Source organism: Shimia haliotis, assembly GCF_900114415.1.
GTDB classification, from domain to species: Bacteria; Pseudomonadota; Alphaproteobacteria; order Rhodobacterales; family Rhodobacteraceae; genus Shimia; species Shimia haliotis.
In genome coordinates this window covers 1-110,962 of the sequence record NZ_FOSZ01000009.1, presented here as the reverse complement: position 1 = coordinate 110,962, position 110,962 = coordinate 1, and the positions used below count along the sequence as shown (strand labels likewise).

The following is a 110,962-nucleotide window of genomic DNA, read 5'->3' as shown; positions in this document are numbered from 1 at the left end:
AGTTGCCGCTGGTCAAACGTGAAATCAGAACGTGGTGCGATCTTGTCTCTGGTCATAGAGCCGCAAGATGGTGTGCCGGAGGAGTGTTTTGGCAAGATTGCCGAGGCCGTCGTCGCCGCAAGCGGGGCGGACCCTAGGGGGCTGCATCCAGTGCCGCGCAGCGGTCCGTCAGCGCAGTTTCCGCCGCCGGGAATGACGATTGAAGCGCGGGTGCGCCAAACGGGGCCTTACCTTGTCAGATTGGGCGCGCTTTTGGTGGAGAATGCGTTGATTTGGGCGCTGATGAAGACCCGTGGAATTGGCAATTTCGACACCAAGGTCTATCGGGCGGAGGTGGCGCAGAACGCCGACTTTCGCAAGTTTGACGACGGTTTGAAAATGACGCTGGATTGTGATGCGCAGACACAGTCGCGGATCGAAGGTATTTTACGTAAGGCCAAGGCCGCGGGGATGGTGCGCTTTGGCATGCACGCGCAGTCAGAGGCAATGATGACCTGTCTGGTGCCCTCCGCCACCCAGAGCAATCATATGCATTTTGTTGATGGCGCGGCTGGTGGCTATGCACAGGCAGCCGCCCGGCTTTGAGCCGCGCGCACCCGAGTCGCTTTCGGCAAAACGGAGGGCGCTGAGACAGCGCCGGTTTCTTGTGGGACGGGCGTTCTTGCCTTGCAGACTGGCCCGCCCGACGGAGGTCGGTGATGACCGGCTTTATAGACTTGCTGCAATCTCCTGAATGACTGCGAAAGCCTCGGTCACGTCCTCGCGGGTGACATCGACCTGTCCGACCTGAAAGCGGATGACCAGTTTGCCGTCGGTGCGGGTTTGCGTGATGTAGGTGCGGCCATCATCGTTCACGGCACTCACCAGTCGCTGGTTGAGGTCATCCAGATCTTCCACACCGGACGGGGCATAGCGGAAGGTGAAGAGGGAGAGCACCGGCTCTGTAATGATCTCGTAGTCGGGCGTTGTGCGAATGGTTTCGCAAAGCTCGCCGGACCATACCACGTGGTTGCGGATCATGGTTTGCAGCCCCTCAAGACCGTAGACACGCAGCACGAACCAGATTTTCAGCGCGCGGAAGCGACGGCCCAGCGGGACGGACCATTCGGAGTAGTTGATTACGCCGTCTTTGCCATGGGTTTTCAGGAACTCGGGCTGGATGGCGAGGGTGCGCACAAGGTCTTCTGGCGTTCGCAGGAAATGCGCGGAGCAGTCAAACTGCATGCCCAGCCATTTGTGCGGGTTAAAGACAACGCTGTCGGCACGGTCCACGCCAGCCCACATATCGCGGAATTCGGGGCAGATCATGGCGGCACCGGCCCATGCGGCGTCCACATGAACAAAGAGGCCGTATTTCTCGGCCACATCACAGACTGCGTTGATGTCGTCGCTGCCGCCTGTGCCTGTGCCGCCGGTGCTGGCGATGATGCCGGCAGGCAGAAAGCCTGCGGCGATGTCGGCGGCGATGGCCTCGTCCAGTGCGACGGGGTCCATGCTGCGGGTCGGGCCTTGGGTCGGGATGCGCACGAGGTTGTCTTGGCCGATGCCCGAGACCCAGATGGCGCGATCGATGGATGTGTGAACCTCAATAGAGCTGTAGACGCGCAACCGCGCCTGGCCTGTGAGGCCTTCTGTGTTGCCGGACCAGTTCAGGGTGCGCTCGCGCATGGTGAGGACGGCGGCGAGGGTCGCGCTTGAGGCGCTGTCCTGAATGACGCCGGAAAAGGCGTCGGGCAGGCCAATGGACTGGCGCAGCCAGTCGATCATGCGGGTTTCCATTTCGGTGGCCGCGGGGGAGGTCTGCCACAACATGCATTGCGGCGCGATCACGGTGGCGAGGTAGTCTGCCAGCATCGAGGGCGGGGTGGCGTTGGCTGGGAAATAGGCAAAGAAGCGGGGGTGTTGCCAATGGGTGATGCCGGGCATGACGGTTTTCTCGAAGTCGGCAAAGACATCCTCCATCGCTCCCCCGTGTTGCGGAGGTGTTTCGGGCAAGGCGGCCAAAATCTCTCCCGGAGCAACTTGCGCGCGAACGGGGCGGGTGCGGATGGTTTCGTGGTAGGTTTTGGCCCAATCGGAAATTCGTGCGCCCCAGCGGGCAAAATCTGACCAATCCATATGTTCTGTCCCATCGCGTCATGAAATGATTGCAGGGCGCAGGCTATGGTGCGCCCCACAGTGTGGCAAGACGGACAATTGCGTTTTTGACCCAATTCGGGCATGAGGGGCGCATGATCGAGACACCCAGAATTCCCCCAACCACAAGTTCCCTTCCGATCGCGCTTTTGCGGGCGCGGGACAAGGTGATGGGGCCAGTTCGCAAGATGCTTGCGGATGTCGGTGTGACCGAGCAGCAGTGGCGCGTCTTGCGCGTTCTGGTTGAGGAGGGGCCGCTGGATCCGACCTCAATCGCGGATCGCGCGGTTTTGCTGCTGCCCAGCCTGACGCGGATACTGCAAAAGCTTGAGGAAAAGGGGCTGGTGTCCCGTGTGCGGGACAAGACCGACCGGCGGCGGCATGTGATCACGTTGACTGCGGCTGGCGAGACTTTGATCGCTCAGAACATGCCTGCGGCGCTCGCGCTGGCAGCGGCGCAGCGGGAGCGGTTGGGCGCGGAGAAATTTGACCAATTGATCGCGCTTTTGGGTGAGTTGAACGCGCAGGACGACTAGGCCGGATTGACCCGATCCGGATGGGCATCTGCAAAAGCTGGATGCGCGGCGCAGGCCGCTTCGATGGCGCGGATTTTTGGCCACTCGGACAGGTCTATGTTCCAGCGGTGGGCATTGTAGAGCTGCGGCATCAAACAGATGTCCGCAAGGGTCGGTTTGTCGTCGTGACAAAAGGGCTTCTGGGTGAATGCACCTAGCAATTTTTCAAACGCATCAAGGCCGGGGGCAATGAAATGTGCCATCCAGTTTGGAAGGGCATCGGCGTTCTCCGGCGCCAGGCTTGCGGCGTGTTTGGCAACGCGCAGATTGCAGATCGGGTGCAGATCAATTGCGATGGATTGGGCCAAGGCGCGGACATGGGCGGCTTGAGCCGGATCTTGTGGAACAAGAGCCAAGTCGCGGGTGTCGTTGAGGTATTCCAGAATGGCGAGAGACTGTGTGAAGCGGTGCCCGTCGATGTCGAGCACCGGCACCAGACCCTGCGGGTTGCGGGCCATGTGGTCGTGCGATTGTTGAGCGCCTGCGGCCAGATCGACGGGCACAGCCGTATAGGAAATGCCCGCCAAATTGAGCGCGATGCGAATGCGATAGCTCGCTGAGGAACGCCAATAGTCGTAGAGAACGACGTCGCTCATTTTGCTTTGCGGGCGGCAGCGGCAATTGCCTCCGCCAGCACTGTGCGGTCTCCGATGTGATTGGCCAACACAAGCAGCAGGCGGGCGTTGAGCGCGGCAGACGCCTCCGGGCTGAGGCCTTCGTGTGCGGCAAGAAGGTCGGCGTAGAAATCATCGGCGCCGTCGATGTTCGCGGTCAGGATCAGATTGTCGGACATGTCTTACTCCTTACCTGTGGCGCGGCGCACAGCGGCGCGGAACAGTGGTTCGTCAAAGGTTTCGCGGCGCGCGGCGACGTGTTGGTCGGGGCGGATCAGGTAGACGCCCGAAGCAGCGGACCCGAGGTAGCGCCGTTGCAGCGCCAACGTCGGATCATCCCGCACCGAAAGCGCGAGGCGTTTCACTTCGATACCGTCTTCTTCAAAGCTTTCTGGACCGTCGGCGTCGATGGTCAGCAGGGTGAGTTTATCTCCTAGCAGATCAAGCAGGAAACCATCCGGCAAGGGCGCGTCGGGGCAGGGGCTTCCGGGGCGGGAGATGTCGGGTCCTGCCAGGGCGTCCGCCGAGTTCAACGATGATCCGTCGTAGGTGCAGGGCACGGAAAGGCGGCCGGAGTTCACAAGCGGCCGCGCGAACTCAAAATCTTCGGCAAGGTCCAGAACCGCGTCGCGCAACAGGCGGCTCATGTCCGACTTGGGCGTGATGAAGTCTGTAGATCGCGTGGAATTGGTGATGTTCTCGTCCGCGCCATACACGCGCTCGGAGCTGTAGCTGTCGAGCAGGCTTTCGGGGGCCTTGCCGTCCATCACCAGCTTGAGTTTCCAGACGAGGTTGTCGGTGTCCTGCATGCCGGAGTTGGCCCCGCGGGCGCCAAATGGCGACACCTGATGCGCGGCGTCACCGGCAAAGAGCGTGCGACCGTGGCGGAATTTCTCCATGCGGCGGCATTGGAAGGTGTAGATAGAGACCCATTCAAGATCGAATTTCACATCCTCACCCAGCATTGCCTTAAGGCGCGGGATGACGTTCTCGGGTTTCTTTTCCTCTTCCTTGTCGATGTCCCACCCCAATTGCAAATCAATGCGCCAGACGTTGTCGGGCTGTTTGTGCAGGAGGGCGGACTGGCCCTTGTTGAAAGGCGGATCGAACCAGAACCAGCGTTCGGTCGGGAAGTCGGCCTCCATAATCACGTCGGCAATCAGGAAGTTGTCCTCGAAAACACGGCCGACAAAATCCAGCCCCAGCATACGGCGGGTGGGGGAATTGGCCCCATCACAAGCAATGAGCCAATCGGCCTCAATGGTGTAGCTGCCTTCGGGTGTTTCAACTTCAAGCGTGACGTGGTCATCGTGCTGGCCGATGGCCTCGACCTTGTTTTGGCCACGAATTTCGATAGGCGCGCCTTGGGATTGCAGTTCGCGTACGCGATCCACAAGGAAGTTTTCAAAGTGGTATTGTTGAAGGTTGATGAAGGCTGGGCGGCGATGGCCTTCTTCAGCGAGAAGGTCGAATTTATAGACCTCTCGCTCGTCAAAAAAGACCTTGCCCACGTCCCACTCGACCCCGCGTTCAACGAAGGGATCGGCGCTGCCGATGCGGTCGAGGATTTCCAGCTGACGCTTGGCAAAACAGATGGCGCGGGAGCCGAAGGACACTTTGTCGTTGTCGTCCAGTACCAGCACTTCGACGCCCTGATTGGCGAGGTCGATGGCTGCTGCGAGGCCAATAGGGCCGGCGCCGATCACTATGACCTTATGGCGGGCGGGCGTGGCCGCGTCCTGATCGGGGTGCCGCGTGTAAGGGTAGAGCGGCGTTTCAAAGATCTTGCTCATGGGGTCTCCTCCCATTTGATCATCAATGCGCGTCGTTTGGGAACGCAGAGTTCCAGACCGCGGCGTCGCGCGCAACGATCTGGATCAAAGACAGGCATCAGCCCTGCAATGCCTCCCACATCTCGAGATCGCGCTGGGCTGTCCAGATGCGAGGTGTGTCGATGCCGCGGGCCTCGTCATAGGCACGGGCGACGTTGAAAGGCAGGCAGTGTTCATAGATCGCGTAGTCGCCGAATTTCGGGTCACATTCCGCGCGCACCGCGTCCCATGCCTCTTTGAGGCTGCCATTGCGAGCCGCAACGCGGGCGGCGGGGCGATAGGTGCTTTCGACAAAGTCGCGGGTGTTTTCGATGGCGGCGTTGACCATCTGTTTGCCAATCAGCGCATCACCGCGACCGGGGGCGATGGCGTCCACGTCAAAGGAGGCGATGTTGTCGAGCGTGTCGCCCCAATCGGAGAAATGCCCGTCACCGCAGTAGCACGCAGAATGGTATTCGACGATGTCGCCGGTGAACATGACGTTCTGGTCGGGCACATGGATGACGATGTCGCCAGCCGTATGGGCTCGGCCCAGATGCATCAGGTCGATACGGCGGTTGCCGAGATAGACGGTCATGTCCTCGGAAAACGTGGTGGTGGGATAGGTCAGGCCGGGGATGCTTTCGTGGCCTTCAAACAGGCGGGGGAAGCGTTGGAATTCGCTGTCCCAGTCTTCTTGGCCGCGTTCGACCACCATCGCGCGGGCGGCGTCGCCCATGATGATTTGATCAGCGCCATAGGCCGACGCGCCCAGAACCCGCACCGCGTGGTAGTGGGTCAGGACAACGTGCGAAATCGGCTTGTCGGTGACAGACCGCACACAGTCGATGACTTTGTTTGCAAGGCGCGGCGTGGCTTGCGCTTCGACGATCATGACGCTGTCGTCACCGATGATGACGCCCGAGTTGGGGTCACCCTCGGCGGTGAAGGCATAGAGTCCCTCGCCGACTTCGGTGAAGGAGATGTTCTTTTCCGTCATGTCGCCTTGCGACGCAAATGCCTTGGCCATGTGGGTCAATCCTTGAAGGTGTAGTCGAGTTTCATAATACCGCCAGGCATCGGTGTGCTGGCGGAGAGTGTCAGGTTGTGTTGGACGCCCGGTGCAAAGCAGGGCAGCCCATTGCCCAACAGAGTGGGCATGAGGAAAACTGTGATGCGGTCAAACATGCCGGCGTCCAGCGCGGCGCGTTGGGTTTGCCCGCCGCCCATGATCCAGATGCGGCGATGATCAGAGGCCTCGATGGATTGCTTGAGACTGTCCACCGGGCCAGCAGCGGCGATGTGGTCACCTTTGAAATCGTGCCGGCGGGTCAGCACATAGGCGGGCCGATCCTCATAGGGCCAGCCCCAGCCTAGCACCTGAATATAGGTGGCATGACCGACCATCAGCGCGTCGATGTCGGTGATGAAATCCCCGTAGCCGCCGTCGCCGCCATCCGAGGTCAGCGCCTCATTGAATGGGTTCAGCCAGTCCACACCGCCATCGGGCGTTGCGATGTACCCGTCAAGGCTCATCGCGATATATCCAACGTATTCAGGGCGGTGTGTCATGGCGGGCTCCGATGTTCAGCGTTTGTAGGGATCTTCCAGCGCTGGAAGGACGGTCCCTGTGCAAGTGCCAAAACCGATGGTGTAGCCATCGCCTTTGGCTTCTCCACTCAAGGTAAGGGTGTCGCCGTCTTCAATAAAGGTGCGTGTCTCGCCTGTGTTAAGCGTCAGCGGCTCTTTGCCACCCCAGCTGAGTTCCAGCAGGCTTCCGCGTTCCGGTTTGGTGGGGCCGGAAATTGTGCCGGAACCCAGCAGATCGCCTACGTTCATCGGGCAGCCCGAAGTGGAGTGATGCGCCAGCTGTTGCGGGGCGGAGTAATACATCTGATTGTAGTTGGTGCGGGTGATGGTGGTGGCCTCTTTGCCTTCGGGTGCCATAGTGACGGCGAGGTCGATGTCATAGAGCATCGGGCCGACGTCTTTGATGTGGTCCAAGAGCTCAAATTCGCGCTCCGGCGTGTCGGTGCGGAAGGGTTCCAGCGCGGCCTTGGTGACGATCCACGGGGAGATCGAGGTCGCGGTGGCTTTGGCTTGGAACGGGCCAAGCGGCTGGTATTCCCACGCCTGAATGTCGCGCGCGGACCAGTCGTTCAGCAGCACGTAGCCAAAGATGTTGTCGTCCGCTTCCTGCACCGAAATCGGGCCATCCGTCGCCGTGCCGACAATCGCGCCCATTTCCAGTTCGATGTCAAAGCGGCGGCAGGGCAGGAAGGCGGGCAGATCGTGGTCAGGCGATTTGAGCTGACCCCAAGGGCGGCGGATGTCGGTGCCGGAGACCACCACGGAAGAGGCGCGGCCGTTGTAGCCAATCGGGATGTGCAGCCAATTGGGCGGCAGGGCGTTTTCGGGGCCACGGAACATGGTGCCGACGTTGAAGGCGTGGTTACGGCCTGCGTAGAAGTCGGTGTATTCGCTTACGGCGATGGGCATGTGCATCGCGGCCTCTGACATTGGAACCAGATGCGGCTCGACTGCGGCGCGCTCGGCGCTGCCCACGGCCAAAAGCGTGATCAGGCGGGTGCGCAGGGTATCCCATGCTTCGGCACCCAGGTCCATGAAGTCGTTCCAGTAGGGCAGATCAAAAACCGGCTCATCTGCCACCTGCACCAGACCGGCTTCTTCGGCGGCGGCCATGTCCAGGATCATGTCACCGATGGCAACACCGCAGCGTTCTTCGGTGCCGGCGTGGGAGAAGACCCCATACGGCAGGTTGTTGAGCGGGAAGGGATGGTCGGGCGCGTTGGCGCTGTCGACCCAGCTTTTCATCAAAGGCATGCGCGTTTCCTTGTGCGGTTAGTCCAGCGGGATTTTCATCCCGTCGGTGCCAATAAAGAGAGGACCGGCCCAGGTTTTTGCAGTTTCTTCCTGCCAGTGGGTCTCGGTGAAGTCGGGATCGTCGCAGGGGACGAGGTGGTTAAGGGCAAGGCGTTTGACACCGGCCTCAGATGCGATACGGCCCGCCTCGGCGGCGGGTGTGTGGGAGCGTTCGAGATGAATGCGCAACCGATCGTCGCCATTGCCGACGCGGGCACACAGGGCGTCGATGCCAGCGGGCAGCATGGCCTCATGCACCAGCAAATCCGCGCCTAGGGCAAACGGTGCCATTTCGGGGATCGGCGCGGTGTCACCGGAAAGAACGACAATTTTGTCGGTCCCCTCAAAACGCAGGGCAAAGCTGTCTTCTATCGGCGGGTGTTCATTGCGGATGGCGCTCATCTTGAGATCGCCCAAGCGGGTCTCCCCTTCCTCAAGCAGATGCACGTCCAGCAGTGGCTCAAGTGGCGGGCGGCCTTCGTCGCGCAGGCGCAGGTCTACGTCAAAAGACATGGCATTCAGAAACCCGTGCCAATAACGGGCCAGCCCCGAGGGGCCATAAAGCGGCACCGTGCGTGCAAGGCCCGCGGTCCATGCGGTGTGCATCAGCGGGCCAAGTTCGAGATAATGGTCCGAATGTAGATGCGTGATCACGATGGCATCAAGTTCGGTCAGCGCCACCCCCGCATCACAGAGTGCGCGCGTTGCGCCAAGCCCCGCATCGACCAAAATCGTCATGCCATCCATCTGTAGAAGGATCGATGTCGGCATACGGGTGCCGGGCCGGATTGCCGGCCCGCCTTTGGTGCCCAAAAGCGTGACTGAGTTCATGCGCGTTTCCTCCCATCGCAACGTTCCCCTTTCCTTTTGCCGGAAATACCTTGGGGGAGTCACGAGCTTTGCTCGGGACGGGGGCAAAGCCCCCATGCCATCACTTCTTACCTGGCGTGCCGTCGAATTTTTTCTCGATGTCGGTCCAGCAGTCGATGTAGTCATCCTGTACCGGCGCCTCATTGGCGGCAAAGGCGGTTATGTGCTGCGGGAAGCGGGTCTCGAACATAAACGACATGGTGTTGTCGAGCTTGTCGGGGCCGAGGTTGGCATTGGACGCGCCTTCAAAGGCGTTCTTGTCCGGTCCGTGCGGCATCATCATGTTGTGCAGACTCATGCCTCCGGGGATGAAGCCTTCGGGCTTGGCGTCATACTGGCCGTAAATGTTGCCCATCAACTCGGACATGATGTTCTTGTGATACCACGGCGGGCGGAAGGTGTCCTCGGCCACCATCCAGCGTTCGCGGAAGAGCACAAAGTCGATGTTGGCGGTGCCGGGCTGGCCCGACGGTGCCGTCAGCACAGTGAAGATCGACGGGTCCGGATGGTCAAACAGGATTGCGCCCACGGGACAATAGGTGCGCAGGTCATATTTCACCGGCGCGTAGTTGCCGTGCCATGCCACCACGTCCAACGGGGACTGGTCGATGTTGGTGCGATGGAACTGGCCACACCATTTCACGGTTACGGTTGAGGGGACTTCGCGATCCTCAAAGGCGGCAACCGGTGCTTTGAAGTCGCGCGGGTTCGCCATGCAATTGGCGCCAATCGGGCCGCGACCGGGTAGCTCGAATTTCTGGCCGTAGTTTTCACAGACAAAGCCGCGTGCGGGTCCTTCGAGAACTTCGACGCGATAAAGCAAGCCGCGGGGGATGATGGCGATTTCCTTGGGCTCAAGGTCGATGATGCCCAGTTCGGTGGAGAAGCGCAGCACGCCTTCTTGCGGCACCACCAGCAGTTCACTGTCGGCGGAGAAGAAGTAGTCATCCTCCATTGAGGTGTTCACCAGATAGATATGGGACGCCATACCGACCTGTGTGTTCACGTCGCCCGCCGTGGTCATCGTGCGCATGCCGGTGATCCACGTCAGCGTCTGTTCGGTATGGGACACGGGATCCCAGCGGTATTGACCGAGGCTGCCCAGATCCGGATCGACATTGGGGGCTGACTTCCAGTGGGGAACGTCGATCTTCTCGTAGCGGCCATTGTGTTTCACCGAAGGCCGGATGCGATAGCACCACGTGCGTTCAACCGATTCTGCGGTGAAGGCGGTGCCGGAGAGTTGCTCGCCATAAAGGCCGTAGTTGCATTTTTGCGGGCTGTTCATGCCCTGAGGCAGCGCACCAGGCAGCGCTTCGGTTTCATAATCATTGCCAAAACCAGGCATATAGCCTTCGTGCGGGCCGGGGATGGATGGGGCCATCTGCATGCGTGTCGGGAGGGTGTGTTTGGTCACTTTTTGTCTCCATCTCGAATTTGGTTGCATTGGTAATAGTTGTTTTTGTAACTAACAAGCAGGAGGCGCGTGAAATCATGACTGAAACCGTTAAGACCGAAGGGTTCGACCTGCTCGGGTTTCTGCCCTATCTGCTTAATCAGGCGGCGGAGGAATCCAGCCTGACTTTTCAGAAGCTTTACAAGGATCGATACGGCCTTTTGCGGACGGAATGGCGGGTGCTTTTCCATCTTGGAATGTTCGGAGAGATGACCGCGACCGACATCGGATCACGGGCCAAGATCCACAAGACCAAAATCAGCCGCGCCGTTCATAGCCTTGCCAAACGCAGGTATCTGAAGCGCACTCCGAGCGACACCGACCGCAGGGTGGAATGGCTGGTTCTGACGCCCGCGGGAGAGGCGGTTTACCGTGATTTGCGCGACACCGCGCAGGCCTATGAGGCCAAGCTTTTGCAAGGGTTTTCAGACGCTGATGTGGCGCATCTTAAGCGGGTTTTGGCGCGTTTGGGTGGCGTAGGCGAATCGAATCATGTGACGGAGGCTTGAGCCGCGCAGCGTATATACCGCGACAGTTCCCAACGTCTTTGGGCATTGTTGTCGGGCTGGCGACAATTCCGGCGCATTATGGCGGAAATGTGGCCGAAAACTTGTGTGTTGCCTGCAAAACATGGCATTGTGAGCGCAAGTTTTTCAGTTTAGGCGCAGGAGTTTTCCTATGAAGGCCAAGTTGTTTTTGATTTCTGCGAGTTCGGTGGTTCTGACCGCCACATCCGCGTTGGCGCAAGATGCCGGTGGTTGGCGCTCAAACTGGTGGTGGCGCTGGTTCGGGAACTGGGGTGGAAACACCGGTGGCTCCACCGGCGGGTCCACTGGTGGCTCGTCCAATGCGGTTCCGGAAATTGATGCGGGCGCGGGCCTTTTAGCGATGGCGGCTGTGCTGGCGACGCTGGCTCTTGTCTGGGAATTGCGCCGTCGTCGCGGCAACGCGGACTAAGCGCTCCTTAGATCAGTGCCCAGTTGGCAGTGATCATAGCATAGATTGCAATCAAAGCGTTCGCGGCCCCATGGGCCGCGATCGCGTTTGTAAGGCCCCTTGATCGTAGGGCGAGAACACCAAAAACGAGACCGGCGAGCATACCAGCCACATAGCGTTCGTGCAGCAGGCCAAAGAACAGGTTGGGTAAGAGCAGCGCCAGAACCGTCCAGATCAAACCGCCGCGCAGCAGCCGGTTTTGCAAATATCCGCGAAAGAAAAGCTCTTCGATGACCGGCACCAGAGCGATAGTTCCCAGAAGGCGGAAAGCAATCCACATGGCCGACGGTTGGGTCATATCTGAGGGGCTGACCGGAGCTGTTACCAGCCAGAGTGCGCCGACGACCAGACCGGCGAGGACGGCAATGGCTTCGGGGCGGCGCAGAAGGCGCATGAGAACCGGACGGAAGTACAGCAGCACACAGACCATCGCCACGGCCCGAAACGGATAGGCGTCGGACGGGGTGGGCCAGAATGCGGAGGCGATGACACTGGTCAGCATCATGACAATGAAGGGCACGATCAGTGCGGCGAGGCTTTCTTCGGCAAGGCGCGGGCGGGCGCCTTTGGGGCGGGGGCTGCGGTGCAGCCACGACCAGCGGTGCGCGGCGGCCACGACTGTCAGTGCCACAGCCGTGAACATCAGCCAGCCGGCATAGGAATGAAACCCGTTGAGCGCGTGTTCGGGGGAGACTTCGGCGCCAATGATGATCAGAATGGCAATTCGCAGGATATTGAAGAGCCAGCTGCACAGTACAGCAAGCGGGTATAGCCCGAGCCAATACCGGCGCATGCGCAGATCATCTTTCATCAAAAGCGCATATAGCCCCATGAAAATGGTGATCAGGGCGATGCCTTCGACGCCTGAGCATTGGGAGGCGATCTGAACAAAGAAGTCGTCATACCCGATGATATAGGTTGGTGGGTCAACGGCGACGTCAAACCCAAGCGCGAGCAACACGAGAAACACCAGAAAGAAGGTCAGGCTGGACAGGTTGGACACGTCCCAGAGGGGGCGGATCAGGTCGGCGAGATCAGGCACCAACACGGCGCCGAGGATGGCCGCGGGTAAAAAGTAGCCGTCAGAGCGCAGCCAGTGCCACCAGTGTCTTGCTGGTGTGATCCAAAGCAACCCACCGAGCGCTGCGAGTGCGCCGCCGGATGACATGATCAGGAGGGTGGGTAGAAATCGCTGCGAGATCTCCTCTGTGCCAAACAGCGGGATCGGCAGGAAGATCAGCAAAACGCCGAGCGCGTGAACGGTGAGCCAGACCGAGGCACCGGATGTTGCGCCGGCTGTGTCGCGCAAAGCCTGATAGGTGCGGGGTCGCAGCCAGAAATAGAGCGCGAGAACGGTGATCACGGCCAGCGCCCGTGCGGTCATTGATCGCAGCGCGCGGCAGGCGAATTCCACTTCCGTGTTTCGACATTCGATGGAGGCCATCACCTGATAGGTGACAATCACCGTCAGCAATTCGACGACGGCGAGGCCGGCCATCAGGGTCAGGCGGCTGCGCCTTGGGGGTATGGCCTCGGGCGCTGTCACGTAACCATCAGAAATCGGCGGTGACGCCAGGCAGGTTTAGCGCTTTGATCAATTCGCGCAGTTCCTGACGGGCGGCGACATTTGAGATATTGAGCTGTTTGACCCCGATGTCGCGCAGGTCTAGCAGGGTGATGCCGCGGGGAAAGAGTTCGCGGAAAATGACCCTTTCATTGAAACCGGGGGCGACCCGAAATCCGATCCGCTTGGCAAGCTTGTCCAGTGCGCGGCCCATCTTTTCCTTGTTGACCATCTGCTGTGCGCCCATGCGGTTGCGCATCACAATCCAGTCGATCGGCTGCAGCCCTGCTTGAGCCCGCAATTGGCGGGCGTTCCACACCATTTCGGAGTAAACTGACGGGCCGAGAATTTTGTCGGCGTCGCCATCAATATGAGCCAGCAGATCAAAGTCGACAAAGCTGTCGTTGAGAGGCGTCACCAGCGTGTCAGCCAGCGAATGCGCCACTTGGCTGAGGCGGGTGTGCGAGCCGGGACAGTCTATCAGAATGAAATCGCTGTCGGGCTCCAGAGTTGCGACAGCCGCCGAGAGGCGATGATCATAGATGTTTTCGCCAGGCTTCAGGCTCGCGGGGTCGACTTCGGGCAGGTCGTGATAATCCGGCGTTGGCAGGTCAAGCCCGTGCTCTTTTGCATAGTTGCGGCGGTTTTCAACGTAACGGCCAAAACTCTTCTGGCGCAGGTCGAGGTCGAGCGCGCCGACTTTGTGCCCCATGCGCGTGAGCGCTGTGGCGATGTGCATGGACAACGTGGATTTCCCCGCGCCGCCCTTTTCGTTGCCGACCACAATGATATGCGCCATGCCCGTTGCCCTTGATCCATTATATGTCGCCGCAGATACGGCGATCGTTGTTTGCTGTCCACTATATGTGGGGTTTATCCACAGGAAAAGTGGGCAGTTGTTGTCATTTGTTCGGTGTTGGCGCGTCGCGCCATGTGCCGGTTTCGAGGTCGTTCAGTGACCAATCTCCGATGCGCGCCCTGATCAGGCGCAGGGTCGGGTGCCCAACGGCGGCGGTCATCCGGCGCACCTGACGGTTGCGGCCCTCGCGGATGGTGAGCTCGATCCAGCAATCGGGCACCGACTTGCGCACGCGGATTGGCGGGGTGCGGGGCCAGAGGTTTGCGGGCGCGTCAATGCGTTTGGCCTGCGCGGGTTTGGTCTTGCCGTCCTTGAGATCCACGCCTTTGCGCAACGCGTTTAGCGCTTGATCATTCGGTGTGCCTTCGACCTGTACCCAATAGGTTTTTGCCATCTTGTGTCGCGGATCCGATATCCGCGCCTGAAGCTTGCCATCATCGGTCAAAACCATCAGACCTTCGCTGTCGCGATCTAGGCGTCCTGCGGGATAAACCTTTGGCACGTCGATGAAATCCGACAACGTCCGGCGCGTTGTACCCTCAAGGCCCTTGTCGGTGAATTGCGACAGCACATCGAAGGGTTTGTTGAAGAGTATCACGCGGGTCATGGATGTGGTGTTACACGGGCGTACGGTGGGGTTGCAAGTTCGCGTTGGCTGGGATCATTTATGCGCCAAGAGCTAGAGGGACGTGCGATGGATATCAAAGACATGCGGCCAGAGACCGTTTTGGCGCAGGCCGGCGGGGCAATTGATCAGCAAAGCGGCGGCGTTGTGCCTCCTATCCAGCCCGCGACGACGTTTGTGCGGGATGAGAATTATAACCCTCTGAATCCGAACAACGTTTACGCGAGGCCACACAACGATGTGGTGCGGCAGGCAGAAGGTGTTTTGGCCGAGTTGGAAGGTGGCGAGGCGGCTTTGCTGTTTCCCTCGGGCATGGCGGCGATTGCGGCGTTGTTTCGGACGGTTCCCTGCGGCGGACGTGTTGTCATCCAGTCCGGAATTTATTGGAACACAACCAAATGGGTGCGCGATTTTTGTGATCGCCGTCAAATAGTTGTTGATGAGGTGGATGCAAGCGATGCCGCCGCGTTGGCCGAGATTTGCGCCAAGGGTCCAGCCAATATCGTTTGGGTGGAAACGCCGAGCAACCCGTGGCTGAAGATCACCGATGTGGCTGCGGCCAAATCTGCCGCAGAAAGCTGTGGTGCGATCTTGGCTGTGGACAGCACCGCCGCGTCGCCGATTCTGACCAACCCATTGAAACTTGGTGCGGATATCGTGATGCATTCGACCACCAAAGTGATCAACGGACATTCCGATGTGTTGGGTGGGGTGCTGATCTGCAAGGAGGTTACGCCGGTCTGGGACGCGATTGTTATGGACCGAGGAAGCGCGGGCGCTGTGATGGGGCCGTTTGAGGCGTGGCTGTTGCTGCGCGGCATGCGCACGATGGTGTTGCGCGTTGAGCGGATGGTGGATAACGCAATGAAAATAGCCAGTTATCTGGCGGACCATCCGAAGGTTGAGGTGGTGCTATATCCGGGCTTGGCGGACCACGCGGGGCATGAGTTGGCCAAACGCCAGATGCCAGGCGGCTTTGGATTTCTGATGTCCTTTTTGGTCAAGGGAGACCGTGAGACAGCGTTGCGGGTGGCAGGGCGGTTGACGCTTTTCCATCGGGCGACGTCTTTGGGCGGAGTGGAAAGCCTTGTGGAACATCGGCACACAATCGAGCCGCACACTGGGATTCCGGAGACACTTTTGCGCATATCTGTGGGGGCCGAACACGCACAGGATTTGATTGCGGATCTGGGGCAGGCTTTAGGGCAATAGGCCTGTCTGCATCACGTCGGTAAAACGTCGGTATTGCGTCGGTGCGCCGGTGGCATGAAAACGCTTTGTTAAGGCATTTCGGCAAGTATCGCGGCTGCACAAGTGGGTATTCCCAACACGCAGACGCGGACACCAACATTGAAGAAACGTATCCGAAACTCAAAAATGATCTCGCCGGCCTATGAAGACGGGGGACTGTTCAAGAAACCGCCGACGGAATTGGTCGTCAATCTGGTTCCGAAATTCGGCAAGAACTCGCGGCAGGATGTGATCGTCAAAGCGTTGGTTCAGAATGGCGTTGAAATTGACGTTATTTTTGCCGGACGACGAAAAAAACACGCCGAGGATGTAGTGCTGTTGTTGCAGCGGATGTGGGAAGATGCGGTCTTTAGCTATCGCATGAGGCCCGAGCCTCCGTTGCGCACCCAAGTCCGTTTGCCAGCTCGGCTTTATGGATCTTGGCGGACGCGGGTTTTTGAGGACGATGAGGAATGGATCGCAAGGGAGTATCAATTCCTTGTCGCGCTTTGGGCCTATAAATCGGACACTGGCGAGATGCTTAGTTTCGGCGAGTTGCCGGCTACGGAACAGGGCGCTGTGAAATCAGCGAGCACCGTTTAGGCGTGTCTTGGCGCGGTCACTCGCGCTGGATGGTCCTGAAATTTCCCATTGTTGCCGTCTGGCGCGTGGCGGACTTGCGCCTTACGGTGGCCCCAAGCTGGACGTGAGGAGGGCAGAGGGGCGATGAAGCTGGAATTTCACCACATTAATTTTGTGTCCCGCGATGTGGACGGACTGCACGCGTTTTATACAAATATTCTCGGGCTAGATGACGTCCCGCAGGAGGAGTTTCCGCGGACCGAGGCCAAGGATGGCAAAGGGTTTGACGGCAAAATCCGGTTTGCCACGGACGGGGATATGCAGATGCATCTGGCGGAACGACGGCTGGATGTCGCCTTTGTGAACGGACAGGTGATCAATCCCGTGGATCGCGGCCATATCGCGTTTCGCACGGATGATCTGGCGGCGTTCCTTGGCGTGCTTGAGGAGAATGGGGTGCCATATTCCGACTATGGCACCACTTTTGCCAAAGAATGGCATCAGGTGTTTTTCCAAGATCCGGAAGGCAATGTGATTGAGGTGCATCAGCAAGTTGAAAACGCGGGCTGAACCTTCATGTCGTTCTGGCGCTATACAGGCCGTTCCAAGCCCCTTAGCGTGGCGGGATGACAGATCACCCCGTTCTAGACAGCCGCTATAGCTGGATCAGACTAGCCATCACTTTGATAATCGCGGTTTTTGCCAACGTGGGCATGTGGGCGGTGATTGTGGTGATGCCGTCGATTCAGGCCGAGTTCGGGATCGATCGGGCGGGGGCAAGCGTGCCCTATGTTCTGACGATGGTCGGTTTTGCAGTGGGCAATTTTGCCATTGGTCGCGCAGTGGATCGATTTGGAGTCACAAAGTCGCTGATTGGTGCGGCCGTGTTGAGCGCGGTGAGCTATGGGCTGGCCGCCGTAAGCCCTTCGGTGGCGATCTTGTCTTTGGTGCATTTCTTTCTTGGATTTGGCACGGCGGTCGGGTTCGGGCCGCTGATTGCGGATGTGTCGCTGTGGTTTCAGAGGCGGCGCGGGATTGCCGTGGCGATCGCGGCGAGCGGCAATTACCTGTCGGGTGCGATCTGGCCGATGCTTTTGAGCGGGGTTCAGGCGGATTTCGGGTGGCGTGGGGTGTTTGTCGCTTTGGCGGTGATTACGCTTGCGGCAGTGGTGCCTTTGGCGCTGTTGTTGCGGCCCAAGGTGCCGGAAGAGGCGTTGATGGCGCAGCAGTTGGCGGCGGAAGCCAAACAGGGTTCGGCGCCTTTTAAGCCTGCGGTGCTGATGTGGGTTCTGGGGCTGGCCGGTGTCGGATGTTGCGTGGCGATGTCGATGCCGCAGGTTCACATTGTGAGTTTCTGTGTCGACCTCGGGTACGGTCCCGCGGTTGGTGCCGAAATGCTGGCGCTGATGCTTATGGGGGGTGTGGTGTCGCGATTGATCTCGGGATTGGTGGCGGACAAGTTGGGCGGCGTGATCACCTTGCTGATTGGTTCGGTGTTGCAATGTCTAGCGTTGTTCCTGTTCCTGCCGTTTGACGGGTTGGTGCCGCTTTATCTGGTGAGCGCTGCCTTTGGCCTCGCGCAGGGCGGCATTGTGCCTGCCTATGCGTTGGTGGTGCGGGAATACATGCCCGCGCGCGAAGCGGGCAGCCGCGTCGGGTTTGTCATGATGGCAACAATCATGGGCATGGCTTTGGGCGGATGGATGTCGGGCTGGATCTATGACGTGAGCGGGAGCTACGGGCTTGCGTTCATCAATGGCATTGCGTGGAACGGTCTCAATATCGGGATAATGGTTGCCTTGTTGATGCGGGTGCGCCGCGGCCCCCAAGCGGTTGCGGCATCGTGACCTCAGGAAATGTTAGGCGATAGGGCGCGGCTGTGGCAAAAGAGGCCAGCGGCCCCGTGTTAAAAAGGCGCGAGTCCTTACATTTTGAGCCATTGCAGGCGCGTGTGACCTTGTGGAACGGCTTGCAACTCCTATCTGTTTGGTATACAGCCGCATACAAATAGCCTCCGAGCCTTAAAAATAAGCTTGAGACTCGGCGTTCATGCATCAGCCAACACCAAATCGCTAGGATCATCATGAGCTTGTATACCGATTACCTGACCGAGATCGAAACCCGCAAAGAGCAGGGTTTGAGCCCCAAGCCAATCGACGGCGGCCCGCTGGTGGCCGAGTTGATCGACCTGATCAAAGACGCGGGCAATGAGCAGCGCGACGCCGCGCTGAATTTCTTTATCTACAACACTCTGCCCGGCACCACGAGCGCCGCTGGTGTGAAGGCGAAGTTCCTGAAAGAGATCATTCTGGGCGCTGTTGAGGTTGCCGAGATTTCCCAAGAGTTCGCATTTGAGCTGCTGAGCCACATGAAGGGCGGCCCCTCGGTTGATGTGCTGATTGATCTGGCGCTGGGCGACGACGAAGGCATCGCCAAGCAGGCTGCGGATGTTCTGAAGACACAGGTGTTCCTGTATGACGCCGACATGGCGCGTCTGGGGGATGCGCTGAAGGCGGGCAATGCTGTCGCCAAGGATCTGCTGGAAAGCTATGCCAAAGCGGAATTCTTCACCGATCTGCCGGATGTTGCAGAAGAGATCGAAGTTGTGACCTTTATCGCTGGCGAAGGCGATATCTCCACCGACCTTCTGTCACCAGGTGCCGAAGCGCACTCGCGTGCTGACCGTGAGCTGCACGGCAAATGCATGATGTCCGAAGCCCAGCAGAAACACATTGAAGAGCTGAAGCTTCAGCATCCGGGTAAGCAGATCATGCTGATCGCGGAAAAAGGCACGATGGGTGTGGGATCGTCCCGTATGTCGGGCGTGAACAACGTGGCGCTGTGGACCGGCAAGCAGGCCAGCCCCTATGTGCCGTTCGTGAACTATGCGCCGATCGTGGCGGGCACCAATGGCATCTCGCCGATCTTTTTGACCACAGTGGGCGTGACCGGCGGTATCGGTTTGGACCTGAAGAACTGGGTCAAGAAGGTGGACGAGGACGGCAACGTTGTGATGAACAACGATGGCAATCCGGTTCTGGAAGAAAAGTATTCGGTTGAGACCGGTACGGTTCTGAAGATCAACACCAAGACCCAGACCTTGCTGAGCGAAGATGGTGAGGAGCTGGCGAATGTGTCGGCGGCATTCACCCCGCAGAAGGTTGAATTCATGAAGGCGGGCGGTTCTTACGCCGTGGTCTTTGGCAAAAAGTTGCAGACATTTGCCGCCGAAGCGCTGGGCGTTGAGCCGACGCCGGTCTTTGCGAAGTCCAAAGAGATCAGCCACGAGGGTCAGGGCCTGACCGCAGTTGAGAAGATCTTTAACAAGAACGCGGTTGGCACCACCCCGGGCAAGACGCTGCACGCGGGTTCCGACGTGCGGGTTCAGGTCAACATCGTTGGCTCGCAGGACACCACCGGCCTGATGACCATGCAGGAACTCGAAGCGATGGCGGCGACCGTCGTGTCTCCGATCGTGGATGGCGCGTATCAGTCCGGCTGTCACACCGCGTCTGTTTGGGATGCGAAGGCACAGGCCAACACCCCGCGCCTGATGAAGTTTATGAACGACTTTGGTCTGGTCACAGGTCGTGACCCGAAGGGCGAATATCACGCGATGACCGACGTGATCCACAAGGTGCTGAACGATATCACGGTGGATGACTGGGACGTGATCATCGGCGGCGACAGCCACACCCGTATGTCCAAAGGCGTGGCCTTTGGCGCGGACTCGGGCACCGTGGCGCTGGCTCTGGCAACCGGCGAGGCATCGATGCCGATCCCTGAGTCTGTGAAAGTGACCTTTAAAGGCAAAATGGCCGATCACATGGACTTCCGCGATGTGGTGCACGCAACCCAGCAGCAGATGCTGGCGCAGCACGGCGACAACGTGTTCCAAGGTCGCGTGATCGAAGTGCACATTGGCACGCTGCTGGCGGACCAAGCGTTCACCTTCACCGACTGGACCGCAGAGATGAAGGCGAAGGCCTCTGTCTGTATCTCCAATGACGAGACTCTGATCGGGTCTCTGGAACTGGCCAAGTCGCGCATCCAGATCATGATCGACAAAGGTATGGAGCATGAAAATGGAATGCTGCAGAGCCTGATCGACAAGGCCGACAAGCGCATTGCCGAGATCAAATCCGGTGAGAAGCCAGCGCTGACGCCGGATGCGAATGCGAAGTACTTTGCCGAAGTGGTTGTGGATCTGGACCAGATTGTAGAGCCGATGATTGCGGACCCCGACGTGAACAACGCGGATGTTTCCAAGCGGTATACACACGATACCATCCGTCCAATCAGCTACTATAACGCTGAGAAAAAGGTGGATCTGGGCTTTGTCGGCTCGTGCATGGTGCACAAGGGCGACATGAAGATTGTGGCGCAGATGCTGAAAAACCTTGAGGCCGCGAACGGTAAGGTTGAATTCAAAGCACCGCTGGTTGTGGCTGCGCCGACCTACAACATCATCGACGAGATGAAAGAAGAGGGCGACTGGGAGATTCTTGAGCGCTACTCGGGCTTCACCTTTGACGACATGTTCCCGAAGGAAAAGGCACGCACCGAGTATGAGAACATTCTCTACCTCGAGCGCCCCGGCTGTAACCTCTGCATGGGCAACCAGGAGAAGGCTGCGAAGGGTGACACCGTTCTGGCGACCTCGACCCGCTTGTTCCAAGGCCGTGTTGTGGCCGACAGCGCGACGAAGAAAGGCGAGAGCCTGCTGGCGTCGACCCCGCTTGTGGTTCTGTCTGCCATTCTTGGCCGCACGCCGACCCTTGAGGAATACAAGGCTGCGGTTGAAGGCATCGACCTGACCAAATTCGCACCGCCCGTGCAGGTGCCAGCAGGTGCGAAATCCGCGCACTTCTGATTTTCGGATCAGCGACAAGATTGGCCGGCATCGCGGAAACGCGGTGCCGGCTTTTTGTTGGGTACGAAAATGATGGTTGCGTGATTGCGGAGCCAGTTCGGGGTTGCGGTTGTTGCCGTCCGGCGGCAAATTCGCGTTGTGATTGAATGACGGCCCCGAGGAATTGATTTTGTCTGACTTCATGGCGCGGCCGGAGGCCGGTTTTCTCCTCGCGGCATTGGCCGTTTTTGTGCTGGGCATGTACCTGTTGTCCCGCGTTCTGCAAGCCTTGATTGCGCGGGCTTTCAAGCCGCGGGCCACGCCGACACCCGAAGAACCAAGCGATGCTGTGATCGTGGACGGATCCAATGTGATGTATTGGAAGGACGGCGAGCCGGACCTTGATGTGGTGATCGAAGTTTTGGCGAAGCTGTTCAATGCCGGATTGTCACCAGGGGTGATGTTTGACGCCAACGCAGGATATCTGGTGTCGGAGCGCTACATGCATGACGGGGCCTTTGCCAAGCGGCTTGGGGTGCCTAAAGCGAATGTGCTGGTGGTGCCGAAGGGGACGCCTGCGGATGCCACGATCCTGAAGGCGGCGCGGGATATGGGTGGTCGTGTGGTGACCAACGACCGGTTTCGCGATTGGGCGGAGGAGTATCCGGAAGTTCTAGAAGACGGTTTTTTGATCAAAGGCGGATACCAGGAGGGCAAGCTTTGGTTGTCCGCCTAACCAGTGATGATGAGAGAGGCAGGTGCGTGCGCTAGCGGTCCGCCGACATCTGTGGAACCTTGGCCAAAACCGCACGTCGGGTGCGGAGACTGCGGGACGCCTCGTCGGTCTTGCCAAGCATCAGGAGCACATTGGCATAGGTCAGTTCGAGCAAATCGCGCTGCGCTCTGCTACCTCCGAGGCGTTCGGTCTCTGCCATAACCGGCGTGAGATCACTCAGGGCCTCTTGCCAGTTGCCGTCTACGATATGCCGCCACGCGGTTGCGACGGGTTTTACAAGATCGCCCGCATACCCCTTGGCGGTCTCCGCAATATGAGCAAGACGTGCGCCTTCGCCTGCCATAGCATGGCTGAGCGCCGCATGTATGTCTGCAAAGCTTTGACCTGTTTCCGGAAAATAGGTGGCTGCATAGTCCGACAAGGTTTTCCAGCGCTGTGGATCTACGGTTACGCCGGCCAATTGGGCGCGGTGCAGGATGGCAGCCGTATCGGTCAGGACATTGATCGGAAGCCCCTTGGCGCCACCAGGGCCGACGTGGCAATCGATGGTGTGCCACATCGCGGCTTCGTCGCCTTGCTCAAGCGCCCAAAGTGCTGCGTGCCAATTGAGGTGGCCGAAGAGAACAGAGCGGTCGTCATAGTCCGCCAGCCAGTCGGTGAGGTAGCGACGTCCGGCGTTTGTTTCACCGGCTTCGTATTGAGCGTGGGATTTGAAATGGGAGGCGTTGGCGTTGCGCGGATTGATCTGTAGCGACTTCTCCATGAGCGCCAATGAAGCATCGGTCTGGCCGGTTTCACAGAGCGAGAGAGCCTGCATCGACATCATCCACCAGTCGTCGCCGTAGTGTGGCAGGAGCATGGTCGTATAGGCCAGAAGTTCTGCTTCGCGACCGACTTTGCCCGAAAAACCAATGAGGCCAAAAACGTTGGAGCAGAGTTGAGCGACAAGTGCGTCGCGCGGATGATCGGTGACGTGTGACCAGACGGCGGTGCGGGCTTGCACGGGTTTACCGGAAAGCAGCAGGCCCAAAATTTCGACGTGAGCGATTTCGCGGCTGCTAATACCGGTGGTGAGGGTTGCCGCATGTTGAATGGACGCTTTCGCGCCGGCCATGTTTCCGGACATCATAAGCGCGCGGGCCAAGGCGGCATGCCCCAAAGCAAATTGGGGGTCAGCTGCGATTGCGTTTTCAAAAGCCTCGGCTGCCGCGTAGTGGCCGCCGAGAAACAGGTGAACGCCTTGGTCGTAGTGATCGCGGGCCGCTTGTGAGGTGGTCGACAGGGGATTGTCGTAGTGATCGGTGAGCATTGGAAAACACCTTGAATAAGTCGTGTGAAACTGGACGTGGCCGCAAAAACGAAAGCAGGTCGCACGACGGTAACACAATTTCCATGTGCCCAACAAAAAACGCCGCCCAAAATTGGAGCGGCGTTTTTCGAAAATCTGAAAGCGGTGCTTAGAAGCCCAGGCCTTCGTATTTCTTTTTGAACTTGGACACGCGGCCGCCGGCATCCATCAAGCGGGTGTTGCCGCCGTTCCATGCAGGGTGCACGGTGGGGTCAACGTCCAGCGCCAGTGTGTCGCCTTCGGAACCGTAAGTGGAACGCATCTTGAGGATGGTGCCATCGGTCATTTTCACGTCGATGAAGTGGTAGTCGGGATGAGTGTCTTTTTTCATGATACCGCTCCTTACGCTTTCTTGGGTTTGTAGTTGGTGTCTTCTGCGATACGCGCGGATTTACCACGGCGCGAGCGCAGATAGTACAGTTTGGCGCGACGGACGCGACCACGACGTACAACAGTGATGTTGTCGATGTTGGTCGAGTGCAGCGGGAATACACGCTCCACGCCTTCGCCAAAGGAAATCTTGCGAACAGTGAACGAACCGGCAATGCCAGCGCCGTTTTTGCGGCTGATGCAGACGCCTTCGTAGTTCTGCACACGGGTGCGCGAACCTTCGGTCACTTTGAAGCCTACGCGAATTGTGTCGCCGGCTTTGAAGTCGGGGATCTCTTTCCCCAGGGCGGCAACTTGTTCCGCCTCGAGCTGTGCGATCAGATCCATTGGGATCATCTCCTATGTTGCTTGTGGTTATATCCACAAAGGTTTGATGCACCTCAGAGCTCTTGGTCTTCTTCCGGGTCCACCGCAGTGCCCGCCAGAGATCAGGTCGTCTTTTCTTGTCTTCCTCTGCTGCCTGATGCGATCACCGACGAAGAAACCGGCAACGTGCGCACTGCACAGCAGGCCCGAACGACTCATTTGAGACGCGGACGGGCGGTAGATAAGCGAAAGCGGGCAAGGGTGCAAGCCGGATTGAAGGCCGGGCAGGGATTTGTGCGCGGGCTGGCTGTTCAAAGGGGCCGGACGTGCGGTTCTGTGAAATACGGATACGGTATTTCGATCGGTTTTGCCACCGCGCCAGTCGATTTCTCTGGGACATGGGGGACTGTGTTTCTAGTGTAGACCTTAGGTGCGGGCCAAAAGGTGTTGGAGGTATGAGTATGCGGGCAATTTTGGGTGTGTTGGTTTTGCTGGCGCTTGGGTCTTGCAGCCGTCCGCAATTGGAACCGGTCACAGTAGAGACCCAGCAATCGGCGCTATTGCAGGCCGAAGTGGCGCGGTTGGTGACATATCCGCGGTTTGGTGACTTTGACCCCTACGAGTGGGAAAGCCGCAAGCCGCAGACCTATCCTATCCACGGCATTGATGTCTCGCGGTGGCAAGCGGATATCGACTGGAACGCGGCCAAACGTGCGGGGGTGAGCTTTGCCTTTTTCAAGGCCACCGAGGGAGGCGACCTGAAAGACCCGAAGTTTGACAATCACCGACTTGGGGCGCGGGCGGCCGGAGTGCCGTGGGCGGCGTATCACTACTACTATTTCTGCCGGTCTGCCGAGGAGCAGGCGCGGTGGTTCATTCGCAACGTGCCGCGCGGTGCGGACCTGCCGCATGTGTTGGATATGGAGTGGACGCCGCGGTCCAAGACCTGCACCAAGCGGCCCAGCGGCGCCAAGGTGCGCTCTGAAGCGCGCAAGTTTCTTGCCATTTTGCAGGCGCACTATGATCGCAGGCCGATCATTTACACCACCGTGGATTTTTACAAAGACACCGGCATTGGACAGGTGGGCGGAACAGAGTTCTGGTTGCGGTCCGTTGCGGGCCACCCCAGTGAGGTCTATCCGGGCGGGCGCTGGACGTTCTGGCAATACACCGGTACCGGAGAGGTGCCCGGCGTTGAGGGTGAGGTTGACATCAACGTGTTTCGCGGTGGCCCCGAAGCGTGGGTCCGCTGGCGGGATCGGATTGGCGGGTAGCGCAGTTTCTGCGGTGCGGACCTATACCATTGAACGCCAGACTATACTTTTGAGCACCCAACTATACTTCCCCCTTCCCGCCGCCTGGATGCAGGTCGTCTAGGTTCAGTGAGTGGCGCGCTTCACTCTCACGAAGTGCGTCACCGGAAATGTGGCGACGGGTTTGGATCAGTCTGAAACCGTGGGCTGCAACTGAAGGTGATAATGTCCTGGGCTCGTCCCCGCTTAGGAGACATTTGAGACGGTTTGGTAGAAAGACCGACCTTCAAAAACAGGGCGCCGTACGACCACCCTCGCCCGGAGCGTACGGTGCCCTGTCTATTTCTTGCTTTGATAGGCCGACCACATGTCCGGCCGCCGCTCGCGTGTGAGGGCCTCGGCCATTTCGCGGCGCCATTTTTCGACATTGCCGTGATGGCCCGACATCAGGACATCGGGAATTTTGTGACCCTTCCATTCAGCGGGGCGGGTGTATTGCGGGTGTTCCAGCAATCCGGCGGAGTGGCTTTCGTCCACAGTGCTTTCCTCATTGCCCAGCACGTCAGGCAACAGGCGGACGGTGGCGTCAATCATCGCCTGCGCCGCAATTTCGCCGCCCGTTAGGACAAAGTCGCCAAGGCTGACTTCCATGATGTTGTAGTGATCCAGCACCCGCTGGTCGACGCCTTCAAAGCGTCCGCAGAGCATGGTGATGCCATCGGCCTTGGCCCAAGCGCGGGCCATAGATTGATCAAACCGGCGACCGCGTGGAGACAGGTACACAAGAGGCCAGTTGCCTCGCGCGCCGGACATGGCGGTTTCAATGGCATTGCCAAGCACGTCGGGACGCAGGACCATGCCAGCGCCGCCGCCTGCGGGGGTATCATCCACGTTGCGGTGCTTGGTCAGGCCGAAGTCGCGCAGGTTGGTGGTGTGCAATTGCCATTTGCCATCCTTCAGAGCACGACCGGTCAGACTTTCGCCAAGGACGCCGGGAAAAGCGTCGGGGAAAAGCGTGATAATCTGTGCGGTCCAGACGCCTGCGAGGCGCGGATTGTGGTCCATCAGTTCACGAGGTTTGAACGACGTGGTGATGGATTTGCGCCCGTGGGAGCGAGGTTTGTTGTCCGTCTTGTCACTCACCTTGCAGGCTCCTTTCGTACTCCGCGATCCGCGCGTCTTTGGCGGCGTTGCGGGCCTCCCTGTCGCTGATTTTGCGGTTAAGGTCCAGCAATTCATCCAAAAGGGCCTGAGGCAGGCGTGTGTTTTGTGCGGGAATTGGGATCAGAGCATTGCGCACCTTTGGCGGCACTTCGGCGAGATCCAGCAACGGATTGGCCAGACCCAAGGGCAAAGATTGCCAATGTTCCAGCGCGAGAGGAATGACCGGAACAGGGGCAATAGCCTCGGTCAGATCTTCGAGCACGGGGCGCGGGTCGGCGATCGGGCCGATGCGGGTTTTGAACGTATCAAGGTCCATCGTGATGCCGGAGGATTTGACATGTTCCCAATAGGCGCTGGTCAGCCAGTCCTCGGGTTGTCGGGTGGTCATGACCACACGGATGTCGGCAATTTGATCTGTTTTGGCAAAGCGGCGTTGGGCAGAGGCCACGATCTCGCGCAGGTTGTTGATGGCCGGTTGATAGTCAGGCACGTCGTCGCGACCGGGCAAGTGGCCGGCAAGTTCTTCGGCAGAAAGGATCAAAGAGCGGCTTTTGAAGGTGGGCTGCGCGGCCCAGTAGTCGTCGGCGCGCATGGCGACTTTGGCCAGTGTCAGCGGGTCGCGCCACGTGGAATAGCCGCGTGTGGCATGTACCAGATCGCGAACTTTCCACTTGAGATGCAGGTTGCAGTAAGGCTTTAGCGCCTCTCGGTTTTCACGCAACGTCCGTTGCAGGCTGGTGGTGCCGGTTTTGTGAAAACCTGCGTGGATGATCAGCGGGCGGGTTTTGCCACGCATGTCACAGATCGCCCGTCAGCCAGATTCGGCGGGCCTCGGATTTGGCTTTGGAGACCTCGGCGTTGCTGAGATTGGAGCGATTGGCTTCGAGCATCGCAGACAGCAGCTCTTCGGGCATGGAGACATTCGCGGGGGGCAGGACGTGGAGCCCGCGACGGGTGCGACCGGGCATTTCCAGTGCGTCCATCACCGCTGCCAGCGGGCCGATCGGGCGGGAGCCGGCCTCCTCCAGCGGGGTGGAGACCACGGTGTTGGGTGCGACCGCCTTGCGGACGTCGTCGACAATAGCGTCGAGATCGGCGCTTTGAGCGTATTGGGTCCGGTAATCTTCAAAGTCGAGCGTCATGCGGATGGCCCGCAGATGCTGTGCATAACAACTGCGCAGCCAACTATCGGCGCTGCGGGTGGAAAAGAAAAAAGTCAGGTCGGGCGCGTCCTTGAAGACGGCCAATGCGGTGTCGGCAATCGCCTTCATTAGCGCGGGCGCGGCGTCATAGGTTTTCAAGCCGCGGCGGCCGGGCATGTGGCCAGAGAGGTCTTCGGAACTGAGCACAAGCGGGCGGGGATCTGAGGGATCGACGTCTTCAAAGACCGCGGCGATTTCAGAGGCAAATTCCGTCAAATCGGCGGGATGGCGGCGCACAGAAAACGCACGCGCGGCCTGACAGGCGGCGATCATGTCCGGTTTTGTCAGAATGCGGAGATGATGTTCCAGACTTGCACGGTTGTGGACCAGCATTTTCTGAACGCTGGTTGTGCCCGTCTTGTGAAAGCCGCTGTGCACCAGAATTTTCGTCATGGGTCATTCCTGTTCTGAGCGGCAGGATTCGCCAATTCTTCCAAAATTTCAAGCATTTGATGCTTCAAATCAGAACAAGCCTTCGGGGGGATCCGCAATGATGCGCCCTGCGGCGATGTCCACAGTGGGCACCGCTGCGTGCGTAAATGGCAGAAGAACCGTGGCCTTGAGGTCGGGCCCGTGGATTTCAAGGAGATCGGTAGCGCCGTGGTTTTGCACGGATTTTACGGTGCCAAGTATGGTGCCGCCGGTGTCGCGCACCTCGAGGCCGACCAGATCGGTGTAGTAGTATTCGTCGTCGTCCGTTTCTGGCAAGCGATCGCGCGGGACGAAGAGTTGCACCCCTTTGAGAGCGTCCGCCTGTTCCTTGGTGGAGACATTCGTAAGGCGCACGGACAGGCCGTTTTTGACGGTGCCCAGCACCTCGACTTCAAACTCCATAGCACCGTCGCCGGTGACGAGCGGGCCGTAGTCGGCAATGGCCTCGGCGTTGGCGGTGTAGGACTTCAGTCGCACGTCGCCGCGCACACCAAAGGCGCCACCAATGGCGCCCACGCAGATCATTTCGGAATTGGAATTGGTCATGGGGTGGCCCTTTTTGGTCTTGGCACTGTTTTGACGGATTGGCTGGCGTGGTGCAAGGGACAGGCACATCGAGATGTCGGTATTGCGTCGGTATCACGTCAGCACAACCGGCAGGCGCGTTAGCGGATTTGCACAGCCAGCGTAGTGTCGCGCTCTTCCCAGCCGATCCGGGCGAGTTCCGGTGTGTCGGAGAGTTGTTCAGGCCAGCCGACGCAGAGGTAGGCAATGAGCGACCAGTCTTCGGGCACCGCGAGGTCGGCGTTCAGTTGGACAGGGTCAAGGATCGAGACCCAGCCGACGCCGAGGCCGTGGCTGCGGGCGGTGAGCCAGAATTGGGTAATGGCACCAACCACCGAGTAGCGGCGCATTTCCGGCATGGTGGCGGCACCTAGGCCGGCACCTTTGGGCGTGGCGTCGTCACAATAGATAGCCAGTTGCACCGGTGCTTCGCGCATGCCGGAGAGTTTCAGCCGCGCATAGAGCGCGGCGCGATCCTCCGCATAAGACGCGAGCGCCTCGGCATTGGCGGTTTCAAAATTTGCGAGAGCGGCGGCTCGGGCGGCGTCAGATTGAACGCGGATCACCCGCCAAGGTTCGGACAGACCCACGGAAGGGGCCAGCAGAAAAGAGGAGAGGCACTCCGACAGGAGTGCCTCGTCCACCGGATCGGTGCGGAAGCGGCGCACATCGCGCCGCCACTGCATGAGCCGAAGCAGGTCGGACCGGAAATCCTGCGAGAAGTCGCTCATTCCGGCCTCCGTCCAACTTAGTCTTCAGCAGGTGCTTCGGCAGCTTCTGCTGCTTTGGCTGCTTTTTCTTCTGCGCGGTCTTTGGCTTTCTTGCCGGGCTCTGCTTTCTTGGGGTTGCTGCGCTCTTTCTTGGCGACAACACCGGCAGCTTCCAGGAAGCGGGACACACGGTCAGACGGCTGAGCGCCTTCGTCGAGCCAGTACTGAACGCGTTCCATGTTCAGTTTTACGCGCTCTTCGCTGTCTTTAGGCAGCAGCGGGTTGTAGGTGCCGAGCTTCTCGATGAAGCGGCCGTCACGCGGCATGCGCGAGTCAGCGGCTACAACGCGGTAGAAGGGGCGCTTTTTGGAACCGCCGCGGGCGAGACGAATTTTCATAGCCATGGGTGTATCTCCTATAATGGCGTGTGCACCGGGGTGCGTTGGTGTGCACCAGTGCGGTGCGGGTCAGTGACGAAGAGCAGGGTCATGCTGCCCATCGGTTGGTTATTCCTGATGCTTCTTATGGTGCTGAATGACCTCAGCGATGATGAAGTTCAGGAAATTCTTGGCGAATTCAGGATCCAGATCGGCCCTCTTCGCAAGATCTTCAAGACGTGCGATCTGTTTCGCTTCGCGATCCGGATCGGACGGGGGAAGGTCGTGTTCGGCTTTCAGTTTTCCAACTGCCTGCGTGGCTTTGAAGCGCTCGCCCAAGGTGTAGACAAGGATCGCATCGAGCCGGTCAATGCTCTCGCGATACCCTTTGAGCAGGTCGGCGGCGCGGGTGGTGTCGTCAGTCAAGAGCGTAGCCTTTCGGTTTGAACATCGGGTCGGCGTAGTGGCTGATTTCCATCTCGATGGCATCGCCGATTTGCGTGGTGCGCAGGGCCTCGGCGGACGGATGACGGTAAACAACGTCGTGACCGTCCACAGAGGGGGCGTCTTTGTCCTTCACCGCGCCAAGGCGCTCGGCAAGGCGGATGGAGTCGAGGTTTTTCGGGTCGATATAAGAGACCGCGCCGTCCCAGCCGAGGGTGTTGTAGAAATAGCGCCGCGCCGCATGAGTGGCTTCGAGCGCATAGCCGTGACCGGCTTTTTCAGGCCAGATGATCCACGCGAGTTCGCGCTCGGGCCATTGCGCGGGCATCCAGCCACCAGCCATACCAAGCGTTTCGTCGGTTTCCCGGTCGTGGATCATCCACATGCCATAGCCGCGAATATCCCAATGGCCGATCTCTGCGGCATAGAGCATCCATGTTTCATAGGCGTTCAGAGGTCCGCCCATAAAACGGGAGCGGTAGGAGGCAAAGGTGGCCTTGAAGTTGGGATAGTCCTCAGGCTCGGGTCCACGCAGAACAAGGCGTTTGGTTTCCAGAACAGGGATTACGATGTTGCTCATGCGGCGGCCTCCGTCACAGGGTGGCGGTAGATGTGGCAAGCGTGTCCGATCACTTCGCCGTCCCGCTCGTAGGTTGCGCCAAGGCGTTTGGCGAGCGCAATGGAGCGGGTGTTTTCAGGGTCGATGTGGCTGATCGGGGCGGTGATGCCGAAGTTTTGCGCCGCATAGGTGCGCGCAGCCAAAGCGGCCTCGTAAGCGATGCCTTTGCCCTCGAAGCCGTCGTAGAGATGCCATCCGAGTTCCGGCTCGCCCCAGCCTTCGTGATGAATGATGCCCGCAGCGCCTGCTTGTTTGCCAGTGGCTTTCTCTTCGATCATCCAAAGCCCGTAGCCGCGCAGGGCCCAGTGACCAATGATGCCGATGATAACACGCCAACACTCGTGACGGTTTTTCGGGCCGCCGATCCAATGGCTGCGCTCGGTCTGGTTGAAGGCAGCAACCGCATCCAGATCGCTTTCGCGATAGTTGCGCAGGATCAGGCGCTCGGTTTCCACGGTTGGGATGTTCAGCGTGAGGCTCATGCGTAGGCCTCCGGGCTGCCGTCGCTGTCGGACGGGAAATGGCGATAGACCAGATCGTTCGGGCTTGGGCGGTCTGCGGCGTCATCGCGCACAGCGCCAAGGCGTTCGGCGAGGCGGATGGAGGGCGCGTTGTCTTGGTCGATGTAGCTGACCAATGTGGTCATGCCTTGGGTGTCAAAGGCCCAGTCGCGTACGGCGGTGGCGGCTTCGAATGCCAGTCCTTTGCTTTGCGCTTCTGGGAAGAAGCACATGCCGAGTTCGGGTTCCGCGAAATTCGGGGGCTTGTTGATGCCGACTTGACCGACAAGCGCGCCGGTCTCAGTGAGATCCACGGCCCAGCTGCCATAGCCCAGCCATTGCCAGCTGGTGATTTCGGCACCCAACCAGCGCCACAGTTCGTTGCCCGAAATCGGCCCGCCCATGTATTGCGCCCAGTCCGTCGCGAAATGCGTCGCCATCGGCTCGAAATCCTCGAGACGGTGATGGCGCAGCGTCAGGCGCGCGGTGGATATGGTGGGCGCGAAGGTCACGGGTTACTTTTTCTTTCCAAAGCCGGAGAGGCCGGAGGGCAGACCCATGCCGCCGCCGAGACCGGGCAGACCACCGGGAAGGCCGCCTTTGCCGCCCATCGCTTTGGCCGCAGCTTCGAGCTGTTTGGGGTCCATCTGGGTCGGGTCCATGTTGGCCATGTCCGCGCCACCTTTGCCGCCCATGGCTTTCATCGCCTGCTTCAGCATGCCGCCTTTACCCATTTTGCCCATCTTCTTCATCATGTCGCCCATCTGGCGCTGCATCTTGAGAAGCTTGTTGAGGTCTGACACTTCCATGCCCGAGCCGGCGGCGATGCGTTTTTTGCGCGACGCCTGAAGGATTTGCGGGTTGGCGCGTTCCACTTTGGTCATGGACTGGATCATCGCGATCTGGCGAGTGATCATCTTGTCGTCAAAACCGGCGTCCTGCACGCCTTTGGCCATCTTGGCCATGCCAGGCATCATGCCCATCAGGCCTTCCATGCCACCCATCTTTTGCATCTGCTCAAGCTGGGATTTCATGTCGTTCATGTTGAAGCGGCCTTTGATAAAGCGCTTCATCATCTTTTCGGCCTGTTCGGCCTCGATGGTTTCCTGAGCTTTCTCAACAAGCGCGACGATGTCGCCCATGCCAAGGATGCGGCCTGCGATACGATCCGGCTCGAAGGTTTCGAGCGCGTCCATCTTTTCGCCCAAACCGACGAATTTGATCGGCTTGCCGGTCACGGCGCGCATCGAGAGTGCTGCACCGCCACGGCCGTCACCGTCCATACGGGTCAGGACCACGCCGGAGATGCCGATCTTGCCGTCAAATTCTTCTGCGACCTCAACGGCGACCTGACCTGTCAGGCCGTCGACCACCAGAAGTGTCTCGCGCGGGTTGACCGCGTCGCGGACGTCTTCGACCTCTTGCATGAGGGTTTCGTCGATTTGCAGGCGGCCCGCGGTGTCGAGCATGTAGACGTCATAACCGCCCAGTGTCGCCTGTTGCTTGGCGCGTTTGGCAATCTGGACTGCCGACTCACCGGCAACGATCGGCAGGGTGTCGACACCGATTTGGGTGCCGAGCACCTGAAGCTGTTGCATCGCGGCAGGGCGGTAGATGTCGAGGGACGCCATCAACACGCGCTTGCCTTCTTTGTCGGTCAGACGTTTGGCGAGCTTACCCGTAGTGGTGGTTTTACCGGAGCCTTGCAGACCGACCATCAGGATCGGGGCGGGCGGGTTGTCAATTTTCAGAGTGCCAAGATCAGCTGCATCGTCGCCAGCCAAAACGCCCTTGAGTTCGTCGTGCACGATCTTGACGACCTGCTGACCCGGGGTGATGGATTTGGTGACGGCCTGACCGGTGGCTTTTTCCTGAACGGCTTTGACAAAATCGCGGGCCACGGGAAGCGAAACGTCGGCCTCAAGCAGAGCCACGCGGACCTCGCGCAGGGCGGTTTTGACGTCGTCCTCAGACAGGGCACCCTGTTTGGTCAGACGATCAAAGACACCGGAAAGGCGTTCGCTTAGATTTTCAAACATCGCTCTGCGGCTCCTTGCACCGTTTCAATCATGTGGTCCGAAGATAGGTACGGACCGGCCAAACGCCAATGTCCCCCATGGGCGCAACGCGCTGATGGGGGGCGATCCCGGCTCAAAGGCCATGGGACCGGAAGTTTGACAGACTCCCGGAGTAGTGCCGCGCGTTTACGCCTGTGAGAGGAGAGAGTCAAGCATAGCAGGGCTGGCGCAGATCATGTGGTGGCTCTATGCATAGCAGAGCAAAAGCGGGGAGAAGGCAATGGACGCATCATCAGCATTTCAGGACAGCTTACCTGTGAGTTCAGATGCTTTGTTGGCGCGGCTTGACGACTGGGGGATCTCCTATGTGCTGCACGAGCATGTGCCGCTGCGCACGGTGGAGGATGCCAAGTCCGTTGAAGCGGCGATGGTGGTTCAGGGAGAAGCGGCGTTTCGTATCAAGAATCTGTACCTGCGCGACAAGAAAAAGCGCAACTATCTGGTGACGCTGGAACAAGATCGGGAGGTCGATCTTAAGGCGCTTGGGGCGCAGTTGGGCGTAGGAAACCTGTCGTTTGGGTCTGCGGACCGGCTGATGCAGAACCTTGGTGTGCGACCGGGTGCAGTGACGCCGTTGGCGATGGTCACTGGAGCGGAAGCCGGCGTGCGTTTTGTGATGGATGCGACGGTGAAGGACGCGGCGCGGATTTACATGCATCCGTTGGTGAATGACCGGACGGTGGCGATGGATGTCAGCGATCTGTGGGTGTTTTTCGACAAAATCGGCGTGACGCCTGAGTTTCTGGAAATGTGAGGAGCTGTGGTCGATCGCACCAGAAGCTGGCCGCTGGAGAGGTTTCAAGTCGCGGCGCACACGAGTGTATTTCGGGAACAAAAAGGTTGGGGCGCGGGCTGATGAGGGCCGCGCCCCGAATTTTAGGCGCTTAGCGGATTTTGAGCGCGGTGGCTGTAGGTCACGTAGGCGGCAATCAGGCCAAGCACGATGGCAGGCATGGCCGAGGGGCCGAGAATGAACAGGTGAGCAAGCGTCGCGCCAACCATGGTGCAAAGCAGGAGCGCGGCGGCGAGAAATTGTTTGCCAGGCAGCCAGAGCAAGGCTGCTGCGCCAAGTTCGATGGCACCGGTGACATAGCGGAACCATTGGCCGACGCCGATGGCGTCAAAGGTACCGACCATCATTTCGTTGCCAGTCACTTTAAAGAAGCCCGCCGCGGCGAAGGCCAGTGTCAGAAGGGCTTTGGCGATGAGAAGCGCGTATTTTTGCATGGGATATCCGTGTGTTGTGTTTTGCTGTGTATATCAGGCGGCTTTGGCGTCGATCCGGACGCCGTCTTTGTCGAGAATGGTGACATCGGTGATGCCCACAAAGCCGAGAACGAAGCGCAGATAAGATGAGGCAAAGTCGAAGTCAGAGCCGATTTCGGTGCCGCCGGACGCGATTGTGATGATTGCCTTTTTGCCGTCCAGCAGGCCCTTGGGGCCGGTTTCTGTATAGGCGAAGGTCACACCTGCGCGGGCGATCTGGTCGATCCATGCCTTGAGCACGGCGGGGATGGAAAAGTTGTACAAGGCCGTGCCGATGACGATTGTGTCGGCGGCTTTCAATTCAGCCACCAGTTCGTCGGATTGCGCAAGCGCGGCCTTTTGGGCGTCGGTGCGGTTTTCTTCGGGAGTAAAGGTCGCGACGGTGAAGGTCTCATCAAGGAAGGGCAGGCCTTCGCTCAGGTCGCGGCGGATCACGGTGTCAGGCTCAAGCTTTTCAACCTGAGCTGCGGACTGGGTGCGCGAGAGGCTGTCGGCAAAACGGGCGGAAGCGTCGATATGAAGAACAGTGTTGGACATGGTGCGGTTCCCTTTTGGTGTGTGCTGTGACTTGGGGAGAGATTTAGCCGTTGCAAAAATTCACACAACTGCGCAGGGTGCGCATTGAGTGTTGAAAAATGCACGAATGGATGCAGCGAGGGGCCGCAATGGACAATTGGGACGAGATCCGCACAGCGTATCAGGTGGCGCGACTGGGAACCGTGAGCGGGGCTGCGGATGTTCTTGGCGTGCATCATGCTACTGTGATCCGCCATATCGACTCGCTTGAGAGCAAGCTGGGCTTGAAGCTGTTTCAGCGCCACGCGCGCGGCTATACGGCCACGGAGGCGGGGCAGGATCTGATGCGTGTGGCGCAGGCCACGGATGACCAGTTCGGCCAACTGGAAGGCCGCATGAAAGGTCGGGGCGAAGACGTTTCGGGAGAGTTGGTTGTGACCTCGCTTGGCGGGTTTGCATCGCTACTGGCGCCGGTTCTGGCCGAGTTTCAGGCTGCGCATCCGGATTTGGTTGTGCGGTTTCTGACCGGGGACCGGGTATTTCGGTTGGAATACGGGGAGGCCCATGTGGCGGTGCGGGCCGGACAAGGAACGGAACAGCCCGACAATGTGGTGCAGGAGCTGGTGCGATTGCCGTCAGCTTTGTATGCGTCTGATGCTTATATCTCGCGGTGGGGCATGCCCAAGGACGAGGCAGATTTGGTGAATCACCGGTTTGTGGCGCACGATAACATCGACAGCCGTGCGCCGTTTTATCAGTGGTTGAAGGACAATCTGCCGCGCGAAAATGTGGTGTTCCGTTCGACGTCCGATCGCGGCATCGCGGCGGCCGTGCGTGACGGTGCAGGGCTGGGGTTTCTGTCTATTTTGGCGGGATTAGACGATCCCGCGTTACATGAAGTGTTGCCGCCGCGCCCGGAGTGGGATGTGCGAATCCGGCTGGTGACACATGTTGACCTGCATCGCACCACTAAGGTGCAGACGTTTCTGTCGTTCCTGAAGGAACGGGCCAAAGGATGGCTGCCGGAATGACGGGCGCAGGAAAGGGGCACCTTGCCATGCTGACCTTTTCGGCGCTGGTGGCGGGGTCGTTTTCGCTTGGCGGGATGGTGGCCAACGAGGTGGCGCCGGCTGCACTTAACGCGGTGCGGTTCTTGATTGCAGGGGGCGTAATCGGCATTGCCGCGATGGCCACCGGCGGCATTCCGGCAAGCACGTGGCGCGCGCCGTGGCGGTATCTGGTGCTGGGCGGGCTTTTTGCTATTTATTTTGTGTTGATGTTTGAGGGGCTGAAGACGGCGCATCCGGTGAGTACGGCCGCGGTGTTCACGCTGACGCCGTTGATGTCTGCGGGGTTTGGTTGGGTTCTGCTGCGCCAGATCACCACGAAATGGATGTTTCTGGCGCTGGGGATGGGCGCGATCGGCGCGCTTTGGGTGATTTTTCGCGCGGATTGGGCAGCGTTTCGGCGCTTTGAGGTCGGGCAGGGAGAGATCTACTATTTCTGGGGCTGTGTGGCGCATGCGGCCTATACGCCCATGGTGCGCAAGCTCAATCGCGGGGAGCGGCCGTTTGTCTTTACCTTTGGCATGCTTCTGGCGGGGTTGCTGATATTGACGCTTTGGGGCTGGCAGGACCTGCGCGCAACCGATTGGGCCAACCTGCGGCCGTTGGTGTGGGGCACCATTGTCTATTTGGCGGTCTTTGCCAGCGCAGCGACCTTTGTGCTGTTGCAGTTTGCGGCGCTGGAACTGCCGAGTTCAAAGGTCATGGCCTATACCTACCTTGTGCCGACATGGGTGATTTGCTGGGAGATCGGGCTTGGCCATGGGGCGCCGACGGGACTGGTGCTGGTTGGCATTGCTTTGACCGCAGTGGCGTTGGTGATGTTGCTCAGGGACGAGGGGTAGGCCCGCTTGGGCCGACCTTCCACTAGCCAGCCCCCGCGGGTTTGATGTGGGGCAAGGTTGGGAGCGTCGCTGCGTGCTAGGCTCGGGCTTACCTGAGGAAGAGAGCCATGCCTGCTGCAACCAACCAAGTCGATCTGCTCGCTGTCGCCGAGAAGGAGTTTGCCAAATTGAGCGAGCTTTTGGAGGACGTGCCACCGGATTTGGCAGGGCAGGCGTTTGAGGCCGGTTGGTCAATGCGTGATGTGTTGGTGCATCGGGCGCATTGGGTGGACCTGTTCCTTGGCTGGTATCAGGACGGACAGGTGGGGAAGACGGTGTATTTCCCGGCAGAGGGGTACAAGTGGAACGACTTGAAAGCCTATAATGCCGATTTGTTGGCGCGGAAGGCAGACGTAAGCTGGGAAACCGCGCGGTCCGAGTTGATTGCAGCGCATGGGCGGTGGATGGATTTTGTTGGATCTCTGGACCAAGCGGCGCTCTATGGTGGGCCGATGAAGGGCGCGAACAACAAATGGACCACCGGGCGCTGGGCCGAGGCAGCGGCGCCGTCGCATTACCGGTCGGCGGCGAAGTTCATTCGGGCGTGTCTGCGGGCGTCTCGCTGAATTCGGTTTCCAGAAACCGCTCAAAGGCATCAAGGTTCACCGGTTCGAATTGCCCAAACCCCTGCATCCAGACCGAGGCGGCGCGCAAGGCGTCAGGTTCCAGCTTGCACCACTTTACCCGCCCACGCTTTTCCTGAGAGATCAGACCGGCGCCGGCAAGGATCACCAGGTGCTTGGAGATTGCGGCGAGAGACATGTCAAAGGGTTCAGCCACATCAGTCACGGCCATGTCGTCCTCAAGCAGCATGTTGAGGATTTCGCGGCGGGTCGGGTCCGCGAGGGCCGAGAAGACGGTATCAAGGGCGTTGGTATTGGTCACGGTCTTGGGGGTAGCGGTGGGAAGGGCAGGGGTCAAGGTGTGGGTGGTTCAAAACTAAACCGTTTCGTTGAATATGCGAAATCCTCTTCTAACTCCGTCAGTCCGCCCTGCGGCGATGCGCCGCCCATGCTTCTTTCTTGAAAAAATACTCATAATAACAACGATTTAAGTTGGTTCGAACATCTCGATCATTGCCGTTGACTCATGGCGCGCTGCACCGTAGCAATACGCCAACATCAGCGGAGGGATTTTGCGCGTGACCGAACCGGACCAAAAGGAGCAGATGCAACGTCTGCACGACCGGATCGAGGCGGCCAAAAAGGCCCAGGACCCGAAACCCCGCGTTGACGAGCACTATTCGGCGGCCAATCTGGCATGGCGCATGGTGATTGAATTAGTGGCCGGTCTCGGGATCGGCTTTGGCATCGGATACGGGCTCGACGTTCTGTTTGGAACAATCCCGCTATTTATGTTGCTGTTTACATTGCTGGGTCTTACGGCGGGCATCAAAACCATGATGCGGTCAGCCAAAGAGATCGAGGCGGAGAAATTGGCCGAAGAGGCCGAGAAAAACGAGAGGAACTGAACGTGGCAAGCGAAGCACACGGCGCAGAAGAAGGCGGTCTGGTATTTCACCCGATGGATCAGTTCATCATCAAACCTTTGTTTGGTGGCGACACAATCCACTGGTACACCCCCACCAACGCGACCCTTTGGATGGCTTTGGCCGTCGTTGCGGTTGTGGCAATGATGGTATTCGGCACCCGTCGCCGCGCAGTTATTCCTTCGCGCAGCCAGTCGATCGGCGAACTGGCTTACGGTTTCATCTACAAGATGGTTGAAGATGTGGCCGGCAAGGATGCGGTCAAGTTCTTCCCCTACATCATGACGCTCTTCATGTTCATCGTGTTCGCCAACTTCCTTGGCCTGATCCCGATGTCCTTCACCACCACCAGCCACTTTGCCGTGACTGTGGTGCTGGCGCTGCTGGTGTTCCTGACCGTGACCATCGTTGGTTTCGTCAAGAACGGCGCAGGCTTCCTTGGCCTCTTCTGGGTTTCCAGCGCGCCGCTCGCGCTGCGTCCGATCCTCGCGGTCATCGAACTGATTTCCTACTTCGTCCGCCCCGTCAGCCACTCTATCCGTCTTGCGGGTAACGTGATGGCAGGCCACGCGGTGATCAAAGTGTTCGCAGGCTTCGCCGCGATCGCAGTGGTCAGCCCCGTGTCGGTTGTGGCGATCACCGCAATGTATGGTCTTGAAGTCCTCGTGGCCTTCATTCAGGCCTACGTGTTTACCATTCTGACCTGTGTGTACCTGAAAGACGCTCTGCATCCTTCGCACTAACGGTCCTGAACCTCATCTACCTATTAACTTCCAATCGTAAGGAGATACACCCATGGAAGGTCAACTCGCACACATCGGCGCAGGTCTCGCAGCAATCGGTTCCGGCGCAGCCGCAATCGGTGTTGGTAACGTTGCAGGCAACTACCTGGCCGGCGCTCTGCGCAACCCCTCCGCAGCTGCTTCGCAGACTGCTACCCTCTTCATCGGCATCGCATTCGCAGAAGCACTGGGCATCTTCTCGTTCCTGGTTGCTCTGCTGCTGATGTTCGCCGTCTAAGCCTACGGAACCATCCTTACGTGCGGGTGCGGGCACCTTTGGTGCCCCACCCGTAATCAAATGGAAGTTCCCAGGAGGACGTTATGGCGACCACAACAACCGACGCCGCAAGCCACGCCGCAGACGCTGCTTCTGCACCGGGCATGCCGCAGCTCGATTTTACGAACTGGGGCAACCAGATTTTCTGGCTTTTGATCACGCTGGTCGTGATCTATTTCGTCCTGTCGCGCATTGCGCTGCCGCGGATCGCCGCGGTTCTGGCCGAGCGCCAGGGGACCATTACGAATGACATCGCCGCAGCTGAAGAGCTGAAGGCGAAAGCTGTGGAAGCGGAAGAAGCCTACAATCAGGCTCTCGCGGATGCGCGCGTTGAAGCGCAGCGTATCATTGCGGAAGCCAAGGCTGAGATCCAGGCAGAACTGGACGACGCAACCGCAAAGGCAGATGCGGAGATTTCCGCCAAGGCCGCCGAGTCGGAGAAGGCAATCGCCGAGATCCGCGCAGGCGCTCTGGAAAGCATCCAGGAAGTTGCCGACGCAACCGCAAACGAGGTTGTGGCAGCACTGGGTGGCAAAGCAGATGCCGACGCTGTGACCAAAGCGGTCGCTGACCGGATGAAAGGGTAAGATCGATGCGCACAACATTCGCAACCGTCGCAGCCCTGATGCTGGCAAGCCCGGCATTCGCCGCAAGCGGCCCGTTCTTCTCGCTGAAGAATACCGACTTTATCGTGACGCTCGGCTTCTTGCTGTTCATCGCTGTGCTGTTTTACTTCAAAGTGCCGTCCCTTCTGGGTGGCATGCTGGACAAGCGCGCCGAGGACATCAAATCGGAACTGGACGAAGCGCGCGCCCTGCGTGAAGAAGCTCAGACAGTTCTGGCTTCTTACGAGCGCAAGCAGCGTGAAGTTCAGGAGCAGGCAGAGCGCATCGTCGCGCAAGCCAAGGACGAGGCCCAGAAGGCCGCTGTTCAGGCCAAGGAAGATTTGGCTCAGTCTATCGAACGCCGCCTCGCCGCTGCGAAGGATCAGATCGCGTCTGCGGAAGCTTCCGCTGTCAAAGAAGTGCGTGATCAGGCCATCGTTGTGGCAATTGCTGCAGCCGAGGACGTGATCACCAAGCAGATGTCGGCGGCTGACGCCAACAAGCTGATCGAGTCTGGCATTGCCGAGGTGGACGCCAAGCTGCACTAAGCTTGCGTCACATAAGATTTGCATAAGGCCCGGGCGGAAACGCCCGGGCTTTTTGCATTTTTGCCGTGAAGTGGCCGCAAACCTGTGGTTAAGCTGTTGCTAACAAAGACTTGTGGAGGTTCGAGCTATGAAAAAGCTGGGGATTGCAGTGCTGACCGTGGCGGCGATGGGCGCGTGTTCATTGAATATGCAGAGTGTGCGCACTGAACCGGTGCAAGCCACGTCACAAGAGGTGTTTTGGGCCAAAAACCGTTTGGCCGAGCAGACCAGCAATCCTGGACTGGTGCGCTTCCAAGAGTTTCGAACCTATGCGCTGAGCAACGGGCACCGCGTTTATTGCGGCGCCATGGTGCGCGGATCCAACAGTGGCATTGCCTCGGAGCCCGTGCCGTTTTATTTGCGCGCGGATGGCGACAGTGTTGTGGCTATGAACTGGGTGAGCACGAGCGCCGAGTTTTCCGCCGGCAAATGCTCGGAAGCAGCAAAGGGCAGACTCAAGATCAACCGGTTGTAAGCCTGTTCAGCGCAGGGGATCAAACCGCGCGCTGTCCAGTTTGCAATCGCGGGCCACATCCCGACCGCAGGGTACAGGCGTAAGGTCGCGGGAGAGGCACACCCGCGCTTCTTGAATAAAGCCGTCGCGGCATGTGATTGTGAGCATGTCGTGTTCTAGCTGCGGGTTGGCTTTTAGGAATGCGTCTTCGACCACCGACGCAGGCAAGCGCACGGTTTTGTCCAGTTTACGGAATACCTGAGGGCGGTTGATGCGGCCATAGGCTTCGCGGGAGAGGGCGTAGTAATCTTCTGACGACATTCCCGAGCAGGTGCCGTGCTTTTTCCACTGGTGCCAAGCCAGCCCCGAGGTTCCCATGATGTCAGCCATGGCGTTGGTGACGTGGCGGGGCGGGTTGCGGTGACTGGTGTTGCAGTAGTCGGGCCAGCCACGATGGTATTGAGGCCAGAGCCCGTGCAGAATCCAGCCGTGGTCTTCGCCATAGTCGCATTGCGGAGAGTTTTTGGCGTCGCCCTCGATCGCGCACCAGTTAGGGGACCAGCTGAGGGCAAGTACATAGTAGTCGAATTCACCTGCAATATCGTCATCGGCCAGTGCGGGAAGTGCGGCGAGGAGGGTGAAAGCGAGGCTCAACAATTGGCGCATTGGGTCTTTCCTTTTTGTCTTAAGCGCACTATATCGGCCTCAAGTTCCCCCACAACGGAAACCCGCACCAGAATATCGGTGCCGTCTGACAAAAGTCAGGCGACGGGAAATCTATATCCGATTTTGGGATTTTTGACCGAAGGAGACATCAAATGGCCAAGCTGCTGCACCCCAAAGCAACCGCCGTCTGGCTGGTGGACAACACGACGATCAGCTTTAAACAGATCGCTGATTTTGTTGGCATGCACGAGTTGGAAATTCAGGGCATCGCTGATGGCGATGTGGCGACTGGTGTTAAAGGGTTTGATCCGATCGCCAACAACCAGCTTGAACAGGAAGAGATCACCAACGCCGAAGGCAACCCGCTTTACAAGATGAAGCTGAAGTTCAACGCGGCGGCAACCGGCGAAGAAAAGCGCCGTGGACCGCGTTATACACCGCTTTCCAAGCGTCAGGACCGTCCGGCGTCGATCCTGTGGCTGGTGAAGTTCCATCCGGAACTCAGCGATGGTCAGGTTGGCAAGCTGGTGGGCACCACCAAGCCGACCATTCAGGCGATCCGCGAGCGGACCCATTGGAACATTGCCAACATCCAGCCGATTGATCCTGTGGCTTTGGGCCTATGTAAGCAGTCCGAGTTGGACGCGGCCGTGCAGAAAGCTGCGGCGAAGAAAGCGGCAGATGGCGAAGTGATGACCGATGACGAGCGTCGCAAGCTGGTGAGCACCGAAACCTCCCTGGAAATGGAAGCGGAGCCGAAAATTCCGACCGCGATTGAAGGTCTGGAAACGTTCTCTCTGTCTGACGATTCCAGCGACGACGATGATGCATCGGATGCGGATTTCACAGATGCGGACAGTTTCTTCAACTTGCCCGGCGGCGACGACGAAGACGAGCAGCCGCGCTAAGCGACACTGTCGACCGATTGAAAGGGCCGTCCGTTTGGGCGGCCTTTTTTGTTGCGGACGGTCTTATGTGAAGGGCAGGTTCAGTTGGCGTTTTGTCTTAAGGTGGGACAGGCGCTCACCGGTGGTCTCTTCAGCTTTCAGGATCACGCAGGCCGCGGCGCGCGCGTCTTCGCCCGCGTCGTGGTGATGGAAGCTGAGGTCGAGGTGCTTTTTCAGATTGGCCAGCCCGTGTCCGCCTGCGCCTTTTAGGGCGGGCCATGCCTGTCGGGCGACCTTGACGCTGTTTGTCCAGTGCGATGAGAGCATTGGCAGGTCGTAGCGCGCGCAGGCAGCGGTCAGGGCCTTTTCGTCAAAGGTGCTGTGCTGCACGAGGCTGTGAGAGTTCAGCAGGTCAAAGAGGGCGACGTAGACTGTGGGAAATGTTGCTGCGTCGCGCACGGTGCCGGCGGAGATGCCGTGAAGCTCTGAGTTGAAGGGCGCAAAGGCTTCTTCGGGATCAATCAGGACGGAATAGGTCTGCATTGAGCCGGTGTCGGTCACGAAACAGAGGCCGATCTGACAAATGCTGCTTGCTGATCGGCTGGCGGTTTCCACATCCAGTGCGATGAACCGGAAAGGCCCGTCAGGGAGCGTTTGAAGATGGCCAAATCTGTTTGTTGGGTCTGTCACGAAGCGCCTACGATTCCTTGTTGCGGGCTCTAGAGCGCTTTGCGGGCGTTCAGGGCTGCGCTGATGGTGCCTTCGTCGAGGTAGTCAAGTTCCCCCCCTACCGGCACGCCTTGTGCCAGAGAGGTCAGGCGCACGCGGTCTTCGAGTTGATCGACGATGTAGTGTGCGGTGGTCTGACCGTCGACAGTGGCGTTAAGCGCCAGAATGACCTCGGAGATTTGTTCGGACGTCACCCGATCCACAAGCTTGGGGATGGAGATGTCCTCGGGCCCGACCCCTTCCAAGGCGGACAACGTCCCACCGAGAACATGGTAGCGGCCTTTGAACACGCCTGCGCGTTCCATAGCCCAGAGATCCGAGACATCCTCGACCACGCAGAGTTCGCCGGTGGCGCGTTTTTCAGAGGCACAGATGTCGCAGATGTCAGAGGTGCCAACGTTGCCGCAGTTCAGGCATTCGCGGGCGGTTTCAGCGACGGCCTGCATTGCGTCGGCCAGCGGGGACAACAACAACCCGCGTTTGCGGATCAGATGCAGCACCGCCCGCCGCGCGGAGCGAGGGCCAAGCCCGGGCAGCTTGGCCATCATGTCGATCAGCGTGTCAATTTCAGAACTGCTCATGGTTTTGCGCTCTTGAATTGGGTCTTGTCGCCTTACTTTATCGCGAGAACCCGAAATGGGCGCGCATTTTTTAGAACGGCAGTTTCATATCCGCGGGCAGACCCAGTTCGGAGGTGATTTTGTTCATCTCTTCCTGAGAGCGATCGGCGGCGCGGGTTTGTGCGTCTTTGATTGCAGCAAGGATCAGGTCTTCGACGACTTCTTTGTCGTCGCCGTTGAAGATCGACGGGTCGATGTCCAGCGCCTTGAGCTCGCCCTTGGCGGAAGCAGTGGCTTTGACCAGCCCTGCGCCGCTTTCGCCGACAACCATGATGTTGTGCAGCTCTTCCTGCATCTCGGCCATTTTTTGTTGCATGTCTTGGGCTTTTTTCATCATCCCGGCCATGTCGCCGAGGTTGCCGAGGCCTTTGAGCATCTGCGTGTCTCCATGAATTGTGTTTGCGTCTAGATACGGCGCGAAGGGCTTGTTTACAAGGTGCAGGGGCGTCCTTCAGACGGTTGCGGGATCGCCGCTTAGTCTTCTTCGAAGGGATCCCATTCGTCTTCGACTTCGGGCAGGGCTTCGGCCAGCGCTTCCTGGGTGATTTCCTTGCGCGATTTGATGTCGGTGATCTTGGCTCTGGGAAAGGCGCTCAGAACAGACCGCACCAGCGGATGGGCCTCGGCCTCGGCACGCATTTCGTTTTCGGCGGCGTTGCGGATTTCATCCACAGTGGGGGCGCCGCCTTCGGTGACAATGATCACGGCCCAGCGGTTTCCGGTCCAGCGTTGCAGCTGGCTGCCGAGGCGTTGGGAGAGGTCGCGGGGGGCATCAGGGGCCGGTTCGAATTCAATGCGACCGGGTTGGTAGCTGACGAGGCGGACGTATTTTTCCACCTGAACACGCAGAACTCCGTCACGGCGGGTGCGGATCAGGTCGAGCACATGCTCCCAAGTGGCATACTGCGCGAGCGCAGTGTTTTCCGCCACGGCCAACGCTGTGACGTTGCCTCCCTGTGCGCCGCCTCCGTTCGGCACGGTGCCACCTTGATAGGCGCCCTGTGCGGTAGCGCCGCCTTGGCTCATCCCGCCAGAGCCGCCGGGGCCGCCCGTGGGAGGCATTGGGGGACGCTGGGTGTTTTGCAGTTTGCGCAGCAACTCTTCGGGGCTGGGCAGGTCGGCAACGTGGGTCAGGCGGATGATAGCCATCTCCGCGGCCATCATAGCGTTGGGGGCGGAGGCGACCTCGTCCAGCGCTTTCAGGAGCATCTGCCACATGCGGGTCAGGATGCGCATGGGCAGTTGGTCTGCCATAGACTGTCCCCGCGCACGCTCATCGGGTGTGACCGTGGGGTCTTCGGAGGCTTCTGGCGTGACTTTGACCACGGAAATCCAATGGGTGATTTCGGCCAGATCGCGGAGCACGGCCATGGGGTCGGCCCCGTCGGCGTATTGGCTGGAGAGTTCGTTGAGCGCCGCGCCGGCATCGCCGCGCAGGATCATGTCAAAGAGGTCGAGCACGCGGCCACGATCGGCCAGACCCAGCATGGCGCGGACCTGATCGGCGGTGGTTTCGCCCGCACCGTGAGAAATGGCTTGATCCAGCAGAGAGGTCGCGTCGCGGGCTGAGCCTTCGGCGGCGCGAGTGATCAGGGCGAGCGCGTCGTCGGCAATCTCGGCCCCTTCGGCGCTTGCGATTTTGCGCAGGAGGCCAATCTGATCTTCGGGCTCGATTCGGCGGAGGTCAAAACGCTGACAACGCGACAGCACTGTCACGGGGACTTTGCGAATCTCGGTGGTGGCGAAGATGAACTTCACATGTGCCGGAGGCTCTTCCAGCGTTTTCAGCAGCGCGTTGAAGGCGCTGGTCGACAGCATGTGGACCTCATCGATGATGTAGATCTTGTAGCGCGCTGAGGCCGCACGGTAGTGGACTGAGTCGATGATTTCGCGGATGTCGCCCACACCGGTACGGGAGGCGGCGTCCATTTCCATCACGTCGACATGTCTGCCTTCCATGATCGCGGTGCAGTGTTCACACTGGCCGCAAGGATCGGTGGTCGGGCCGCCTCCGCCATCGGGGCCGATACAGTTCATGCCTTTGGCGATGATACGCGCAGTGGTGGTTTTGCCGGTGCCGCGGATGCCGGTCATAACAAAAGCCTGCGCGATGCGGTCGGCCTCAAAAGCGTTTTTCAGGGTGCGCACCATGGCGTCCTGACCCACCAGATCGGCAAAGGTTTCGGGGCGGTATTTGCGCGCGAGAACCTGATAGCCAGTGTCGGGTGTGTCGGTCATAGTGCGGGCCTTATGCGTGGTCTTGCCGGATTCGGCGATCAGGCGTCAGGTTATGCGCGGCGGGGCGGCGCGTCCACCGGCAATGCAGTTCGCGAGCACGGGTCCGTGCCGCTTGGCTGACGTCGCGGAGGTCGCCGCGGGAGGAAAAAGAGATGACGTTTGAAATCGTGGAATGGCGCCTTGGCGGAGGCGTGATTGGCCTGTCGCCATTGCCGCATACCGACGCGGATGCGGCGACTTTGACGACGTGGCGGCCGGATGTGGTTCTCAGTCTGACGTCAGACGCGGAAATCGCGGACGCCAGCGCCGAATCCGTTCTGTGCGCGGGCCCGTGGTTGTGGCTGCAACACGTCATTGAGGACTTCGGGGTGCCTGATGAGGGCTTTGCTGCCCGATGGCCGAAGCTATCGGAGACCTTGCTGCGGGACCTGTCGCAGGGAGCGCGGGTTCTGGTGCATTGCCGTGGGGGATGTGGACGGTCCGGCATGGTGGTTCTGGCTTTGATGGTGGGGCAGGGCGCGGAGGCCGGTGACGCGCTGAAAACGCTTCGGGACCGGCGGCCGTGTGCGGTGGAAACCGATGCGCAAATGGTTTGGGCCACGAAAGGGCGCGTGCAAACGGCCTAAATCTGCAATTGTCTGAAATTCGTATGCGGCTGTCCGGATAACAGGATGTATTTGCGAAAACTGTCGCCAAATACAATTCATCAGGACGACGAAGACCTTCAGCGAAAAGGTTTGGGTCTCCTGGAAATGACGCGACGCGATGCGTCATTTGACACTGCGCTGATCCGGACGGTTTTTCCTCCCTCCCTCCCTCCCTCCTCCCTACCGTTTGGATCGGCGCATAAGTCCCTCTCCCCGACACATATACTCAGACCAAAGAAAAAGGCCGCTGCGGATGCAACGGCCTTTGGCAATGTCGTGGTGGGACTGGATTAGCCGCCGATTGTTTGCAGGTATGCAATCAGATTGGCGCGGTCCTTGGCTTTCTTCAGGCCGGAGAAGGACATCTTGGTTCCAGGTGCGTATCCTTTGGGGTTGGCAAAGAACCCGTCAAGCGCTTCCGGGGTCCAGGTGTCGGTCACAGCGACCAGTGCACCGGAATAACCAAAGCCGGGAACAGAGCCGGTGGCGCGGTTCACAACCCCATAGAGATGCGGGCCAGTGGCGTTCGCGCCGTCTTCCAGTTTGTGACAGGCTTTACACTTGCCAAAAACCTTTGCGCCTTTGTCTACGTCGGCGGCGGCCAGGAGCTCTTCGAAGCTCGGGCCTTCCTCGACTTCGGCTGCTGCGCTGTCGCCGCCTTCTACTTCGATCACGTAGCCTTGCTGCGCATGATCGTCACCGTGGCCACCCGCCCCAGTGTGGTAAATGCTTTCGGCGGCCCAGGAGCCAAGCAGGAAGATCAGCAGCGCACCGCAAAGGGCAGCTGCTACTTTTGTCATTGTCATCGTGTCGAACATGCTACGTTTCCGTCTCGTGGCGTTTGACGCGTATCTATCCGCTTCCCTTCAAAGAAGGCAAGATATAGTTACCGCGACGAAACGCCCCCCGGGCTTGAAACGAGGTGAAAATGTCCGTCACGACCAACAAGATCGCATTTCAGGGCGAATTGGGCGCCTATGGTCATGAGGCCTGTCAGCAGGCGCGCCCCGATATGGACGTATTGCCGTGCCACACCTTTGAAGAGGTTATCGAGGCGGTCAAAAGCGGTGCGGCGGATTTGGCGATGCTGCCGATCGAGAATTCGACTTATGGGCGTGTGGCCGACATTCACCGCTTGTTGCCGGAAAGCGGATTGAACATCGTGGACGAAGCTTTCGTTCGGGTGCGGATCAGCCTGATGGCCTTGCCCGGTGTCGCATTGGACGAGATTGAAACCGTTCGGGCGCATTTGGTGCTGTTGCCGCAGTCGTCGGGGTTCCTCAAGGCGCATGGCATGACCGGCGTAGCCGCGGCGGACAGCGCGGGGGCCGCGCGTGAGTTGTCCGAGGACAAAACATCTCGCGAAGGCGTTTTGGCATCTGAGCTGGCGGCGGAAACCTATGGGTTGAACGTGTTGGCGGCGGACGTGGAAGATCACGGCCACAACACCACACGATTTGTGATTATGTCGCGGGAGCCTGATCTGACGAGCCGTGGACACGGCAACATGATGACGACGTTTGTCTTTGAGGTGCGCAACATTCCCGCCGCGCTTTATAAGGCGATGGGTGGTTTTGCGACAAACGGCGTGAACATGACCAAGCTGGAAAGCTATATGGTGGATGGATCGTTTACGGCGACACGGTTTTATGCGGACATTGACGGTCATCCCGACGACAAAAACGTCGCGCTGGCTTTGGATGAGTTGAGCTACTTCACTAATCACTTGCGGATTGTCGGCGTCTACCCAGCAGCGCAGGACCGCTAGGCGTAGCGGTCAGGTCATGCGGCTGTAGCGGTCTTCCATGTCACGACGCAGATGTGTCATGCGTTTGGCCAGACGTGTGTTGAGTGTACCGCGCGCCAGTTTCAATGATTGAACCAGCAAGCGGGCCGAGAGCGTGTTTGCCGAAAGACCGGTCCAGAATTGCAGGCGTGTTCGGGTGCGTGACAGCGCCACGAGTTCTACTTTCACGTCGGTTTCGATGCCCTGAGCCTTACCGTGCAGCGAAATCTCGTTGGGCCGATCAAAGCCGGTGACTTCTAGTACTACCTCGCGCGGTTTGCCGCGAAACTCAAAGCTGATTTCCCACATGGCGCCAACGCCTGGGCGGGTCAGGGCATCGAGGCGGGACACTTCGGCGCCCCGGCGCAGGGCCGAGCGTTCGAACACCTCGAAATCTGTTACCATTTCAAAGGCTTGTTCGATTGGTACGTCGATGTCTTCGCGCGCGGTGAATTCCATGAATGCCTTGTCCCGTCCCCAATTGTTCGCGCGCGCAGTGTTGCCTTAATCGAGCCGATCCGCAAGCCAGTTGCGCAAAATGAAATGCGCAATCGCGCCTTTTCGAGCCGGCTTGAGGATTGGATGCTCTCCGGCGAAAGCCTGCATCATTTCTTCGCGGCTGACCCAGATCGCGTCTTCGATTTCGACAGGATCGATTTTGATATCATCATCGAGCGCTTCGCCGGCGCAACCGAACATCAGAGAAGAAGGGTACGGCCATGGTTGGCTGGCGAGATAGCTGACGGGTCCGACGGTTATCCCTGCTTCTTCATAAACTTCGCGACGGACCGCTGCTTCAAGCGTTTCACCTGGTTCCACGAAGCCCGCAAGCAAGGAGTACATGCCATCGGGCCAGCCCGGCGAGCGGCCCATCAAGACACGGTTGCCGTGGGTGATCAGCATAATGACCACCGGATCCGTGCGCGGGAAATGGGAGGTGTTGCAGGCTGGGCAATCTCGTTGCCATCCGGCCTGCCGCATCCGGCTTTCGCTGCCGCAGGCCGCACAAAAGCGGTGGGAGCGATGCCAGCCATAGAGAGCCTTGGCGGTTGCGGCCAATTCGGCATCGCGCGGTGTGAAGTGGGCCATGACGCCGCGCAGTTCGCAAAAGGCGTGATCGTCCGGAAGCGCGGGGTGCTTTTGTTCGCTGGGGTCAAAGAACTGCCCGAGCTTGGCAACATCAAGGTCGGCGGGTTCATAAGCGGAGAGATCATAGGCGAAAACCGCGCAGCCGTCGTCATCAAGGCCAAGGAAAACTGGCGGCACGCGGGTTTCCTGAAGCACGGCGTGGTCAGATGAGAGGTATACAAGCTGGCGGGATTTGTCCCCTTTGCATAGGGGTTTGCCACGCCAAAGTGCAATAGCGCGGGTGTTTGGCGCCTCGCGCAAATTTGCGATTCGATCCGCATCGCCGCGCAGTTCGGCCGCGCGATTGAGGCCGGAGCCTCCGAAAGTGACTGTTTCCGCGTGTCTCATAAAATCCTCCGAAACCGAGGCTTGCCACGGCTGGTCGGTTGGGGCAATCAAAAGGTCTAATGAACTTTTGCTCTGCAGGCATTCGGGGAATTCACGCGCGAGCAGCGTCTTCTACTTTAAATTGTAGATTTTGTGACATTTTCTCTTTATACATGAAGTGCTCTGAGGGGGCGTTTTGTGTAGAGCGGGCGTTTTGCAACGTCGTTGTGTGAAAGTGAGGGAACGCGTGCCACATTCCCCGAAGGAAAACTCTCCGTCAAACCGGTTCCGACTTCGCGTTCTCGCCACCAGTGATGTGCATGCCCGTCTGTTGGCCTTTGACTATTTTCACGAAACACAAACAGCCGGAGGATCGCTGGCGCGAATAGCAACCTTGGTGGGGAAAGAGCGGGCGGAGGCAGGGGCTTGTTTGCTCTTGGATAACGGGGATTTTCTGCAAGGTGAGCCCATCGCGGATGTCGATTTGGCCACGGTGGAGAATGCGGGAAATCCCATTGTTCAAACGATGAACGCGATGGGATATGACGCGGTCGGACTGGGCAATCACGAATTTGATCTGGACGCGCCGTTGCTGCGCGCCTCATTGGCAAATGCACGATATCCAACGTTATGCGCGAATTTGCTGCCTGTTGAGGGAGATCCACGATACCAAAACATCTGGGTGCCGCGCGTGATAGTGCCGGTGTCTTTGGCGGACGGTGTGCAATTACGGGTCGGGATGTTTGGCGTGTTGCCGCCGCAAGTTATCGGCTGGAACAGACGCCGGATTGGTGGTGGCCTGACGGGAATTGGCATTGTGGCGGGTGCGCAGTCTCAGGTGGATGCGCTGCGACAGGGCGGGGCAGATGTTGTCATTGCATTGGTGCATTCGGGCATCGGTCAGGAGACACAATCGCCGTTTTCGGAGAACGCCGCCCGCCACGTGGCCGCCATTGACGGCGTGGACGTCGTTGTTGCGGGGCATGTGCATGAGCGGTTTCCCGGGCCGCGGTATCCTTTGGGGCCAAATATCGACAGCGCCCGTGGCAGGCTTTTTGGAAAACCTGCTGTGATGCCTGGTGCCATGGCGGCCTATCTCGGGAAGATTGATCTTGATTTGGAACGCGCCGTTGGGGCGGACAGGCGCATAAAATGGAAGATTGCTGACCACAAAAGCGAAGTGCTTTCCGCGATGGAGTATGACGAAGATCCCGAGATCGTTGCGATGCTGGAACCCGCTCGGACGATGGTGCAGGCACGGCTTCAACAGGTCGTGGGCACGGTTGAGCGTCCGGTGACAAGCTATTTCTCTATGGTGCAGGATGATTGTGCGACCCGATTGGTCGCAGAGGCAATGCTGAGTGCTCTGAAGGCCACGTTGAAAGGGACGCAACATGAGGATGTGCCGCTGGTGGCGTCGGTGGCACCTGCGCGATGTGGTGGTCGGGAAGGACCGGACAGTTATGTGGAGGTGGCCGCTGGGGCATTGCGCGAGCGGGATGTGTCCGAAATACAGCCGTTTGCCAACTATATCTGCCTGATGCGTGTCACTGGAGCGGAGTTGTCGGATTGGTTGGAGATGGCCAACAGCCTCTATAATCAACTGTTACCGAATAGGCCGGACCAGTTGTTGTTTGACCGCGACGCCCCTCCCTACAAGCGAGAAACGGTATTTGGAGTATCCTACATTGTAGATCTGTCGCAGCCGGCAAAATACGGCTTGGATGGCACGCTTTTGCGGCCTCGCGCCCGGCGGATTCGCGACCTTTGTTGGCAGGGGGCGCCGGTGTTGCCGGAGCAGGAATTTTTGCTTGCGACCAATGACTTTCGCGGTGGCGGCGGCGGCAATTTTCCGGCCGTTGACCGAGATCGGCAGATAGCGATCCCTCCGGTTTTGGTGCGCGACGCGGTTGTTCAACATCTGGCGCAAGGGCATTACGTGGCAGGCAAGACCCTGCCGTCTTGGAAATTCAAGATGTTATCAGAGGTTTCCGCGATTTTTGAGACCGGTGTGCAGGCACAGAATTTTCTGCATCTGATTCCGACCCCGCTTGAGCCCATCGGCACCAGCGAAGCCGGATTTGGGCAATTTCGGCTAAACTTCGGGGGGGAGGATTGGCCGAATTGAAGGGTGCCGCACAGCGCGGCTTGCATCCCCTGTGCGAGCGCACTATATCAGCGGTCGAGAGGTTGGCGCGGGCGAGCGCCTCGCCAACCCGGTCAGATCCGGAAGGAAGCAGCCGTAACGAGCCCCGCTTGGGTCGTTGTCCAGCCTCTCACCTTTCCCTGCATCCGATCTATCAGCTGCGCCCCAATCGGGGACGCTTCACATGCAACGCACGGCGTTTTCACGCTGAGTTGACGCAATCCGAACTTGAATGTTGCAGGTGGCCCCCATTAGCTTGAAGACAAAACAAATTGTGCGCATAGGCGCAGCCGCATGGGAGGCTGATATGTCGGAAAAGACCATCAAAATCGAAGGGCCGATGTTTGATCGACGCGGCGTGTTGCGCGGAATGGGTGCCGCCGGATTGGCCGTGGGGGCCGGTTTGAGGGCGCCAATGGCTTTTGCCAGCGAGGAAGACATCGTGCGCAGCCACGGGTATTCGTTCTATGGCGATCTGAAGTATCCGTCTGATTTCAAGCATTTTGACTATGTGAACCCTGCGGCGCCCAAGGGCGGCCAGATCACCATGAGCTCACGCGGTACGTTTGACGGGTTCAACCGGTTTGCGTGGCGCGGCAATCCCGAGACAGCGTCCGGTGTTGTGGCGGAGGCGATGTTTGCCGAGATGCCATGGGGCGGCGGTGCGCCGGCGGATTCCCTGACCGACAGCTATTGTTTGATCGCGCGGGAGGTCGAGTACCCCAAGAGCAAAGAATGGTGTGTGTTCCACATGCGCGACGATGTTGTGTTCCGCGATGGCACGCCGTTGAGGGCGCAGGATGCGGCCTTTACCCACAACCTGTTCCTTGAGCAGGGCATCCGGTCTTATTCGCGCTCGGTCAAGGAGCGCATCACTGGCGTAGAGGTGATCGACGATCACACGATCCGCTATCAATTTGCCGACGGAATTTCGCGTCGTTCGTTGATCGGGCAGGTGGGCGGCACGCCGATCTTCTCTGAAGAGTGGTACAACAAAACAGGCGAGCGGCTGGACGAACCGTCGGTGCTGGCGCCGATGGCGTCGGGGCCGTACCAAGTGGGGGACTACGAATTCAACCGGTACGTCGTCTATGAACGTAACCCGAATTACTGGGGTTGGGACCATCCGGCCAATGTCGGGCGGCACAATTTCGATCGTATTCGGATCGAGTACTTTTCCGACGCGACCGCCGAATTCGAGGCCTTTAAGGCAGGCGTTTATACCTTCCGCACAGAAGGGTCGACCAAGCGCTGGGCGACAGGGTATAACTTCCCGTCCCTTGAAAAAGGCGACGCCAAGAAAGAGGCGATTCCGCGCGGCACGGCGCCGAACAACAGCGGCATTATTTTCAACACGTTGCGGGCCCCGTTGGACAACCGCACGGTGCGCCATGCGCTTTCGCTTGCATTCAACTTCGAATGGACGCGGGAGTCGCTTCAGTTTGATTTGACCACGCAACGCAATTCCTATGCACAGGATCAGGAGTGGGAAGCCAAAGGTGTGCCGGAAGGCGACGAGTTGGCGTTCCTTCAGGGATTGGGCGATGTGGTGCCGGCTGAAATGCTGTCCGAGGAAGCGGTGATGCCGCATACATCCAAGGCATCGACACCCATTGACCGCCGCAACAAACGCACGGCACTCAAGCTGTTTGAAGAGGCCGGTTGGACGGTCAACGACGCAGGCGAGATGGTTGACGCCAGTGGCCAACAGATGTCTTTGGATTTCCTTGTCTTGTCGTCATGGGACGAAACACGGCTGGCGAGCATTGATGCCTTTGTCAAAACTCTGGACAACTGGGGCATCAAGGTGAAGGCCGACAAGGTCGATAGCGCTCAGGGCCAGCAGCGGTTTCTGGATAAGGATTATGACCTGATCCACACACGGATTTTGACGTTCTCGACCGCGGGGACGGGGTTGAAACAGCTGTTTGGATCAGAAACCGCAGAGGTGTCGTCATACAACCCGTCAGCCCTGCGCAGCCCGATGGTGGATGCGATCATTGAAGGAGCTTTGGCAGCAAAAACACGGGCCGAAGAGGTCGCGGCGTTGACCGCTTTGGACCGTGCGCTGCGGTTCGAGAGGTTGATGGCGGCGGCAGGCTATGTTGCAGAAAGCTGGGTAGCCTACTACGACATGTATGAGCGCCCCGAAGATCTGCCGCCCTATGCATTGGGTGTTTTGGATTTCTGGTGGTTTAACGAAGAAAAATACGAGGCGCTCAAGGCGTCCGGTGCATTGAGGTAACAGCTTTTGGGCGCCTATATCCTCCGACGACTATTGCTCGTGATCCCGACGCTTCTGGGCATCATGATCATCAACTTTACGCTGGTGCAATTTGTGCCGGGCGGCCCTGTGGAGCAGGTGATCGCCCGTGTGCAGGGCGAGGGCGACGTGTTTTCGGGCTTTGCCGGTGGCAATGAGGATGTGGGCGAAGAGACTTTCGGGTCTGATAGCGAATACCTTGGGGCGAGGGGGCTGCCCAAAGAGTTCATCGAGGAGTTGGAGCGCGAGTTCGGCTTTGACAAGCCGCCTCTCGAGCGGTTCCTCAATATGATGTGGAACTATATGCGGCTGGATTTTGGCGAGAGTTATTTCCGTAAAATCAGTGTGATAGATTTGGTGTTGGAGAAGATGCCGGTGTCGATCACCCTTGGTTTGTGGTCGACGCTTCTGGCCTATCTGGTGTCGATCCCTCTGGGCATCCGCAAGGCGGTCAAGGATGGCACGCCGTTTGATACATGGACCAGTGGCGCGATCATCGTGGGTTATGCGATCCCCGGTTTCTTGTTTGCGATCATGCTGGTGGTTTTGTTTGCTGGCGGTAGCTACTGGCAGATTTTCCCGCTCAGGGGGCTGACCTCTGACAATTTTGAAGACCTGACCGCAATGGGCAAAGTGCTGGACTACCTCTGGCACATCACCCTGCCGATTGTGGCCTCGACCATTGCGGCCTTTGCAACGCTGACGCTGCTGACCAAGAACAGTTTTCTGGACGAGATCAAGAAACACTATGTGATGACCGCGCGGGCCAAAGGGCTGAGCGAACGGAAAGTGCTTTATGGCCATGTGTTCCGCAACGCGATGCTGATTGTGATCGCGGGCTTTCCGGCGGTGTTTATCGGTGTGTTCTTTGGCGGCTCGGTGCTGATCGAAACGATCTTCTCTCTGGATGGTTTGGGGCGACTCGGATTTGAGGCGGCGGTGGCGCGGGATTATCCGGTGATCTTTGGCACGTTGTTTGTCTTTGGCCTGATTGGCCTTGTGGTCGGTATCCTGTCGGACCTGATGTATGTGCTGGTTGATCCGCGCATTGATTTTGAGAAGAGGGCGGGCTGATGGCGTTGTCACCACTCAACCAGCGCCGCTGGAGCAACTTTAAACGCAATCGCCGCGCGCTGTGGTCGCTGATCATTTTCTGCGTGCTCTTTGGCCTGTCGCTCTTTGCCGAGTTCATTGCCAACGACAAACCGATTGTCGTGAGCTATCGCGGCGAGCTCTATACGCCGATCTTCAAGTTCTACCCTGAGACCACCTTTGGCGGGGATTTCAAAACCGAGGCGGTTTATAACGATCCGGTGGTGCAATGTTTGATTGCCACTGGTGGTGTTGAAGACTGCTTCGACATTCCTGAGGACATCCTTGAGGGGTTGGATGTGGGCAAGACGCCGGAAGAGCTCGAACTTGTGGACTATCAAAAAGGCTGGGCGCTTTGGCCGATCATTCCTTACAGCTATGACACGCCGGTTGACCGTGCAGGGGCCGCGCCTTTGCCGCCCGATAATCAGAACTGGCTGGGCACGGATGACCGCAAGCGTGATGTCGTGGCGCGGGTGATCTATGGCTTCCGCCTGTCAATTTTCTTCACCCTGATTGTGACCACCGCGGCCAGTCTGATCGGCATCTTTGCGGGGGCGGTTCAGGGGTATTTCGGCGGCTGGCTGGATCTGATTTTCCAGCGGGTGATCGAAATCTGGGGCGCGACGCCGAGCCTTTATATCATCATCATCATGTTCGCCATTCTGGGGCGAAGTTTCTGGCTGCTTGTGTTGCTCACGGTTTTGTTTGGCTGGACCGCGCTTGTGGGCGTGGTGCGGGCGGAATTTTTGCGGGCGCGCAATCTGGAATATGTGCGGGCCGCTAAGGCGCTGGGCGTATCCAACCGCACTATCATGTTCCGCCATATGCTGCCCAATGCGATGGTTGCCACAGTGACCATGCTGCCGTTCATCGTGACCGGCACGATCAGCACACTGGCTGGCCTAGATTTTCTTGGCTTCGGCCTGCCGTCCTCCTCGCCAAGCCTTGGTGAGCTAACGTTGCAAGCCAAGCAGAATCTTCAAGCCCCATGGTTGGGCTTCACCGCCTTTTTCACCTTTGCGATCATGCTGTCGCTTCTGGTGTTCATCTTTGAGGGCGTGCGCGACGCGTTTGATCCAAGGAAGACATTTTCATGAGCATTCTTGAGGTCAAAGGCCTGCGCGTTGCATTCCGTCAGGACGGCAAGCTGATCGAGGCGGTCAAAGGCGTGTCCTTTGCCGTGGATCGCGGGGAAACCGTGGCGCTGGTGGGCGAGTCCGGTTCGGGCAAGTCGGTGTCGGCGCTGTCGACTGTGTCCTTGTTGCCTGCGAGCGCCGAGGTATCGGGCTCTGTCACCTATGACGGGCAGGAGATGGTGAACGCCTCTGAAAATTTGTTGCGCAAGGTGCGCGGCAACGACATCAGCTTCATTTTTCAGGAGCCGATGACCTCGCTCAATCCGCTGCACACGATCGAAAAGCAGTTGGGCGAAAGCCTTGCATTGCATCAGGGCGTGGTTGGCGCGGATGCGCGGGGACGCATTCTGGAATTGCTGGAGAAGGTGGGTATCCGCGATGCGGAAAGCCGCCTGAATGCTTATCCCCACCAGTTGTCCGGCGGGCAGAGGCAGCGGGTGATGATCGCGATGGCGCTGGCGAACAAGCCGGATGTGTTGATTGCGGATGAGCCGACAACGGCGCTGGATGTGACCATTCAAGCGCAGATTCTCGAGCTTCTGGCGGAGCTGAAGCAATCCGAGGGCATGGGGCTTTTGTTCATCACCCATGATCTGGGTATTGTGCGGCGGATTGCCGACAAGGTTTGCGTCATGAAGGACGGCGAGATTGTCGAGGCTGGACCGGTCGCCGAGATCTTTGCCAACCCGCAGCATGACTATACCAAGACGCTTCTGAACGCGCGTGCGACGGGAGCACCCGAGCCTGTGGACGACGCCGCGCCTGTGATGACCGAGACCGAAAAATTGCGGGTCTGGTTTCCCATTCAACAAGGGTTCATGCGCCGCACCGTGGGGCATGTGAAAGCCGTCAACGAGGCGACGATTTCGGTGCGCGCTGGTGAAACCCTTGGCATCGTGGGCGAAAGCGGGTCCGGCAAGACGACGTTGGCATTGGCAATTATGCGCCTGATCGAAAGCGAGGGTGGCATCACCTTTGACGGCGATGATGTGCGGGCGTGGTCGACACGACAGCTGCGGGCGTTGCGCAAAGACATGCAGATCGTTTTCCAAGACCCGTTCGGCAGCCTGAGCCCGCGCATGACCTGTGAACAGGTGATCGCCGAGGGCCTTGGCGTGCATGGAAACCCCGGAGGTCGGGCGACGCGTGAGGTGGTGGCTGATATCATGGATGAGGTCGGGTTGGATCCGGCCATGATGGACCGCTACCCGCATGAGTTCTCCGGCGGGCAGCGCCAACGGATTGCGATTGCGCGCGCGATGGTGCTGCGGCCCAAGTTGGTGGTGCTGGATGAGCCGACGTCGGCGCTTGATATGACCGTGCAGGTGCAGATCGTCGATCTGCTGCGTCGGCTGCAACGCAAGTACGGGTTGGCCTATTTGTTCATCAGCCATGATTTGCATGTGGTGCGAGCCATGAGTCACAAGATCATGGTGATGAAAGCAGGCGATGTGGTGGAAGCGGGTGAGGCCGAGGCGGTTTTTGACCGCCCGCAGACGGAATACACCCGCGAATTGCTGGCGGCGGCACCGGTTGTGTAGACGGCACAAAGGCCGCAGTATTGGCCGTGGCCTTTGGTTTTGAAATCAATGTTTTAGATGGCCGCGCTGTGCTGGGCTTTGCTCATGTCATAGGCGTCAAAGGCGCGTGCGATCATGCGGGTCAGGGGGCGAGCGTGTTCTGGAATGGACAGGCCGTTGACGTCAATCGCGACCATATCAGGAAACTGCAAAGCCACGTTTGAGAACAACCCTGAGAGCCAGGCCTCCGAGACAGCAAAACGTTCCGTGATTTCGGCGCGATCGACGCGGAAATCACACATCAGAGCCTCGATCATGCGGCCGCGCACGAGGTCCTCGCCGGTGAACGTATGGCCCCGTGACGTGGAGAACCGCCCTTCGCGAATGGCGGCGGTATGGGCACCGGTCGCGGGCGCGTTTTGGGCGTAGCCCTGAGGGAAGCGCGCGATCGAGGACGCGCCAACAGCGAGCAACACATCAGCCGTGTCGTCGGTGTAGCCTTGGAAGTTACGGCGCAATGTGCCGTTCTTTTGGGCAATTGAAAGGCCGTCGGTCTTGGCTGCGAAGTGGTCGATGCCAATTTCGTCATAGTCATCCCACAGGAACAACTTGCGCGCCGTTTCAAACAGAGCGAGGCGCTCCTGCGGTGTCGGGAGCGCGTCTGTGGGGATCATTTGCTGGCGCTTGGCCATCCAAGGGACATGGGCGTAGCCGTAAAGCGCGACGCGGTCCGGTGTGAGCGACAGCAGTTTTTGTACGCTTTCGGTCATGCGCGCCTGATTTTGGTGCGGAAGGCCAAAAAGAATGTCCGCATTCACGCTTTTTATGCTGTGCGCGCGGATCATGTCCACGGCGTCGCGGGTGACATCATAGCTTTGAATGCGACCGATGGTTTGCTGGATGTCTTCGTCAAAGTCCTGCACGCCGATAGACGCTCGGTTCATGCCCGCTGCCGCAAGCGCGGCCATCCGTGTTTCGTCAATTTCGTTGGGGTCGATCTCTACCGAGAATTCGCCGTTTTCGGCCATAGGGGCCACATCGAAAATCGCTCCGGCCAGATCACGCATCATGGGGGCATCAAGCAACGTCGGTGTTCCGCCTCCCCAATGCAGGCGCGATAGGGTCACGCCGTCGGGCAGTCGGGATTTGAGCAAAGTCAATTCGGCCTTCAAAGTCTCGAGGTAAGCCGCCACGGGTGACAGGGTCGAAGTGCCCTGAGTGCGGCATGCGCAAAACCAGCAAAGGCGGCGGCAAAATGGCACATGCACGTATAGCGACACCTGCGAGCCCGTCGGGATCGCACCAATCCATTTTGCGTAAGTGTCTGGCGTCACATCGTTATTAAAGTGCGGTGCCGTAGGGTAACTTGTGTAGCGGGGCACTTTCGCGTCAAAGAGGCCCAGCTTAGCCAATTGTTTTTCCTGTTCCATGCGCGTAAGTATAGTCAGCTAAAGGGCTTTAACTCCTTGACACAGATCAAGAGCGGATATGAACGAAATTAGTCTAAAATCGTCGCAGTTCCCCAATGGCTGCCAAAACTGCGCGATCCGTCATCAGGCGGTATGTTCCCGCTGTGAGCCGGATGAATTGGAACGCCTAGATGAGATCAAGTACTATCGAACGGTAGAAGCGGGACAGACGGTAATCTGGACCGGCGACCGGATGGAATTTGTGGCCTCCGTTGTGAGCGGGATCGCGTCGCTGACGCAGACCATGGAAGACGGACGCACGCAGATGGTGGGGCTGTTGCTTCCCGGCGACTTTATTGGTCGTCCTGGACGTGAATCCGCCGCCTATGATGTGATTGCGACAACCGACATCGTGTTGTGTTGCTTCCGCAGAAAACCGTTTGAAAACATGATCGTGCAGACACCCCACATCGCGCAACGGTTGTTGGAGATGACGCTGGACGAATTGGATGCGGCCCGCGAGTGGATGCTGGTTTTGGGGCGTAAGACCGCGCGTGAGAAAATTGCCAGCCTGCTGGCGATTGTGGCGCGGCGCAACGCGGCGCTCAAGCTTCAGGGTACGGGCGAGAAGATCCAGTTTGATTTGCCGCTGACGCGGGAAGCCATGGCGGACTATCTCGGGTTGACGTTGGAAACGGTCAGCCGTCAGATCTCGGCGCTGAAGCGTGACAAGGTGATCGCGCTGGAGGGAAAACGTCACGTGATCGTGCCAGATTATCGCCGTTTGTTGAATGAAGCAGGCGACGATTCGGACGGTGGCATGATGATGTAACGCTGCCCATTGTTACACGAACGAACGCCCGGTCGCTGATGCGCCGGGCGTTGTTTTTTCCAGGGTCGGTTTTCCGTCGGTAAAACGTCGGTATTGCGTCGGCGCCGATTGTCGAACCGATTAATGGGCCATGAACACAGGCATGTTTGCCTGCTCCAGCATGTTTCTGGTTGCGCCGCCCAGAATGGCTTCGCGGAAACGGGAGTGGCCATAAGCGCCCATCACAATCATCTCGGCGCCTTTGTCGGTGGCGTGGCGCATCAGTACATCAGAGACACGCGGCTGTGTTTTGGACACAACATCGACCTCGACCCGCACGCCATGGCGCGAGAGGAATTGCGACAGCAATCCGCCGGGATCGGAGCGGTTCGGGCCGTGGACCGGAGGATCAATCACGACCACATGCACAGATTCTGCGGCCTTGAGGAATGGCAACGCGGCGCGGGTGGCCACAAGCGCCTCGGCGCTTTCGTTCCAGCCAATGCAAACGGTTTTCGGCGCAGTCACCGGCTTGCCGGCGTCGGGCACCATCAACACAGGGGCCTGTCCTTCAAACAACGCCGCCTCGATGGTGGGTTCAAGTTCGGTGCCGTGTTTCGGGCCGTAGGGTTTGGGCAACACCACGAGATCGGCAAAGCGCGCGCGCATCGCGACGTGGCGGCCCAGATCGGCGATTTGGGCAACGCCCGAGTCGCAGGCCCAGCGAAGTTCCGTTTTCCCGAGCAGATTTCGGCACTTGCCTTCGATTTCTTCGGCTTCGCTGCGCGCACGCGCCAGCATTTCCTGCATCATCAACGCGTCGGCGCCTGCATAAAAGTAGCCGTTCTGGCTGCGGTCCACGCCAAGCGCCAAAACGTCCAGGTGTGCATCCTGTGATTCGGCGAGCGCTATGCCCTGTGCGAGGGGGGCGTCGGAGAAGTCCGTGTCAGTCAGAACGCAGAGTAAAGATTTATAGGCCATCTCTCGGATCCCGTGTTATTAAAAGATGCACTTCTGAGTTAGCTTTCGACCGCATCAAATTTTTTGAGATCATCAAGCTTTTTGAATTAGGGGCCTAAAGCGCCATCTCCGCTTTGACCCAGATCAAGGTTTGTAGGCGGAGAGTTGCTCATTAACAGCTTAGTCTAAATCCGCCCGGATATAGAAAAATGGAACCGGGCAAGACAAAGGGACGCAATATGGGAAATTACTTCAAGCTGATCGCGCTTGGTCTCATCACGCTTTTTGCGATGATGGCGGCCAATTATGCGCGGGATTTGGCTTATATGGTGCATGCCTGGATTATCATGGCAGTGTCATTGGGCCTCTTCATTTGGACTTTGCGTGGCATGGGAACCAAAACCGTGCATCCGCAAGACGAATATATGGATGACGTGGTCCGTTACGGCGTAGTCGCGACCGCCTTTTGGGGTGTTGTCGGATTTCTGGTCGGCGTGATCATCGCATTCCAACTGGCCTTTCCGTCGCTCAACTTTGAGTGGGCGCAGGGCTTCGCCAACTTCGGGCGCCTGAGACCTCTGCATACCTCTGCGGTGATCTTTGCCTTTGGTGGCAACGCGTTGATCGCAACGTCGTTCTACATCGTGCAGCGCACAAGCGCGGCGCGTCTTTGGGGCGGCAACCTCGCTTGGTTTGTCTTCTGGGGTTACCAGCTTTTTATCGTTCTGGCAGCAACGGGCTACCTTCTGGGCGGTACCCAGTCCAAAGAATACGCAGAGCCGGAATGGCATGTTGACCTGTGGTTGACGATCGTCTGGGTGGCGTATCTCGCTGTTTTCCTAGGCACGATCATCAAGCGCAAAGAGCCGCATATTTACGTGGCCAACTGGTTCTTCCTGTCGTTCATCGTAACCGTTGCAATGCTGCACCTTGTGAACAACCTGACCATTCCTGTGTCGATCTGGGGGTCCAAATCCGTGATCGTCTGGGCCGGTGTTCAGGACGCGATGGTTCAGTGGTGGTATGGCCACAACGCTGTGGGCTTTTTCCTGACCGCGGGCTTCCTCGGCATGATGTATTATTTCATCCCGAAGCAGGCCGAACGTCCGGTGTTCAGCTACAAGCTGTCGATCATCCACTTCTGGGCACTGATCTTCCTGTATATCTGGGCTGGTCCGCACCACCTGCACTATACCGCGCTGCCTGACTGGGCGTCGACGCTGGGCATGGTGTTCTCGGTGATCCTGTGGATGCCTTCCTGGGGTGGCATGATCAACGGCCTGATGACGCTGTCTGGCGCATGGGACAAGCTGCGCACCGATCCGGTGATCCGTATGATGGTGATCTCGGTAGGCTTCTACGGCATGTCGACCTTTGAAGGCCCGATGATGTCGATCCGCGCGGTGAACTCGCTCAGCCACTACACCGACTGGACCATTGGTCACGTGCACTCCGGTGCGCTGGGTTGGAACGGCATGATCACCTTCGGTGCTCTGTACTTCCTGACTCCGGTTCTGTGGAAACGCGAGCGACTCTACTCTCTCTCGCTGGTCAGCTGGCACTTCTGGCTCGCCACCATCGGCATCGTTCTTTATGCGGCATCCATGTGGGTGACTGGCATCATGGAAGGCCTGATGTGGCGTGAAGTGGATGCGAATGGCTTCCTTGTGAACTCGTTTGCCGACACCGTGGCCGCGAAGTTCCCGATGTATGTGGTGCGTGGACTGGGTGGGGTCATGTTCCTCGCTGGTGCGCTGATCATGTGCTACAACCTGTGGATGACTGTGCGGAAAGCGCCGGCCAAAGAGGCCAGCCTGTCCGTCGCGGTCCCGGCTGAATAAGGAGGGCCGGAGCAATGGCAATTCTGGATAAACATAAAATCCTCGAAACCAACGCGACCCTCCTGCTGGTATTCAGCTTTTTGGTCGTGACCATCGGTGGCATCGTGCAAATCGCGCCGCTCTTCTGGCTGGAAAATACCATTGAAGAGGTGGAGGGTATGCGTCCTTACACTCCCCTCGAAATGGCTGGCCGTGAGATCTATATCCGCGAGGGCTGCTATGTCTGCCACAGCCAGATGATCCGTCCAATGCGTGACGAGGTCGAACGTTATGGTCACTATTCGCTGGCCGCGGAGTCCAAGTATGACCACCCGTTCCAGTGGGGGTCCAAACGCACGGGGCCCGATCTGGCCCGCGTGGGTGGCCGTTACTCGGATGATTGGCATGTGGACCACATGCGCGATCCACAGTCTGTGGTGCCGGAATCGGTGATGCCGAAGTATGGCTTCCTTGAGAAAAAGAAAATCGACGGGAAGTACATCGGTGATCTGATGAAAGCCAATGCGATGGTGGGTGTGCCTTACACCGACGAGATGGTCGCAAGCGCGCAGGCCGATTTTGCGGCGCAGGCCGATCCTGACAGCGACTATGACGGTCTGTTGGAGCGGTATGGCGACAAGGTGAATGTACGTAACTTTGACGGCAAGCCCGGTGTGTCTGAGATGGATGCGATGATCGCATACCTTCAGATGCTGGGCACGTTGGTTGATTTCTCAACCTTCACGCCGGCGGCATCTCGGTAAGGGGGGGAGAATATGGAAACCTATTCTTTCCTCAGAGAGTTCGCCGACAGTTGGATGCTGTTGTTCCTGTTCACGTTCTTTCTTGCAATCGTGGTCTGGGTGTTCCGCCCGGGTGCAAGCAAGGAATATCGTGACACCGCCAGCATCCCGTTCCGGCATGAAGACAAACCCGCCACGGATAAGGAGGCGAGGACATGAGCAAACCATCGAAAAAGATTGAGGGCGATCCAACCACCACTGGTCACAGCTGGGACGGGATCGAAGAATTCAACAATCCGCTCCCTCGCTGGTGGCTGTGGACCTTCTATGTCTGCATCATCTGGGGCATCGGCTACACCATTGCCTATCCGGCATGGCCGGGCATCAAGGGTGCCACCGAAGGCATGTTGGGGTGGTCAACCCGCGCCAATGTGGCCGCCGACATTCAGGCCGCAGAGGACAAGCTGGCCCCGATCAACGCAAAGCTGGAGGCCGCAGAGCTGACCCAGATTGCGTCTGATGCGGAGCTTGGTCCCTATGCGACGTCTGCGGGTGCCGCGGTGTTCAAAACCTGGTGCGCGCAGTGTCACGGATCCGGCGCGGCGGGGGCCAAAGGGTATCCCAACCTGCTGGACAACGACTGGCTCTGGGGCGGTGACATCGAGAACATCTATCTGACGATCAAGCACGGCATTCGTAACGAGGAAGACGACGAAGCTCGGTATTCCGAAATGCCGGCCTTTGGTGATGACTATCTTGAAGACGAAGACATCGACGCGGTCGTGAACTACGTGATGTCTCTGTCTGGCGATGCCAAAGATGCCTCTGTTGTCAGTGCTGGTGCTGAAGTCTTTGCCGACGAATGTGCGTCTTGCCATGCCGAAGACGGCACTGGCGATCGCGAGCAGGGGGCACCGAACCTTGCGGATGCGATCTGGCTCTATGGTGGGGACTACGACACCATCAAAGAGACTGTGACCTATAGCCGGTACGGTGTGATGCCAAGCTGGGGCAACCGCCTGAGCGAAGCGCAAGTGCGCGCGGTGGCATCTTACGTCCACCAGCTGGGTGGCGGCGAGTAAGCAGACCTGAAATAGCTGAAACGGGGCCGTCCTTTTGGGGCGGCCCTTTTCGTTTGGATTGGGATTGCTGAGTGCAGGGGAAACTGCCGCCGAGTCCATTTTTGCTGGCGACAGTCTGACCGCTCCGAAGGGGCATGCAAAATTCCGTAAAAATTGCATGATTTTGACGGAGATCAATTTCTCGTGACGGAATCGCGGTTAACTTTGGGGCAAGAGGACGTTGAACTCAGTTCTGACGTCCTTTGAATGCCCGCACTTCCGGGTGTTGGTATCGGTCCTCCCGTCCTGTTCGCGCGTTTCCTGGGGGGACCGATGCCCAATTCCCCAGAAATTCTCTTGCTGATTGCGCCAATTCAGTCGCAAATTGTGCCATTGCGGCCTTCAGTCTGCTATATCGGACAAAGAAGCCTGAGGAGCGGACAATGCAAAAACAGCCTCGTTATCCGATTCAAAAGATGGCCCGACAAGTCTTTGAACTGCTCGGCCTCGACGTGGAACGCATCATGCGGCGGTCGGGTCTGCCGTCAGATTTGGTGGATCACGATCCACGCGGCATCACTGCAGCGCAGTTTTATGCGGTGTGGGACGCGATCGACGAAGAAGCGCAGGGGCGCAATATCCCGTTTCAGATGGGGCGCGCGCTTGCCAAAGGTCCGTTTGCGCCTGCGTTGTTTGCCTTTTCCTGTAGCCCCAATATCGCGGTAGGGCTTGAGCGCTTGGCGGTGTTCAAGCCGCTTGTCGCGCCGATCCGGTTGATCATCACATCCGGCGAGGACGAAGTGGTTTTGGGTTTTGACACCTCCGACCCGACCTTTGCCATGCCAGAATCGATGATAGCGTTTGAACTGGTCTATTTCCTTGAAATCTGTCGCAATTTTACGGGCGTCGACATTGTCCCGCAGCGGATCGAGATGCCCCGGTTGCGGGATGATCAGGCTGAGTATGACCGTTTTTTCGGTCGCCGTGCGGTGTTGGGCAAAGGACCCAGACTGACTTTGCGGCGTGAGGATGCTTATCGTCCGTTGATCTCGGAAAATGCGCAGCTTTGGGCGGGGTTCGAGCGTGAATTGACCAAGCAGTTGGCGGAGCAAAGGCGCAATACAACGATGACCCTTCGGGTGCGGAATGCGTTGTTGGAGTTGCTGCCGGCCGGGCAGGCGAGTGTCGATGCGGTCTGCGCGCGTTTGCTGACAAGCCGGCGCAGCTTGCAGCGGCATTTGAGCGCAGAGGGGGAGACCTTCCAGAGAGTTCTGGACGACACACGGTCGGATTTGTCGATGCATTATCTGAAGCGCGGAGACATGAGCGTCGAGGAAATCTCTTATTTGTTGGCCTATCGAGATCCAAACTCGTTTTATCGCGCCTTTCACAGTTGGACGGGAATGACCCCAAGCCAAGCTAGGTTGATCGGCGCCTGACAAATCAGACCCAAGATAAAAGTTGAGTCGTAAATGTGTGATTTGACACAGGTCAAAGTTCTGACGTGCTATCGTGGGCGAAATACCGCCTAGCTTCCATTGCCATGAGTGAGTGATTCCGTGACCACACCCCCAGAGCCGTCGCTATACGCTGCCCGTGAACCGATCTTTCCGAAACGCGTCAAAGGCAGCTTTCGGAATCTGAAGTGGTATCTCATGGCGCTGATGTTGGGGGTTTACTATGTCACGCCGTTTTTGCGGTGGGACCGAGGCCCCAGCCTGCCGGATCAGGCGGTGTTGATTGACCTCGCGAACCGTCGGTTTTTCTTTTTCATGATCGAAATCTGGCCGCACGAGTTTTACTTTGTTGCGGGGCTCTTGATCATGGCGGGGTTGGGCTTGTTCCTGTTCACCTCGGCTGCCGGACGGGTCTGGTGTGGCTATGCCTGCCCGCAGACGGTTTGGACCGATCTCTTTATTCTTGTGGAACGTTGGATCGAAGGCGACAGGAACGCCCGTTTGCGCCTGCATCGCCAGAAAAAGCTGGATTTCCGCAAGGCGCGGCTGCGCCTGACCAAATGGATCGCGTGGCTGCTGATTGGGTTGGCAACTGGCGGCGCTTGGGTGTTTTACTTTGCAGATGCGCCGACGCTGGCCGTGGATCTGGTGACAGGGCAGGCGCATCCGGTGGCCTATACGACTATGGCCATTTTGACCTTTACGACCTTCTTCTTTGGCGGCTTTGCACGCGAGCAGATCTGTATCTATGCCTGCCCGTGGCCGCGTATTCAGGCGGCGATGATGGATGAGGATACGCTCACCATCGGGTATCGCGAATGGCGTGGGGAGCCGCGCAAAGCGCGTGGTGTCGGTGAGGACACGCAGGGGGATTGCATCAACTGCATGGCCTGCGTGAACGTCTGCCCCATGGGGATCGATATTCGCGATGGTCAGCAGATGGAATGCATCACCTGCGGCCTGTGTATCGATGCCTGTGATGAAATCATGGAGAAAGTGGGCAAGCCGCGCGGGTTGATTGATTACCTGGCGTTGACTGATGAACCACAGGAGCGCGAAGGCAAGCCGCCGCGCCCTGTGTGGCAACACATTCTGCGTCCGCGCACCATCCTTTATACAACGCTGTGGTCCGCTGTTGGCGTCGCGCTTGTGGTGGCGCTGTTTTTACGGTCCGACATCGAGATGACCGTAGCGCCGGTGCGCAACCCGACCTTTGTGACGCTGTCGGACGGGTCGATCCGCAACACCTATGAGGTGCGCCTGCGCAACAAACACGGCGAAGACCGGCCGTTCCGAGTGACCGTGAAGGGGGATTTGACCCTGCGCGTGGAACTTGAGGGCACGCCTTACGAAACGGTGACAGTGCCGGCGGATGCAATGTTGAACCAACGGGTGTATGTGATTGCGCCAAAGGGATCTGATCCAGCCAACAGCCATCGGACGGAGTTCCGGTTCTGGGTGGAAGATATCAGCAACGGGGATCGGGTACACAAAGACACGATCTTTAACGGGAAGGGCAATTGATGAGCGAGAAGAAGTTTACCGGCAAACATGCCCTGATGGTGTTTGTCGGCGCATTCGGGATCATCATCGCGGTCAATCTGGCGCTGGCCTATAACGCGGTGGCAACATTTCCGGGGCTGGAAGTCAAAAACTCCTATGTGGCAAGTCAGGAGTTCAACGCCAAAAAGGCCGAGCAGGAAGCGCTTGGCTGGAGCGTGGATGCGCGCGCCAAGGGCGGATTGTTGATCCTTGCAATCACAGACAGTGAGGGCAAGCCGGTACAAGTCAGCGCGTTGGACGCGGTTCTCGGGCGGGCAACCCATGTGAAAGATGACATGCGTCCCGATTTTCAGTTTGATGGAACGGCCTATGTGGCGCGCGAAGAACTGCAGCCTGGCAACTGGAACATCCGCATGAAGGCCACCGCACTTGACGGCAGTCAGTTTGAACAGCGCGTGGTGTTGCGGGTTCAGAAAGGCTGAGCATGACGGCAGCGATGCGCCCCTCGGTTTCGGCCTGTCCGGCCTGTGACGCCGCCCCCGCGGCGGCAGCTTTGGCAGAGGCGGCTCCGCTGCCGGATGCTCGGATTGCCCTTTCAGTGCCTTCGGTGCATTGCGCAGCCTGCATCGCAACGGTTGAGGGCGCGCTGGCCAAACACCCAGGTGTAAAGTCGGCGCGGGTGAACCTGACACTGAAGCGCGCCTCGGTGGAGGCCGAGCCGGACGTGACGGCGGCGGACCTGACCGAGGTGTTGGAAAACGTCGGCTATGAGGCGCATGAGCTGGACGCCGGAACGCTGAGTGCCACGGAAAACGACAAGGCTGGGCGTGACTTGCTGATGCGGCTGGCGGTGGCGGGTTTTGCGTCAATGAACGTGATGCTGTTGTCAATTTCAGTCTGGTCAGGTGCCGAGGCCGCGACTCGGGATCTGTTTCACTGGATTTCGGCGGCGATCGCCCTTCCGACGATCATTTTCTCGGGCAAGCCCTTTTACCAACATGCGTGGAACGCGTTGAAGCACAAACGCCTGAACATGGACGTGCCGATTGTGCTGGCCATTGTTCTGGCGGTTGTGACGTCGCTTTGGGAAACGTCACTGTCGGGAGAGCATGCATATTTTGACGCGGCGCTGGCGTTGGTGTTTTTCCTTCTGGCGGGGCGGTATCTGGATCATCGCACACGGGCTGTGGCGCGCTCTGCCGCAGAAGAGCTCGCGGCACTGGAGGTGCCGCGCGCCATTCGGGTTGTGGATGGTGTCGACGAGGTCGTGCAAGTCAGCACTCTGGCTGTGGGGGATCTGGTGCTGGTCAAGCCGGGTGGGCGGATGCCGGTGGACGGCGAGATTGTCGAAGGGCGCAGCGAGCTGGACCGCTCGTTGCTGACCGGTGAAACGCTGCCTGTGTTTGCAGAACCTGGCGTAGACGTCAGTGCAGGTGAAGTGAACCTGACGGGTCCGTTGTTGATCCGTGCGAGCGCCGTTGGCGAGCAAACCAGCCTGCACCGGATGGCTGATCTGGTGGCGGTGGCCGAGTCGGGGCGGTCCAACTACACGTCTTTGGCCGACAGGGCGGCAAAGCTTTATGCGCCGGGCGTACATATCTTGTCGGCACTCAGTTTTCTCGGGTGGTACCTGTACACATTTGACATGCGCACCGCGTTGAATATTGCGGCTGCGGTTTTGATTATCACTTGTCCCTGTGCGCTAGGCTTGGCGGTGCCAGCAGTGACAACAGCGGCCTCGGGGCGACTGTTTCGTAAAGGGATGCTGATCAAACATTCCACAGCTCTGGAGCGTCTGGCGCAGGTTGATACGGTTGTTTTTGACAAAACGGGCACGCTGACGGCGGGGACGCCGGAACTGGTGAACATCAAAGACTTCAGCGACACGGAACTGGGCATTGCCTTGGCTCTGGCTTTGGGATCATCGCATCCCTTGAGCCAAGCAATAACTCAGGCGGGGCAGGCGGCGGCTGTCCGCCCTGCGCGGCTGAGTGACATCGAAGAAGTTCCCGGGTTCGGCACGCAGGGGCGGCTGGACGGTGTGCTCGTGCGGCTCGGGCGGGCGGCCTGGGTTGGCGCGGACGCGCGGGAGCAGACGTCGGCGCATTTGACCATTGGTGCTCAGGCCCCGAAAGCGTTTTTGTTTGCCGATAGCCTGAGGGCCGGTGCCGAAGATGCGGTGGCAGCACTGAAATCCGCGGGTAAAGAGGTTGTTTTGATCTCTGGCGACACCACGGGGGCTGTGGAAACGCTGGCCACACGCCTTGGGATCGAGAAATGGGTGGCGGAAGCCCTGCCCGAAGACAAGGCCAGACGCGTTCAGGCCATGTCGGACAAAGGCCAGCACGTGCTGATGGTGGGTGACGGGTTGAATGATACGGCAGCCCTTGCTGCGGCCCATGTGTCAATTTCTCCGGCGTCTGCATTGGATGCGGCGCGGGTTGCGTCTGATATCGTGCTGCTGGGCGGCGATTTGTCGCCAATTCCGGATGCGCTGACCACGTCTCAATCCGCGATCAAACGTATTCGGGAAAACTTCCGAATTGCGACGGTTTACAATATCATTGCTGTGCCACTTGCGGTGGCCGGTTTGGCGACGCCGTTGATCGCCGCCTTGGCGATGTCGCTGTCGTCGATTACTGTGTCCCTGAACGCTTTGCGCCTGAGGTAAGTGAATGCAAATTCTGGCCTATCTTATCCCGATCTCGCTCCTTTTGGGGGGCGTCGGCCTTGTGGCGTTTGTCTATACGGTGCGCTCGGATCAATACAGTGATCCAGAAGGCGACGCGCAGCGCATCTTGTCGGGACAATATGACGACAAGCCCAAGACATAGGGGCGGGAGGCGCGCAGATTGCGCGCTTCGCCATGTCATTTTCAAAGGAATGGGCTGTTAAGACGGGCCGAGCGTGTAGCAGGTGATCTGGCGCGCCTGAAGGCGGCGACACGCGAGGTCGGCGGTTTCTTTGGACATGCCCATGAAATTTGCCTCAAACCCGCGGGAATTCTTCACCACTTTGCGCAGGCTGCCATCCAACGTGGACATCTCTGCCAGCGCGGTTTTCAGCAGCATTTTCTCAGCGGCATAGCGGCTGCCATAGCGACCGACATTGATGCCCCAGTGACGCCCGCCTGAGGTTGAGATGCGTGTCACAACCTTTGGTTTTGGCGCTTCTTGCGGCTCTGGTGTGACGCTGGCCAAGACAACATCGGATTCAGTTTGGGCAGCCAGCAGCGCGGTCTGGATGTCGTGTTCGATCACTTCCGCAGCGGCGACGATGGTGCCTTGGTTGTCTAAGGTGACGTTGGTCACAGCGGTTGCCGGTGTGGACCCGCTACCCGGACGCAGTTTGGGGCGCAGGGATTTTTTGACGGCCGTCACAACGCGGATGGTTTTGCCCACGCCCTTGGAGGAGCCGGTATAGTCAGGCATTGCAGGCTTGCGCAGGGCGACCTTGGAGCCGGAACGGGAAAAGCCAAGATCAAGCAGTTCAGCCACTTTGGCGTTGCGGGTGGCCGTGGAGCGGCCGCCGAAGACGGTGGCGATCACACGTTTGTTGCCACGCTCGGCCGAGGCCACAAGGTTGAAACCTGCGGCGCGGGTGTAGCCGGTTTTGATGCCGTCCGCCCCACGATAGGCATCCAGCAGGCGGCGGTTTGTGTTGTTCACGGCCTTGATCCCCGCATGCGTGGAGCGGCGGGAAAACAGGTTGTAGTAGTCCGGATAGTCATAAAGCATGTGCCGCCCAAGCGTGGTCATGTCCCGTGCTGTGGACAGGTGACCGGAAGCGGTCAGACCATGCGCGTTTTTGAACGTGGTATTGGTCATGCCAAGCGCCTTGGCCGTACGGTTCATACGTCGGGTAAACGCGGCTTCGGATCCCTCGATCGCCTCACCAATTGCGGTGGCGGCATCGTTGGCGGATTTCACCGCTGCTGCGCGGATGAGATACCGCAGCGCGATCCGTTGGCCTGACTGCAGCCCGAGCTTGGAGGGCGGTTCGGCTGCGGCGTTCTTGGAAATCTTCACTTTGGTGTCCAGCGAGATTTCTCCGTTCTCTACTGCCTCAAAGGCGATGTAGAGCGTCATCATTTTTGTGAGCGATGCCGGATGCAGTCGGCTGTCGGCATTGCGAGAGTGCAGGACCTTGCCTGAGCGCGCGTCCACCACCATCGCAGCATAGGGGGCGGCCATGGCCACCACGGGTGCCATGAACATGGTTGTTAAAACCAAAAGAAATACACCGAGCCCTGAACGGGCCGGCCATAGGTGCCGAGCCTTCACGAGAACTGCCCTTTTATCTGCCTCTGAGCCGCCGTTTTTCCGGTCTGGCCACTTTGTTATTGGTTTGGAGGTTAACACAGAGGGGAAAGCGAATAAAGTCTATGTTTTCGACGATTTGTCGGAATGACTTAATGTTTTTGTGAGTGCGGTCGGCAAGGGTGGAACAAGATTTTGCGGAAAGTGTCGGAGGCGGGTCTAGATATGCCTGAACAGATTGATGTGGTGGGGTTTTAGCCGATTTCGCGGATTAACGCGGGCAGGTCCGCAAGCCTGTTCAAACTGTGGAATTTGTCGCTGTGTGTTGGAGCTTGGGCAGATTCCAAAGCCCATTCGAGACCATGAGGTACGTGCGCGGCCCAGCTTCCGGCGGCTATTGCTGGCACAATGTCGGAGCGCATGCTGTCGCCGACCATCAGGGCCTTTTCGGGTCCGTTCCCGTAGCGTGCAAAAACATTGACATATACTTCGGGCGTTTTGTGGGAAACGATTTCGACCCATTCAAAAAAGTCGCCAAGGCCGGATTGGGCGAGTTTGCGTTCTTGATCGATCAGGTCGCCCTTGGTGATCAGCAGAACGTTGTGGGTTTTTGCGGCGGCTTCCACAACGTCGGCCGCGTCGGGCAACAGATCAATCGGGTGTTGCAGCATGTCACGCCCTGCGGCCATGAGTTCTGCGATCACCGAGGCCGGCACTTTTTCGTCTGTAACCTCTATTGCGGTCTCGATCATCGACAAGACAAAGCCTTTTACGCCAAAGCCGTATTCCCCGACGTTGCGCCTTTCGGCCTCGAGCAGGTGGGCCTCCAGATGGTCCGGTTCGGCAAAGTCGCGCAAAAGGTCCGCAAAATGGGCCTGTGTCAGGCGAAAGAACCGTTCCGTGTGCCAAAGCGTATCATCGGCATCAAAGGCAATCGTGGTGAGGTTTTGGGGCATTGCGGGCGTCCGGCAGTCTGTCGCCCCTTTTCTAGCGCTGCGATCACGCTATATAAACACCAAACCTTAGATGCGAAGGGCGCAGGCCGCTTATGTCGAAGTTCAATTTTGTGATGTCCGGTGACGGGGATGATGGCGAGGGTGATCTTGGAGTCGCTCTGAAAACGCGTGCCAAATCCAAACGTCCGCCGATGTACAAAGTGATGTTGTTGAATGACGACTACACGCCGATGGAATTTGTCGTGCATATTCTGGAGCGCTTCTTTGGCATGACCCATGCGCAGGCGTTTGAGATCATGCTGACCGTTCACAAAAAGGGTGTTGCGGTGGTTGGCGTCTTTAGTCACGAGGTGGCAGAGACCAAGGTGACTCAGGTTATGGATTTTGCCCGACGTCATCAGCATCCGCTGCAATGCACCATGGAAAAGGAGTGATCCGGTCAGGCCGGATTGCAGGAAAACATGTCTACATCCCGATTGTCGATTGCTGTGCAGGAGCACGGTCTGTCCTTGCCGTCCGAAGGGCGGATTGCGGTGTTTGCGCCGCGTGTTGATGCGGATTTGAGCGCATTGGACCGGTCGCGGGTGGATGTCATCCAGCCGATGAAACCGGATCACGATGCGTTTGCACGGGCCGGTTTCGCAACAGTGCTGTCCGAAGGTGAACGATATGGCGTTGCTGTGGTGGTTTTGCCGCGCGCCAAGGCGCAGGCGCGGGATCTGATCGCGCGGGCAGCCCGTTGTGCCGATTTGGTGGTTGTCGACGGCCAAAAGACGGACGGCGTGGACAGCTATTTGAAAGAGTGCCGCAAACGGGCGGATCTGAAGGGGTCGCTTCCCAAGGCACATGGGCGGATTTTCTGGTTCGAAGGTGGAGATTTCGCCGATTGGCTGGCGCCTGAAACACAGGATGCCGGTGAAGGCTTTGTGACCCGCGCGGGTGTGTTCTCGGCGGATGGCATCGATCCGGCGAGCGCCGCTTTGGGCAAGGCGCTTCCGGCGAAACTTGGTCGCGTGGTTGCGGATCTTGGTGCGGGATGGGGGTATCTGTCGGCGCAAATTTTGAAACGCGACGGTGTCGAAGTGCTGCATCTGGTGGAAGCCGATCACGTGGCGTTGGACTGTGCCAAACAAAACGTGACGGACGAACGCGCGCAGTTTCACTGGGACGATGTGCGGGAGTTCAAGCCCGGGTCCCGCGTCGATACGGTTGTGATGAACCCGCCGTTTCACATGGGTCGGAGAGCGGAACCTGATCTGGGCGTGCAGTTCATTCGGACCGCAGCCAAGGTGCTTGCTCCGTCTGGGCAGCTTTGGATGGTGGCCAATCGTCACCTGCCATATGAAGCTGCTTTGAAGGAGAGCTTTGTCAAAGTTGACGAAGTGGCCGGAGATCGCAGTTTCAAAATCCTGCACGCGCAACGTCCAACTCGCGCCAAGCGGTAAATCAGCGTATGGTCGCGTGGAATCGCGACGGATCTATGGGGATAGCTCATGTCATTTTCTATTGCCGGCAAGACGGCGATTATCACCGGTTCCGCCAATGGCATCGGCCTTGCGATCGGGCGGCATTTCGTCGACCACGGTGCAAATGTGATGTTTGCGGACATGGACGAGAAGAGCTTGGTTGCGGAACTCGGAGCGCGGTCCGATGAGGGCAGCGTCCGGTACTTTGCGGGTGATCTGCGGGAAAAACTGACCATCAATAACCTGATTTCCGCCACCATTGATGCGTTTGATCAGGTGGACATACTGGTCAACGGCAGCCGTCAGGTCATGGCGAGTGAGCCTTTGAACCCTGACGACGACACCGTTGAAATGATGCTGCATCAAAATTTGATGACGTCGCTGAAGCTGTCGCAAATGGTGGCACGGCGGATGATCAAACAGGCGGAAGGGCGTGATGAGGGGCAGGTCGGATCGATTATCAACCTCAGCTCCATTGCCGCCCACCGTGCCCATCCTGATTTGCTTGGCTACTCGATCGCCACGGCGGCGCTGGATCAGATGACGCGCTCTCTTGCGGTGGCGTTGGCACCGGAACGGATTCGCGTGAACGCGGTGGCCTTTGGATCGGTGATGTCGGCGAGCTTGAAGGACACTCTCAAGGACAACCGCCAGTGTCGGGAAGAAATCGAAGATTGCACCCCGCTCGGCCGCATAGCTGCGCCAGGCGAGTTGGCGGATGCGGTTCAGTTTCTGGCTTCGGAAGGGGCGGGTTTCATGACCGGCCAAATCGTGACGCTGGACGGCGGGCGATCTCTGGTTGATCCGGTCAGCACACCGGCGCATTGACGCGGAAGGCTCTCTGATACTGGTGTGCGTTGGTCACGGCTGATATGGCTGGGGCAAGACCGGAGAGAGGGCCAATATGACCAACCAGATGGAAGACGAACGCGCGCGGGCAAGTGCCTGGTTCCGCACTCTGAGGGACGAGATTGTCGCGGCTTTTGAAGGGCTTGAAGACAGTCACCATGAGGGCCCGTTTTCGGATCAAGCGGCGGGCCGGTTCGATGTGACCGAAACAAAACGGGCCTCAGATGATGGCTCGGATGCCGGTGGCGGGTTGATGTCCGTGATGCGGGGCGGCCGCGTTTTCGAGAAAGTCGGCGTGAACGTGTCAACAGTCTATGGCCGCCTTGGTGAACGGGCGCAAATGGCGATGGCCGCTCGCAAGGGCATTCCCGGCATGAAGGATGATCCGCGGTTTTGGGCGTCGGGTATCAGTTTGGTGGCTCATATGCAGAACCCGCATTGCCCTGCGGTGCATATGAACACACGCATGTTCTGGACCCCTCATGCATGGTGGTTCGGAGGTGGCTCGGATTTGAACCCCTGTCTTGAGTACGACGAGGACACGACCCATTTTCACGCGGTGCAAAAGGCCCATTGTGACCGCCACAACGCGGCGGAATATCCGCGGCTAAAGGCGTGGGCGGATGAGTATTTCTATATCCCGCACCGCAATCGCGCGCGCGGCGTGGGCGGCATCTTTCTGGATGACCACAACTCAGGTGATTGGGACGCGGATTTTGCGTTCATTCAGGATATCGGGCGGGCTTTTCTTCCGGCCTTTCAGCCCTTGGTGGAGAAGCGGCGTGTCGATGCGTTTGGTGACGCGGAGAAAGACGCCCAGCTGGTGCATCGGGGGCTCTATGCCGAGTACAATCTGGTTTATGATCGGGGCACAAAGTTTGGCCTTGAAACCGGACATGATGCGAATGCGGTTCTGATGAGCCTGCCACCCATGGCGAAATGGGTGTAGGCAGAAAAAAAGGCGGGCAAAATGCCCGCCAATTTTCTGTAACTATCTGACTTAGGGGCGTTTCTTTGCCATGCGGATGTCGCGGCAAAGAAGGCCGTGCGCCAATTCGATCTCATCGTGGTCCCCGCGGATGGCGGTGATCTCGTTGCTGCGATCCTTGAGGCGAATGCGTAGCGCGGCTTGTCCGGCCGGCATGTCCGAGCGCCGGACGTAGATGCTTTTGACGCGGCTCAGGTGGATGCGTTGCGCGCCCTTTTGGCGATCCTGACGGGAAAGCGCCGAAACGATGATTTCTCCCTTTGAGGGATCAAAGTGAATTTCGCTGCGGTGGCCACGCACCGCGAAATGGTAAGTGGCCATTCCGATGATTGAACAGCTGATTGAAATCAGGGCTTTGCTGGTGCTTTCGTCACCGACAACCGTGACATTCGGCAAGGCCCATTGGACCAAAGCTCCCATCACCAATGTCAGGCCGACAAACCGCAGCAGCATTTCATTGCGGTCCGAGTGGCGAAAACGCCCTTTTGTTTCCTTGAAGCTGTACCCGGCTTCAACCGGTTCTGCATTCAAAGAGTGCCAATTGTCTGCACCCAAAGTGCCAAGACGGTTCATAGCGTTCATCAGTCCATCCTCTGTCCGCGCTCCCAAAATCAGGATCACCGCGAATCATGGCCAAAACGTGATCGGATTGGCACGGAATGAAGGAAATTAACCTTTGGTCAGTTTCATGAACGCCAGGAAAAGAAGCCCTCGCCAGCCTGTGCAAGCAAGTCTTGCGCCATCGCTTCACCCAACGCGGCGCCGTCTTCGATCGGGGCGGTGCGGTCGTCGGTGATGCTTTCTGAGCCGTCAGGGCGCAGCACTTCTCCGCGTAGTCGAAGGGTGGAGCCGTCGAGGTCTGCAAGGCCTGCGATCGGTGTTTCGCATGACCCGTCGAGCGCGGCGAGAAACGCGCGTTCGGCAGCAAGGCGTTGGCCCGTGGGCGTGTCGTGGATTGCCTCCAGAAGCGCGGCGGTGGCAGTGTCGTCGCCGCGGCGCTCGATGCCGATCGCGCCTTGGGCCACTGCAGGCAGCATGTCTTCGGGTGCGATGGCAGATGACGCAACGTGCGACATTTCCAGTCGATTGAGGCCGGCCATGGCGAGGAAGGTGCAATCGGCAACCTTGTCGCCCAATTTTTTCAATCGTGTCTGCACGTTACCGCGGAATTCGACAACCTTCAGATCGGCGCGGAAATGCAGCAGTTGCGCGCGGCGGCGCAGGGAAGAGGTGCCGACGACAGCCCCTTCGGGTAGGTCGGCAAGGGTTTTGACGGAGGGCGACACAAAGGCGTCGCGAGTGTCTTCGCGTGGCAGGTACGTATCAAGCAACAGACCCGTCGGCTGGGCCACGGGCATGTCTTTCATCGAGTGAACCGCGATGTCGATGCCGCCCGCCAGCAACGCCTCTTCGATCTCCTTGGTAAAGAGACCTTTGCCGCCCAGCTCCTTGAGGGGTTTGTCCTTGGCAATCAGCTGTGCGTTGTCGCCCGAGGTGGTGATGATCACAATCTCAAATGCGTCATCCGGCAAATCGAAAGCTGTCATCAAACGGCGGCGTGTTTCATAGGCCTGTGCAAGGGCCAGCGGAGAGCCACGTGTGCCGATTTTCAGGGGCGAAGCGGGGGAAGGCTTGGTTAATGTCATGGCGTTTGATTAATCCTGAGCGGGCGGTCTGGCAAGCGCGGAAGGGTTGACACTGGGTGTTGTGGGCCCGACCAAGGTGGAAATGTTCGGTGGCGTGGACAGAGTGTCGCTGTGCCGGAGATTTGAGTGCATTGGGCATGCCCTTGGCAGGCATTCCTTGATACATGTCAACGAGATGCATTTTTGGCGCACATATGAGGGTGAGCATGACAAAAGACAAAACGATCCTGCGGGCGTTGGCCGGCGAAACCCTTGAAACGCCCCCGATCTGGATGATGCGCCAGGCTGGCCGTTATCTGCCTGAATATCGCGCCACGCGTGCGCAAGCGGGGGACTTCCTGTCTCTGTGCTACAATCCGAAACTGGCCGCTGAGGTCACGTTGCAACCGATCCGGCGGTACGGGTTTGATGCGTCGATCCTGTTTGCGGATATTCTGTTGCTTCCTCAAGCGCTTGGCGCGGATTTGTGGTTTGTGACGGGCGAGGGGCCGCGGTTGTCCACTATTGAAACACAAGCGGATTTTGACAAGCTTAACGGCACGGAGGCCATTCACGAGACGCTGAACCCCGTCTATGAAACCGTTCGGATTTTGCGCCGCGAACTGCCCGCGGAAACCACGCTGATTGGCTTTGCGGGGGCGCCGTGGACGGTGGCGACCTATATGGTTGCTGGCCGTGGGACGCCGGATCAGGGGCCGGCGCATAAACTCAAGGATGAAAACCCTGAGTTGTTTGGTCAGATCATTGACCGGCTGAGCGAGGGCACGGTGGATTACCTGAGCAAACAGATCGAGGCAGGGGCCGAGGTTGTGAAGCTGTTTGACAGCTGGGCCGGGTCGCTGAAGGGTGAAGATTTTGACCGCTATGCGCTTGAACCGGCAAAGAAAATCATCGCGGAGTTGAAGGCGCGGCATCCGAATGTGCCGGTGATTGCTTTCCCACGCGGCGCGGGTGAGCGCTATGTCGGGTTTGGCAAGGCCACAGGCGCGGATTGTGTGGCGCTGGATGATGGCGTGACCCCTGAGTGGGCTGCGGCCAACGTGCAGGTGGATGGCTGTGTGCAGGGGAACCTGAAGTCCAGTCACATGGTGACAGGCGGGCAGGGTCTGGTGGACGAGACCCGCAAAATTGTCGACGCCTTTGGCAAGGGACCGCATATTTTCAATTTGGGGCACGGCATCACACCAGATGCGGATCCTGAAAACGTGCAGTTGATGATCGATACGGTGCGGGCGCGTTAGCCCCGTTTAAGGACGTCGGTATCACGTCGGTAAAACGTCGGTATTGCAGAGGTGCGCTTTGAGGCGCGCCTCTTTTGCTTTTTGAGGCGGCGCTATGAGGTGGGGGCCAGCCCCCGTCCCGCCGTTGGCGGGACTCCCCCGAGGTATTTTGGGCAACAGGAAGCCAAAGGCGCCTAGTCGAGCTCGCGCAGGATTTCGTCGGTGTGCGCGCCGCGTTTGGGGGCAGGGTTGATGGCTGCTGCCTGTCCGTCAAAGCGCGGGGCGGGGGCGGCTTGCAGGTGGCCGTTCGGGCTTTGCCAAATGGCGCGGTCTGATGTGTGCGGCGCGCTTGTGGCCTCATTTGGGGAGAGAACGGCGGCGACGCAGGCGTCAGACCCCTCAAAGAGTGTTTCCCAGTGGGCGCGGGGCTGCGCGAGGAAAAGGTCTGCGAGGCGGGTTGTGAGTTTGGGCCAGAGGGTCTTGTCGTGCTGGCGGAGGAATTCGGGGTCATCGCTGAGGTCGAGTTTGGTGAGAAACTCGGCGTAGAACTGCGGCTCCAGACATTGCACGGAGATATAGCCGCCGTCGGCGCAGGCATAACTGCGGGACCAGTGGGGGCCATCAAGCAGGGACGAGCCGCGGTCAGTGGCAAGGCCGCCGGCTTGTTTGAGGGCCATGAGCAAGTTCATCATATGGGCGGAGCCGTCGACGATGGCGGCGTCGACAACGGTGCCTTGGCCGGTCTTTTGCGCGTTCAGGATGCCCGAGAGGATGCCGATCACCAGATAAAGTGCGCCACCGCCGATGTCGCCCACCAACGTTGCCGGAGTGATCGGCGCGGAACCGGGTTCGGACGCGTACCAGAGGGCGCCGGATTGGGCGATGTAGTTGAGGTCGTGGCCTGCGGTTTGGGCGCGGGGGCCGGATTGGCCCCAGCCTGTCATGCGGCCATAGACAAGGCGCGGGTTGTCTGAGTGTAGCTCGGCGGGGCCAAGGCCGAGGCGTTCCATGACGCCGGGGCGGAAGCCTTCGATCAGGGCGTCGGCTGTAGCGATGAGTTTCTTGGCGGTGATGAGGTCGGCGGGGTCTTTGAGGTCCAGCGCGATGGAGCGTTTTCCGCGGTCCAGAACGGATTGATCAGCGGTGATCGCCGCGCCGCCTTTGCGGTGGATGGTGATTACATCTGCGCCCAGATCGGCGAGGTGCATGGCAGCGAAGGGGCCGGGGCCGAGGCCTTCGATTTCGATGATGCGGATGCCGTTGAGCATGGTGGTGATCCTTCGTGGGGAGGGTGTCCCTTTCGGGATCTCGCTGCGCAAGACCCTGTCGGGCATTGGGGCGCGGCCCGGCCTGTCGGCCGGGCAATATAGTCAGAGGCCGTTCAAGCCACCGCCGACGGTGAGCACTTGTGCAGAGACATAGTTGCTCTCGGGGCAGCACATCAAATAGACGCCATCGGCGGCTTCTTCCGGTGTGCCGGGGCGGCCAAGCGGGATGATCGCCGCCGCGCCTTGGGCCATCTTTTTCGGGATGCCGATGCCCACGGTGTTGCCGTCGATCTCGATGGTTTTCTTCTCGTCTGTGCCTTCGGTGAGGCGAGTTTCGATGAAGCCGAAAGCGACCGCGTTCACGTTGACCTTCATGCGACCCCATTCCTTGGCCATGGTTTTGGTTAGGCCCAGAACGGCGGATTTGGCGGAAGAATAGTTGGCTTGGCCGAAATTGCCGCCGGTGCCTGCGATGGAAGAGATGTTGACCACCTTGCGGAAGACTTCGCGGCCTTCTTCCGCTTCCTGTTTGGCGGCGCCTTTGATGAAACCAGAGGCGGCACGGAGGATGCGGAAAGGGGCTTTGACGTGGACGTCCATCATGGCGTCAAACATGTCGTCGGTCATGTGGCCGATTTGCGCGTCCCAAGTGTAGCCGGCGTTGTTGACGATGATGTCGATGGCGTTCCACTTGGCGACGCCTGCACCGATGAAGCGTTCGGCAAAGCCGTCCTCCGTTACGGATCCTGCAAGTGGGATGGCGTTGCCGCCTGCGGCGATGATTTCGTCAACCACGGCTTGAGCTTCGCTTTCCTTGAGGTCGTTGACGACGATGTTGGCGCCCTCAGAGGCGAGTTTCAATGCGACGGCGCGGCCGATGCCGTTGCCTGCGCCGGTGACATAGGCGGTTTTTCCAGTGAGTTTGGTCATGAGAGTTTCCATGATGTCTTCCGAGACGCGCAGCGGCTCGGTTCGCACCCGACCCCGCCCCCCAGGGCGGGTGCGAATTTGAAAGGTTGCACGAGGTCGTAGACCTTGGGGGTCGTTGTTCGGGTCGTGCGCAACATCAGGCCCGCCCTCGGGGTCGGGTGCGAACCTAGTGTTGCGCTTGAAGTCATCAGTCGATGTCCAGAGATCTTGCGATCACTTCCTTCATGATCTCGTTGGTGCCGCCGTAGATTTTCTGTACGCGGGCATCGGTGTAGAGTTCGCTGATCGGGTATTCGGACATGTAGCCGTAGCCGCCGTGCAGTTGCAGGCATTCGTCCACGATCTCGCATTGGGTCTGGGTGCCCCACCATTTCGCCATAGCGGCTTTTTCGGCGGTCAGTTTGCCCTCGTCCAGTTCCGCAAGGCATTGGTCGCAGAAGGCAGCGAGGAGTTCGATCTTGGTGGCACATTCCGCCAGTTTGAAGCGGGTGTTCTGGAAGTCCATTACGCGCTGGCCAAAGGCTTTGCGTTCTTTGACATAGGCCAGCGTGTGCTCCATCGCGCATTGCGAGGATCCCAGCGCCATAAAGGCAAGGATCAGGCGCTCCCACGGGAGTTGCTTCATCAGTTGGATGAAACCCTGACCTTCTTCGGCGCCTAGCAGGTTGGTGAGAGGCACGCGCACGTCCTGAAAGCTGAGCTCTGCGGTGTCGTTGCGCTTCATGCCCATTTTCTTGAGTGTGCGACCAACCGAGAAGCCTTCGAGCCCTTCGGTTTCAACGATGATCAGCGACACACCGCGCCCTTTGGCGGCGGTATCGGTTTTGGCGACCAAGACAATCAGGTCGGCAGAGGCGCCGTTTGTGATGAAGGTCTTGGAGCCGTTGATCAGGTACTCGTTGCCGTCCTTTATCGCAGTGGTTTTGACGGCCTGAAGGTCGGAGCCTGTGCCCGGTTCGGTCATGGCGATGGCCGCAACCTTGGCGCCAGATGCCAGTTCCGGCAGCCAGCGGGCTTTTTGCTCTTCGGTGCCGAAGGAGGTGATGTAGTGGGCCGCGATGTTGTGCACAGAGACGCCCCAGCCGCTGTCGCCGGCCTTGGTTTGCTCAAGGAAGGTCACGGCGTCAAAGTGGCGCGTGAGGCCGAGGCCGCCGTTTTCTTCGGGGAAGGTGGCGCCAAGAATGCCGAGATCGCCTGCTTTTTTCCAAAGCGATTTGGGAATGACACCGGCTTCGGTCCAGGCGTCTTTGTTGGGGGTGATTTCTTCGTCAAAGAAGCGTTTGACGGTGTCGGCGAAGGCAGCGTGGTCTTCGTTCATCCACATGTGGTTGGGCATGGTGTGTTCCTTGTGAGGCGCGTCAGACGACGACGATGGCTTCGCCCTTGAGCGTTTGGGTGCCGTCGTTGATGTGAGCCGCGAGTTTGAGTGTCAGCAATGTCTCGCCATTTTCCTCGCGACGATCCTTGACCTCGCCGGTGCAGGTGACGGTGGCGCCGACCGGCGTAAGAGCGGTGAAGCGGGTGTCGAGGTGGCGGACGTTGGATTGGCCCGCGAAATTCGTCACGAGGCGACCGAGTTGGGCCATAGAGAGCATGCCGTGGGCAAAGACATCGTCCATGCCCGCGCGTTTGGCAAAATCCAGATCGATGTGGATCGGATTGTGATCGCCCGAGGCACCGGCATAAAGCGCGAGCGTGGTGCGGGTCACGGGGCCAAAGGCGTGTTCGGGGATCATGTCGCCGATCTGGGCGGATTGCGGGGTAATGGTCATTCTGATTTCTCCCTTAGCCCAAACGGTGGATGATGCCGCGCGTGGCGGTAACAAGAAGGCCGCGCTCGGCGTGGCTGATGCGGGTGGTCACATGGGCAATTTCAAGCGCGCCGCCTTTGGCGTCGGTGAAGCCAGTGATCTCGTTCTCAACGGACACCGTGTCGCCGGCGTACATCGGTCCGTGATAATCGTACCCCTCGGTGCCATGCAAAAGCACGCGCAGGTCGCCGTTGATGAGCGTCAGAAGGTCCGGCTGCCCTTGGCGTGTGGCCTGCTGACCGGCGAAGGTGCCAACAACCACGGCATAGGTGGCGGGGGCCAGAACATCGGGGTGGCCCGCGGCCTGCGCGGCAGCGGCGTCCAGATGCACGGAGTTGGTTTCGCCGATGGTTTCAGCAAAGAAGGCAATGGCGCCGCGTTCGAGTGTGACCTCGACGGCGGGCGTCACGTGGCCTTGGGTGGTTCTATCAAAAATGCCCATCGGTTACGCCGCCTGATAAAGGGTCACGACGCAGGCGCCGCCAAGACCGAGGTTGTGTTGCAGCGCAGTCTTTGCGCCGTCGACCTGACGGGCGTCGGCTGTGCCGCGTAGCTGATGGGTCAACTCGTAGCACTGGGCAAGACCGGTGGCGCCAAGCGGGTGGCCTTTGGACAAGAGACCGCCTGACGGATTGGTCACGAATTTGCCGCCATAGGTGTTGTCGCCGTCCGCAATGAATTTCTGCGCCGTGCCTTCGGGCGTGAGGCCGAGACCTTCGTAGGTGATGAGCTCGTTGTGGGCGAAACAGTCATGTAGTTCGACCACGTCCACATCGGCGATGTCGATGCCGGACTGTTCCTGAACTTGCTTCGCGGCGGCGGCGGTCATGTCATAACCAACGACCTGCATCATGTCGCGGGCCTCAAATGTTGAGGCGTAGTCGGTGGTCATGGCTTGGGCTTTGATCGTGACCGTTTGGTCGATTCCGTGCTTGGCGGCAAAGGCCGGTGAGCAGAGGATTGCTGCTGCGCCGCCACAGGTGGGCGGGCAGGCCATGAGGCGGGTCATCACACCGTCCCACATCATCGGGGCGGCCATGACCTGTTCCTCGGTGATTTCCTGATTGAACAGGGCCAGTGGGTTGTTGGCCGCATGGCGGGAGGCCTTGGCGCGGATCTTGGCGAAATCGTTCAAATTGGTGCCATGTTTCTCCATATGCGACTTTCCAGCCCCCCCAAAGTAGCGCAACGCCAAGGGAACTTGCGAATTGCCAACAAGATCGTCGCAGGCAGCGTCGAAGTCATCAAAGGGGGTTGGGCGGTCGGTCCAATGGCTGCTGAGAGCGCCGGGCTGCATCTGTTCGAACCCAACGGCCAGCACGCAATCGGCGACGCCATGTTCGATGGCCTGACGGGCAAGGAACAACGCGGTGGAGCCGGTGGAGCAGTTGTTGTTGACGTTGACCACGGGGATGCCGGTCATGCCAACGTGATAGAGAGCTTTTTGTCCGCAAGTGCTGTCGCCATACACATAGCCGGCGTAGGCCTGTTGCACATCGTCATAAGACAAACCGGCGTCTTTCAACGCTTCGCGAATGGCGGAGGCGCCCATGGCGTCATAGCTTTCGGATGCGCCAGGTTTGGCGAATTTGATCATGCCGACACCGGCGACGATGGCCTCTTGAGTCATGTGTAATCTCCCTATTTGTCGCGGAGTATCGGCTTGACTGGGGGTATCTGGCAAATTCAATATAGGCGTAAGGTATTCCAAAGTGGAATTGTTGAGTGAAGATATGAACCTAACCAAATTGCGCTATGTGGTGGCGGTGGATCGACAGTCGGCGATCACGGCTGCGGCGCGCGCGTTGAATGTCACGCAATCAGCGGTGACGAAGGCGGTTGCGGATGTTGAGCAGGATCTTGGCACGGCGCTGTTTGAGCGGCACGCGCGTGGGGTCACGGCAACGGCGGCCGGACGGGAATTTATTGATCGCGCAGCGCGCATTCTGGCAGATATGGATCAGTTGGTGGCGGATGTGGACGCGGGACGGGAAAGTCGCGAGCAGGTGTTGCGCATCGGAATCAGCTCCAGTTCGCTCGAAGGGTTGATGAGCCGCGCCATTTGGGCCCTTGTCGGGGCCCACCCTGAGGTGCGGGTTCAGATGCGTGGCGCGCCGTTTGAGACCGCGATGCAGTTGTTTCGGCAAGGTGATCTGGATGCTCTGGTGGGGCCTGCCAGACCGTTGATGGCGGAAACCGGTGTGCGCTGTGATCCGCTGCCGGCGTTGGTCGCGCAGTTCTATGTGCGTCGGGGGCATCCGTTGGTCGGCAAGGACGTGACCGCGACCGACGTGGCGAATTTTCCGCTGATTGTACCGGAAATGACAGGGCCATATGCGGATCCCATTCAGGACCTGATGCAGAAGGTGGACGGGGATCCGGCCCGTCGGCTGCATATCATGGAAGATTTCACCATGGCCGCGGGCGTGATTGAGCGCAGTGAAGCCATTGGCGTTGTGGTGGACAGCTACGCCCGAAGCCGTCAGTTCAGGTCGCGATTTGACGTGTTGGATTATGGGGTACAGGAGCCTTTGCCGATGGCCGTGGCTTATCGCAGCAGCGGGCGGCAAAGTCGGGCGCTTGGATGGTTTCGCAAGGCAGTGCAAGCGTTTCCGCCCACGTCCGGCGCGCAAATGCCGTGAGGGGGTGCGTAGGCGTCGAGTTCCGGCTTTAGGCCGCGAGTGCCAAAGACGTCAGCTTGTCACGTGTGTCGTTCCAGATTACTGGCAATTCATCAAGCAGCCGTCGGGTTTCGGTGCGGTCTTGGGCCTTGGCGCTGTTTTCGGCGGCAAGCAGGGTGTGCCGCAAACGGGAGGCGCCAAAGATTGCCGCGCTGCCGGCGACGGTGTGCAGGCGGGCGCCGATGGTGTCGAGGCTGTCCCCTGTAAGTGAGGAAACCTCCGTGATCAGCGCCTCGACTTCGCTGCGGAAGCGCTCAACAAGGGTCTGAAAGACCTCTTCTCCCATGCCGGCGCGGTTCGCCGAAAGTTGGGCAGTGTTGATGATTTGCGTGTCTGTCCGTTGCGGGCTGGCCGGCAGGTTGAATAGGGCGTCGCGCATTTCGTCGATGTTGAGGGGCTTGGGGAGGAAGCCGTTCATACCGGCCGCAAGGAAACGCTCTCGCTCCTGAGGCAGGATGTTGGCAGACAAGGCGATGATCGGGACGTTGCGGCTGGCCCCATCTCCACAGCGGATGGCGCGGGTGGCTTGCAATCCGTCCATGCCGGGCATCGCAATATCCATCAGTATCAGGTCAAACCGCGCGTTTGCCGCGCTTTCGACGCCGGTTTGTCCGTCATGAGCGGACACCACTGTGTGGCCATCTTTACGCAGGAGGGCGGTGGCGACTTCGCGGTTGATGTCGTTGTCCTCGACCAGCAGCACTGTCAGTTTGTCGGCGATCGGCCTGTGCGCGTCGGCGGTCGGTGTCGTGCCTGGTGCACGGCCCTGTTCCATCGGCAGGCGCACCCAGAAGGTTGAGCCTTCGCCCGGCGTGCTTTCGACGCCAATTGTGCCGCCCAGCCCCTCGACGATGCGACGCGTGATGCCAAGGCCAAGGCCGGTGCCGCCAGTGGCGCGGCCAAAAGAGGTGTCGGAGGTGACAAAATCGTCAAAGACATGGTCCAGATCATCGGGGGAAATTCCGATGCCGGTGTCAATCACGCGCAGTTCGATAACCGGCTTGTTGTCTTCGGTCTCAGGCAGTCGTTCGATTTCCACATCAACCGAGCCTTGGGGCGTGAATTTTATCGCGTTGCCCAACAGGTTCAGCAGGACTTGTTCGAGCGCTGCGCGGTCGGTGCGCCCCCATTCCATGCGCGTGCCGACCCAATTCCAGCAAAGCTGTGTGCCCTGTTGCTCTGCCTGGCCAATCTGACTGTTGATCAATTCAGTCAGAAGCAGGCCCAGATCCGTGCAGGCAATGTCGAATTCGAGGGCACCTGATTGGAAGCGTGCGATGTCCAGCACGCTGTCGACGTGGCGCATCAGCACGCGACCGGAAATGTCCATGTTGCGCACGTAGCGGGTTTGGTCATCGGACAAGGGGGTGTCATGCAGCAGAGTGAGGTTGCCCAGCAATCCGTTCAGGGGGGTGCGGATTTCGTGGCTCATGACTGTGAGGAACTCGGCTTTGGCGCGCTCGCCTGCAAGAGCACGGTCGCGGGTTTCCAAGAGTTCGTTTTCGGCGGCGACGCGTTTGGATATGTCGTGCAGGAAGGCAATGAACAGTTCCTGCTGCCCGTCGTCTGCACGTTGAATCGACAGCTCGATCGGGAAGATTTCACCGTTTGCACGTTTGGCCTGCAAGGTCACGCGGCCTTTGCCTTCGATGGTTCCCGTTTCGCGGTTTTGGATACGTTCAGCGTGAGACAAGTGATGTTGAAGGGCGTCGTCCGGTGAGACCATTTCGATGATCGGCCGCCCCAGAACCTCGCTGAATTTGTAGCCAAATGTCCGTTCCGCGGCCTTGTTGAATTCCAAAACGCGCCCGTTCATGTCGGTCACGATGACGCCGTCCAACGATGTGGTCAGGATCGTCTGCATTCGTTTGTTGGCTTGTTCCAGAGCGACGCCGCGCATGCGGGATTTGCGATAAATGGTGAGAACATAGACAGCCAAAGCTGTCAGTGTGGCAAAGAGGAGCACGGCAAGGCCTGCCAATTGCAACAGCATGCGCGAGATTGCGGCCCTATTGTCGTCAGCGGATTGCACGAAGTATTTGAGGCCGCTGATGGACAGGATACGCGCATGTTCCCTCAACTCGTCGCCTTGGCTGTCAAGTTCGGGCAACGCGGCGGCGAGAGCGCGGTCTGGGCCGTCTATCAGGGGAATTGTTCCCTGAAGAACGTCCCAGGTTCGGTTCAGAGAGGCCGTAAAAGCGGGAATCGCGTCCACCTTGCGGTAGTGGGCCGAAGATCGCAGCGTGTTTACACGGCTGTAGTAGATGTCAAACCGCAGTCGCAGGCGGTTGAAGTCGATATCCGGATTGAGAAGGGCCTCTTTCACCGCGTTGTTAAAATCGCTTGCATCCACTTCGACTTGAGACAAGGACCACATGACATTGTCTGAGGCTTCAGGCTGCACGCCGCTAAAATTGGTGACAACGCGATAGCCCAAAAGGCCGGTCAGTGAGAACAAGAGGAAAGCCGCGATGACCAGTGCGGAGCCGATTACACGGCGGGACCGGTTCGGCATTGCCGTGGCAAGCTGTGCGTTCAGAGAAGACTCGGCGGGTGTTTGCTGTTCCGAAGAGGTCATCTCTTCGGCTCCGAAAGAGTTTTTGACGTGCGCGCAACCATACAGAACAGGTTAATCGAGCACCTCAATCCTGTCGAGTTGCCAAACACTGCGGGAATATACGAGAGAGGTTTGGAAATCCGGCGACGCGTCATAGGGGTAGATAATCCACAATGGGCCTTTGTCGCGCCGGTGCATCGGCTTGCCATTCATTTCGTAAGCAAGAATCGGATAGTCTGGACCTATGTCCGCCACCGGAACTTCAATCGCGTAGTCGTTTATGGCCAAGGCCCGCAGCGTGCTGCCTGAACTCCCCAGTTCATCAAGCAGCAACGCCAGCGGTACACCCGTGAACACATGAACTCCCTCAGTCCATATGGTCGAAGTCGACACCGGCTGCGCCGATAGAGCGCGCAGCATCTCGATGTCGAACTGAGCCGCGTCCTCAGCGTTCTTGGCGCTGATTTTGCCTGACACGGTCAGAATTACGTCGCCAGTCGGTTCTCCGGTAACGACATCGGCCGCATTGGCCGTCGTGAGTGGTAGCAGCAGGCAAATAACGAAGGACAAAACGATGCGAATTGTAAAAGTCATGTCCAAAATTCCCGTGTGCTGAGAAAACTATTGCAGATGTGTTAGGATAACTGGACTGAACATAGGTATAGTTACCTATCCGTAAGGGTAGGTTTTTGTTTTTACGTGAGGTAAGTTCAGGACGGCCCGTAATTTCAGTGCCACCAAAATCGATGTGGCAAATGCAACCTGCTCAGTGGGTTAGACATGTTATTAAGTAATTGGTGTGCTTTGTCAGGTTAGGGAAACCTTGCCTTGAACCTTTGAAGGGTCGTGGGCAGGTGCTAGGACGCAAAAAAAGGACCCGAATCTGTGCAAATTTTAATCGCAGATGATCACGACCTCCTGAGGGATACTCTTGTCGCCTTTGTGCAGGCGGCGGGAATTGACGTCGTGACTGCGCCGGATTTGGATGGCGCGATGACTGCGGTGGAGGCGCAAGGTCCGTTTGATTTGGTGCTTCTGGACTACAACATGCCGGGGATGAACCGCCTTGAAGGTCTGACACGTATGATGGCGCTGAAAAGTGCACCGCGGGTTGCGTTGATTTCAGGAGAAGCGCCTAGAGTGGTTGTGCAGGAAGCGATCGCGGCTGGAGCGGCCGGATTCGTGCCCAAAACATTGCCCGCCAAGTCTTTGGTGAATGCTGTGCGTTTTATGGCGGCGGGCGAGCAATTTGTGCCGCTTGATCTGCTTGCACCAACAGAACAGTCCAGCCACCCCTTGGCCAAGAAGTTGACGAAGCGGGAGTTGCAGGTTCTTCGGGGGCTGACGGACGGCAAATCCAACAAAGAGATCGCACGGGATCTGGATTTGTCGGAACCGACGATCAAACTGCATGTGAAGAACCTTTATCGCAAGATCGGCGCGGGCAATCGCACTCAGGCGGCTTTGCTGGCGCGAGAGCAAAAACTGTTTTGAGGCCGCGGGCCTGATCTGAAATTTCATTGATGTTTTGGTTTGGGCGCTTCGGGCGTTAGGGTGAAAGTATTGATTTTCACCACAGCGAGTCGCCAGCGGACAGGGTTGACGGCTTCTGGACCATTTCAGGAGAATGCATGTCTCTAGCAAAGCTATTCCGAAATGCCGCAGTTTTTGCCTTTGCGATCGCATCTGCAAGCGCGGCAGATGAGGGTGCGCCGCCGCCCGATGGACAAAGGTTGGACCCGCGCGCGCTTGAGGTCGTGGAAATGTCTGCGGCGGCGATGGCGGCTCAGGAAACGATGGCCGTGAACTGGTTTGTGTCATTTGATCAGGTGATCGATGGGCGCGAAAAGTTGACCCATTTGCGCAGTGGCCGCGCTTTGGTGGCACGTCCGGACAAATACTATGCTTACGCCGAGCAGGATGACGGGTTGCGAGAGTATTTTTATGACGGCCTCGGTCTCACGGTGTTTTTGCCGGAGGGAAATGCCTATGCGCACAAGCCGTTTTTTGGGCCCTTTGAGGATCTGGCGGCTGTGATCCAGAAGGAGCATGGCGAGAGTTTGCCGATCTGGCAGGTGCTGGTTTCGAATTTCTCCGACGAGTTTTTGTCTGACGTGACCGACGCCGCCTATTTGGGCGTGAAGCGCGTGACAGGCATTGAGGTGCATCACGTTGCCTTGTCCAGTTACGATGGCGATTTGCAGATGTGGATCAGCACGGAGGCTGACAATCCGGTGCCGGTGATGCTGGTTGGAACCAACCCATATGCGCAGGGGTGGCCACAGTTTCGGGCCTATTTCTCGGATTGGGATTTTGCGCCGGTTTTGACGGAGGACTCATTCACATTCTTTGCGGATGAGGACGTCACAAGGCTGGTTTGGCCCAAAAAGCAGGACGGAGGAGAATAAGATGAAACGTCTTTTTGTGTTCTGTCTGGGGTTTGCCGTTGCGATGACACAGACGCCTGTGCCGTTTGTCGGCGGGCGTTTGGGGCCGGATTTTGCGCGGGCTCAATCCTTTAGTCCAGGAGCGCGGGGCGGGTTCAGCCGTCAGCCAATGGCACGACCCGGGGGATCGCGCACGCGTCCGTCGATTTCGCCGCCGACCGCGCGACCGGCCCGTCCATCGCGTCCGTCGACGCAGCCTGTTGCGCGTCCCAGCAAACCGGTGGCACGTCCAAGCCAACCTGTAACGCGACCAAGCCAACCGGTGACACGTCCGGAAACGCCGGTAGCACGACCGGAGCGCCCGTCAACACGTCCATCGTTGCCGGGTGCTGGCAATCGTCCACCGTCCACCCGTCCGCCTGGAGAACGTCCTCCGGGTGCGCGTCCGCCAGGCAACCGGCCGCCTGGTGCGCGCCCGCCGGGCGCCAAGCCTCCTGGAGGGCGTCCACCGGTGGTGCGTCCACCGATTGCCGGCCCGGGACCGGGCCCGGGCAAGCCGCCCGGATGGCGTCCGCCGGGACACCGTCCGCCAGGCTGGCGTCCGCCCTATTACCCGCCCCCCAGTTACCGCCCGCCGCATTGGCATTGGGGTCCACACTATTGGTATCCAAGCTGGGGCTGGTATTTCACGGCTGTCGTCGCGGGATCGACACTTGTCTATGTGGCGACCCTGCCATCGGATAAGGAGTGCGAGGAGGTCAAGGACGGTACCGAAACGCTGTATCTCTGTGACGGCGTTTTGTATCGCGCGACTTACTATGATGACACGCAGGTCTATGAGATCGTGTCACCTGCCGAAGAGGAGGCCGCAGAACAGGCGCAGACCATGATTGGCTTGGCGCTGACCACGCCGATGACGAGCGGGCCTGCGGTGCGCGAATTGCAGACGCTTCTGGTTGGCTATGGCTATGACGTGGGGACGGTGGACGGTGTGTTTGGCACCGCGACCGAGACCGCATTGCTTTGGCTGCAGTACGACTATGAGCTAGAGCAAACTGGCATGGTCGACGAGCCGACCGCGCGCCTGCTTGGCATTCTGCCGCCCGATCCAGAGGCCGAGGAAGGCGCAGCCGAAGAGGCCACAACAGAGCCAACGGAGGCAGCTTCCGCTGAGGATGAGCCGGAGCAGGAGGCCGCTGACGAGAGTGCCGATGAGGAAAAATCGGACGATTGAGGTCAAACAACGAATGGTGCGGGGCGTGCAGGGAAACCTGTGCGCCCCGTCTCATTTCGCGGATGTGTGGCGTCCTTGCACTAGTGCGAAGGTTAACGAGTGGTTTACAAGGGGCAGGCTTGGTGGGGGAATGACCAAGGACACTATTTATGGGCCGAATGACCTCTGCCGTGCGCGCAGCGCTTTTGATTTGTGGCGCTCTCGCTACCACCGCCATTCCTGCGTTTGCGTCTGAAGACGCAATGGCCGATGTGCAGGACACAAGGGTGCAGCTGGGGTTTGGCAATCTTTTGGTAAACGATGTTATCGGCGACGGGTATGACCGCTGGCGCAGTGGGTCGTATACAACTTCGCGAATCTGGGGGCGCGGCTGGTCGGGCGAGGCCCCTTCGGAGTTTGGCGATATCATCGAGTTTCGGTTCGGGGGCGAGGTTATGTCGGCCGAAAGTCTGGTAGCGCCGGCTGCTGGCGATCGGGCATGGGCAGGATCCCTGTTTTGGGGGCTGCATACACATTTCAAACGCGGAAAATCGGATTTTGTTGTCGGTGCCGACCTCGTGGCGGTTGGGCCGATGACACACTTGGACGATTTCCAAAGTGCTTTACATGACATCATCGGGATTGATGGCCCATCTGACGCGGTGCGGGCAAATCAGATCGGGGATCAGTGGATTCCGCGCTTCGTGGGCGAGGTGGGTCGCGACCTGGATTTGGGCGGGCGCGGTAAATTGCGGCCTTTTGTGGAGGTGCGCGCAGGTGACGAAACCCTCGCACGCGCCGGCTTTGATGTGACCTTCGGCAAGTTCGGCGAAGGGGAGTTGCTGGTTCGGGACTGGGTCACAGGACACCGGTATCGCGCCGTGCGCAATCACCAGAAAGGCGTATCCTTTGTGGCAGGAGCGGACGTGGCCAAGGTGTTTGATAGCGTCTATCTGCCAGAGAGTCGGGGCTATACGCTGACAGACACCAGAAGCCGCGTGCGGGCGGGGCTGCATGTGCGGGGCAAGGCCTATCACGTGTTCTATGGCGTGAGCTGGTTGAGCAAGGAATTTGAGGCACAACGCGAAGACCAAGTGGTCGGCGCAGTGAAGTTGGACTTTAACTTCTGAGGCTAAATAGTCTCAGCCATTCACTTTTTAAAAATTCGGTCTATGCAGCCGGAATCTGCTTTGTTAACGTTTGAGTAATAAAAAAAGTTAAATGGCAGGTTATCGGGCAATGAAAACGGGCTTTCGTGGCACGTTTGTCATCTCCTGGTCGCAAACAGAAGTAGATGGTCTTAGGGCCGCACCGGTACAAACGCTGGAAACAGGCGTGGTGTGGTCGTGGGTTGGAGACGCTGTCCAAGTGGACGGCTCTGGAACGCTGTTGCGACTCGACAGGGGCGAAGAAGGGACAAACGTTCGCAAACGGGCGGCGCGCATGGTGCGTCGGCTGGTAGGGGCAGCAGTGACCGGGGATGGTGCAACTGTTGACCTTGGAAATCTGGATGTAGAAGAGCCACTCATGGAAGGGGGCTTTGTCGTAACGGACGGAGCACAGAGTTATACCGCAACAGTGATCGAGGTTCCCGGCAGCGCACCGCTGTTGATGTTCCTTGACGAGTTGCCGCCCAAAGGGCGGGAGCTTTGGGTGGTGCATCATTCCATGGAAGCACTTGAGACGCGGGCGCCGGGGGGCAAGCAGGCTGGGGTGATTTGTTTCACGCCCGGCACGATGATTGCCACGCCGGAAGGGCCGCGACGGATTGAAGACCTGCGTGAAGGCGACCGTGTGCAGACGCGGGACAATGGCGCTCAGGAAGTGCAGTGGATTGGCAGCAAGCGCATGACGGGGGCACGGCTGTTTGCCATGCCGAAGTTGCGCCCGATCCGCATTCGCGCGGGTGCGCTGGGCATCGATCGTCCTGACGAAGAGCTTCTGGTGTCGCCAGATCATCGCATGCTGGTGCGCGGCGCAGCGGCACGCGCATTGTTCAATTCAAACGAAGTGCTTGTGGCCGCGCGCGATCTTGTGAACGGGTCCAGCGTGGCCGTGGATCACGCTTTGCGCGAGGTGACATATGTGCACCTGCTTTTGCCAGGCCATGAAATTCTCTGGGCCAATGGGGTAGAAAGCGAGAGCTTCCATCCTGCAAGCGCGTCTATGGCGTCCTTGGCCGACGAGGACAGAGCGCGGTTGTTTGAAAAACTTCCGGAACTGGAATTCTCGCCGCAGGACTATGGTCCATACGCCCGACGCAACTTGAGCTCAAGCGAAGCTGCGATTTTGATGCACGACGCGGCTTAACCGTCGGAATGTAATTTCTTCAGGGCGTATTTCAGATCGCCCTGAAGGCTGACGAAATCGCGTACAGCGGTTTCGTCGCGGCGTCCGATCAGCACATAATCCCAACCGGGCTTGCCGACCTTCGGAAGAACAAGCCTTGCTACTTCGCGCATCCGGCGTTTTGCGCGGTTGCGTGCGACGGCGTTGCCGACCTTCTTGGAGCAAGTGTAGCCGATGCGGATCACGTCAGGATCAACGGATTCGGTAGCACGACGTTTGCGAGCCTGCACCATCATCGCCTTGGTGCCCTGTTTGCGGGCGCGGGCGGCGGCGAGGAAATCGCTACGCTTTTTCATAACGTCCAGACAAACGGAAACCGCCGGAGACTCTGTCCCTTGGGTGGCTGTGCCACTCGTGGGGGTCTCCGGCGGTGTCATTCCGTCTAAACGGTCGGTGAGCTTACGCGCTCAGCGACTTACGACCGCGTGCGCGGCGTGCGTTCAGGATTTTGCGGCCGGCTTTGGTGGCCATGCGCGAGCGAAAACCGTGGCGGCGTTTACGAACCAGGTTCGAAGGTTGGTAGGTGCGTTTCATCGCTCCGTCTCCGTGTGTTGTTACAATGGGCTCCGGCGAAGGATTCGCGGTGCCTGTCTATTGGAAGCCCGGTCTTTAGACCCCCGGACAAGATAAGTCAAACGGCTGATGACGGTTTTTGGGCAAAAAGGCAAGCGAACATTGGCGTATCTGCAAAAAGGGGTGACGCCGGCCTCCGAGTGGACGCAGAGCGCCCACCGGTCGGAAGGGTGGGGTGCTGCCTAGGCGGCGCCTTCGGCGTTTTGTTTCCGAGGCAGGGTTGCCTCGAGTGTTTCACTTTCTCACGAAACGCCACGTCCTCATCAAGCGCTTGTGAGGTGGGTGTTGTTTTGGTCGCAACTGGCGCATCTATGATGAAAGACATGAACAAATGAGGCCGGTTGTGGCTGATATGACGGAAACAGAGACCAAAACCCGCGCCGGATGGGCGCGCATGCTGCCTTTGGCAGGCATCATAACGGCGGCGCTTGGCGGGGCGTGGTTGCTGGGCGATTATCTGACGTTTGAGGCGCTGCGGGACAATCGCGAGGCGCTGATTGCCTATCGTGACGCGCATTATCTGGCGGCCGTGGCGGTGTTCATGGGAATTTATATAGTGATTGCGGGCTTTTCCCTGCCGGGCGCAACCATTGCTACGCTGGCGGGCGGGTTCCTGTTCGGGACGTTTCCGGGTGTCATATATAATGTCGGCGCAGCCACAGTGGGCGCGGTGATCATCTTCCTTGCTGCCCGTTGGGGCCTAGGAGAGAAGTTGTCGGCCAAGATGGATGCCTCTGAAGGGCGTGTGAAGGCAATCAAAGAAGGGATCGACGAGAACCAGTGGTCGATGCTGTTCCTGATCCGTCTGGTGCCGGTGGTGCCGTTTTTTGTGGCCAATCTGATTCCTGCTTTGGTGGGCGTGTCGTTGTGGCGCTATGTGGTCTCGACCTTCATTGGCATCATTCCAGGCGGGCTTGTTTATACGTCGGTGGGCGCGGGGTTGGGCGAAGTCTTTGCGCGGGGAGAAACCCCGAACCTCGGCATAATCTTTGAGCCGCATGTGCTTTTGCCGATTCTCGGTCTGGCGGCGCTGGCGCTGTTGCCGGTGGTATTGAAAGCAATTCGCGGCAAGGAAGCGATCTGATGGAACATATCAAATGTGATTTGCTGGTGATTGGTGCCGGTTCCGGTGGGCTGTCCGTGGCGGCAGGTGCAAGCCAGATGGGGGCCAGTGTTGTTCTGCTGGAAGGTCACGAGATGGGCGGCGATTGTCTGAACTTTGGCTGTGTGCCCTCCAAGGCGTTGATTGCCAGCGGCAAGGCGGCGCATGGGCAAGTGACATCGGAGCAGTATGGCGTGGCCAATCAGGTGCCGCAGGTGGACTACGCCGCCGCCAAGGCGCATGTGAAAGACGTGATCGCGCAGATCGCGCCGGTGGACAGTCAGGAACGGTTTGAGGGTTTCGGCGTGCGGGTGATCCGAGAATTCGGCAAGTTTGTCAGCCCCCGGGTGGTTGAAGCTGGAGACCATCGCATCACCGCACGGCGGGTGATTGTCGCAACCGGGTCCAGCCCTTTGGTGCCGCCGATCCCCGGATTGGACTCGGTGCCGTATCTGACCAATGAAACGCTGTTTGATCTGACCGAGACGCCCGAGCATTTGTTGATCATCGGTGGCGGGCCGATCGGTATGGAGATGGCGCAAGCGCATCAGCGGTTGGGCATCAAGACCACAGTGATTGAAGGCGCTAAGGCGCTGGGGCGTGATGATCCGGAGATGGCGGCGATTGTGTTGAATAATCTGCGCGCCGAAGGTCTCGAGATTGCCGAGAAAGCGATGGCCAAGCAGATCAGCGGTGAGGCCGGTAAAATCACGGTTGAGACCACAGATGGCCGCAGCTTTACGGGGTCTCACCTGCTGGTGGCTGTTGGGCGCAAGGCCAATATGGAGCGGCTGGACCTTGAGGCCGCGGGGATTGAGACCACGCGTACGGGCATCAAGGTGGACGCATCGCTCAAAACCACGAACCGGCGCGTATATGCGATTGGCGATGTCGCTGGCGGGGCGCAGTTTACTCATGTGGCGGGCTATCAGGCCGGCGTCATCATTCGGTCGGCGCTGTTTGGGCTGCCGGCCAAGGCGCGCACGGATCACATTCCTTATGCGACCTATACCGACCCCGAACTGGCGCAAATCGGCCCGACCGAAGCCGAAGCGCGAGAGATCTATGGCGACAAGCTGACCGTGGCGCGTTTTGAGATAGACCACAACGACCGCCTGATTGCGGAACGCAAAGCCAGAGGGCTGATCAAGGCAATGGTCGTCAAAGGGCGACCGGTGGGGGTGTCGATTGCAGGACCGCAAGCCGGAGAATTGATCAACCTTTGGGCCTTGGTGATCGCCAACAAGCTCAAGATGAGCGCCGTGGCGGGCATGGTTGCGCCTTATCCGACGGTGGGAGAAATCAACAAGCGGGTTGCAGGGGCCTATTTCTCGCCGCAACTCTTTGATAATCCTAAGGTCAAACGGGTGGTCGGGTTTGTGCAACGCTGGCTGCCGTAACTAAGGGCGGGCGCAGATGCTCAACACGCTTTCAGGCCGTTTCCTGATTCTGACCATCATCTTCGTGATGTTGGCGGAAGTGTTGATCTTTGTGCCGTCGATTGCCCGCTTCCGTGAAGACTATCTGTTGAGCCGTCTGGAACGGGCGCAGATTGCGTCGCTGGCATTGCTGGCGGATGACATGATCGACATGGATCTTGAAGAAGAGCTTCTGCGCAATGCGGAGGTTTATAACGTTGTGTTGCGCCGTAATGAGGTGCGGCAGCTGATGTTGTCGAGCCCGATTCCTGATCCGATTTCCGCGACCTATGACATGCGAAGCCCGCCAGCGCGGGAGCTGATCCGGGACGCGATGATGCAGCTTCTTGATCGAGAGGACCGAGTGATCCGTGTGATTGGCGCTCCGGTCCTAGAGGCGGGGCTTTTGATCGAGGTGACGATGAACACCGAAGGGCTGCGCATGGCCATGCTGGATTATGGCGTGCGCATTCTGGTGCTGTCGGCGGTGATTTCCGGAGTCACCGCGTTTTTGCTTTTCATCGCGGTGCAGGCGATTCTCGTGAAACCGATCAAGGGTGTTGTTAGATACATGCAAAGCTATGCGCGTGCGCCCGAGGATGCGCGCCGTATTATTCATCCGACGGCCGGTGTGCGAGAATTGCGGGAGGCCGAGGAGGCCTTGCAGACGTTGCAAACGGAATTGACCGCGTCGCTCAAACAAAAGGAGAGGCTTGCGCAGTTGGGGGGCGCGGTGGCGAAGGTGAGCCATGATCTGCGCAATATCCTGACATCGGCGCAGCTGTTTACGGACAGGATCGAAATGAGTGACGACCCGCTTGTGCGGCGGCTTGCGCCCAAGTTGGTGAATTCGATCACGCGTGCGGTGAACCTTTGCGAAAGCACGCTGGCCTTTGGCAAGGCGGAGGAACCACCGCCCAGCCTGACACGGGTGATGCTCGCGGATCTGGTGAGCGACGTGGTGGACAGCGAGCGCCTTGCGGTTGGAGATTTTGATCTGAGTTTCGCCGAGGACATTCCGGCGGGATTGTCCGTGCGTGCCGACCCCGAGCAATTGTTTCGGGTGATCTCCAATCTTGTGCGCAATGCGCGGCAGGCGATTGTGGCGACCGGGCAGGCCGCAGAGATCGCCATATCGGCACGGGAGGCGGACGACGCGTGGTTTATCGAGGTGCGTGACACAGGTCCTGGATTGCCACCCAAGGCACAGGAGCATCTGTTCACTCCGTTTCAGGGCGGGATTCGCAAAGGCGGGTCCGGTCTGGGGTTGGCAATTTCGTCGGAACTGGTGCGTGGGCATGGCGGCACGCTTACGCTGAAGGAGACCGGAGAGACGGGAACATGCTTTGAAATATGTCTTCCGAAGGGCGATGTAGCAGGATTCTGATTTTTCTTTCTTTTTGCTCTTGCGCTCCCCCACCGTAGGCTCTAAATCCCCCATCACCGCGCTCTGGTAGCTCAGCTGGATAGAGTACTTGACTACGAATCAAGGGGTCGGGGGTTCGAATCCTCCCCAGAGCGCCACAAGTTTTCAAAGGCCTGAGCTGAAACGCTCGGGCCTTTCTTGTTTTGGAGCAGAGTGGGCGTGAAACAGCGGATTTGGGCTGCCCCAAGGATGGGTTTTGCGTGTCGTTTCCTGCAACGCCGCTTCGCAAACAGGGAAAACCGATGTGGCTCTGCCCGCTAGCCTGATCTCAATACTCTATAGATTGAGGGAGAGGCTGATGGCTTTGGACATCCACCGTCGTTCCGGAGGGCGGAGCGCCCGCCGTGCCGCACGCACCGCACATGATTTCACCATGCTTCCGGGGCTGACGAACAGCCTTCCTTTGTGCGAGATTATGGACGGGGCACAGGTCGCGCGTATTGATGCGGCGAGTATGGATATTCTGGAGAACGTGGGTGTTGTCTTTCGGGATGACATCGCGCTTGAGGACTGGCGGCGCGCGGGCGCGAAGGTCGAGGGCGAAACGGTTTTCCTTGACCGTGGGCTTGTACGGGACCTGATCGCGACAATTCCGGAGCGCTTTACCTATCATGCGCGCAATCCGGTGAATAATGTTGATCTGGGGGGCAACAAATCGGTGTTTGTGCCGATGACCGGTGCGCCGTATCTGCGTGACCTTGAGGATGTGCGGCGCAATCCGACGCTGGATGATCTGGCGATGTTTCACAAGTTGAGCCACATGATGCCGGCGATGCACAGTTCGGCGCATCATATTGTCGAGCCCTATGATCACCCGATCAGCCAGCGGCATCTGCGGATCACCTATTCGTCGATGAAATACAGCGACAAGATGTTCATGGGCATGACCACAAGCCCGAAGAATGCCGAAGACGTACTGGATATGTGCGCGATCCTGTTCGGCGAGGAGTTTTTGGAGACCCATGCGGTTGTGACCGGCAACTGCAATGGCAATTCACCGCTTGTGTGGGATGAAACCATGTTGGGCGCAATGCGGGCCTTTTGCCGGCGCAACCAGCCGGTACTGTGCTCGCCGTTTGTGCTGGGCGGGGCCAACACGCCGGCAAGTGTGGCGGCCTCGGTGGCGCAATTGAATGCGGAGGCGCTCAGCGCTCTGGCCTATACGCAGGTGATCCGAAAGGGTGCGCCGGCGATCTATGGGCACTACCTGTCCACGGTCAGCATGCGCAGCGGTGCGCCGATGGCAGGTACACCGGAGATCAGCCTGATGAATTTCATGATCGGCCAGATGGCGCGGTACTATGGCGTGCCGTGGCGGACCTCCAATACGCTGGGCGGGGCCAAGACCTTTGATGCGCAGGCGGGATACGAGAGTGCGACGACCCTGAGCGCGGTGATGCATGCAGGTGCAAATTACATATGGCACAGCGCGGGGTGGAACGAAGCAGGCATGCATTGTTCGGTCGCCAAATTCATTGTCGACGCCGAGCAATGCGCGATGGCGTATCGGATGGCAGAAGGCGTGAAATGGAACGACTTTGATGCGGCCTTGGCTGCGGTTCCGGATGTGGGGCCGGGAGGGCATTACCTTGGGCATCCGCACACGCATGAGAATTTTCAGGAGGCATTCTTTATGCCCGAGATGTTTGACAACAACTCGATCGAGCAATGGGCAGCGGAAGGCAGTGTCGAGATCACCCAGCGTGCTTTAAATCATGCGAAACAGTTGCTGAAGGCCTATGAAGAACCGAAGCTGGATGTGGCCAAGAACGAAGAGCTGTTGGCCTATATCGCGCGGCGCGAACGGGAAATTCCCGCTGCTGACGCGCTCAATCAGGAGTTTTAGGAGGCGTTCCCAGGGTGCTGTATACATGCGCGTCGCGGGCGGGGGGGGGGGTGGTCATTTGCGGCGCTTGGCGAGGCGCTTGAGAGGGTGGTCTAACTCATGGGGCAGTTGGTAATTTCTCCCCTGGCGTGAACGAAATCTCAACACTACTGCGCTCATACCGGAGGAGCTGGCCCCGACAGGCTGTTGGCCCCGATAGACTAAAGTCAGACCGCCACCATGAAAAAAGAAACATCGTCCGACGGAGCTCCGCCCTCCATTCAAGCTGCAATGGCCGCGACCCGGCGCGAAAAAGAACAGCTTGATTTTTATATCAACGACCGGGCTAAGCGCATCAAGGTGCGGCTGGTATTGTACCTACTGGGATGCTCTCTGGCTTATCTCGCAATAGGCTTTTGGCTGAGTTTGTGTGCCTTCGCGGTGTTGCTCCTGTCTGATCTGTTTGATGTCTACAATTTGCTAAGGGTCGTGCGACCCCTGATGGTTGCGGGCAAGTTACGGATGGCGCGGCGGCGGGCCTTTGTCTCGGGGTTGATGCAGGGGCTGGGATTTGGTTTGGCCACCTGTTTCTACTTTTTCACGGTGCCCAATCCGGACATTATTTTTGTGATTGGCTGTTTCGGTCTGGGCGCGGTGAATGCGGTGATTGTTTTGCCGCAAAACAAGGAAGTGGCACTGGCGCGGCTTGGGCTTTATGGGGTCGCTCCAATTTGCATGGTGTTAATACAAAAGACTTTTTTTGGCGGATGGGAGCCGGTGATTATCAATAGTCCAGCGGTCGTGATGCTGTTGGCTTGTATGATCTATATGATTTTGACCTTCGCCAAGGCGGGGATGGAGAATCATTCTGTGAATGGCGCGTTGTTTCGCAGTCGTGAAGATTTGAAGCAGGCCTATGAACATATGGCGCGCCAGCAGGCGGAAATGCGGCGGCTCTCGCAGGTTGCGCTTAAGGCCAATGACACTGTGATTATCACCGATCCGCAGCGCCGGATCGTTTGGGTCAACGAAGCCTTCACCCGCCATTCCGGCTATACGCCGGAGGAGGCGCACGGGCGCTATGTCGCTGAATTGATGACGCAAAACGATCCCGAGATCATGAAAAATGATAGCATCGACCGCGCAGCCGCGACTGGCGGTAGATTTCGTGGCGAGGTGCAGAGTATCCGAAAGGACGGCAGTCACTATTGGCTGGATGTGAACCTTTTTCCAATTTTTGGCGATGACGGCGAAGTTGAGTTCTTTGTGACCATTGAAAGAGATGTCACCGAAGCGCGCAAAGTCGCGAAAGACATGGCCGAGGCACGGGCACAAGCGGAGGCAGGCGCACGCGCCAAAGCAGAATTCCTTGCCAATATGAGCCATGAGATACGCACGCCATTGACCGGCGTTATGGGGATGGCTGAGTTGCTGGCTGAAACGGATCTGGATGACGAGCAACGCCGCTACGCGGACACAATACGCAGCTCTTCCCTTTCGCTGATGGCGATCATCAATGACATTCTGGATCTGTCCAAACTTGATGCCGGGCGGATGGAACTGCATCCGGTGCCTTTTGCGCCGGAAGCCTGTTTTCGCGAAACGCTGGATTTGTTGGAGCCCATGGCGCGGGCCAAGGGGTTGTCGTTGCGCCTGACGGTTCCGGACGAGTTGCCCGGGATGGTTAAAGCAGATGACGGGCGGCTGCGGCAGGTGGCGACAAACATCATTGGCAACGCGATCAAATTTACTGAAAAGGGAAGCGTGGTTGTGACCCTGAGTGCGGATGCTCAGGGGCGTCTGTGTTTTGCCGTTAGGGACACCGGAATCGGCATTTCCAAAGACAAACAGGAGCAGATTTTCGACCATTTCACGCAGGCTGAGGCTTCCACCACCCGCCGGTTTGGCGGCAGCGGTCTTGGACTGTCGATTTCACGCCATATCGTGGCGGCTATGGGAGGAGAGATCCAACTGACGTCGGAGCTCGGCAAGGGGGCTACGTTTTGCGTGTGTGTGCCGGTTGACGTTTTGAGTGACGCAACGGAGGAAACCCCGAAACCGGCAACATCCCCGATTTCAGTGGATCTGGTTGCGGGATCGTCCATCCTGATTGTGGAAGACAACCAGACCAACCGCTTTTTGTTAGGCAGGTACCTTAAGGACCAGCCCGTGGTGGTGGATTTTGCTGTAGACGGCGTGGATGCCTTGGAGAAAACAGCTGCTGGTCCGTATGATCTCGTTTTTATGGACGTGTCGATGCCTCGCATGGGAGGCATCGAGGCCACGCGCCAAATTCGGGAATTGCCCATCCCCCAGCCAACAATTGTCGCCTTGACGGCACACGCGTTTGACGATGAGCGGCAAGCCTGTCTGGATGCCGGAATGGACGATTTTCTAACAAAGCCAATACGGAAGGTCGATTTCCTGCGGCGGATTGCAGAGTTTCAGAACGGCGAAGCCGCTGCCGCCTAGGCGGTGAGATCTTAGATATCGCGTTTGTAGGGTTGGCTAAGTTGCTTCGCCATTGCTCCACGATCCGCAGCAGCGTCAATGTCAGCGCTGTCATTCCTTTCAATATTTCTGCTGTGGCGCCAGCGATATCGTTGTCACCCACGACTCTGCCAAGGTGTTTGGCGATTGCTCTGCCGCAGCGGATGATCAGGGACACTTCAGGGATGACGGCCTAAATGTTGGCCCAATCGTGGTTTTTGAAACGATACCGTAAGCCAAGTTTTCGACATCTGGGGTGGCTTGGAAATGACCATGGTGGCCGACGCATCATTTACGCCGTCACGTTTCATCTTTGTAGCGGCGGTTTCCCCGCTTTGAGATAGCAATCACACACGTGCCACAAAAGCAGCTCTCCGCCAGATGGCGGCATTTTCGAATTTCAGTGCGATAATTTGGTCGTGTTTTCGATCGATTGGCCGCGGGCTTTTAGCGGTATTTCAGGGTTGCTGAGATTCACGCAACTGGAGATTTGTCTCGGTTGCCGTATGGCACCAAGGTAGGGCATTGGAATGGAATAATATATTGCCGTTGAGAAACGTACTGGAGGCGAGTACCGGAATCGAACCGGTGTACACGGATTTGCAACCCTCCGACTTCATTGAAAAAAAAGGAAATATTGTAAAAGAAGCGCAATTGACGTTCCAATAGGTCAATAGCTTACACCCAAATTGTAAACTGAGCTTTGGCACCCTAACGGCCTTAAACAGACACTCGACAACCAACTTTGCAAAGTCCGCAATCGGGAACAGGCTTACTTGCGATTCAGCAACAAACCCACCAGGGGTTGTTCCAAAGAATGTGCTACAGTCTTTCAAACACAAACAGACGAGCGTCTTTTCCGTCATCAGTGAGGATGAACAACCGATGGGCTTCCTCATCAACCACGATGCCTTCTGCATTTTTTACCCAAGTCTTCTCCCCAGATTTGCGGAATTTCAAATCTATCCGTTCAGCCTTGTTTGTTTTGGGATCGAACATGAAAACGCACTTGCCAGTGTCACTTAACATCCAAAGTGTATTGCTAAACGGGGACCAGGCCAAACCACTGATGTCGAGTTCCCTATCTTTGGCTTTGGGCGACGCAAACCCTTTGTCTTTGGATAAAACAGTCACGTTGACGATTTCGTTCAGATCAGGTGCGAGGGTCATCAAAACGCGCGGTTCGCCTTCTATGGCAAGAAAAACCGTTCCGGTTTCGGGATCCACAGTTATGCCTTCGGGACCTTTGTTTGAGGGATTGGCGCCAAATAAGTGCGCATATCTCGCAAACCCATGCATCCGCCTAATTAGAGTCCTTTCGAGTGAAATTGGGGTTGTCGGCTTTAGGACTGTGATTGCCCAATCACGCTCTTGCACTAATAAGACGCTACCGTCTGGGCGCGATGCAACGGCTTCAAGATCGGCCCCCAAAGCCTCAGGCAAATGAAAAGCGTTCTTCAACTCGCCATTGCTGGTCAACAAGTGCAGCTTCGCATCCGCATCGCTGACCGTCCAGAAAAGACCCTCAACAGATGATGGAGACAAACCCGACGGTTCGGAATAGCCCTTGTGTTTGTTTCTCACTTCGAAACTGTCCAGCAGTTTCAGAGTTTCTGCTTGGCAGGAACTAACAGCGACGCACATAAAAAGGCCGAACGCAAAAAGTCCAAGTGGAGTGGAAGAAGCAACTTTCATTTCAATTTTCAAGGCGTTCCGGATCTCGCTTGGATTTGCGATAGCATGGTGTATGCCGACTTAAATGGCAACGTTTGGAGGAGCGGTGCCCGGAATCAGTTGGAGCGAGGTTCAATGTATAGGTAGTGTTTTCCAAACTAGCTGGAGAATGCAAAATGAACGTACCAAGACTTCTGCTTTCAGTGATACTTGCAGCTTGTCCCACTTTGCTCTTGGCGCAGATGGATCCAGCAGAGTTTTTGGCTGAATCTGCGAGTGAAGAAATCTCGATAGGACAGAGTTGGGCGCAATTTCAGGGCCCAGAAGAGCTACTTTACTTCCTCTTCAACGTGGCCGTGGTTGTCGCGCTCACAGCGTTGTTGGTTTTCCACCCAGTTCGCAGAGGGCGGCGTCGGAACGCGAATGATTTAATGATGCCTCAGCTGTTTTTCCTTTACGCGCTGATAGGGATGGTTGTCGGCTTTCTGGTTGTTCAGCACGGTTCAATGATTGGGTTCGTCGTTTTTGGAATTGGGGCACTTCTGCGCTTTCGGTCCAATCTGGATGACCCAATTGACACTGTTGAGATGATTTTGGTGACGATCCTTGGTCTGGCAGTCGGTCTGGGTCTGCCAGTTATGGCTTTGTGCGTAGCATTAACGGCATGGGGCTTTATCTGGCTGGGCGGGCGGAAAACAAGCATCAGATTATCCGTGCGCGGGCAAGATGTCGCGGAAGCTGAAGAAGCTGCGCAATCAATCCAACTGTTTGCTTCTGCCGCTGGCTGGCAACTCGTCAACAAGCATCAAACTCCGGGGAAATCGCGCGTTGATTTGTTATTTTTGGCAAATGAAAGAATCCAAGAGGCTCAGCTTGAAACGAAGATCTCTCAGACTGTCTCCAATCGCGTGGAGGTCAAAGTGACCCTTTAAGGCGAGATGAGATCCAGTCGTTGCAGGATCGCTTTGGGCGAGCGTATCTGTCTGGGAAGTGTTTCGTTTTCAACCGACAAGCGGAAGTCTGGCGCTTTAAGAGCTTGCACCGAGAATGTTGCATCTGCTGCAAAAGTAAGTTGGGTAACGCTGTGTTCGGATCGATTCTGTTCACCGATTAACTTTCTTGAACCACCTCCAAGACAGGCCTGCGAGATATAGGCAACGCCATTTTTCCATCCGGGGAAGTAGGCGTGGTGATGTCCCGAAAGGTGTAAAACGACCCCGTTCGCTTGGTAAACGCGTTCCAGAAGTGGATCACCTATTATCTCCTTCTCCCGTTGCTGTGCGAATGGCCAGAGCGGCAGATGGCTGAAAGTGACAATTGGGTTTCCTGCGTCGGAAAGGTCCGCAACACGTTGATTTTGTCCGCCCGACAACGGCCCCAGAGTTGTTGCATCCAACGATGCAAACACAATCCCGTCCAGTTCAAAGGCATAAAAAAAAGGATAGTCAGCGTCGTCCAGATAGTTCAGTTGCGGTTTTCGGGCACGCCATTCGCGGGCAAATATCTCCCGCTCCCGTTCAAAGCCCCCATACGCAGACGCATCGTGATTTCCGGGAGTTACAACAAAGGGAATACCTGCCTTTTGAAGTGGATCTGAGACTTGAGAATGAAAGGAGCGCCACATGGCCAAAACTTCATTTTCAGACAACAAGGGCTTACGCTGCCCTGCCACCATGTCGCCGGTAGAAATGACAAGATCCGGGTCAAGTTCGATTATACGGGAAACCGCCGCGCCAACGCGTTGGCTGTATTGGGTAGAGCCATAGCTTCCATTCAAATCAGAGATGACTATGACATCAAGCGCCAGCGATGGTTTGCAAAGCAATAGAATTACCGCCAACGCGCCCCAAAGGGTCTTAGGTCTATTCCGAAACACAGGGGATCTCCGCGGCATCGGCCCGACCGCTCAGGAAGAGCGCCGAAGCATTCAGGTCAAAAATCATATCTCCCGAAGCACATGTTTCCTGCAGGATTGAAGTGGCTAAACGCGTGTTTCGGACAACTTGCTGAATTTGCCGTTCGCTTAACCCCAGACTTGTTGAAAGCCAGTTGAAGATCTCGCCTCCATTTTGCAAGTCGTCATCCAACTTGATCAGTTTACTGTACGTATCGGCATTAAAATGGCGCAACTTCTCAAGCATTTGCGTAGACTTAGCAAAGTTGGCGTAGGCGACTTTTCCACCAGCATCATTGTCGTTTAGATTGGTACGTCGAACTAATATCGCCGCTTCTGGAATACCCTCCTTACCTGCCACATGATGCTTAGCCTTTTTGTGCTTCAAATCGGTTCCGTCGACCCAGTACCAATAAGGGGTGAAGTCGATGTTGCCGACGCGGTCTTGCTGGCTAAAAATGAAGTCTAATAGGACGATTTCCGTCAACTCTTGCATCCAGAATGCCATTTGACGGTCGTCTACGTTATCGCCAAGATCCTTGCTAATTTGACGATCCTTGCGGCTTTCTTTCAATCCTTCCGCTATTGCTTCGGTAAGCGGCAGCTCTGAGCGCAAAGCCAAAAACGGAGGTGTTTGTTGAAAATCCCTATTCTGGCCCTTTCCCCATCCTGATTTGCGGGTTCCATTAATTTCAGACCCATAGCGATGTCCCGGACTGTCAAGAAGTACTCCGTAAATCTGCTGTCTGTCCGCTGTGAACAACTCGTCAGTGGGTCGATAGGTTTCCGGATTTTGTTCGGCGGCAACCAGAACCCGCCATCCTTCATGGTTCATCCGCCCGCCATGACGTCCTCCTGAAATCGCAAGGCCTGGTGAGGCGACTTCAGTTAGATGCGTTTGGGCGTCCATAGATCGCCAAACCGCAACAGGGACCTTAACCGTCGTGTCGAAGTAACGCGAAAAATGATAGTACATCAGCGACGAGGTCGAGAACGTGCCGCTGGTGCCTTTCTGGTTCATAGTCTGTTTGAATTTCAGAATTCTATCTTTGGATAGGCCACTGGCAGACTTTCCCTCTTTGCAAGCGTTGCGTTCGAACTCGGCACGCTGACCAACGTAGGACCCCTCCGAAATATCGTAGACTGCTGTCCCAGGGCTTGTGCTCCAGGTTTTCGGACAAAGCGCAATGTCCGGCGCATAAAAATCGACAGCGCAGTAAGACTTTTCCAGCTTAAGATCATGCTCGGAGTAAACACCGTTCGGGATCGCGGTGATCGCCACGCATTTCTCTGTCAGCCCGTTTGGGCTCATGAAGGTCCTTTCTGAACCGATCACCGAGTCATTGGCCGAAACCAATGTCGGGAAAAGACATGCGAGTGCGATACTTCGGAGCATCTTTTGGTCCTACTCTGGGCAAATGGCGGCTTGTTGCTCCTTTGAGATCATCAACTTGGGGCTCAAAGCGAAGTTGGAAAACTTCGCGTCTATCCACTGATCGCACCCTCCGGAACACGGAGCACCATTGCGAGCTTCGTCCCAATACTTTTTCGCGCGATCTTCGGGCCAGCCGCAGAATTGCACCAAGGCCATGGCCGACAGCGCGCCTGAGGAATGCACGCCCCACATGCAATGAACGAGAACAGGACCTTTTTCGGGGTTCTGCACCACGTCATAGATTGCCTGCATGACGTTGCCAGGTCTGGAAGATCGGGCGCTTTGATAGTCAAAGTTTCCCGTCGAGCAATTGGTCGCGCCGTATTCAGTGTTTTTGCCAAAGTCGGCATAAAACCCGCTCGAAAACCCAGCAGAGCACAACGCGCTTCTTTGATTGTCGGAAAGGCCAGTGCGGGACTTGTCCCCCCCTTTAAAGCCAGATCGGTATAGAACGCCGCTCAATACCGGTCGGAAGAACGCGACACCCTCGATGCCGCCATCGCCGCCACGCGCAATCATCGCTTTTTCAGACGGCCCTCCACTGCGACTTGTCACGTCTGCAAGAGATGCGGTCGCTGTCACAATCATCGCCGCAATCAATGTAACCAATTTCAATGCTCAACTCCCCAAACCAAGGTACAGCAAAAGTGTCCGAACCGTTGCTCACATGGGCCAAACTATGTTGATCACCGCGACAACAACAAAATATGCGAGGAACCTCTTCCAACTCCAACGATGTGTATCGTCATCGCCAACCACTCCTGTTGCCTTTAAGACAATGTTGGTCAAAACCAAGGCCACTACGATTACAGCGGCGTGCACCAGATCAAAATGCATTACGTTTTCCCTTACGTTTGTACTGCGTTTTAAAGGCAGTTCACTCATTCCAGCGAACGGTCAATGCTGGGATTTGGATTATTCGATGCCGAAGATCACGTTGTAATCCACTGAGGAGGACCCTCGGTTGATTACCTCCACAACATGATCGCCAGTTTGCCAGAGCTGGCCACGATATTCCTTCTCGGACGCCATGAGACCAAGCAAATCAGAGCCATCAGGGTTGCGGATTGCGTAGTCGAGCGTGCCATTGCGTGGCGCCACGCGCACGTAGAGGAATTGTTCGTTTTTTGCCCCAATAACATACTGGCTGGATGCTCCCGGTTGCAGTGTGCCCGTCAACTCGGCACCAGTCGATCCTGCTGCGAATTTGACACGTTGCTGGGTGGTGGCGCCGTCTGACCCAGACATAGCACCTTGGCCATCATCCGCGGCGTCGACGACGGACATTTCGCCAATTGTTCCGTCCTTGTACGCAATGCAACGCCACAGTGTATTGCCCGCGTCCCGCAACATCACAAGCGTACCCGCTTCCGATCCCATTGAACTCTCGATTGTTCCAGACTTGCCATCCGGTCCGCCGACTTCGCGGAGGTGATCGATGCAAGCGTTATCGGCATCTGTCATCGCCAGTGAAGCGGTCGCAATCAGGCTGCCAAAAACTGTGCAGCAGAACATCTTTGAATTCATTGAAATCTCCTATGGTGAGAAGTGTGGATATCTTTTTTCGTTTCATCTCACGTTATCATCAACATTGCATCTGGCAACGGTTTGATTTCTCTGATGTGCGTCTGCGCGCGAATGTCCGCCTCTTCTCAATGGCTAAGTTCCAACCCTGGCGTTTTGATGCGTGACACCTTGTGCACTGCCTTAGAAACACAGAGGTCTCGGTCAAATTTTGCATGCCGCAAGGCTCTTGACCGCTGCAAAAAAAGGGCTCACTTTTGACCACAGTGTTTCATGACTTGAGCGTGGAACCGCGAGACTTTCTACGATTCGCTATTTCAAGGGAAAAGACATGTTCAAATTACGCACCACAGCCATCGCAATTCCACTTTTCGTGCTTGCCGCTTGCGACGAAGGCACGACCAGTTCAGCGCCTGCTGTTGGCAGCAGCACAGATCTAACCCCATTTCAAGGTGCCCGTGCGGGACAAGCGGAACTCGGAATTCAAAACCTTGGCTATGAAATCATCCGAAACGATGGCCTTACAAACTACTGGTTCAATCGTGAAACCGGAGCCTGCGCGGCAGTTACAACGTCTGAAGGTCGCTATTCGAATATTGTGATGTTGCCTGCGGATGATTGCTAAACATCCTTTACTCTAACTTGAACCGATCAGGTGACACTGGTCTGAAAAGGTAACCAAAGAAGGTTTGGTTACTCAAAAAATTGACTGTCCGCCTTTGCGTCGCAACTCTGCTTTGTGCCATTTCGAGTCTCTTATGCTTCAATCTATGATTGTGGTCATCATGAGGCACCAAGCAGGAGTTTCAAGCGTTTGTCTTCGCTAAAAGTCGCAATTTATCGGTGAAGCCAAGACTTAGAAACGTCGTTTGCCCGGAGGTAATCCCCCCGAAATTTAGGTGTGTCTGAAAGTAGAATTTTCTCGAATGATGAAAGAGGAGATTCTGATGAAAAAGTCGAAGTACAGCG

Annotated in this window: 117 protein-coding genes, 1 tRNA gene and 1 other RNA gene (1 of these 119 cut by a window edge); 59 read left to right on the top strand and 60 right to left on the bottom strand. The window is 58.2% G+C overall.

Annotated features, from left to right (window positions below):
* Positions 1–585: the 3' portion of a DUF3095 domain-containing protein gene (locus tag BM069_RS17485; protein WP_093325617.1), read on the top strand. The gene continues 555 nt to the left of window position 1, outside the view; 585 of the gene's 1,140 nt are visible here — the last part of the coding sequence; its start codon lies off the left edge, out of view; it ends in the stop codon at positions 583–585.
* A 123-nt stretch (positions 586–708) separates the two neighbouring features.
* On the opposite strand, the gene BM069_RS17480 is transcribed toward BM069_RS17485, so the two are convergent.
* Positions 709–2,118 (bottom strand): pyridoxal phosphate-dependent decarboxylase family protein, encoded by a 1,410-nt coding sequence (locus BM069_RS17480; protein ID WP_093325616.1) that lies wholly within the window; start codon positions 2,116–2,118, stop codon positions 709–711.
* A gap of 113 nt (positions 2,119–2,231) precedes the next feature.
* Between BM069_RS17480 and hpaR the strand changes: the two genes are divergently transcribed.
* Complete coding sequence (gene hpaR, locus BM069_RS17475; protein ID WP_093325614.1) at positions 2,232–2,672, top strand: homoprotocatechuate degradation operon regulator HpaR; 441 nt, start codon at positions 2,232–2,234, stop codon at positions 2,670–2,672.
* Here hpaR and maiA read toward each other — a convergent pair.
* From maiA to hmgA, 8 genes are all read right to left on the bottom strand, one after another.
* Positions 2,669–3,307: a maleylacetoacetate isomerase gene (maiA, locus tag BM069_RS17470; protein WP_093325613.1), complete on the bottom strand. Its 639-nt coding sequence runs from the start codon at positions 3,305–3,307 to the stop codon at positions 2,669–2,671. The genes hpaR and maiA overlap by 4 nt on opposite strands.
* Positions 3,304–3,504, bottom strand: a complete 201-nt coding sequence (locus BM069_RS17465) for a DUF2783 domain-containing protein (protein WP_093325611.1) — start codon at positions 3,502–3,504, stop codon at positions 3,304–3,306. Before BM069_RS17465 ends, maiA begins: the two co-directional genes overlap by 4 nt.
* Before the next feature lie 3 nt (positions 3,505–3,507).
* Entirely contained in the window at positions 3,508–5,118 is a 1,611-nt protein-coding gene (locus BM069_RS17460; protein WP_093325610.1) for an FAD-dependent oxidoreductase, read from the bottom strand.
* Positions 5,119–5,215: 97 nt separating this feature from the next.
* Positions 5,216–6,166 carry an MBL fold metallo-hydrolase gene (locus BM069_RS17455; RefSeq protein ID WP_093325609.1) on the bottom strand — a complete coding sequence of 317 codons (951 nt, stop codon included), beginning with the start codon at positions 6,164–6,166 and terminating at the stop codon, positions 5,216–5,218.
* Between the two features lie 5 nt (positions 6,167–6,171).
* Positions 6,172–6,708, bottom strand: coding sequence for a dihydrofolate reductase family protein (locus BM069_RS17450; protein WP_093325607.1), 537 nt, complete (start codon positions 6,706–6,708; stop codon positions 6,172–6,174).
* Between the two features lie 15 nt (positions 6,709–6,723).
* The gene (fahA, locus tag BM069_RS17445) at positions 6,724–7,980 is read right to left on the bottom strand and encodes a fumarylacetoacetase (RefSeq protein ID WP_093325606.1); all 1,257 of its coding nucleotides are present in this window, start codon (positions 7,978–7,980) and stop codon (positions 6,724–6,726) included.
* Positions 7,981–7,998: 18 nt separating this feature from the next.
* The gene (locus tag BM069_RS17440) at positions 7,999–8,850 is read right to left on the bottom strand and encodes an MBL fold metallo-hydrolase (RefSeq protein WP_093325605.1); all 852 of its coding nucleotides are present in this window, start codon (positions 8,848–8,850) and stop codon (positions 7,999–8,001) included.
* A gap of 100 nt (positions 8,851–8,950) precedes the next feature.
* Positions 8,951–10,279: a homogentisate 1,2-dioxygenase gene (gene hmgA / locus BM069_RS17435; protein ID WP_093325603.1), complete on the bottom strand. Its 1,329-nt coding sequence runs from the start codon at positions 10,277–10,279 to the stop codon at positions 8,951–8,953.
* Between the two features lie 104 nt (positions 10,280–10,383).
* Between hmgA and BM069_RS17430 the strand changes: the two genes are divergently transcribed.
* The gene (locus BM069_RS17430; protein WP_093325602.1) at positions 10,384–10,854 is read left to right on the top strand and encodes a MarR family winged helix-turn-helix transcriptional regulator; all 471 of its coding nucleotides are present in this window, start codon (positions 10,384–10,386) and stop codon (positions 10,852–10,854) included.
* 169 nt (positions 10,855–11,023) lie between these two features.
* On the top strand, positions 11,024–11,302 hold the full coding sequence (locus BM069_RS17425) for a VPEID-CTERM sorting domain-containing protein (RefSeq protein ID WP_093325601.1): 279 nt from the start codon (positions 11,024–11,026) through the stop codon (positions 11,300–11,302).
* Positions 11,303–11,309: 7 nt separating this feature from the next.
* On the opposite strand, the gene xrtE is transcribed toward BM069_RS17425, so the two are convergent.
* The 3 genes from xrtE to BM069_RS17410 all read right to left on the bottom strand — a co-directional run bounded on the left by xrtE (position 11,310) and on the right by BM069_RS17410 (position 14,371).
* The gene (xrtE, locus tag BM069_RS17420) at positions 11,310–12,887 is read right to left on the bottom strand and encodes an exosortase E/protease, VPEID-CTERM system (RefSeq protein WP_139216238.1); all 1,578 of its coding nucleotides are present in this window, start codon (positions 12,885–12,887) and stop codon (positions 11,310–11,312) included.
* Between the two features lie 7 nt (positions 12,888–12,894).
* Entirely contained in the window at positions 12,895–13,704 is an 810-nt protein-coding gene (locus tag BM069_RS17415; RefSeq protein ID WP_093325598.1) for a division plane positioning ATPase MipZ, read from the bottom strand.
* A gap of 103 nt (positions 13,705–13,807) precedes the next feature.
* Positions 13,808–14,371: a pseudouridine synthase gene (locus BM069_RS17410; protein ID WP_093325596.1), complete on the bottom strand. Its 564-nt coding sequence runs from the start codon at positions 14,369–14,371 to the stop codon at positions 13,808–13,810.
* 60 nt (positions 14,372–14,431) lie between these two features.
* Between BM069_RS17410 and BM069_RS17405 the strand changes: the two genes are divergently transcribed.
* From BM069_RS17405 to BM069_RS17380, 6 genes are all read left to right on the top strand, one after another.
* Positions 14,432–15,601, top strand: coding sequence for a trans-sulfuration enzyme family protein (locus BM069_RS17405; RefSeq protein ID WP_425288692.1), 1,170 nt, complete (start codon positions 14,432–14,434; stop codon positions 15,599–15,601).
* 138 nt (positions 15,602–15,739) lie between these two features.
* Positions 15,740–16,222 (top strand): hypothetical protein, encoded by a 483-nt coding sequence (locus BM069_RS17400; RefSeq protein WP_139216237.1) that lies wholly within the window; start codon positions 15,740–15,742, stop codon positions 16,220–16,222.
* A gap of 123 nt (positions 16,223–16,345) precedes the next feature.
* Positions 16,346–16,771, top strand: coding sequence for a VOC family protein (locus BM069_RS17395; RefSeq protein WP_093325590.1), 426 nt, complete (start codon positions 16,346–16,348; stop codon positions 16,769–16,771).
* A 56-nt stretch (positions 16,772–16,827) separates the two neighbouring features.
* Complete coding sequence (locus tag BM069_RS17390; protein WP_093325589.1) at positions 16,828–18,048, top strand: MFS transporter; 1,221 nt, start codon at positions 16,828–16,830, stop codon at positions 18,046–18,048.
* 236 nt (positions 18,049–18,284) lie between these two features.
* Positions 18,285–21,074, top strand: a complete 2,790-nt coding sequence (locus tag BM069_RS17385; RefSeq protein ID WP_093325587.1) for a bifunctional aconitate hydratase 2/2-methylisocitrate dehydratase — start codon at positions 18,285–18,287, stop codon at positions 21,072–21,074.
* 169 nt (positions 21,075–21,243) lie between these two features.
* Positions 21,244–21,789, top strand: coding sequence for an NYN domain-containing protein (locus BM069_RS17380; protein ID WP_244503656.1), 546 nt, complete (start codon positions 21,244–21,246; stop codon positions 21,787–21,789).
* A gap of 31 nt (positions 21,790–21,820) precedes the next feature.
* Here BM069_RS17380 and BM069_RS17375 read toward each other — a convergent pair whose 3' ends face one another.
* The 3 genes from BM069_RS17375 to rplS form a co-directional block, all read right to left on the bottom strand.
* Positions 21,821–23,098, bottom strand: a complete 1,278-nt coding sequence (locus BM069_RS17375; protein ID WP_093325586.1) for a tetratricopeptide repeat protein — start codon at positions 23,096–23,098, stop codon at positions 21,821–21,823.
* Positions 23,099–23,246: 148 nt separating this feature from the next.
* Positions 23,247–23,468: a 50S ribosomal protein L31 gene (rpmE, locus tag BM069_RS17370; RefSeq protein WP_093325584.1), complete on the bottom strand. Its 222-nt coding sequence runs from the start codon at positions 23,466–23,468 to the stop codon at positions 23,247–23,249.
* Between the two features lie 11 nt (positions 23,469–23,479).
* Positions 23,480–23,854: a 50S ribosomal protein L19 gene (gene rplS / locus BM069_RS17365; protein ID WP_093325583.1), complete on the bottom strand. Its 375-nt coding sequence runs from the start codon at positions 23,852–23,854 to the stop codon at positions 23,480–23,482.
* A gap of 434 nt (positions 23,855–24,288) precedes the next feature.
* Here rplS and BM069_RS17360 point away from each other — a divergent pair, with 434 nt between their 5' ends.
* Entirely contained in the window at positions 24,289–25,107 is an 819-nt protein-coding gene (locus BM069_RS17360; RefSeq protein ID WP_244503655.1) for a glycoside hydrolase family 25 protein, read from the top strand.
* Between the two features lie 318 nt (positions 25,108–25,425).
* On the opposite strand, the gene trmD is transcribed toward BM069_RS17360, so the two are convergent.
* From trmD to ffh, 11 genes are all read right to left on the bottom strand, one after another.
* Positions 25,426–26,229, bottom strand: a complete 804-nt coding sequence (gene trmD, locus BM069_RS17355; protein ID WP_244503654.1) for a tRNA (guanosine(37)-N1)-methyltransferase TrmD — start codon at positions 26,227–26,229, stop codon at positions 25,426–25,428.
* Positions 26,222–27,046, bottom strand: a complete 825-nt coding sequence (locus BM069_RS17350; protein WP_093325577.1) for a hypothetical protein — start codon at positions 27,044–27,046, stop codon at positions 26,222–26,224. Before BM069_RS17350 ends, trmD begins: the two co-directional genes overlap by 8 nt.
* A 1-nt stretch (position 27,047) precedes the next feature.
* Positions 27,048–27,845 (bottom strand): hypothetical protein, encoded by a 798-nt coding sequence (locus tag BM069_RS17345; protein WP_093325575.1) that lies wholly within the window; start codon positions 27,843–27,845, stop codon positions 27,048–27,050.
* A gap of 69 nt (positions 27,846–27,914) precedes the next feature.
* Positions 27,915–28,430 carry a ribosome maturation factor RimM gene (gene rimM / locus BM069_RS17340; RefSeq protein ID WP_093325574.1) on the bottom strand — a complete coding sequence of 172 codons (516 nt, stop codon included), beginning with the start codon at positions 28,428–28,430 and terminating at the stop codon, positions 27,915–27,917.
* A gap of 119 nt (positions 28,431–28,549) precedes the next feature.
* Positions 28,550–29,179 (bottom strand): 5,6-dimethylbenzimidazole synthase, encoded by a 630-nt coding sequence (gene bluB / locus BM069_RS17335; RefSeq protein ID WP_093325572.1) that lies wholly within the window; start codon positions 29,177–29,179, stop codon positions 28,550–28,552.
* Positions 29,180–29,196: 17 nt separating this feature from the next.
* On the bottom strand, positions 29,197–29,562 hold the full coding sequence (gene rpsP, locus BM069_RS17330; protein WP_093325571.1) for a 30S ribosomal protein S16: 366 nt from the start codon (positions 29,560–29,562) through the stop codon (positions 29,197–29,199).
* 102 nt (positions 29,563–29,664) lie between these two features.
* Entirely contained in the window at positions 29,665–29,961 is a 297-nt protein-coding gene (locus BM069_RS17325) for a chorismate mutase (RefSeq protein WP_093325569.1), read from the bottom strand.
* Positions 29,954–30,559, bottom strand: coding sequence for a GNAT family N-acetyltransferase (locus tag BM069_RS17320; protein ID WP_093325567.1), 606 nt, complete (start codon positions 30,557–30,559; stop codon positions 29,954–29,956). The genes BM069_RS17325 and BM069_RS17320 overlap by 8 nt, the downstream gene beginning before the upstream one ends.
* On the bottom strand, positions 30,556–31,080 hold the full coding sequence (locus BM069_RS17315) for a GNAT family N-acetyltransferase (RefSeq protein ID WP_093325564.1): 525 nt from the start codon (positions 31,078–31,080) through the stop codon (positions 30,556–30,558). The genes BM069_RS17320 and BM069_RS17315 overlap by 4 nt, the downstream gene beginning before the upstream one ends.
* The gene (locus BM069_RS17310) at positions 31,077–31,610 is read right to left on the bottom strand and encodes a GNAT family N-acetyltransferase (protein WP_093325562.1); all 534 of its coding nucleotides are present in this window, start codon (positions 31,608–31,610) and stop codon (positions 31,077–31,079) included. Before BM069_RS17310 ends, BM069_RS17315 begins: the two co-directional genes overlap by 4 nt.
* Before the next feature lie 3 nt (positions 31,611–31,613).
* Positions 31,614–33,137, bottom strand: a complete 1,524-nt coding sequence (ffh, locus tag BM069_RS17305) for a signal recognition particle protein (RefSeq protein WP_093325560.1) — start codon at positions 33,135–33,137, stop codon at positions 31,614–31,616.
* Positions 33,138–33,396: 259 nt separating this feature from the next.
* Here ffh and BM069_RS17300 point away from each other — a divergent pair, with 259 nt between their 5' ends.
* Positions 33,397–33,930, top strand: a complete 534-nt coding sequence (locus BM069_RS17300; RefSeq protein WP_093325557.1) for a prolyl-tRNA synthetase associated domain-containing protein — start codon at positions 33,397–33,399, stop codon at positions 33,928–33,930.
* Positions 33,931–34,052: 122 nt separating this feature from the next.
* Here BM069_RS17300 and BM069_RS17295 read toward each other — a convergent pair whose 3' ends face one another.
* A complete protein-coding gene (locus BM069_RS17295; protein ID WP_093325555.1) occupies positions 34,053–34,403 on the bottom strand; it encodes a DoxX family protein in 351 nt (116 codons plus the stop codon).
* A gap of 33 nt (positions 34,404–34,436) precedes the next feature.
* Complete coding sequence (locus BM069_RS17290) at positions 34,437–34,979, bottom strand: FMN-dependent NADH-azoreductase (protein ID WP_093325553.1); 543 nt, start codon at positions 34,977–34,979, stop codon at positions 34,437–34,439.
* 128 nt (positions 34,980–35,107) lie between these two features.
* On the opposite strand from BM069_RS17290, the gene BM069_RS17285 reads away from it, so the two are divergent.
* From BM069_RS17285 to BM069_RS17275, 3 genes are all read left to right on the top strand, one after another.
* Complete coding sequence (locus tag BM069_RS17285; protein ID WP_093325551.1) at positions 35,108–35,989, top strand: LysR family transcriptional regulator; 882 nt, start codon at positions 35,108–35,110, stop codon at positions 35,987–35,989.
* The gene (locus BM069_RS17280) at positions 35,986–36,867 is read left to right on the top strand and encodes a DMT family transporter (protein WP_093325664.1); all 882 of its coding nucleotides are present in this window, start codon (positions 35,986–35,988) and stop codon (positions 36,865–36,867) included. Before BM069_RS17285 ends, BM069_RS17280 begins: the two co-directional genes overlap by 4 nt.
* A 107-nt stretch (positions 36,868–36,974) precedes the next feature.
* Positions 36,975–37,472 carry a ClbS/DfsB family four-helix bundle protein gene (locus BM069_RS17275; protein ID WP_093325548.1) on the top strand — a complete coding sequence of 166 codons (498 nt, stop codon included), beginning with the start codon at positions 36,975–36,977 and terminating at the stop codon, positions 37,470–37,472.
* On the opposite strand, the gene BM069_RS17270 is transcribed toward BM069_RS17275, so the two are convergent.
* Positions 37,441–37,791 (bottom strand): ArsR/SmtB family transcription factor, encoded by a 351-nt coding sequence (locus BM069_RS17270; RefSeq protein WP_093325663.1) that lies wholly within the window; start codon positions 37,789–37,791, stop codon positions 37,441–37,443. The genes BM069_RS17275 and BM069_RS17270 overlap by 32 nt on opposite strands.
* A gap of 256 nt (positions 37,792–38,047) precedes the next feature.
* On the opposite strand from BM069_RS17270, the gene BM069_RS17265 reads away from it, so the two are divergent.
* The 6 genes from BM069_RS17265 to BM069_RS17240 all read left to right on the top strand — a co-directional run bounded on the left by BM069_RS17265 (position 38,048) and on the right by BM069_RS17240 (position 41,121).
* Positions 38,048–38,377, top strand: coding sequence for an AtpZ/AtpI family protein (locus BM069_RS17265; protein ID WP_093325661.1), 330 nt, complete (start codon positions 38,048–38,050; stop codon positions 38,375–38,377).
* A 2-nt stretch (positions 38,378–38,379) separates the two neighbouring features.
* On the top strand, positions 38,380–39,138 hold the full coding sequence (locus BM069_RS17260) for a F0F1 ATP synthase subunit A (protein WP_093325546.1): 759 nt from the start codon (positions 38,380–38,382) through the stop codon (positions 39,136–39,138).
* A gap of 52 nt (positions 39,139–39,190) precedes the next feature.
* Positions 39,191–39,415 (top strand): F0F1 ATP synthase subunit C, encoded by a 225-nt coding sequence (locus BM069_RS17255; RefSeq protein WP_022572950.1) that lies wholly within the window; start codon positions 39,191–39,193, stop codon positions 39,413–39,415.
* A gap of 83 nt (positions 39,416–39,498) precedes the next feature.
* Positions 39,499–40,041, top strand: coding sequence for a F0F1 ATP synthase subunit B' (locus BM069_RS17250; RefSeq protein WP_093325544.1), 543 nt, complete (start codon positions 39,499–39,501; stop codon positions 40,039–40,041).
* A gap of 5 nt (positions 40,042–40,046) precedes the next feature.
* The gene (locus tag BM069_RS17245) at positions 40,047–40,607 is read left to right on the top strand and encodes a F0F1 ATP synthase subunit B (RefSeq protein ID WP_093325542.1); all 561 of its coding nucleotides are present in this window, start codon (positions 40,047–40,049) and stop codon (positions 40,605–40,607) included.
* 127 nt (positions 40,608–40,734) lie between these two features.
* Positions 40,735–41,121 carry a hypothetical protein gene (locus BM069_RS17240; RefSeq protein WP_093325540.1) on the top strand — a complete coding sequence of 129 codons (387 nt, stop codon included), beginning with the start codon at positions 40,735–40,737 and terminating at the stop codon, positions 41,119–41,121.
* A 6-nt stretch (positions 41,122–41,127) separates the two neighbouring features.
* Here BM069_RS17240 and BM069_RS17235 read toward each other — a convergent pair whose 3' ends face one another.
* Entirely contained in the window at positions 41,128–41,766 is a 639-nt protein-coding gene (locus BM069_RS17235) for a ribonuclease T2 family protein (protein WP_093325538.1), read from the bottom strand.
* 152 nt (positions 41,767–41,918) lie between these two features.
* On the opposite strand from BM069_RS17235, the gene BM069_RS17230 reads away from it, so the two are divergent.
* The gene (locus tag BM069_RS17230) at positions 41,919–42,674 is read left to right on the top strand and encodes a DUF1013 domain-containing protein (protein WP_093325536.1); all 756 of its coding nucleotides are present in this window, start codon (positions 41,919–41,921) and stop codon (positions 42,672–42,674) included.
* Positions 42,675–42,737: 63 nt separating this feature from the next.
* Here BM069_RS17230 and BM069_RS17225 read toward each other — a convergent pair whose 3' ends face one another.
* From BM069_RS17225 to BM069_RS17210, 4 genes are all read right to left on the bottom strand, one after another.
* Entirely contained in the window at positions 42,738–43,343 is a 606-nt protein-coding gene (locus BM069_RS17225; protein WP_093325533.1) for an exonuclease domain-containing protein, read from the bottom strand.
* A gap of 29 nt (positions 43,344–43,372) precedes the next feature.
* A complete protein-coding gene (recR, locus tag BM069_RS17220; protein WP_093325531.1) occupies positions 43,373–43,963 on the bottom strand; it encodes a recombination mediator RecR in 591 nt (196 codons plus the stop codon).
* 70 nt (positions 43,964–44,033) lie between these two features.
* Positions 44,034–44,378, bottom strand: a complete 345-nt coding sequence (locus BM069_RS17215) for a YbaB/EbfC family nucleoid-associated protein (protein WP_093325530.1) — start codon at positions 44,376–44,378, stop codon at positions 44,034–44,036.
* Between the two features lie 98 nt (positions 44,379–44,476).
* Complete coding sequence (locus BM069_RS17210; RefSeq protein ID WP_093325528.1) at positions 44,477–46,240, bottom strand: DNA polymerase III subunit gamma/tau; 1,764 nt, start codon at positions 46,238–46,240, stop codon at positions 44,477–44,479.
* A gap of 152 nt (positions 46,241–46,392) precedes the next feature.
* Between BM069_RS17210 and BM069_RS17205 the strand changes: the two genes are divergently transcribed.
* Entirely contained in the window at positions 46,393–46,866 is a 474-nt protein-coding gene (locus BM069_RS17205) for a protein-tyrosine phosphatase family protein (protein WP_093325526.1), read from the top strand.
* 311 nt (positions 46,867–47,177) lie between these two features.
* On the opposite strand, the gene BM069_RS17200 is transcribed toward BM069_RS17205, so the two are convergent.
* A complete protein-coding gene (locus tag BM069_RS17200) occupies positions 47,178–47,705 on the bottom strand; it encodes a c-type cytochrome (protein ID WP_093325524.1) in 528 nt (175 codons plus the stop codon).
* A 110-nt stretch (positions 47,706–47,815) separates the two neighbouring features.
* On the opposite strand from BM069_RS17200, the gene BM069_RS17195 reads away from it, so the two are divergent.
* On the top strand, positions 47,816–48,655 hold the full coding sequence (locus BM069_RS17195; RefSeq protein ID WP_093325522.1) for a prephenate dehydratase: 840 nt from the start codon (positions 47,816–47,818) through the stop codon (positions 48,653–48,655).
* A gap of 9 nt (positions 48,656–48,664) precedes the next feature.
* Here BM069_RS17195 and BM069_RS17190 read toward each other — a convergent pair whose 3' ends face one another.
* Complete coding sequence (locus tag BM069_RS17190) at positions 48,665–49,132, bottom strand: SRPBCC family protein (RefSeq protein ID WP_093325520.1); 468 nt, start codon at positions 49,130–49,132, stop codon at positions 48,665–48,667.
* A 45-nt stretch (positions 49,133–49,177) separates the two neighbouring features.
* A complete protein-coding gene (gene nudC / locus BM069_RS17185; protein ID WP_093325518.1) occupies positions 49,178–50,149 on the bottom strand; it encodes an NAD(+) diphosphatase in 972 nt (323 codons plus the stop codon).
* Positions 50,150–50,375: 226 nt separating this feature from the next.
* Here nudC and BM069_RS17180 point away from each other — a divergent pair, with 226 nt between their 5' ends.
* The 6 genes from BM069_RS17180 (at position 50,376) to BM069_RS17155 (ending at position 58,309) form a co-directional block, all read left to right on the top strand.
* Complete coding sequence (locus BM069_RS17180; protein ID WP_170846782.1) at positions 50,376–52,256, top strand: 5'-nucleotidase C-terminal domain-containing protein; 1,881 nt, start codon at positions 50,376–50,378, stop codon at positions 52,254–52,256.
* A 56-nt stretch (positions 52,257–52,312) separates the two neighbouring features.
* Positions 52,313–52,409: signal recognition particle sRNA small type (ffs, locus tag BM069_RS17175), an RNA gene on the top strand.
* A 172-nt stretch (positions 52,410–52,581) separates the two neighbouring features.
* Entirely contained in the window at positions 52,582–54,519 is a 1,938-nt protein-coding gene (locus BM069_RS17170) for an extracellular solute-binding protein (protein ID WP_093325660.1), read from the top strand.
* 6 nt (positions 54,520–54,525) lie between these two features.
* On the top strand, positions 54,526–55,611 hold the full coding sequence (locus BM069_RS17165; protein WP_093325514.1) for a microcin C ABC transporter permease YejB: 1,086 nt from the start codon (positions 54,526–54,528) through the stop codon (positions 55,609–55,611).
* Positions 55,611–56,729 (top strand): ABC transporter permease, encoded by a 1,119-nt coding sequence (locus BM069_RS17160; RefSeq protein ID WP_093325512.1) that lies wholly within the window; start codon positions 55,611–55,613, stop codon positions 56,727–56,729. Before BM069_RS17165 ends, BM069_RS17160 begins: the two co-directional genes overlap by 1 nt.
* On the top strand, positions 56,726–58,309 hold the full coding sequence (locus BM069_RS17155; protein ID WP_093325511.1) for an ABC transporter ATP-binding protein: 1,584 nt from the start codon (positions 56,726–56,728) through the stop codon (positions 58,307–58,309). The genes BM069_RS17160 and BM069_RS17155 overlap by 4 nt, the downstream gene beginning before the upstream one ends.
* 53 nt (positions 58,310–58,362) lie before the next feature.
* Here the strand turns inward: BM069_RS17155 and hemN are convergent, their stop codons facing one another.
* A complete protein-coding gene (gene hemN / locus BM069_RS17150; RefSeq protein WP_093325509.1) occupies positions 58,363–59,718 on the bottom strand; it encodes an oxygen-independent coproporphyrinogen III oxidase in 1,356 nt (451 codons plus the stop codon).
* 58 nt (positions 59,719–59,776) lie between these two features.
* On the opposite strand from hemN, the gene fnrL reads away from it, so the two are divergent.
* Positions 59,777–60,529 carry a transcriptional regulator FnrL gene (fnrL, locus tag BM069_RS17145; protein ID WP_093325508.1) on the top strand — a complete coding sequence of 251 codons (753 nt, stop codon included), beginning with the start codon at positions 59,777–59,779 and terminating at the stop codon, positions 60,527–60,529.
* Between the two features lie 120 nt (positions 60,530–60,649).
* Here fnrL and BM069_RS17140 read toward each other — a convergent pair whose 3' ends face one another.
* Positions 60,650–61,489: a universal stress protein gene (locus BM069_RS17140; RefSeq protein WP_093325506.1), complete on the bottom strand. Its 840-nt coding sequence runs from the start codon at positions 61,487–61,489 to the stop codon at positions 60,650–60,652.
* A gap of 218 nt (positions 61,490–61,707) precedes the next feature.
* Here BM069_RS17140 and ccoN point away from each other — a divergent pair, with 218 nt between their 5' ends.
* The 9 genes from ccoN (at position 61,708) to ccoS (ending at position 70,886) form a co-directional block, all read left to right on the top strand.
* The gene (ccoN, locus tag BM069_RS17135) at positions 61,708–63,309 is read left to right on the top strand and encodes a cytochrome-c oxidase, cbb3-type subunit I (RefSeq protein ID WP_093325658.1); all 1,602 of its coding nucleotides are present in this window, start codon (positions 61,708–61,710) and stop codon (positions 63,307–63,309) included.
* A 14-nt stretch (positions 63,310–63,323) separates the two neighbouring features.
* Positions 63,324–64,052 carry a cytochrome-c oxidase, cbb3-type subunit II gene (gene ccoO / locus BM069_RS17130; RefSeq protein WP_093325505.1) on the top strand — a complete coding sequence of 243 codons (729 nt, stop codon included), beginning with the start codon at positions 63,324–63,326 and terminating at the stop codon, positions 64,050–64,052.
* Positions 64,053–64,064: 12 nt separating this feature from the next.
* Positions 64,065–64,250, top strand: coding sequence for a cbb3-type cytochrome c oxidase subunit 3 (locus BM069_RS17125; protein WP_093325503.1), 186 nt, complete (start codon positions 64,065–64,067; stop codon positions 64,248–64,250).
* Positions 64,247–65,113 carry a cytochrome-c oxidase, cbb3-type subunit III gene (gene ccoP, locus BM069_RS17120; RefSeq protein WP_093325501.1) on the top strand — a complete coding sequence of 289 codons (867 nt, stop codon included), beginning with the start codon at positions 64,247–64,249 and terminating at the stop codon, positions 65,111–65,113. The genes BM069_RS17125 and ccoP overlap by 4 nt, the downstream gene beginning before the upstream one ends.
* Positions 65,114–65,535: 422 nt before the next feature.
* Entirely contained in the window at positions 65,536–66,531 is a 996-nt protein-coding gene (locus BM069_RS17115) for an AraC family transcriptional regulator (protein WP_093325500.1), read from the top strand.
* 108 nt (positions 66,532–66,639) lie between these two features.
* Positions 66,640–68,073, top strand: coding sequence for a cytochrome c oxidase accessory protein CcoG (ccoG, locus tag BM069_RS17110; RefSeq protein WP_093325498.1), 1,434 nt, complete (start codon positions 66,640–66,642; stop codon positions 68,071–68,073).
* The gene (locus BM069_RS17105) at positions 68,073–68,534 is read left to right on the top strand and encodes a FixH family protein (protein ID WP_093325497.1); all 462 of its coding nucleotides are present in this window, start codon (positions 68,073–68,075) and stop codon (positions 68,532–68,534) included. The genes ccoG and BM069_RS17105 overlap by 1 nt, the downstream gene beginning before the upstream one ends.
* Positions 68,535–68,536: 2 nt before the next feature.
* Complete coding sequence (locus BM069_RS17100) at positions 68,537–70,723, top strand: heavy metal translocating P-type ATPase (protein ID WP_093325495.1); 2,187 nt, start codon at positions 68,537–68,539, stop codon at positions 70,721–70,723.
* A 4-nt stretch (positions 70,724–70,727) separates the two neighbouring features.
* On the top strand, positions 70,728–70,886 hold the full coding sequence (gene ccoS / locus BM069_RS17095) for a cbb3-type cytochrome oxidase assembly protein CcoS (RefSeq protein ID WP_093325494.1): 159 nt from the start codon (positions 70,728–70,730) through the stop codon (positions 70,884–70,886).
* 57 nt (positions 70,887–70,943) lie between these two features.
* Here ccoS and BM069_RS17090 read toward each other — a convergent pair whose 3' ends face one another.
* Both BM069_RS17090 and BM069_RS17085 read right to left on the bottom strand, forming a co-directional pair.
* On the bottom strand, positions 70,944–72,269 hold the full coding sequence (locus BM069_RS17090; RefSeq protein WP_244503653.1) for a D-alanyl-D-alanine carboxypeptidase family protein: 1,326 nt from the start codon (positions 72,267–72,269) through the stop codon (positions 70,944–70,946).
* 296 nt (positions 72,270–72,565) lie between these two features.
* Entirely contained in the window at positions 72,566–73,267 is a 702-nt protein-coding gene (locus BM069_RS17085) for an HAD family hydrolase (protein ID WP_093325492.1), read from the bottom strand.
* Between the two features lie 92 nt (positions 73,268–73,359).
* On the opposite strand from BM069_RS17085, the gene clpS reads away from it, so the two are divergent.
* The 4 genes from clpS (at position 73,360) to hemF (ending at position 76,531) form a co-directional block, all read left to right on the top strand.
* Positions 73,360–73,701 (top strand): ATP-dependent Clp protease adapter ClpS, encoded by a 342-nt coding sequence (clpS, locus tag BM069_RS17080; RefSeq protein ID WP_093325491.1) that lies wholly within the window; start codon positions 73,360–73,362, stop codon positions 73,699–73,701.
* A 27-nt stretch (positions 73,702–73,728) separates the two neighbouring features.
* A complete protein-coding gene (locus tag BM069_RS17075; protein ID WP_093325489.1) occupies positions 73,729–74,712 on the top strand; it encodes a class I SAM-dependent methyltransferase in 984 nt (327 codons plus the stop codon).
* 48 nt (positions 74,713–74,760) lie between these two features.
* Positions 74,761–75,561 (top strand): SDR family NAD(P)-dependent oxidoreductase, encoded by an 801-nt coding sequence (locus BM069_RS17070; protein WP_093325488.1) that lies wholly within the window; start codon positions 74,761–74,763, stop codon positions 75,559–75,561.
* 76 nt (positions 75,562–75,637) lie between these two features.
* Entirely contained in the window at positions 75,638–76,531 is an 894-nt protein-coding gene (hemF, locus tag BM069_RS17065; RefSeq protein ID WP_093325487.1) for an oxygen-dependent coproporphyrinogen oxidase, read from the top strand.
* Positions 76,532–76,582: 51 nt separating this feature from the next.
* On the opposite strand, the gene BM069_RS17060 is transcribed toward hemF, so the two are convergent.
* Both BM069_RS17060 and hemC read right to left on the bottom strand, forming a co-directional pair.
* Positions 76,583–77,152 carry a hypothetical protein gene (locus tag BM069_RS17060; RefSeq protein WP_139216236.1) on the bottom strand — a complete coding sequence of 190 codons (570 nt, stop codon included), beginning with the start codon at positions 77,150–77,152 and terminating at the stop codon, positions 76,583–76,585.
* A 104-nt stretch (positions 77,153–77,256) separates the two neighbouring features.
* The gene (hemC, locus tag BM069_RS17055) at positions 77,257–78,216 is read right to left on the bottom strand and encodes a hydroxymethylbilane synthase (protein ID WP_093325484.1); all 960 of its coding nucleotides are present in this window, start codon (positions 78,214–78,216) and stop codon (positions 77,257–77,259) included.
* 206 nt (positions 78,217–78,422) lie between these two features.
* On the opposite strand from hemC, the gene hemE reads away from it, so the two are divergent.
* Positions 78,423–79,457: a uroporphyrinogen decarboxylase gene (gene hemE / locus BM069_RS17050; RefSeq protein ID WP_093325482.1), complete on the top strand. Its 1,035-nt coding sequence runs from the start codon at positions 78,423–78,425 to the stop codon at positions 79,455–79,457.
* Between the two features lie 173 nt (positions 79,458–79,630).
* Here hemE and BM069_RS17045 read toward each other — a convergent pair whose 3' ends face one another.
* The 6 genes from BM069_RS17045 to BM069_RS17020 all read right to left on the bottom strand — a co-directional run bounded on the left by BM069_RS17045 (position 79,631) and on the right by BM069_RS17020 (position 85,075).
* Positions 79,631–80,704 (bottom strand): CaiB/BaiF CoA transferase family protein, encoded by a 1,074-nt coding sequence (locus BM069_RS17045; RefSeq protein WP_093325481.1) that lies wholly within the window; start codon positions 80,702–80,704, stop codon positions 79,631–79,633.
* A gap of 102 nt (positions 80,705–80,806) precedes the next feature.
* On the bottom strand, positions 80,807–81,634 hold the full coding sequence (locus BM069_RS17040; RefSeq protein WP_093325655.1) for an SDR family NAD(P)-dependent oxidoreductase: 828 nt from the start codon (positions 81,632–81,634) through the stop codon (positions 80,807–80,809).
* 187 nt (positions 81,635–81,821) lie between these two features.
* Entirely contained in the window at positions 81,822–82,970 is a 1,149-nt protein-coding gene (locus BM069_RS17035; protein ID WP_093325479.1) for an acyl-CoA dehydrogenase family protein, read from the bottom strand.
* 22 nt (positions 82,971–82,992) lie between these two features.
* Positions 82,993–83,406: a MaoC family dehydratase gene (locus BM069_RS17030; protein WP_093325478.1), complete on the bottom strand. Its 414-nt coding sequence runs from the start codon at positions 83,404–83,406 to the stop codon at positions 82,993–82,995.
* Positions 83,407–83,419: 13 nt separating this feature from the next.
* Positions 83,420–83,887 carry an FAS1-like dehydratase domain-containing protein gene (locus BM069_RS17025; protein WP_093325476.1) on the bottom strand — a complete coding sequence of 156 codons (468 nt, stop codon included), beginning with the start codon at positions 83,885–83,887 and terminating at the stop codon, positions 83,420–83,422.
* A 3-nt stretch (positions 83,888–83,890) separates the two neighbouring features.
* Positions 83,891–85,075 (bottom strand): lipid-transfer protein, encoded by a 1,185-nt coding sequence (locus BM069_RS17020; protein ID WP_093325475.1) that lies wholly within the window; start codon positions 85,073–85,075, stop codon positions 83,891–83,893.
* Positions 85,076–85,178: 103 nt separating this feature from the next.
* On the opposite strand from BM069_RS17020, the gene BM069_RS17015 reads away from it, so the two are divergent.
* Complete coding sequence (locus BM069_RS17015) at positions 85,179–86,087, top strand: LysR family transcriptional regulator (RefSeq protein WP_093325473.1); 909 nt, start codon at positions 85,179–85,181, stop codon at positions 86,085–86,087.
* A 28-nt stretch (positions 86,088–86,115) separates the two neighbouring features.
* Here BM069_RS17015 and BM069_RS17010 read toward each other — a convergent pair whose 3' ends face one another.
* Positions 86,116–88,704 (bottom strand): hybrid sensor histidine kinase/response regulator, encoded by a 2,589-nt coding sequence (locus BM069_RS17010; RefSeq protein WP_093325472.1) that lies wholly within the window; start codon positions 88,702–88,704, stop codon positions 86,116–86,118.
* A 51-nt stretch (positions 88,705–88,755) separates the two neighbouring features.
* The gene (locus tag BM069_RS17005; RefSeq protein ID WP_139216235.1) at positions 88,756–89,277 is read right to left on the bottom strand and encodes a putative pterin-binding protein; all 522 of its coding nucleotides are present in this window, start codon (positions 89,275–89,277) and stop codon (positions 88,756–88,758) included.
* A gap of 291 nt (positions 89,278–89,568) precedes the next feature.
* On the opposite strand from BM069_RS17005, the gene BM069_RS17000 reads away from it, so the two are divergent.
* A complete protein-coding gene (locus BM069_RS17000) occupies positions 89,569–90,177 on the top strand; it encodes a LuxR C-terminal-related transcriptional regulator (protein ID WP_093325471.1) in 609 nt (202 codons plus the stop codon).
* Positions 90,178–90,314: 137 nt separating this feature from the next.
* The gene (locus BM069_RS16995; protein ID WP_093325470.1) at positions 90,315–91,091 is read left to right on the top strand and encodes a DUF2092 domain-containing protein; all 777 of its coding nucleotides are present in this window, start codon (positions 90,315–90,317) and stop codon (positions 91,089–91,091) included.
* A 141-nt stretch (positions 91,092–91,232) separates the two neighbouring features.
* On the opposite strand, the gene BM069_RS20155 is transcribed toward BM069_RS16995, so the two are convergent.
* Positions 91,233–91,481, bottom strand: a complete 249-nt coding sequence (locus BM069_RS20155; protein ID WP_170846781.1) for a hypothetical protein — start codon at positions 91,479–91,481, stop codon at positions 91,233–91,235.
* Positions 91,482–91,581: 100 nt separating this feature from the next.
* Here BM069_RS20155 and BM069_RS20150 point away from each other — a divergent pair, with 100 nt between their 5' ends.
* From BM069_RS20150 to BM069_RS16980, 3 genes are all read left to right on the top strand, one after another.
* Complete coding sequence (locus tag BM069_RS20150) at positions 91,582–92,304, top strand: peptidoglycan-binding domain-containing protein (RefSeq protein WP_170846780.1); 723 nt, start codon at positions 91,582–91,584, stop codon at positions 92,302–92,304.
* Between the two features lie 149 nt (positions 92,305–92,453).
* Entirely contained in the window at positions 92,454–93,413 is a 960-nt protein-coding gene (locus BM069_RS16985) for a lipid A-modifier LpxR family protein (protein ID WP_093325467.1), read from the top strand.
* Positions 93,414–93,522: 109 nt separating this feature from the next.
* A complete protein-coding gene (locus tag BM069_RS16980; protein WP_093325465.1) occupies positions 93,523–94,593 on the top strand; it encodes a Hint domain-containing protein in 1,071 nt (356 codons plus the stop codon).
* On the opposite strand, the gene rnpA is transcribed toward BM069_RS16980, so the two are convergent.
* Entirely contained in the window at positions 94,590–95,009 is a 420-nt protein-coding gene (rnpA, locus tag BM069_RS16975) for a ribonuclease P protein component (RefSeq protein ID WP_093325464.1), read from the bottom strand. The genes BM069_RS16980 and rnpA overlap by 4 nt on opposite strands.
* 22 nt (positions 95,010–95,031) lie before the next feature.
* Positions 95,032–95,166 (bottom strand): 50S ribosomal protein L34, encoded by a 135-nt coding sequence (gene rpmH / locus BM069_RS16970; RefSeq protein WP_048599009.1) that lies wholly within the window; start codon positions 95,164–95,166, stop codon positions 95,032–95,034.
* Positions 95,167–95,557: 391 nt separating this feature from the next.
* On the opposite strand from rpmH, the gene BM069_RS16965 reads away from it, so the two are divergent.
* The 6 genes from BM069_RS16965 to BM069_RS16940 all read left to right on the top strand — a co-directional run bounded on the left by BM069_RS16965 (position 95,558) and on the right by BM069_RS16940 (position 103,448).
* Positions 95,558–96,289, top strand: a complete 732-nt coding sequence (locus BM069_RS16965; RefSeq protein WP_170846784.1) for a TVP38/TMEM64 family protein — start codon at positions 95,558–95,560, stop codon at positions 96,287–96,289.
* On the top strand, positions 96,289–97,707 hold the full coding sequence (locus BM069_RS16960; protein WP_093325463.1) for a dihydrolipoyl dehydrogenase family protein: 1,419 nt from the start codon (positions 96,289–96,291) through the stop codon (positions 97,705–97,707). Before BM069_RS16965 ends, BM069_RS16960 begins: the two co-directional genes overlap by 1 nt.
* A gap of 16 nt (positions 97,708–97,723) precedes the next feature.
* On the top strand, positions 97,724–99,112 hold the full coding sequence (locus tag BM069_RS16955; protein WP_093325461.1) for a sensor histidine kinase: 1,389 nt from the start codon (positions 97,724–97,726) through the stop codon (positions 99,110–99,112).
* Positions 99,113–99,172: 60 nt separating this feature from the next.
* A tRNA-Arg gene (locus BM069_RS16950) sits at positions 99,173–99,249 on the top strand.
* A gap of 200 nt (positions 99,250–99,449) precedes the next feature.
* Positions 99,450–100,997, top strand: coding sequence for a trimethylamine methyltransferase family protein (locus tag BM069_RS16945; protein WP_093325460.1), 1,548 nt, complete (start codon positions 99,450–99,452; stop codon positions 100,995–100,997).
* A 219-nt stretch (positions 100,998–101,216) separates the two neighbouring features.
* Positions 101,217–103,448 carry an ATP-binding protein gene (locus tag BM069_RS16940; RefSeq protein ID WP_093325459.1) on the top strand — a complete coding sequence of 744 codons (2,232 nt, stop codon included), beginning with the start codon at positions 101,217–101,219 and terminating at the stop codon, positions 103,446–103,448.
* Positions 103,449–104,288: 840 nt separating this feature from the next.
* Here BM069_RS16940 and BM069_RS16935 read toward each other — a convergent pair.
* A complete protein-coding gene (locus BM069_RS16935; protein ID WP_212611560.1) occupies positions 104,289–105,173 on the bottom strand; it encodes an SdiA-regulated domain-containing protein in 885 nt (294 codons plus the stop codon).
* 143 nt (positions 105,174–105,316) lie between these two features.
* Here BM069_RS16935 and BM069_RS16930 point away from each other — a divergent pair, with 143 nt between their 5' ends.
* On the top strand, positions 105,317–106,072 hold the full coding sequence (locus tag BM069_RS16930) for a DUF4956 domain-containing protein (protein WP_093325456.1): 756 nt from the start codon (positions 105,317–105,319) through the stop codon (positions 106,070–106,072).
* Here the strand turns inward: BM069_RS16930 and BM069_RS16925 are convergent.
* The 5 genes from BM069_RS16925 to BM069_RS16910 form a co-directional block, all read right to left on the bottom strand.
* Entirely contained in the window at positions 106,069–106,980 is a 912-nt protein-coding gene (locus BM069_RS16925; protein WP_212611559.1) for a metallophosphoesterase family protein, read from the bottom strand. The genes BM069_RS16930 and BM069_RS16925 overlap by 4 nt on opposite strands.
* Before the next feature lie 22 nt (positions 106,981–107,002).
* Positions 107,003–108,430 carry a hypothetical protein gene (locus tag BM069_RS16920; RefSeq protein WP_139216234.1) on the bottom strand — a complete coding sequence of 476 codons (1,428 nt, stop codon included), beginning with the start codon at positions 108,428–108,430 and terminating at the stop codon, positions 107,003–107,005.
* 9 nt (positions 108,431–108,439) lie between these two features.
* Entirely contained in the window at positions 108,440–109,084 is a 645-nt protein-coding gene (locus BM069_RS16915; protein WP_139216233.1) for a protein-tyrosine phosphatase family protein, read from the bottom strand.
* Positions 109,085–109,132: 48 nt separating this feature from the next.
* Positions 109,133–109,306 (bottom strand): hypothetical protein, encoded by a 174-nt coding sequence (locus tag BM069_RS19950; protein ID WP_212611558.1) that lies wholly within the window; start codon positions 109,304–109,306, stop codon positions 109,133–109,135.
* A 78-nt stretch (positions 109,307–109,384) separates the two neighbouring features.
* Positions 109,385–109,996, bottom strand: a complete 612-nt coding sequence (locus BM069_RS16910; RefSeq protein ID WP_093325451.1) for a hypothetical protein — start codon at positions 109,994–109,996, stop codon at positions 109,385–109,387.
* 328 nt (positions 109,997–110,324) lie between these two features.
* On the opposite strand from BM069_RS16910, the gene BM069_RS16905 reads away from it, so the two are divergent.
* Entirely contained in the window at positions 110,325–110,618 is a 294-nt protein-coding gene (locus tag BM069_RS16905; RefSeq protein ID WP_093325449.1) for a hypothetical protein, read from the top strand.
* Positions 110,619–110,962: the final 344 nt, after the last annotated feature.

Excerpts from the sequence above, each read along its gene's own strand:
- BM069_RS17480 (WP_093325616.1), bottom strand. The coding sequence starts at position 2,118 with ATGGATTGGTCAGATTTTGCCCGCTGGGGCGCACGAATTTCCGATTGG.
- hpaR (WP_093325614.1), top strand. The coding sequence starts at position 2,232 with ATGATCGAGACACCCAGAATTCCCCCAACCACAAGTTCCCTTCCGATC.
- maiA (WP_093325613.1), bottom strand. The coding sequence starts at position 3,307 with ATGAGCGACGTCGTTCTCTACGACTATTGGCGTTCCTCAGCGAGCTAT.
- BM069_RS17465 (WP_093325611.1), bottom strand. The coding sequence starts at position 3,504 with ATGTCCGACAATCTGATCCTGACCGCGAACATCGACGGCGCCGATGAT.
- BM069_RS17460 (WP_093325610.1), bottom strand. The coding sequence starts at position 5,118 with ATGAGCAAGATCTTTGAAACGCCGCTCTACCCTTACACGCGGCACCCC.
- BM069_RS17455 (WP_093325609.1), bottom strand. The coding sequence starts at position 6,166 with ATGGCCAAGGCATTTGCGTCGCAAGGCGACATGACGGAAAAGAACATC.
- BM069_RS17450 (WP_093325607.1), bottom strand. The coding sequence starts at position 6,708 with ATGACACACCGCCCTGAATACGTTGGATATATCGCGATGAGCCTTGAC.
- fahA (WP_093325606.1), bottom strand. The coding sequence starts at position 7,980 with ATGCCTTTGATGAAAAGCTGGGTCGACAGCGCCAACGCGCCCGACCAT.
- BM069_RS17440 (WP_093325605.1), bottom strand. The coding sequence starts at position 8,850 with ATGAACTCAGTCACGCTTTTGGGCACCAAAGGCGGGCCGGCAATCCGG.
- hmgA (WP_093325603.1), bottom strand. The coding sequence starts at position 10,279 with ATGCAGATGGCCCCATCCATCCCCGGCCCGCACGAAGGCTATATGCCT.
- BM069_RS17430 (WP_093325602.1), top strand. The coding sequence starts at position 10,384 with ATGACTGAAACCGTTAAGACCGAAGGGTTCGACCTGCTCGGGTTTCTG.
- BM069_RS17425 (WP_093325601.1), top strand. The coding sequence starts at position 11,024 with ATGAAGGCCAAGTTGTTTTTGATTTCTGCGAGTTCGGTGGTTCTGACC.
- BM069_RS17415 (WP_093325598.1), bottom strand. The coding sequence starts at position 13,704 with ATGGCGCATATCATTGTGGTCGGCAACGAAAAGGGCGGCGCGGGGAAA.
- BM069_RS17410 (WP_093325596.1), bottom strand. The coding sequence starts at position 14,371 with ATGACCCGCGTGATACTCTTCAACAAACCCTTCGATGTGCTGTCGCAA.
- BM069_RS17405 (WP_425288692.1), top strand. The coding sequence starts at position 14,432 with ATGCGCCAAGAGCTAGAGGGACGTGCGATGGATATCAAAGACATGCGG.
- BM069_RS17395 (WP_093325590.1), top strand. The coding sequence starts at position 16,346 with ATGAAGCTGGAATTTCACCACATTAATTTTGTGTCCCGCGATGTGGAC.
- BM069_RS17390 (WP_093325589.1), top strand. The coding sequence starts at position 16,828 with ATGACAGATCACCCCGTTCTAGACAGCCGCTATAGCTGGATCAGACTA.
- BM069_RS17385 (WP_093325587.1), top strand. The coding sequence starts at position 18,285 with ATGAGCTTGTATACCGATTACCTGACCGAGATCGAAACCCGCAAAGAG.
- BM069_RS17375 (WP_093325586.1), bottom strand. The coding sequence starts at position 23,098 with ATGCTCACCGATCACTACGACAATCCCCTGTCGACCACCTCACAAGCG.
- rpmE (WP_093325584.1), bottom strand. The coding sequence starts at position 23,468 with ATGAAAAAAGACACTCATCCCGACTACCACTTCATCGACGTGAAAATG.
- rplS (WP_093325583.1), bottom strand. The coding sequence starts at position 23,854 with ATGGATCTGATCGCACAGCTCGAGGCGGAACAAGTTGCCGCCCTGGGG.
- BM069_RS17360 (WP_244503655.1), top strand. The coding sequence starts at position 24,289 with ATGAGTATGCGGGCAATTTTGGGTGTGTTGGTTTTGCTGGCGCTTGGG.
- BM069_RS17350 (WP_093325577.1), bottom strand. The coding sequence starts at position 27,046 with ATGCGTGGCAAAACCCGCCCGCTGATCATCCACGCAGGTTTTCACAAA.
- BM069_RS17345 (WP_093325575.1), bottom strand. The coding sequence starts at position 27,845 with ATGACGAAAATTCTGGTGCACAGCGGCTTTCACAAGACGGGCACAACC.
- rimM (WP_093325574.1), bottom strand. The coding sequence starts at position 28,430 with ATGACCAATTCCAATTCCGAAATGATCTGCGTGGGCGCCATTGGTGGC.
- bluB (WP_093325572.1), bottom strand. The coding sequence starts at position 29,179 with ATGAGCGACTTCTCGCAGGATTTCCGGTCCGACCTGCTTCGGCTCATG.
- rpsP (WP_093325571.1), bottom strand. The coding sequence starts at position 29,562 with ATGGCTATGAAAATTCGTCTCGCCCGCGGCGGTTCCAAAAAGCGCCCC.
- BM069_RS17320 (WP_093325567.1), bottom strand. The coding sequence starts at position 30,559 with ATGAGCAACATCGTAATCCCTGTTCTGGAAACCAAACGCCTTGTTCTG.
- BM069_RS17315 (WP_093325564.1), bottom strand. The coding sequence starts at position 31,080 with ATGAGCCTCACGCTGAACATCCCAACCGTGGAAACCGAGCGCCTGATC.
- ffh (WP_093325560.1), bottom strand. The coding sequence starts at position 33,137 with ATGTTTGAAAATCTAAGCGAACGCCTTTCCGGTGTCTTTGATCGTCTG.
- BM069_RS17300 (WP_093325557.1), top strand. The coding sequence starts at position 33,397 with ATGGACGCATCATCAGCATTTCAGGACAGCTTACCTGTGAGTTCAGAT.
- BM069_RS17295 (WP_093325555.1), bottom strand. The coding sequence starts at position 34,403 with ATGCAAAAATACGCGCTTCTCATCGCCAAAGCCCTTCTGACACTGGCC.
- BM069_RS17290 (WP_093325553.1), bottom strand. The coding sequence starts at position 34,979 with ATGTCCAACACTGTTCTTCATATCGACGCTTCCGCCCGTTTTGCCGAC.
- BM069_RS17285 (WP_093325551.1), top strand. The coding sequence starts at position 35,108 with ATGGACAATTGGGACGAGATCCGCACAGCGTATCAGGTGGCGCGACTG.
- BM069_RS17280 (WP_093325664.1), top strand. The coding sequence starts at position 35,986 with ATGACGGGCGCAGGAAAGGGGCACCTTGCCATGCTGACCTTTTCGGCG.
- BM069_RS17275 (WP_093325548.1), top strand. The coding sequence starts at position 36,975 with ATGCCTGCTGCAACCAACCAAGTCGATCTGCTCGCTGTCGCCGAGAAG.
- BM069_RS17255 (WP_022572950.1), top strand. The coding sequence starts at position 39,191 with ATGGAAGGTCAACTCGCACACATCGGCGCAGGTCTCGCAGCAATCGGT.
- BM069_RS17250 (WP_093325544.1), top strand. The coding sequence starts at position 39,499 with ATGGCGACCACAACAACCGACGCCGCAAGCCACGCCGCAGACGCTGCT.
- BM069_RS17245 (WP_093325542.1), top strand. The coding sequence starts at position 40,047 with ATGCGCACAACATTCGCAACCGTCGCAGCCCTGATGCTGGCAAGCCCG.
- BM069_RS17240 (WP_093325540.1), top strand. The coding sequence starts at position 40,735 with ATGAAAAAGCTGGGGATTGCAGTGCTGACCGTGGCGGCGATGGGCGCG.
- BM069_RS17235 (WP_093325538.1), bottom strand. The coding sequence starts at position 41,766 with ATGCGCCAATTGTTGAGCCTCGCTTTCACCCTCCTCGCCGCACTTCCC.
- BM069_RS17230 (WP_093325536.1), top strand. The coding sequence starts at position 41,919 with ATGGCCAAGCTGCTGCACCCCAAAGCAACCGCCGTCTGGCTGGTGGAC.
- recR (WP_093325531.1), bottom strand. The coding sequence starts at position 43,963 with ATGAGCAGTTCTGAAATTGACACGCTGATCGACATGATGGCCAAGCTG.
- BM069_RS17215 (WP_093325530.1), bottom strand. The coding sequence starts at position 44,378 with ATGCTCAAAGGCCTCGGCAACCTCGGCGACATGGCCGGGATGATGAAA.
- BM069_RS17210 (WP_093325528.1), bottom strand. The coding sequence starts at position 46,240 with ATGACCGACACACCCGACACTGGCTATCAGGTTCTCGCGCGCAAATAC.
- BM069_RS17205 (WP_093325526.1), top strand. The coding sequence starts at position 46,393 with ATGACGTTTGAAATCGTGGAATGGCGCCTTGGCGGAGGCGTGATTGGC.
- BM069_RS17200 (WP_093325524.1), bottom strand. The coding sequence starts at position 47,705 with ATGTTCGACACGATGACAATGACAAAAGTAGCAGCTGCCCTTTGCGGT.
- BM069_RS17195 (WP_093325522.1), top strand. The coding sequence starts at position 47,816 with ATGTCCGTCACGACCAACAAGATCGCATTTCAGGGCGAATTGGGCGCC.
- BM069_RS17190 (WP_093325520.1), bottom strand. The coding sequence starts at position 49,132 with ATGGAATTCACCGCGCGCGAAGACATCGACGTACCAATCGAACAAGCC.
- nudC (WP_093325518.1), bottom strand. The coding sequence starts at position 50,149 with ATGAGACACGCGGAAACAGTCACTTTCGGAGGCTCCGGCCTCAATCGC.
- BM069_RS17170 (WP_093325660.1), top strand. The coding sequence starts at position 52,582 with ATGTCGGAAAAGACCATCAAAATCGAAGGGCCGATGTTTGATCGACGC.
- BM069_RS17160 (WP_093325512.1), top strand. The coding sequence starts at position 55,611 with ATGGCGTTGTCACCACTCAACCAGCGCCGCTGGAGCAACTTTAAACGC.
- BM069_RS17155 (WP_093325511.1), top strand. The coding sequence starts at position 56,726 with ATGAGCATTCTTGAGGTCAAAGGCCTGCGCGTTGCATTCCGTCAGGAC.
- hemN (WP_093325509.1), bottom strand. The coding sequence starts at position 59,718 with ATGGAACAGGAAAAACAATTGGCTAAGCTGGGCCTCTTTGACGCGAAA.
- fnrL (WP_093325508.1), top strand. The coding sequence starts at position 59,777 with ATGAACGAAATTAGTCTAAAATCGTCGCAGTTCCCCAATGGCTGCCAA.
- BM069_RS17140 (WP_093325506.1), bottom strand. The coding sequence starts at position 61,489 with ATGGCCTATAAATCTTTACTCTGCGTTCTGACTGACACGGACTTCTCC.
- ccoN (WP_093325658.1), top strand. The coding sequence starts at position 61,708 with ATGGGAAATTACTTCAAGCTGATCGCGCTTGGTCTCATCACGCTTTTT.
- ccoO (WP_093325505.1), top strand. The coding sequence starts at position 63,324 with ATGGCAATTCTGGATAAACATAAAATCCTCGAAACCAACGCGACCCTC.
- BM069_RS17125 (WP_093325503.1), top strand. The coding sequence starts at position 64,065 with ATGGAAACCTATTCTTTCCTCAGAGAGTTCGCCGACAGTTGGATGCTG.
- ccoP (WP_093325501.1), top strand. The coding sequence starts at position 64,247 with ATGAGCAAACCATCGAAAAAGATTGAGGGCGATCCAACCACCACTGGT.
- BM069_RS17115 (WP_093325500.1), top strand. The coding sequence starts at position 65,536 with ATGCAAAAACAGCCTCGTTATCCGATTCAAAAGATGGCCCGACAAGTC.
- BM069_RS17105 (WP_093325497.1), top strand. The coding sequence starts at position 68,073 with ATGAGCGAGAAGAAGTTTACCGGCAAACATGCCCTGATGGTGTTTGTC.
- BM069_RS17100 (WP_093325495.1), top strand. The coding sequence starts at position 68,537 with ATGACGGCAGCGATGCGCCCCTCGGTTTCGGCCTGTCCGGCCTGTGAC.
- ccoS (WP_093325494.1), top strand. The coding sequence starts at position 70,728 with ATGCAAATTCTGGCCTATCTTATCCCGATCTCGCTCCTTTTGGGGGGC.
- BM069_RS17090 (WP_244503653.1), bottom strand. The coding sequence starts at position 72,269 with ATGTTCATGGCACCCGTGGTGGCCATGGCCGCCCCCTATGCTGCGATG.
- BM069_RS17085 (WP_093325492.1), bottom strand. The coding sequence starts at position 73,267 with ATGCCCCAAAACCTCACCACGATTGCCTTTGATGCCGATGATACGCTT.
- clpS (WP_093325491.1), top strand. The coding sequence starts at position 73,360 with ATGTCGAAGTTCAATTTTGTGATGTCCGGTGACGGGGATGATGGCGAG.
- BM069_RS17075 (WP_093325489.1), top strand. The coding sequence starts at position 73,729 with ATGTCTACATCCCGATTGTCGATTGCTGTGCAGGAGCACGGTCTGTCC.
- BM069_RS17070 (WP_093325488.1), top strand. The coding sequence starts at position 74,761 with ATGTCATTTTCTATTGCCGGCAAGACGGCGATTATCACCGGTTCCGCC.
- hemF (WP_093325487.1), top strand. The coding sequence starts at position 75,638 with ATGACCAACCAGATGGAAGACGAACGCGCGCGGGCAAGTGCCTGGTTC.
- BM069_RS17060 (WP_139216236.1), bottom strand. The coding sequence starts at position 77,152 with ATGAACGCTATGAACCGTCTTGGCACTTTGGGTGCAGACAATTGGCAC.
- hemC (WP_093325484.1), bottom strand. The coding sequence starts at position 78,216 with ATGACATTAACCAAGCCTTCCCCCGCTTCGCCCCTGAAAATCGGCACA.
- hemE (WP_093325482.1), top strand. The coding sequence starts at position 78,423 with ATGACAAAAGACAAAACGATCCTGCGGGCGTTGGCCGGCGAAACCCTT.
- BM069_RS17045 (WP_093325481.1), bottom strand. The coding sequence starts at position 80,704 with ATGCTCAACGGCATCCGCATCATCGAAATCGAAGGCCTCGGCCCCGGC.
- BM069_RS17040 (WP_093325655.1), bottom strand. The coding sequence starts at position 81,634 with ATGACCAAACTCACTGGAAAAACCGCCTATGTCACCGGCGCAGGCAAC.
- BM069_RS17035 (WP_093325479.1), bottom strand. The coding sequence starts at position 82,970 with ATGCCCAACCACATGTGGATGAACGAAGACCACGCTGCCTTCGCCGAC.
- BM069_RS17030 (WP_093325478.1), bottom strand. The coding sequence starts at position 83,406 with ATGACCATTACCCCGCAATCCGCCCAGATCGGCGACATGATCCCCGAA.
- BM069_RS17025 (WP_093325476.1), bottom strand. The coding sequence starts at position 83,887 with ATGGGCATTTTTGATAGAACCACCCAAGGCCACGTGACGCCCGCCGTC.
- BM069_RS17020 (WP_093325475.1), bottom strand. The coding sequence starts at position 85,075 with ATGACTCAAGAGGCCATCGTCGCCGGTGTCGGCATGATCAAATTCGCC.
- BM069_RS17015 (WP_093325473.1), top strand. The coding sequence starts at position 85,179 with ATGAACCTAACCAAATTGCGCTATGTGGTGGCGGTGGATCGACAGTCG.
- BM069_RS17010 (WP_093325472.1), bottom strand. The coding sequence starts at position 88,704 with ATGACCTCTTCGGAACAGCAAACACCCGCCGAGTCTTCTCTGAACGCA.
- BM069_RS17005 (WP_139216235.1), bottom strand. The coding sequence starts at position 89,277 with ATGACTTTTACAATTCGCATCGTTTTGTCCTTCGTTATTTGCCTGCTG.
- BM069_RS16995 (WP_093325470.1), top strand. The coding sequence starts at position 90,315 with ATGTCTCTAGCAAAGCTATTCCGAAATGCCGCAGTTTTTGCCTTTGCG.
- BM069_RS16985 (WP_093325467.1), top strand. The coding sequence starts at position 92,454 with ATGGGCCGAATGACCTCTGCCGTGCGCGCAGCGCTTTTGATTTGTGGC.
- BM069_RS16980 (WP_093325465.1), top strand. The coding sequence starts at position 93,523 with ATGAAAACGGGCTTTCGTGGCACGTTTGTCATCTCCTGGTCGCAAACA.
- rnpA (WP_093325464.1), bottom strand. The coding sequence starts at position 95,009 with ATGACACCGCCGGAGACCCCCACGAGTGGCACAGCCACCCAAGGGACA.
- rpmH (WP_048599009.1), bottom strand. The coding sequence starts at position 95,166 with ATGAAACGCACCTACCAACCTTCGAACCTGGTTCGTAAACGCCGCCAC.
- BM069_RS16965 (WP_170846784.1), top strand. The coding sequence starts at position 95,558 with ATGACGGAAACAGAGACCAAAACCCGCGCCGGATGGGCGCGCATGCTG.
- BM069_RS16960 (WP_093325463.1), top strand. The coding sequence starts at position 96,289 with ATGGAACATATCAAATGTGATTTGCTGGTGATTGGTGCCGGTTCCGGT.
- BM069_RS16955 (WP_093325461.1), top strand. The coding sequence starts at position 97,724 with ATGCTCAACACGCTTTCAGGCCGTTTCCTGATTCTGACCATCATCTTC.
- BM069_RS16945 (WP_093325460.1), top strand. The coding sequence starts at position 99,450 with ATGGCTTTGGACATCCACCGTCGTTCCGGAGGGCGGAGCGCCCGCCGT.
- BM069_RS16940 (WP_093325459.1), top strand. The coding sequence starts at position 101,217 with ATGAAAAAAGAAACATCGTCCGACGGAGCTCCGCCCTCCATTCAAGCT.
- BM069_RS16930 (WP_093325456.1), top strand. The coding sequence starts at position 105,317 with ATGAACGTACCAAGACTTCTGCTTTCAGTGATACTTGCAGCTTGTCCC.
- BM069_RS16920 (WP_139216234.1), bottom strand. The coding sequence starts at position 108,430 with ATGCTCCGAAGTATCGCACTCGCATGTCTTTTCCCGACATTGGTTTCG.
- BM069_RS19950 (WP_212611558.1), bottom strand. The coding sequence starts at position 109,306 with ATGCATTTTGATCTGGTGCACGCCGCTGTAATCGTAGTGGCCTTGGTT.
- BM069_RS16910 (WP_093325451.1), bottom strand. The coding sequence starts at position 109,996 with ATGAATTCAAAGATGTTCTGCTGCACAGTTTTTGGCAGCCTGATTGCG.
- BM069_RS16905 (WP_093325449.1), top strand. The coding sequence starts at position 110,325 with ATGTTCAAATTACGCACCACAGCCATCGCAATTCCACTTTTCGTGCTT.